Annotated in this window: 93 protein-coding genes, 2 tRNA genes and 1 riboswitch (2 of these 96 cut by a window edge); of the genes, 61 read left to right on the forward strand and 34 right to left on the reverse strand. The window is 41.2% G+C overall.

The annotated features are described in order from the left end of the window. Positions 1-429: the 3' portion of a GTP cyclohydrolase I FolE gene (gene folE / locus C7Y70_RS08850; protein ID WP_099295229.1), read on the forward strand. Its footprint begins 126 nt before the window's first position; 429 of the gene's 555 nt are visible here — the last part of the coding sequence; the start codon falls outside the window, past its left edge; it ends in the stop codon at positions 427-429. Between the two features lie 3 nt (positions 430-432). After that, positions 433-792 (forward strand): dihydroneopterin triphosphate 2'-epimerase, encoded by a 360-nt coding sequence (folX, locus tag C7Y70_RS08855; RefSeq protein WP_099295228.1) that lies wholly within the window; start codon positions 433-435, stop codon positions 790-792. Here folX and C7Y70_RS08860 read toward each other — a convergent pair. Together C7Y70_RS08860 and C7Y70_RS08865 are read right to left on the reverse strand one after the other, a co-directional pair. Next, positions 789-1,223 carry a YqaA family protein gene (locus C7Y70_RS08860; RefSeq protein ID WP_135474475.1) on the reverse strand — a complete coding sequence of 145 codons (435 nt, stop codon included), beginning with the start codon at positions 1,221-1,223 and terminating at the stop codon, positions 789-791. The two genes, folX and C7Y70_RS08860, sit on opposite strands and share 4 nt — an antisense overlap. Before the next feature lie 68 nt (positions 1,224-1,291). After that, on the reverse strand, positions 1,292-1,663 hold the full coding sequence (locus C7Y70_RS08865; protein ID WP_099295226.1) for a DUF4870 domain-containing protein: 372 nt from the start codon (positions 1,661-1,663) through the stop codon (positions 1,292-1,294). 80 nt (positions 1,664-1,743) lie between these two features. Between C7Y70_RS08865 and C7Y70_RS08870 the strand changes: the two genes are divergently transcribed. From C7Y70_RS08870 to C7Y70_RS08890, 5 genes are all read left to right on the forward strand, one after another. After that, the gene (locus C7Y70_RS08870) at positions 1,744-2,265 is read left to right on the forward strand and encodes a TlpA disulfide reductase family protein (RefSeq protein WP_135474477.1); all 522 of its coding nucleotides are present in this window, start codon (positions 1,744-1,746) and stop codon (positions 2,263-2,265) included. An 88-nt stretch (positions 2,266-2,353) separates the two neighbouring features. Then, on the forward strand, positions 2,354-3,055 hold the full coding sequence (locus tag C7Y70_RS08875; protein ID WP_135474479.1) for a spondin domain-containing protein: 702 nt from the start codon (positions 2,354-2,356) through the stop codon (positions 3,053-3,055). Between the two features lie 10 nt (positions 3,056-3,065). Next, entirely contained in the window at positions 3,066-3,770 is a 705-nt protein-coding gene (locus C7Y70_RS08880; RefSeq protein WP_135474481.1) for a spondin domain-containing protein, read from the forward strand. A 45-nt stretch (positions 3,771-3,815) separates the two neighbouring features. Further along, positions 3,816-4,550, forward strand: coding sequence for a response regulator transcription factor (locus C7Y70_RS08885; protein WP_135474483.1), 735 nt, complete (start codon positions 3,816-3,818; stop codon positions 4,548-4,550). Beyond that, a complete protein-coding gene (locus tag C7Y70_RS08890) occupies positions 4,547-6,040 on the forward strand; it encodes a HAMP domain-containing sensor histidine kinase (RefSeq protein WP_135474485.1) in 1,494 nt (497 codons plus the stop codon). Before C7Y70_RS08885 ends, C7Y70_RS08890 begins: the two co-directional genes overlap by 4 nt. 33 nt (positions 6,041-6,073) lie before the next feature. Here the strand turns inward: C7Y70_RS08890 and C7Y70_RS08895 are convergent, their stop codons facing one another. Both C7Y70_RS08895 and C7Y70_RS08900 read right to left on the reverse strand, forming a co-directional pair. Then, positions 6,074-8,257 carry a S9 family peptidase gene (locus tag C7Y70_RS08895; protein ID WP_135474487.1) on the reverse strand — a complete coding sequence of 728 codons (2,184 nt, stop codon included), beginning with the start codon at positions 8,255-8,257 and terminating at the stop codon, positions 6,074-6,076. A gap of 140 nt (positions 8,258-8,397) precedes the next feature. Then, the gene (locus C7Y70_RS08900) at positions 8,398-12,453 is read right to left on the reverse strand and encodes a S8 family serine peptidase (protein ID WP_135474489.1); all 4,056 of its coding nucleotides are present in this window, start codon (positions 12,451-12,453) and stop codon (positions 8,398-8,400) included. 250 nt (positions 12,454-12,703) lie between these two features. On the opposite strand from C7Y70_RS08900, the gene C7Y70_RS08905 reads away from it, so the two are divergent. Both C7Y70_RS08905 and C7Y70_RS08910 read left to right on the forward strand, forming a co-directional pair. Further along, entirely contained in the window at positions 12,704-13,174 is a 471-nt protein-coding gene (locus tag C7Y70_RS08905) for a DUF2721 domain-containing protein (RefSeq protein WP_135474490.1), read from the forward strand. 157 nt (positions 13,175-13,331) lie between these two features. After that, a complete protein-coding gene (locus C7Y70_RS08910; RefSeq protein ID WP_135474492.1) occupies positions 13,332-13,784 on the forward strand; it encodes a cytochrome c in 453 nt (150 codons plus the stop codon). A 60-nt stretch (positions 13,785-13,844) separates the two neighbouring features. Here the strand turns inward: C7Y70_RS08910 and C7Y70_RS08915 are convergent, their stop codons facing one another. After that, positions 13,845-14,501, reverse strand: coding sequence for a cytochrome b/b6 domain-containing protein (locus tag C7Y70_RS08915; RefSeq protein ID WP_135474494.1), 657 nt, complete (start codon positions 14,499-14,501; stop codon positions 13,845-13,847). 98 nt (positions 14,502-14,599) lie between these two features. Here C7Y70_RS08915 and C7Y70_RS08920 point away from each other — a divergent pair, with 98 nt between their 5' ends. After that, positions 14,600-15,325, forward strand: a complete 726-nt coding sequence (locus C7Y70_RS08920) for an AzlC family ABC transporter permease (protein ID WP_245321451.1) — start codon at positions 14,600-14,602, stop codon at positions 15,323-15,325. Next, positions 15,322-15,621 (forward strand): AzlD domain-containing protein, encoded by a 300-nt coding sequence (locus C7Y70_RS08925; RefSeq protein WP_099295214.1) that lies wholly within the window; start codon positions 15,322-15,324, stop codon positions 15,619-15,621. The genes C7Y70_RS08920 and C7Y70_RS08925 overlap by 4 nt, the downstream gene beginning before the upstream one ends. Positions 15,622-15,628: 7 nt before the next feature. Here C7Y70_RS08925 and C7Y70_RS08930 read toward each other — a convergent pair whose 3' ends face one another. Next, positions 15,629-16,783 carry an iron-containing alcohol dehydrogenase gene (locus C7Y70_RS08930; RefSeq protein WP_135474496.1) on the reverse strand — a complete coding sequence of 385 codons (1,155 nt, stop codon included), beginning with the start codon at positions 16,781-16,783 and terminating at the stop codon, positions 15,629-15,631. A 169-nt stretch (positions 16,784-16,952) separates the two neighbouring features. Between C7Y70_RS08930 and C7Y70_RS08935 the strand changes: the two genes are divergently transcribed. After that, on the forward strand, positions 16,953-17,822 hold the full coding sequence (locus tag C7Y70_RS08935; protein WP_099295212.1) for a LysR family transcriptional regulator: 870 nt from the start codon (positions 16,953-16,955) through the stop codon (positions 17,820-17,822). 67 nt (positions 17,823-17,889) lie between these two features. After that, the gene (locus C7Y70_RS08940) at positions 17,890-18,372 is read left to right on the forward strand and encodes a glutathione peroxidase (protein ID WP_099295211.1); all 483 of its coding nucleotides are present in this window, start codon (positions 17,890-17,892) and stop codon (positions 18,370-18,372) included. A 36-nt stretch (positions 18,373-18,408) separates the two neighbouring features. On the opposite strand, the gene C7Y70_RS08945 is transcribed toward C7Y70_RS08940, so the two are convergent. Continuing rightward, on the reverse strand, positions 18,409-18,597 hold the full coding sequence (locus tag C7Y70_RS08945) for a hypothetical protein (protein ID WP_099295210.1): 189 nt from the start codon (positions 18,595-18,597) through the stop codon (positions 18,409-18,411). A gap of 394 nt (positions 18,598-18,991) precedes the next feature. Between C7Y70_RS08945 and C7Y70_RS08950 the strand changes: the two genes are divergently transcribed. Beyond that, positions 18,992-19,789 (forward strand): YggN family protein, encoded by a 798-nt coding sequence (locus C7Y70_RS08950; RefSeq protein WP_135474498.1) that lies wholly within the window; start codon positions 18,992-18,994, stop codon positions 19,787-19,789. Positions 19,790-19,851: 62 nt separating this feature from the next. Here the strand turns inward: C7Y70_RS08950 and C7Y70_RS08955 are convergent, their stop codons facing one another. Then, on the reverse strand, positions 19,852-21,294 hold the full coding sequence (locus tag C7Y70_RS08955; protein ID WP_099295208.1) for a PLP-dependent aminotransferase family protein: 1,443 nt from the start codon (positions 21,292-21,294) through the stop codon (positions 19,852-19,854). A gap of 138 nt (positions 21,295-21,432) precedes the next feature. Here C7Y70_RS08955 and C7Y70_RS08960 point away from each other — a divergent pair, with 138 nt between their 5' ends. Further along, positions 21,433-22,362 (forward strand): DMT family transporter, encoded by a 930-nt coding sequence (locus C7Y70_RS08960; protein ID WP_099295207.1) that lies wholly within the window; start codon positions 21,433-21,435, stop codon positions 22,360-22,362. A gap of 39 nt (positions 22,363-22,401) precedes the next feature. Here the strand turns inward: C7Y70_RS08960 and C7Y70_RS08965 are convergent, their stop codons facing one another. Then, complete coding sequence (locus C7Y70_RS08965; protein ID WP_135474500.1) at positions 22,402-23,271, reverse strand: YegS/Rv2252/BmrU family lipid kinase; 870 nt, start codon at positions 23,269-23,271, stop codon at positions 22,402-22,404. Between the two features lie 324 nt (positions 23,272-23,595). Here C7Y70_RS08965 and C7Y70_RS20505 point away from each other — a divergent pair, with 324 nt between their 5' ends. The 3 genes from C7Y70_RS20505 (at position 23,596) to C7Y70_RS08975 (ending at position 24,181) form a co-directional block, all read left to right on the forward strand. Further along, positions 23,596-23,736, forward strand: a complete 141-nt coding sequence (locus C7Y70_RS20505) for a hypothetical protein (protein WP_167850806.1) — start codon at positions 23,596-23,598, stop codon at positions 23,734-23,736. 210 nt (positions 23,737-23,946) lie between these two features. Next, positions 23,947-24,037: transfer RNA gene (locus tag C7Y70_RS08970), tRNA-Ser, on the forward strand. Between the two features lie 51 nt (positions 24,038-24,088). Next, positions 24,089-24,181: transfer RNA gene (locus tag C7Y70_RS08975), tRNA-Ser, on the forward strand. Positions 24,182-24,531: 350 nt separating this feature from the next. On the opposite strand, the gene C7Y70_RS08980 is transcribed toward C7Y70_RS08975, so the two are convergent. Next, on the reverse strand, positions 24,532-25,308 hold the full coding sequence (locus C7Y70_RS08980; RefSeq protein WP_135474502.1) for an amidohydrolase: 777 nt from the start codon (positions 25,306-25,308) through the stop codon (positions 24,532-24,534). After that, complete coding sequence (locus C7Y70_RS08985) at positions 25,296-26,438, reverse strand: methionine aminotransferase (protein WP_135474504.1); 1,143 nt, start codon at positions 26,436-26,438, stop codon at positions 25,296-25,298. The genes C7Y70_RS08980 and C7Y70_RS08985 overlap by 13 nt, the downstream gene beginning before the upstream one ends. Before the next feature lie 98 nt (positions 26,439-26,536). On the opposite strand from C7Y70_RS08985, the gene C7Y70_RS08990 reads away from it, so the two are divergent. The 5 genes from C7Y70_RS08990 (at position 26,537) to C7Y70_RS09010 (ending at position 29,897) form a co-directional block, all read left to right on the forward strand. Further along, the gene (locus C7Y70_RS08990) at positions 26,537-27,166 is read left to right on the forward strand and encodes a methylthioribulose 1-phosphate dehydratase (RefSeq protein WP_135474506.1); all 630 of its coding nucleotides are present in this window, start codon (positions 26,537-26,539) and stop codon (positions 27,164-27,166) included. Continuing rightward, entirely contained in the window at positions 27,163-27,849 is a 687-nt protein-coding gene (mtnC, locus tag C7Y70_RS08995) for an acireductone synthase (RefSeq protein ID WP_135474508.1), read from the forward strand. Before C7Y70_RS08990 ends, mtnC begins: the two co-directional genes overlap by 4 nt. Further along, entirely contained in the window at positions 27,846-28,388 is a 543-nt protein-coding gene (locus C7Y70_RS09000; protein WP_135474510.1) for an acireductone dioxygenase, read from the forward strand. The genes mtnC and C7Y70_RS09000 overlap by 4 nt, the downstream gene beginning before the upstream one ends. Before the next feature lie 25 nt (positions 28,389-28,413). Then, complete coding sequence (locus C7Y70_RS09005; RefSeq protein WP_135474512.1) at positions 28,414-28,749, forward strand: gamma-glutamylcyclotransferase family protein; 336 nt, start codon at positions 28,414-28,416, stop codon at positions 28,747-28,749. A gap of 83 nt (positions 28,750-28,832) precedes the next feature. Next, positions 28,833-29,897 carry a RelA/SpoT domain-containing protein gene (locus C7Y70_RS09010; RefSeq protein WP_135474514.1) on the forward strand — a complete coding sequence of 355 codons (1,065 nt, stop codon included), beginning with the start codon at positions 28,833-28,835 and terminating at the stop codon, positions 29,895-29,897. Here the strand turns inward: C7Y70_RS09010 and mtnA are convergent. After that, entirely contained in the window at positions 29,889-30,914 is a 1,026-nt protein-coding gene (gene mtnA / locus C7Y70_RS09015; RefSeq protein ID WP_135474516.1) for an S-methyl-5-thioribose-1-phosphate isomerase, read from the reverse strand. The two genes, C7Y70_RS09010 and mtnA, sit on opposite strands and share 9 nt — an antisense overlap. 132 nt (positions 30,915-31,046) lie before the next feature. Between mtnA and mtnK the strand changes: the two genes are divergently transcribed. Further along, positions 31,047-32,264: an S-methyl-5-thioribose kinase gene (mtnK, locus tag C7Y70_RS09020; RefSeq protein ID WP_135474518.1), complete on the forward strand. Its 1,218-nt coding sequence runs from the start codon at positions 31,047-31,049 to the stop codon at positions 32,262-32,264. 45 nt (positions 32,265-32,309) lie between these two features. Here mtnK and C7Y70_RS09025 read toward each other — a convergent pair whose 3' ends face one another. Beyond that, positions 32,310-34,100: a DUF885 domain-containing protein gene (locus C7Y70_RS09025; RefSeq protein WP_135474520.1), complete on the reverse strand. Its 1,791-nt coding sequence runs from the start codon at positions 34,098-34,100 to the stop codon at positions 32,310-32,312. A gap of 335 nt (positions 34,101-34,435) precedes the next feature. On the opposite strand from C7Y70_RS09025, the gene C7Y70_RS09030 reads away from it, so the two are divergent. The 12 genes from C7Y70_RS09030 (at position 34,436) to C7Y70_RS09085 (ending at position 47,022) form a co-directional block, all read left to right on the forward strand. Next, positions 34,436-35,422: a GGDEF domain-containing protein gene (locus C7Y70_RS09030; RefSeq protein ID WP_135474694.1), complete on the forward strand. Its 987-nt coding sequence runs from the start codon at positions 34,436-34,438 to the stop codon at positions 35,420-35,422. Between the two features lie 98 nt (positions 35,423-35,520). After that, on the forward strand, positions 35,521-36,276 hold the full coding sequence (ubiE, locus tag C7Y70_RS09035; protein WP_099295194.1) for a bifunctional demethylmenaquinone methyltransferase/2-methoxy-6-polyprenyl-1,4-benzoquinol methylase UbiE: 756 nt from the start codon (positions 35,521-35,523) through the stop codon (positions 36,274-36,276). 36 nt (positions 36,277-36,312) lie between these two features. Beyond that, positions 36,313-36,927 (forward strand): SCP2 sterol-binding domain-containing protein, encoded by a 615-nt coding sequence (locus C7Y70_RS09040; RefSeq protein WP_135474522.1) that lies wholly within the window; start codon positions 36,313-36,315, stop codon positions 36,925-36,927. 9 nt (positions 36,928-36,936) lie between these two features. Beyond that, entirely contained in the window at positions 36,937-38,541 is a 1,605-nt protein-coding gene (ubiB, locus tag C7Y70_RS09045) for a ubiquinone biosynthesis regulatory protein kinase UbiB (RefSeq protein WP_135474524.1), read from the forward strand. Positions 38,542-38,609: 68 nt separating this feature from the next. Next, positions 38,610-38,849 carry a Sec-independent protein translocase subunit TatA gene (gene tatA / locus C7Y70_RS09050; protein WP_099295191.1) on the forward strand — a complete coding sequence of 80 codons (240 nt, stop codon included), beginning with the start codon at positions 38,610-38,612 and terminating at the stop codon, positions 38,847-38,849. 5 nt (positions 38,850-38,854) lie between these two features. Continuing rightward, positions 38,855-39,187, forward strand: coding sequence for a Sec-independent protein translocase protein TatB (tatB, locus tag C7Y70_RS09055; RefSeq protein WP_099295190.1), 333 nt, complete (start codon positions 38,855-38,857; stop codon positions 39,185-39,187). A 45-nt stretch (positions 39,188-39,232) separates the two neighbouring features. After that, a complete protein-coding gene (tatC, locus tag C7Y70_RS09060; RefSeq protein WP_099295189.1) occupies positions 39,233-39,976 on the forward strand; it encodes a twin-arginine translocase subunit TatC in 744 nt (247 codons plus the stop codon). After that, positions 39,977-40,495: a hypothetical protein gene (locus tag C7Y70_RS09065; protein ID WP_135474526.1), complete on the forward strand. Its 519-nt coding sequence runs from the start codon at positions 39,977-39,979 to the stop codon at positions 40,493-40,495. Continuing rightward, positions 40,495-41,277 (forward strand): TatD family hydrolase, encoded by a 783-nt coding sequence (locus tag C7Y70_RS09070; RefSeq protein ID WP_135474528.1) that lies wholly within the window; start codon positions 40,495-40,497, stop codon positions 41,275-41,277. Before C7Y70_RS09065 ends, C7Y70_RS09070 begins: the two co-directional genes overlap by 1 nt. Before the next feature lie 2 nt (positions 41,278-41,279). Next, positions 41,280-43,127 (forward strand): diguanylate cyclase, encoded by a 1,848-nt coding sequence (locus tag C7Y70_RS09075; protein WP_099295186.1) that lies wholly within the window; start codon positions 41,280-41,282, stop codon positions 43,125-43,127. A 9-nt stretch (positions 43,128-43,136) separates the two neighbouring features. After that, complete coding sequence (gene hemB / locus C7Y70_RS09080; protein WP_135474530.1) at positions 43,137-44,144, forward strand: porphobilinogen synthase; 1,008 nt, start codon at positions 43,137-43,139, stop codon at positions 44,142-44,144. Positions 44,145-44,286: 142 nt separating this feature from the next. After that, complete coding sequence (locus C7Y70_RS09085) at positions 44,287-47,022, forward strand: ExeM/NucH family extracellular endonuclease (protein ID WP_135474532.1); 2,736 nt, start codon at positions 44,287-44,289, stop codon at positions 47,020-47,022. Positions 47,023-47,137: 115 nt separating this feature from the next. On the opposite strand, the gene C7Y70_RS09090 is transcribed toward C7Y70_RS09085, so the two are convergent. The 7 genes from C7Y70_RS09090 to agaR all read right to left on the reverse strand — a co-directional run bounded on the left by C7Y70_RS09090 (position 47,138) and on the right by agaR (position 55,528). Next, positions 47,138-47,551 carry a hypothetical protein gene (locus C7Y70_RS09090; RefSeq protein WP_135474534.1) on the reverse strand — a complete coding sequence of 138 codons (414 nt, stop codon included), beginning with the start codon at positions 47,549-47,551 and terminating at the stop codon, positions 47,138-47,140. A 388-nt stretch (positions 47,552-47,939) separates the two neighbouring features. Continuing rightward, the gene (gene fusA / locus C7Y70_RS09095; RefSeq protein WP_135474536.1) at positions 47,940-50,024 is read right to left on the reverse strand and encodes an elongation factor G; all 2,085 of its coding nucleotides are present in this window, start codon (positions 50,022-50,024) and stop codon (positions 47,940-47,942) included. Positions 50,025-50,165: 141 nt separating this feature from the next. Continuing rightward, positions 50,166-51,353, reverse strand: coding sequence for an N-acetylglucosamine-6-phosphate deacetylase (gene nagA, locus C7Y70_RS09100; RefSeq protein WP_135474538.1), 1,188 nt, complete (start codon positions 51,351-51,353; stop codon positions 50,166-50,168). Further along, positions 51,350-52,279, reverse strand: coding sequence for an ROK family protein (locus tag C7Y70_RS09105; protein WP_135474540.1), 930 nt, complete (start codon positions 52,277-52,279; stop codon positions 51,350-51,352). Before C7Y70_RS09105 ends, nagA begins: the two co-directional genes overlap by 4 nt. Next, on the reverse strand, positions 52,272-53,408 hold the full coding sequence (locus C7Y70_RS09110) for an SIS domain-containing protein (RefSeq protein WP_135474542.1): 1,137 nt from the start codon (positions 53,406-53,408) through the stop codon (positions 52,272-52,274). Before C7Y70_RS09110 ends, C7Y70_RS09105 begins: the two co-directional genes overlap by 8 nt. A 20-nt stretch (positions 53,409-53,428) precedes the next feature. Then, positions 53,429-54,709: a D-tagatose-bisphosphate aldolase, class II, non-catalytic subunit gene (locus C7Y70_RS09115; RefSeq protein ID WP_135474544.1), complete on the reverse strand. Its 1,281-nt coding sequence runs from the start codon at positions 54,707-54,709 to the stop codon at positions 53,429-53,431. A 48-nt stretch (positions 54,710-54,757) separates the two neighbouring features. Then, complete coding sequence (agaR, locus tag C7Y70_RS09120) at positions 54,758-55,528, reverse strand: transcriptional repressor AgaR (RefSeq protein ID WP_099295177.1); 771 nt, start codon at positions 55,526-55,528, stop codon at positions 54,758-54,760. A gap of 264 nt (positions 55,529-55,792) precedes the next feature. Between agaR and C7Y70_RS09125 the strand changes: the two genes are divergently transcribed. The 3 genes from C7Y70_RS09125 to C7Y70_RS09135 all read left to right on the forward strand — a co-directional run bounded on the left by C7Y70_RS09125 (position 55,793) and on the right by C7Y70_RS09135 (position 61,441). Beyond that, a complete protein-coding gene (locus tag C7Y70_RS09125; protein ID WP_135474546.1) occupies positions 55,793-57,166 on the forward strand; it encodes a Gfo/Idh/MocA family oxidoreductase in 1,374 nt (457 codons plus the stop codon). Between the two features lie 100 nt (positions 57,167-57,266). Then, a complete protein-coding gene (locus C7Y70_RS09130; RefSeq protein ID WP_099295175.1) occupies positions 57,267-60,104 on the forward strand; it encodes a TonB-dependent receptor in 2,838 nt (945 codons plus the stop codon). A 44-nt stretch (positions 60,105-60,148) separates the two neighbouring features. Next, complete coding sequence (locus tag C7Y70_RS09135) at positions 60,149-61,441, forward strand: DUF3472 domain-containing protein (RefSeq protein WP_135474548.1); 1,293 nt, start codon at positions 60,149-60,151, stop codon at positions 61,439-61,441. 97 nt (positions 61,442-61,538) lie between these two features. On the opposite strand, the gene C7Y70_RS09140 is transcribed toward C7Y70_RS09135, so the two are convergent. The 5 genes from C7Y70_RS09140 to C7Y70_RS09160 are packed head-to-tail and all read right to left on the reverse strand — an operon-like array spanning position 61,539 to position 66,183. After that, entirely contained in the window at positions 61,539-62,195 is a 657-nt protein-coding gene (locus C7Y70_RS09140; RefSeq protein ID WP_135474550.1) for a CoA transferase subunit B, read from the reverse strand. A 10-nt stretch (positions 62,196-62,205) separates the two neighbouring features. Further along, positions 62,206-62,913, reverse strand: a complete 708-nt coding sequence (locus C7Y70_RS09145) for a CoA transferase subunit A (protein ID WP_135474552.1) — start codon at positions 62,911-62,913, stop codon at positions 62,206-62,208. Between the two features lie 8 nt (positions 62,914-62,921). Further along, the gene (locus C7Y70_RS09150; RefSeq protein ID WP_135474554.1) at positions 62,922-63,683 is read right to left on the reverse strand and encodes a 3-hydroxybutyrate dehydrogenase; all 762 of its coding nucleotides are present in this window, start codon (positions 63,681-63,683) and stop codon (positions 62,922-62,924) included. 4 nt (positions 63,684-63,687) lie between these two features. Next, positions 63,688-64,872: a homoserine O-acetyltransferase gene (locus C7Y70_RS09155; RefSeq protein ID WP_135474556.1), complete on the reverse strand. Its 1,185-nt coding sequence runs from the start codon at positions 64,870-64,872 to the stop codon at positions 63,688-63,690. 9 nt (positions 64,873-64,881) lie between these two features. After that, on the reverse strand, positions 64,882-66,183 hold the full coding sequence (locus C7Y70_RS09160; protein WP_099295163.1) for a GntP family permease: 1,302 nt from the start codon (positions 66,181-66,183) through the stop codon (positions 64,882-64,884). 261 nt (positions 66,184-66,444) lie between these two features. Here C7Y70_RS09160 and C7Y70_RS09165 point away from each other — a divergent pair, with 261 nt between their 5' ends. The 8 genes from C7Y70_RS09165 (at position 66,445) to C7Y70_RS09200 (ending at position 78,519) form a co-directional block, all read left to right on the forward strand. After that, complete coding sequence (locus tag C7Y70_RS09165; RefSeq protein WP_135474558.1) at positions 66,445-68,730, forward strand: TonB-dependent receptor; 2,286 nt, start codon at positions 66,445-66,447, stop codon at positions 68,728-68,730. Positions 68,731-68,827: 97 nt separating this feature from the next. Continuing rightward, positions 68,828-69,493 (forward strand): response regulator transcription factor, encoded by a 666-nt coding sequence (locus C7Y70_RS09170; protein ID WP_099295161.1) that lies wholly within the window; start codon positions 68,828-68,830, stop codon positions 69,491-69,493. A 185-nt stretch (positions 69,494-69,678) separates the two neighbouring features. Next, the gene (locus tag C7Y70_RS09175) at positions 69,679-71,163 is read left to right on the forward strand and encodes a beta-lactamase family protein (RefSeq protein ID WP_245321455.1); all 1,485 of its coding nucleotides are present in this window, start codon (positions 69,679-69,681) and stop codon (positions 71,161-71,163) included. A 158-nt stretch (positions 71,164-71,321) separates the two neighbouring features. After that, positions 71,322-72,599, forward strand: a complete 1,278-nt coding sequence (locus C7Y70_RS09180) for an HlyD family efflux transporter periplasmic adaptor subunit (RefSeq protein WP_135474563.1) — start codon at positions 71,322-71,324, stop codon at positions 72,597-72,599. Then, positions 72,596-73,348, forward strand: a complete 753-nt coding sequence (locus tag C7Y70_RS09185; RefSeq protein ID WP_135474565.1) for an ABC transporter ATP-binding protein — start codon at positions 72,596-72,598, stop codon at positions 73,346-73,348. Before C7Y70_RS09180 ends, C7Y70_RS09185 begins: the two co-directional genes overlap by 4 nt. A 1-nt stretch (position 73,349) precedes the next feature. Further along, positions 73,350-75,803, forward strand: coding sequence for an ABC transporter permease (locus tag C7Y70_RS09190; protein WP_135474567.1), 2,454 nt, complete (start codon positions 73,350-73,352; stop codon positions 75,801-75,803). Positions 75,804-75,856: 53 nt separating this feature from the next. After that, a complete protein-coding gene (locus C7Y70_RS09195) occupies positions 75,857-77,233 on the forward strand; it encodes a sigma-54 dependent transcriptional regulator (protein WP_135474568.1) in 1,377 nt (458 codons plus the stop codon). Next, positions 77,233-78,519, forward strand: coding sequence for a HAMP domain-containing sensor histidine kinase (locus tag C7Y70_RS09200; protein WP_245321457.1), 1,287 nt, complete (start codon positions 77,233-77,235; stop codon positions 78,517-78,519). The genes C7Y70_RS09195 and C7Y70_RS09200 overlap by 1 nt, the downstream gene beginning before the upstream one ends. Here C7Y70_RS09200 and C7Y70_RS09205 read toward each other — a convergent pair. Both C7Y70_RS09205 and ylqF read right to left on the reverse strand, forming a co-directional pair. Continuing rightward, positions 78,511-81,960 carry a PAS-domain containing protein gene (locus C7Y70_RS09205; protein WP_135474570.1) on the reverse strand — a complete coding sequence of 1,150 codons (3,450 nt, stop codon included), beginning with the start codon at positions 81,958-81,960 and terminating at the stop codon, positions 78,511-78,513. The genes C7Y70_RS09200 and C7Y70_RS09205 overlap by 9 nt on opposite strands. A gap of 739 nt (positions 81,961-82,699) precedes the next feature. Beyond that, positions 82,700-83,653 (reverse strand): ribosome biogenesis GTPase YlqF, encoded by a 954-nt coding sequence (gene ylqF / locus C7Y70_RS09210; protein WP_135474572.1) that lies wholly within the window; start codon positions 83,651-83,653, stop codon positions 82,700-82,702. Positions 83,654-83,961: 308 nt separating this feature from the next. On the opposite strand from ylqF, the gene C7Y70_RS09215 reads away from it, so the two are divergent. The 6 genes from C7Y70_RS09215 (at position 83,962) to C7Y70_RS09245 (ending at position 92,830) form a co-directional block, all read left to right on the forward strand. Beyond that, positions 83,962-87,048, forward strand: coding sequence for a type I restriction endonuclease subunit R (locus C7Y70_RS09215; RefSeq protein ID WP_135474574.1), 3,087 nt, complete (start codon positions 83,962-83,964; stop codon positions 87,046-87,048). Then, positions 87,041-88,288, forward strand: a complete 1,248-nt coding sequence (locus tag C7Y70_RS09220; RefSeq protein ID WP_135474576.1) for a restriction endonuclease subunit S — start codon at positions 87,041-87,043, stop codon at positions 88,286-88,288. The genes C7Y70_RS09215 and C7Y70_RS09220 overlap by 8 nt, the downstream gene beginning before the upstream one ends. Continuing rightward, positions 88,285-89,469 (forward strand): AAA family ATPase, encoded by a 1,185-nt coding sequence (locus tag C7Y70_RS09225; RefSeq protein WP_135474578.1) that lies wholly within the window; start codon positions 88,285-88,287, stop codon positions 89,467-89,469. The genes C7Y70_RS09220 and C7Y70_RS09225 overlap by 4 nt, the downstream gene beginning before the upstream one ends. Before the next feature lie 16 nt (positions 89,470-89,485). Next, on the forward strand, positions 89,486-91,153 hold the full coding sequence (locus C7Y70_RS09230; protein ID WP_135474580.1) for a type I restriction-modification system subunit M: 1,668 nt from the start codon (positions 89,486-89,488) through the stop codon (positions 91,151-91,153). Positions 91,154-91,668: 515 nt separating this feature from the next. Then, on the forward strand, positions 91,669-92,205 hold the full coding sequence (locus C7Y70_RS09240; RefSeq protein ID WP_135474584.1) for a YaeQ family protein: 537 nt from the start codon (positions 91,669-91,671) through the stop codon (positions 92,203-92,205). Positions 92,206-92,233: 28 nt separating this feature from the next. After that, on the forward strand, positions 92,234-92,830 hold the full coding sequence (locus C7Y70_RS09245) for an alpha/beta hydrolase (protein WP_135474586.1): 597 nt from the start codon (positions 92,234-92,236) through the stop codon (positions 92,828-92,830). Here the strand turns inward: C7Y70_RS09245 and C7Y70_RS09250 are convergent. Continuing rightward, complete coding sequence (locus C7Y70_RS09250; protein ID WP_058561053.1) at positions 92,827-93,036, reverse strand: hypothetical protein; 210 nt, start codon at positions 93,034-93,036, stop codon at positions 92,827-92,829. The two genes, C7Y70_RS09245 and C7Y70_RS09250, sit on opposite strands and share 4 nt — an antisense overlap. A gap of 330 nt (positions 93,037-93,366) precedes the next feature. Here C7Y70_RS09250 and C7Y70_RS09255 point away from each other — a divergent pair, with 330 nt between their 5' ends. Further along, entirely contained in the window at positions 93,367-93,840 is a 474-nt protein-coding gene (locus C7Y70_RS09255) for a Dps family protein (RefSeq protein ID WP_099295137.1), read from the forward strand. A gap of 259 nt (positions 93,841-94,099) precedes the next feature. On the opposite strand, the gene C7Y70_RS09260 is transcribed toward C7Y70_RS09255, so the two are convergent. Beyond that, the gene (locus C7Y70_RS09260; RefSeq protein ID WP_135474588.1) at positions 94,100-96,964 is read right to left on the reverse strand and encodes a TonB-dependent receptor; all 2,865 of its coding nucleotides are present in this window, start codon (positions 96,962-96,964) and stop codon (positions 94,100-94,102) included. Positions 96,965-97,199: 235 nt separating this feature from the next. Here C7Y70_RS09260 and C7Y70_RS09265 point away from each other — a divergent pair, with 235 nt between their 5' ends. Then, complete coding sequence (locus C7Y70_RS09265; protein WP_135474590.1) at positions 97,200-97,937, forward strand: LytTR family DNA-binding domain-containing protein; 738 nt, start codon at positions 97,200-97,202, stop codon at positions 97,935-97,937. A 9-nt stretch (positions 97,938-97,946) separates the two neighbouring features. Here C7Y70_RS09265 and C7Y70_RS09270 read toward each other — a convergent pair whose 3' ends face one another. From C7Y70_RS09270 to C7Y70_RS09290, 5 genes are all read right to left on the reverse strand, one after another. Beyond that, on the reverse strand, positions 97,947-98,345 hold the full coding sequence (locus C7Y70_RS09270; protein WP_135474592.1) for a hypothetical protein: 399 nt from the start codon (positions 98,343-98,345) through the stop codon (positions 97,947-97,949). A gap of 28 nt (positions 98,346-98,373) precedes the next feature. Further along, the gene (locus C7Y70_RS09275; protein ID WP_135474594.1) at positions 98,374-100,452 is read right to left on the reverse strand and encodes a S9 family peptidase; all 2,079 of its coding nucleotides are present in this window, start codon (positions 100,450-100,452) and stop codon (positions 98,374-98,376) included. Positions 100,453-100,570: 118 nt separating this feature from the next. After that, positions 100,571-101,140, reverse strand: coding sequence for a chitin-binding protein (locus tag C7Y70_RS09280; protein ID WP_099295133.1), 570 nt, complete (start codon positions 101,138-101,140; stop codon positions 100,571-100,573). 105 nt (positions 101,141-101,245) lie between these two features. Continuing rightward, positions 101,246-101,330, reverse strand: a riboswitch (cyclic di-GMP riboswitch). A 310-nt stretch (positions 101,331-101,640) separates the two neighbouring features. Continuing rightward, positions 101,641-104,811, reverse strand: a complete 3,171-nt coding sequence (locus C7Y70_RS09285) for an efflux RND transporter permease subunit (protein WP_135474596.1) — start codon at positions 104,809-104,811, stop codon at positions 101,641-101,643. Between the two features lie 15 nt (positions 104,812-104,826). Then, positions 104,827-106,005 carry an efflux RND transporter periplasmic adaptor subunit gene (locus tag C7Y70_RS09290; protein ID WP_099295131.1) on the reverse strand — a complete coding sequence of 393 codons (1,179 nt, stop codon included), beginning with the start codon at positions 106,003-106,005 and terminating at the stop codon, positions 104,827-104,829. Between the two features lie 252 nt (positions 106,006-106,257). On the opposite strand from C7Y70_RS09290, the gene C7Y70_RS09295 reads away from it, so the two are divergent. The 6 genes from C7Y70_RS09295 to C7Y70_RS09320 all read left to right on the forward strand — a co-directional run. Then, positions 106,258-108,774 (forward strand): zinc-dependent metalloprotease, encoded by a 2,517-nt coding sequence (locus tag C7Y70_RS09295; protein ID WP_135474598.1) that lies wholly within the window; start codon positions 106,258-106,260, stop codon positions 108,772-108,774. 198 nt (positions 108,775-108,972) lie between these two features. After that, positions 108,973-110,229, forward strand: coding sequence for an HlyD family efflux transporter periplasmic adaptor subunit (locus tag C7Y70_RS09300; RefSeq protein WP_135474600.1), 1,257 nt, complete (start codon positions 108,973-108,975; stop codon positions 110,227-110,229). 10 nt (positions 110,230-110,239) lie between these two features. Further along, entirely contained in the window at positions 110,240-110,932 is a 693-nt protein-coding gene (locus C7Y70_RS09305; RefSeq protein ID WP_135474602.1) for an ABC transporter ATP-binding protein, read from the forward strand. Next, positions 110,929-113,424 (forward strand): ABC transporter permease, encoded by a 2,496-nt coding sequence (locus tag C7Y70_RS09310; RefSeq protein ID WP_135474604.1) that lies wholly within the window; start codon positions 110,929-110,931, stop codon positions 113,422-113,424. Before C7Y70_RS09305 ends, C7Y70_RS09310 begins: the two co-directional genes overlap by 4 nt. 12 nt (positions 113,425-113,436) lie before the next feature. Further along, positions 113,437-114,786 carry a sigma-54 dependent transcriptional regulator gene (locus C7Y70_RS09315; RefSeq protein WP_245321458.1) on the forward strand — a complete coding sequence of 450 codons (1,350 nt, stop codon included), beginning with the start codon at positions 113,437-113,439 and terminating at the stop codon, positions 114,784-114,786. Next, positions 114,779-115,343: the 5' portion of a HAMP domain-containing sensor histidine kinase gene (locus tag C7Y70_RS09320; protein ID WP_135474606.1), read on the forward strand. Its footprint extends 689 nt past the window's final position; 565 of the gene's 1,254 nt are visible here — the first part of the coding sequence; its start codon is at positions 114,779-114,781; its stop codon lies beyond the right edge, outside the window. The genes C7Y70_RS09315 and C7Y70_RS09320 overlap by 8 nt, the downstream gene beginning before the upstream one ends.

A 115,343-nucleotide genomic window follows, 5' to 3' on the forward strand; every position in this document is an offset into this window, starting at 1 on the left:
TATCGTGAGACGCTCGAAGAGATAACAAACAATGCGGTATTCTCCTCAGACGCTGACGATATGGTGTTAATTCAAGATATTGAGCTTTACTCAATGTGTGAGCACCACCTATTACCTTTCGTTGGCCGCTGTCATATCGCATACATACCAAATGGTAAAGTGCTTGGTTTGTCTAAGTTTGCACGCATCGTGGATATGTTTTCTCGCCGCTTTCAAATACAAGAGCAGTTGACTCATCAAATTGCAAAAGCAGTGGAAGAAGTAACAGGTGCTAAAGGAGTCGGCGTTATTGTTGAAGCTAAACACATGTGTATGATGATGCGCGGCGTAGAAAAGCAAAACTCAAGCATGCGTACTTCAGTAATGTTGGGCAACTTTAGAGCAGACCCTAAAACCCGTAACGAGTTTCTACAATTGATTAAAGGCTAACGAATGGCTAATGCAATTATCAATGTCACCAACCTAAGGTTGCGTACTTTTATTGGCTTTAACCCTGAAGAACGCGAAAAAAAGCAGGATGTAGTGATCAACTTAGAGATCCACTATCCTGCTGATCAAGCCTGCGAAACCGATGAAGTAGAACAAGCATTAAACTACAAAACAATTACTAAACAAGTAATAAGCATTGTTGAAAATGGGCATTTTTTGTTACTGGAAAAGCTAGTCGCAGAGATACTCGCTGTATGTCACAGTCATAGTAGTGTTAACTATGCAAAAGCACGTGTGGATAAACCACATGCGTTACGCTTTGCCGATTCGGTATCTCTCACTCTTGATTGGAAAAAATCTTAGAGCAGGTTATCTAACCCTACGGCAAAGGCCAGCACCACTAAATAGCGTGCTCCTTTGCCCAAAGTAACTAACCATAAAAAAGTCCACCAGCGCACCTTGAAAATTCCCCCAACCACAGTCAGAGGGTCACCAATGATTGGCAACCATGCAAGTAACAAGCTATAGACGCCATATTTTTGAAAGCGAATTTGTGCCTTCTCAATCCCTTGTTGAGAAACAGGGAACCATCTGCGATCTTTAAAGCGCATCACATGTGTCCCTAGCCAATAATTAACACAACTACCCAATACATTGCCTATCGTTGCACTTACCCATAATAGCCAGAGTACATAGTCGCCTTTGGTGATCATAGCAGTGAGTACGATTTCAGATGAACTAGGTAATAAGGTAGCCGATATAAATGCAGTAAAAAATAATGTTAAATACGCCATTAAAGCCTTAAATGATACATATAAAAAAACCCAGCTTACCGCTGGGTTTTAAGTAAAAATTGCGTTACTTATTTTATCAAATTTATACTAAATGGATAGTTAAATGGCTTCCCATCATTGGTTTTTATCGCGCCAATAACCACCATAATAAATGAGAAAATGGCCACTATCGGTAATAAAATAGCGCCAATTGCGACGATCATTAATATAAAACATACAATGTAGGCAATTAACATCGTGATTTGAAAATTAAGTGACTTACGACCATGCTCTGCGACAAGTGGCATATCTTCTTTTTTAATTAACCATACAACAAGCGGCCCAATAACACTGCCCATTGGTATAATAAAGCCTGCCAGTGCGCTTAGGTGACAAAGCATTGCCCATGTACGCTGTTCTTTATCAACTAGTACAGGTTCAACCTTTTGATTCTCTTCCATTATCATCTCCTTTTTTTGTTTATAGTGACTGTTTTAAGGCATAATGTCTATAAATCACCCACCTTAAAAGGAATTTAATAATGACACCTTCCCTTACGCGTATCACAATCCTGTGCATTTCACTGACTGGGTTATCGGCCTGCTCACAAACTGCCAACACATCCCCTACGCAACCAACCCTTGCCACACCAAAAGGTTATGAGACCTACGTAAACATAGGCGAGAATTTCTCACAAACTCATTTTATTGATATTTATAACAACGACGTTCGTCTCGGTGAAAAGAAGAAGCTAGTGATACTTTTTGCCACTTGGTGCTCAGACTCACAACGCCTTATTAAACAGCTTCAACAATCCTCATTGAGTAAAGATCCACAAGTGCAGATCATTGCTATTGGCCGAGAGGAAAGTGCGGCAACACTTATGCAGTTTAAACAAGAGTATAATATTGCTTACTCACTTATTGCTGACCCGCAGCGAGCAATCTACAACCAATATGCTAACAAAGGAGTCCCCCGTCTAATCCTGCTGGATGAGAATAACCACGTCGTAAAAACACTCATTGGGGAAGATCCTAATTCGCTGCAAAAAGTCAGTTGGTAGCCTGTGATAAAAAAGTGATAACTTTGTGAGGCTTTCATGATGTTGCTATTTGATACTAAAACTGACTCATCAAAAACAGGAACTAACAATGAAAGCCTCAACATTTACTGTTGCAGTAATAACTGCACTTGCTAGCCAATCTTTATCGGCTGCAGAACTTGATTTAAAACTTACAAATCTTACTCAAGGGTTGCACTTTACACCCATTTTAATCACCGCGCATGCTAGCGACGATACCTTATTTGAAGTTGCAATGCCGGCTACAACAGCATTACAAACCATGGCCGAAGGCGGCAACTTGGCACCGCTTATAGATCAAGCAAATGCTGCAGGCAGTGATGTTATAGCCAACCCAGCTGAGGGGCTTCTAGCACCAAGCACATCTACAATGACCACACTAACGACGGCTGAAGCGAATGAATACCTGTCAATCACAGCAATGCTGTTGCCCACTAATGATGGTTTTGTTGGCCTGAATAGTTGGAAAATACCCAAAGAAGCTGGCACCTACTCAGTCTATTTAAATGCTTATGATGCGGGTACAGAAGGTAACAACGAGCTTGTTGTTGAAGGTTCTGGAGCCCCAGGTACACCGGGGATTCCCGCAGCACCTGGAGGTAATGCAGGCAGTGGCGGCACTGGCTTATCAAGCTCAGATAGCAATACCATGATTCATATTCACCCAGGAAACCTTGGTGATGACGATTTAGCGGCAGGAGCAAGTGATTTAAGTAATACCGTACACAGATGGTTAAATCCTGTAGCCAAACTAACCGTTACAGTTAAGTAGGAGCAATGCTATGTTAGCCTTTAATCGACCTTTAATGATTATTGCTCTTGCGGGTGCTTTAGCAGCCTGTAGCGATTCAAATGATAACGATGATGACGTTACCCCAACACCAGAGCCTGTCAGCTATTCGTTTACACTACAGGTGAGTAACCTAACTGCTGGGCAACCGTTCTCTCCCATTGCAGTCATAGCTCACACCGAAGGAACACTTTGGAAAGTTGGCGACCCCGCTACAACAGCCTTGGAAAGAATGGCTGAAGGAGGTGACAATAGTGTGCTATTACAATTTGGTTCAGCTATTGCCAATGTATCAAGCGAAGCTCCTGTTGCACCAGGCGCAGAAACAACATTAATCATAACCACAGATAGCATTGAAGAATTAAAATTATCACTAAGCACTATGATGGTGAATACAAATGATGGTTTTACCGGTCTTAATGCTATGGATGTGTCTTCGTTAGCAGTTGATCAAACATTAACACACTTCACATTCGCTTATGATGCTGGTACCGAGAGTAACTCAGAGGCTTCAGGCACAATTCCCGGCCCAGCGGATAGCGGAGAAGGCTTTAATGAAATTAGAGATGATGTAAACGTTATTGCTATGCACCCAGGTGTGGTGGGTCAGCAAGACGGACTAACAAGCTCAGTATTAAGCAGTGAGCATAAGTTTGATAACCCGTTAGCAAAAGTTGTCATTACGCGGACACAGTAATTTATTTCAGGGCGAATGGATGCGCCCTCTCATAGAGATAACTGTATGCAACACGAAAAAATATTAATAATCGAAGATGACCGAGCTATTAGACAACTAATCGTCACACAGCTTGAGCCGCTAAACCTTCATATCGATCAGGCTGACAGTGGTGAAGTCGCTTTAAAAAAAATAACGAAACAATCCTATGGCTTATTATTGCTCGATATTAATTTACCACAAATGGACGGCCTGAGTTTATGTCGAAAAGTTAAAGAACATTATCCAACAATCGCTGTGATTTTACTGACCGCCCTAAGCTCAGATATGGATCGGGTTATCGGCCTTGAAATGGGCGCAGATGACTATATTTGTAAACCCTTCTTTGCCCGTGAATTACAAGCCAGAATAAAAACTCAATTGCGTCATCGCGCGCAATTACTGACAGCCAATATAGCCGATGAGCGAGCAGACACTCGCGAAAAAAGCATACAGCTTGGTTCATTGCATATTGAATTTGCCAGTCACCAAGCTTTTTTAGCTAAGCGCGCTATCAATCTTACCGCTACTGAATTTGATTTACTTGCTTACTTTGCCCGTCACCCAAACCATGTTTTTAGTCGCCAACAGTTACTTGATCACGTATGGGGTTATCAACACAGTGGTTATGAACACACCGTAAATTCTCACATAAATCGCCTACGTGCAAAATTAGAGCAACACCATCAAGCCCCTTTTATCGAAACCGTGTGGGGTGTCGGTTATAAGCTAAACCCCAGCCAATTGAGTAATAATACATGAATACCGCTTTTAACTTATCTTTATATCAGAAATTAGCATGGTCGCTAGTGATAATTTTTTGCTTGATTGGCGCACTTGTTTATAGCTGGAGCAAGCAGCTTGAGTACAGCTCACAGCACCATGCGGAACAAAACTTACACATCAATTTAGCTGAACACTTAGTACAAGATAACCCACTCATTAAGCAGGGTATTTATGACTATAAAGCACTTGAAAACCTGTTTCATACTTTGATGTTGCTAGGCCCTGCATTTGAGTTTTACTTTGTTGACCCACAAGGAAAAATACTGACCTATTCAGCACAGGCAGGTAAAGTTAAACGAACTCATATAAATCTGTCACCATTAAAGCGCTTGATTAATGACGCCTCATTAACCCCACTCTATGGTGATGATCCTCGCGACCCTAATAAACAGAAAATATTTTCAGCCGCCGCGGTGTATAACCAAGCTCAACTACAAGGCTATATGTATGTCATTATTGGTGGTGAAGCTTACGATACAACGTTAAATAAAATAAAAGCCAATGACAGCCTTTACGTTAAAGGAATTTGGCTTATAGCAGCACTGTTATTTTTGTTTATTGCCATGTTGTTACTGTTTAAGTTTTTTACTTCTCCCATTAAGCGCTTAGCCAATGATATAAGTCGCATTGAAGCGGCAAACTATCAGCTAACTGATTTTAAATTACCAGTCTATGGCAATAAAAATAATGAAATTGGCCATTTGAGCAAAGGCATACAAGCGATGTTAAGCCGTATCGACGAACAGTTTAAAGCCTTGCAACAAAGTGACTTACGCCGAAGAGAGTTACTTACACATTTGTCACATGACTTACGTACACCACTGGCCTCTTTGCAAGGTTTTTTAGAGGTACTTATCAGCCCATCAAGGCACTTATCCACTCAAGAACGGCAGCATTACTTAGCTGTTTCAAATAATAATTGTCATCAGCTTAAACTGTTAATTGAGCAAATTTTTGAGTTAGCGAACCTTGAAAATGGCCAAGTAAAAATTAAAACCGAAACATTTAATTTAGGTGAACTGATTTATGACTGTATCGCAAAGTTTAGCCTATCGGCTCAAAGTAAAGGGATCAGTTTAGGAGTCGAACCTGCCATTTGTGATTTTACTGTGGTTGCAGATATTGCCAAGCTTGAGCGAGTACTCAGCAACTTAATCGATAATGCTATACACCATACTAATCAAGGCGATAGCATTAATATACGTGTTACTCAAAAACACACAACGCAGTTATATGTCGATGTGAGTGACACAGGGATTGGGATTAATAACGATGAACTGACTGCTATTTTCGAACCTCATTACCAAGGTCGAAATTCTAATAATGCAGGACGCCAGCAAGGGGGGTTGGGGTTGGCTATTTGCAAAGGGTTACTCAAACTTATGGACAGCGACATTAATGTACACAGTGAACTAGGAAAGGGCACACAATTTAGGTTTAACTTAACGCAAAAAATAAAGGCGTGACTTACACCACGCCTTTATTGTGAACCCCTTGGGTTATTCTTTAATACCCGCTAAATCGAGTATGAATGCATAGTTGAACGCGGTGTCTTGCAGGCTTTTAAAGCGCCCCGATGCCCCGCCATGCCCTGCTTCCATATCAATTTTAAATAGCAGCTTATTATTGTCTGTTTTATATTCACGTAGTTTAGCAACCCACTTTGCAGGTTCGAAGTATTGTACTTGCGAGTCATGCAAACCCGTGGTTACAAGCATATTTGGATAGGCTTGTTTACTTACCTGATCATACGGAGAGTAAGACAACATATAGTCATAATACACTTTCTCGTTTGGGTTACCCCATTCGCCGTATTCATTCGTTGTCAGTGGAAGGCTTGCATCAAGCATAGTTGTCACTACATCAACAAACGGCACTGCTGCTACCATACCTTGATACAGTTCAGGTGCTTGATTTGCAACAGCCCCCATCAATAAACCACCCGCACTGCCACCCATGGCAAATATTTTACTTTCGTCACCATATTGCTGAGTTACTAACCCTTTAGTGACATCAACAAAGTCATTAAATGTGTTCTTTTTATTCAGTAACTTTCCGTCTTCATACCAAGGGCGACCCAACATTTGTGAACCACGAATATGCGCAATGGCAAATACAAAACCACGATCAAGTAAACTTAAACGCGAACTTGAGAAGCGCGGATCCATCGTTGCACCGTATGAACCATACGCATATTGCAATAACGGATTAGTGCCATCTTTTTTGAATTTATCTTTACGGTAAACTAAGCTAACGGGTACTTCGACACCATCGCGTGCCTTAATAAATAAACGCTCTGAGGCATAGTTATCAGCATTAAAGTCACCCACTACGGCTTGTTGCTTCAGTAAGGTTTTTTCTGTGCTATTCAAGTCAATATCATAAGAGGTGCCAGGCGTAGTCATGCTTGCATAGTAGACACGTAAATGAGGATTATCTAGTTCATTATTGCCGTAAGCATGAATCATGTAACTGCTATCATTAAAGCTTAGAGTCTGCTCATCACCTGATTTTAGATTACGTATAGTTAAGCGAGATTGCCCCATTTCACGCTCTTTATACACAAGGTGGTTTGCGAATAAACCTATCCCTTCCAACTTCACATCATCGCGCGCTGCAATCACCGTTTGCCAATTAGCTTTGTCATGGGCCTTGTCTTTGTGCACTTTCATTAACTGAAAGTTCACCGCATTTAGGTTAGTTACGATGTAATACCAATCACCGTGTTTAGCAATATCGTATTCTAGGTTTTCTTCACGTTCAATCAAACGTTTGGGCTGTGCTTTAACGTTATTGGCATCAATCACTGAGACACCTGATGCACTAGTACTTCCATGCCAAATATAGATTTCTTGTTTATCTTTACTCTTGCCAAGGCCAGTGTAATAACTGGTATTAGTTTCTTCGTATACCAGCTCATCTTGCGATTGTGGAGTGCCAAGCGTATGGCGGTAAACTTGATAGCCTAATAATGTCTGTAAGTCTTTTTTAATGTAATAAAACGTTTTATTGTCGTTTGCCCACACCACATCACCGTCAGTCCCTTCGAGTTTATCTTCAAGTAGCTCGCCGGTGGTTAAATCTTTGACTAAAATAGTGTATATACGGCGACTTACTGTGTCTTCACCATATGCAAGTAAATTCCCATTAGGGCTAACTGTTAGCCCTGTAGCGGCATAGTAATCGTGGCCTTTGGCTAATTCATTAACGTCTAAAATAACCTCTTGCTCAGTACCTTTGCCATCTTTAGCGCGCACGTAAGTCGGGTATTCGTTGTCGCCACGCGTTTGCGATGAATAATAGTAGCTTCCATTCTTTGTTGGTACTGAATCATCATCTTTTTGAATACGCCCTTTTAACTCATCGAATAGGGTTGCTTGAAGTTGCGTCGTATGGGCAAGCTGCTGCTCCGTATAAGCATTTTCAGCGTTTAGGTGCGCTATTACAGCTGGATCTTTTCGCTCATCATCACGCATCCAATAATAATTATCGATGCGTGTATCACCATGAATCGTCATTTCATGAGGTACTTTTTTTGCAACAGGCGCTTTTACTGCTGCTTGAGTAGCAACACTGGTGGTTGTTATCGAAGTTGATTGTGAGCTCTGCTCTGGTGCTTTATTACAACCAGAAAGCACGGCAATGGATAATGCAGCCAGTGCAAAAGAATGTATTGGTTTCATAAATTTCCCTAAGTATTGTTATTTTTCCACCATGGCTAATATATATAAATCTTGCTTACTTACCTATATATGTTTGTAAAGCAATGTAAAAAGGGAGCCGAAGCTCCCTTTTAAAACATAACTAATTTACTAGTCTGCAATTATTTTTGTTTACGACGACGCATAAACGCAAATGGTGCAGCAAGTAGCGTTAACCAAGCTAATGAACCTGAATCATCATTGTCATCGTCATCATTTGCACGTAAGTTATTTACGCCAATTTCAACACTAACAGCTTTAGATACATAACCCTTGCTATCTACAGCTTGAACGCTGAAGATAATTTCGCGGTCAAATTCATAATCAATTTCACCAGCAGTTACGATTGTACCGTCTGGATTAACTGACACTAGGTAGCTACCAGAAACAATGAAGCTTTCAACTGGAGAAACATCAGCATCTGGGTCAGAGAAATCAAGCATGCCAATCGTTGTACCAAGTGCAACGTTTTCGTCGATTCTGAAACGTTGGTTCATCTCAATCATTGGTGCGTGAGACATTGGGTCAATTTCAACGTTAACCATAACTGTCACAGCTTCAGACTCTAAACCAGAATCATCTGTAATTGTAACTTCAAGCGCTTGTGTAGGTGTTTCATAGTGATTCAAGCTACCAGTAACTACTAGCTCACCCATTTCATTCACTTCAATAGAATCTGAACCTTTCACGCTTGCAGAGCTCATCATCGTAGCTGCACTTTCAAACAGTTCAAAGTCAAGTTGACCAATCACGGTGCCTTCTTCAGCTGACTCGATTACGTTGAAACTTTGACCTGATGCAATAACAGGTGCTTCATCTGCAACATTGTTAATTGTAACAGTGAATGTTGCTGGCGCTGACTCAGTACCAATTACATCTACCGCTTTAACTGTGATCATGATTTCAGTTAAGCCTGCTTCTGAGTCAATTAAGTCTGTATTCTCAACTATAATATCACCTGTTTCAGCATCAACCATTAAGCCAGGAGCTGACATGCTCAGCGTTTCGAAGTAAGCAATATCTAAACCTGTCTCATCTTCAAACTCAATTGAACCAACTGTTAAACCATTAAATAATGACTCGTCAATTGCAAAGTCAGCGATGACTAAAGCAGGAACCTTCGGAGCATCTGCGATATCACGCGGCGCTGTTAGATAAACTTGCGTTCCAGCAGGTGAAGTTAGTGCAAATGCACCCATTGATTCTACAACTGCTTTTTGACCTGGAGCTAGAGAATCTAACTTGTCGCCACTGGCATCAGTTGCAAGCATTGAAACGCGAGGGTTACCAGTGAAGGTTGTTGAACCTACTGCCGAGTCTGTTTCAAAGTAAACACCTGCTTGGTAGCTAGGGTAACCAACAGAAGCTTGGATGTTAATTTGGCCGCCAAGCATATCTGCATTTAAGCCCATTAACTCACTACAACCAGAGAATGTTACTGTACTTTCACCAGCTTCATGGAACATAGGTGTGCCCCACATCCATCCGTCATTACCATCAGCATCTATTGTACCTATCAATGTACGGCTACGACCTGGAATTGCAGCTGAACGACCTACATCGTTTAAGTTCATCATGAAGTGATCATAAACACCATCGTTATCAGTGTCTAAGTTCATGCGAACACCAACTTGACGCATATGAGTGATTTCGTCACGTAGTTGGATTGAAGAGGTGATAAATACACCTGAATCACAATTTTCAGAAGCATAAGCAGCAAATGTTGTGCTTAATATATCAAAGTCAGCTTCATCGTTTTGAGGGCTGCTAGCAACTACTTGCTCAGCGATTGGTGATACATCAACTGAACCTACGTTTTCAACAACTAGCTCAGTGACACCATCAACTTCTTCGAAAGCAAACTCAAGCTCTGCACCTGCTTTAGGCAGTGCGTGATAAACAACGTGTAAATCATGATCCGTATCAGTCGTTGATGTATCATCAAATACTAATGCACCGTCAAATTCAGCCATTGTTAATGAAGGGCTGCGTGCAGCTAAATCGTCTGCATCAAACGGGTTTTCCAACGTCCAGTCATGTAACATGGTTGGATCAACTGTCATAGTTACATCAAATGTGACTTCTTCATTTGCAGCAACCGTAACACTACGTGGGATATCAAAGCTAACTGCACCTGTGTCAGCATCATTCATGAAGCGCTCTTCAATACGAAGGTCGTAAGTTTTATCTTCGTCAGAGAAGTTTTTCAATGTAACAGTTTTAGTGAAACTGCTCATTTCAGTCATACGCTCAAGACCAAATGACAATGCAGCTTGTGCAGTTTGGTACTCGTCATCTACAACCCATGCTGCAACCGGTAGGTTAACCGCTTTTTCTACATCAACTAAACCTGCACCAATTAAGCTGATAGGCGCAAGTGGTGAATCAGGGTTGATTGTAAGTGGGTCAACAGTAACGTTAAGGTCTGCAGCATTCATTATTGTTGCTTTGATTTCAAGCGCGTTACGGTCAGGGTGAGCTTCACGAACAAGTGCTACTGCACCTGCAGTGATTGGACCTGAGAACGAAGTACCTGTTGCTGGTGCAAGACCATCTTGCGTGCCAGTTGCAGCAACCATAATATCGGTACCTGGCGCTGTAATTTCAGGCTTTAATAAGCCATCCATTGATGGACCACGTGATGAGAATGACGCAACTGCACCGGCTGTTACTTTACGCTCAACCATGATGCTGTAAGTCGCTGCATTACCAGCATCTAACTGCGCTTTCATCGCGGCACCTGCGGCAAAGTTAATACCTACGTTACGAATAGTAACATCAGCGTCAAAACCACCCATTGGTGCAGGTGTACCGTCATCGGTGTTGTTCGCGATGAATACAAATGCAGCACCACGCGCTTGCGCGTTAAGTACTTTTTGAGTAAACGCACATGCGCCACGGTCGATTAGCACAGCTTTACCTGTGAAATCAATTTCATCAGCGAATGCTTCACAACCATTTTGGTTCGCTTCTGGGTAAATAACTTCAGCGTCAACTTCTGTCATTTCAAATGCTGTTTGCGGACCAAAACTTGAAGGTTGGATTATAGTTTCTTCACCAGCGATTGTACCAGATGCAACACCAATATCATTCGCAGGGTGAGTCATTGCACCTACAGAAAGTGCATTAGGCGTTGTAGACGGGCCACCAATACGGAACGGGTTATCACCATCATTACCCGCTGAGATAACAACGTTTACGCCAGCTTCAACAGCTTGCTGAATTAAAAATTGAGTACCGCCACCGATGTAAGTATCACCGAATTCGCCACCTAGAGACATATTAATTACGTCTACATGGTCAGATGTGTCGCCATCACCATTTGGATCCATTGCCGCTTCAAGTGCAGCAGATTGTGCAGCACCTGGACAACCGCCACCACATACTGAGTAAACATATAGCTCTACGTCAGGGGCAATACCCGTTACAGAGTGAGAAACCGATGTACCATGGCTTGTAGGCGCGTCTTCTTCAGTAGGGTTTTCTGGATCATTTTCAATCGGATCAGCGTCGTCACGCATAAAGTCGTAACCGCCCATTACCTGACCTTGTGGCCATGTTACCATAGTAGGATCAGACTGCGCTTCATCATATGCTTCAACAGTACCTGCACCACCAAAGATTGCGTGAGTGTAATCAATACCAGTATCTAGCACAGCTACTTTTTGAGTTGAACCTGTATACATACCGCCAGTAACTACTGGAGTCGCTTTAATGTAATCTGCTGAAGCAGCAACATGTAGGTCATAGTCAAACATTGGTAGAACACGGTCTACGCGCGGATCGTTTTTAATTTTTTCAAGTGCACCTGGGCTTGCTTGAATAATAAGGGTCGGTGCTAGTATTTTAGTTTCACCTAGAATTTTCACATTTGAGTCAAGGGTGAATAACTCATCTTTAACTTGGCTTTGTAAAGTTTGAACGTTGTCGTAGCTTGTGCGAGCACTCGATACACTATACGTCCCTTGCTCCATCATATCCGCAGCTGTAGTTGCTTTTAATACCACTAGGAAAGACGTTGGCTCTTTTTTATCAGCAACGTCTGCTTGAGAAATTGGCGTATAGCCTTGGTGCTTTAGTGCTGATTGGTTAATTGAATTTGCGTTTGCAGCACCTGCAATAAGTACGCTGGTAACAGCTGTTGCAACTGCGGTTCTTTTTATTAAATTCTTAGACATGATTTCCCCTGGGATGTGTTATGTTTTATGTTGTCTAACGTGAGTATAAACATATACTGATGCCTAATATAAAACTACCACACTGAAAATGGCAACAACACAGTTACAATCCAATTACAAACAGAATGAAATACACTCATTTAAACATGCTAAAGTCATGTTATAAAAAGAGTTAAAACAAAAAAGCCATTTGTGAAAGTTTGTAAATAAAAATAAAAAAACACACAAAGTTGCGAGGAAAAGTGAATAAATGAACTCAGAAGTTATTAACATATTAACAATGGCCAAAGTAATACAAACCGCGGTAGCGCCCGTTTTTTTAATTACGGGTATTGCAGCCACGTTAGGTGTACTTTCTAACCGTTTGGCTCGCATAACAGACCGTGCTAGGCAACTTGAACGAAAATTGAAAGTGAGTATCGACGAAGAGTTAAATATATCTCTTACTACTGAGCTTAGAGCCCTACTCAAACGCTCTCGCTGTATACATGTGGCATTTAGTTTGAGCGTATTAAGTGCAGTGCTCGTATGCGCGGTGGTTATGTTATTGTTTTTATCTCATATCCAAGCAGTTAATCTCGGTGTTACTATTGGTAGCTGTTTTGTCGGTGCTATGGCGCTGTTGATTTGCGCATTTATGTCGTTACTAGGTGAAGTATTCTTAGCCACACGCAGCATGCGCAGAGGAATGATATTTGCAGACATTGATATCAATGATTAAAAGTTGATATCAATGATTAAAAGCTGATACCAACAATTAATAAAAATACAGCGGTTAAAGCGCGATTAAGTTTAACCGCAATACACTTGTATTATCATCACAGCTAAGATAAAACTACGTCGATACAGCTTATATTATCTCTGAAGGGGCAAAAGGAATGAAATTAAAACATATTTTTTTAGGGGCGGTACTATCAACCCTAACACTGGGTGCATCAGCTAACGCAACATTTGAAGATCCAAACGACGCCATTGAGTACCGCCAAGCAGCATTCTCAATGATTCGCGTGCAAATCGGTGACATGGGTGACATGCTCAAAGGCAAAGTAGAGTTTGACGCTGAGCGCTTTAAACACCGCGCAAATAACGCCGCTGCATTATCAAAAATGCCCTGGGAAGCATTTGGTGCAGGTACAGATAAGGGCGATACGTCTGCTTTACCTGCAATTTGGAGCGATAACGAAACGTTCATGAAAAAAGCAGCTTCATTTCAACAATACGCTGATAAATTAGCTGTTGCTGCACAAACTGGTGACAAAAAACTTATTGCTAAAGCGTTTGGTCCTTGGGCTAAAGGCTGTAAAGATTGCCATAAATCTTTTAAAGACTAAGATATACGGACTCTACAAAAACGGGGCCAATAAGGCCCCATTTTTTTCTCGATTTTTTGCTCAACTAAACAAATAGCTTAATGGTTCAGCGCCCCACGTTGCCATTAACACAATGAGTAAAGTTACAAAAATAATAAATGCGAACCAAGGCGCTTTAACAACTTCAGCATCATCACTTGATTGTGTCTGTTCAGCTCGACCTGTGATCATTGCTTTAACCAGCTTCTTGCCTTTTATACGATAAATAATAATGGCCACAATGTGTAAAATAATCGCGAAAAACAGCAGATCAAAGTTATTATGATGAATCCAACCAGCCCACTCAACCACATTACTAGAGGCATATTGCACCAAAGGCCCATCAGTTAGAATGTCGTCCGTGGTCATCAAACCGCTAATTAGTTGTGTCAAAATTAAAATAAAAAATGCGATAACCATATAGCTACCGGCTGCTCCATGACCTGGCTTAGTATCACCGATCTTGAATGACTTTATCGCAGCAATGGGTGAATGCAATAGAGCGCTCAACTTTGCAGTTTGGCTACCAACTACTCCCCAGACCAACCGAGTTAACAGCAAGGCTAATGTGAAGTACCCCGCGATAAAGTGCAATTCCATCATGCCCTCTTCAGCACTAAAATACAGCGTCGCAATCGCTACAACGAGCAACCAATGAAAACTGCGGATGAAGCCATCCCACACCTTAAGCTTCTCCATACTTACCTCTTTAAACATCAATTACTAAACTTTCGCTAAGTTACCATCTTTACTGTTCAGAGTTAATTGATCTATGGCAGACTACAAGTATTAATTGAATGACAAATATAATAACAATGAAACTAAACACAAAGCGCGCCTTACTAAAAGGTTTTTTAGACATGCTCCCACTATGTCTAGCGGTAATACCTTGGGGAATATTATGTGGGTCACTGGCAGTCCAAAATGGCTTTAGCGCGTTTGAAACTCAAGCTATGTCGCTGTTAGTCTTTGCCGGATCGGCACAGCTTGTTGCTATTGAACTGATGGCAGGTAATACACCCTTACTGACGATTCTATTTACCACGTTTATCATTAGCTCTCGTCATTTTTTATATGGCTTGGCTGTACGCCACAAAGTGATTGATCAACCGCTACGGTGGCGACTACCAGTGAGTTTTGTACTTACAGACGAATTGTTTGCTTTTTCTCACCACCGCAAGGCATATCGAACTCAAACACGTTTAATTTATGCCCTAAGCGCAGGGTTTAGTTTTTATATAGCATGGAACTTATGGACGCTTATTGGCATTGTGGCAGGCAGTTTATTACCAGATTTAACAAACTTAGGATTAGACTTTGCAATCGCGGCAACCTTTATTGCTTTAGTGATACCTGGCATTAAAAATCTTGCCACCTTATTTACAGTAATTACTGCAGGTATTATTGCAACCATTTTAAAAAGCTTACATTTTGAGTTATGGCTTGTGGCAGCGGCCTTAACGGCAATGTCCGTAGGTTACATTGTGAGTCGTTTACAGACAAAAAAGGAGCATCACCAATGATGACCACTATATTACTTATGGCCTGCATTACATTTTTTACTCGCTATCTATTTTTACACAGCGCTTTACCATTTAAGGTAGGCCCTAAAATGCAGCAGTTTCTCAGTTTTAGCGCTCCCGCTGTACTAACAGCGATTTGGGTGCCAATTGTGTTTGTGAATGATGAAGGGATTAATTTAGATTGGCAAAACCCATACCTCAGTGCAGCAATTGCAGCGATTATAGTGGCGTATAAAACACACAATATTTATTACACCACGGTGGTTGGTATGGGTTTATTTTTAATATTAAGCTAAGCGCGTGTTACACACTGGCTAATAAAATAGCACGGCTCTTATCTAATGTGACTTGCTCTCGTTCACCCAAAGCAGTCATACCATGGCGTTCAAGCTGAGTTACAATTTTATCTGCTACCTCTGCACCTAAGCCATAATCACTTAAGCGTGTTGGCATATTAACACTATGGAAAAACGCTTCGGTTTTAGCAATTGCTTGATCTATTGCCTGCTCTTCATCACTAATATCTAGGCCTAAAACACGATCCGCATACTGTAAAATTTTACCGCGTTTCGTTTCTTTTTGTTCAGCCATCATTCGTGGTAAAACAATCGCAAGTGTTTGCGCATGGTCTAAGCCATATACTGCGGTCATTTCATGGCCCAGCATATGCGTTGCCCAATCTTGTGGTACGCCAGCACCAATTAAACCATTAAGCGCCATCGTAGCTGACCACATAACATTTGCACGTACTTGGTAATTATCAGGATCACTAAATGCTTTAGGGCCTTCTTCAATCAGCGTCATTAAAATACCTTCAGCAAAACGGTCTTGTAACTTAGCACCCACATCATAGGTTAAGTATTGCTCCATAGTGTGCACAAATGCATCAACGATACCGTTAGCAACTTGGCGCTCTGGTAGTGAGTAAGTAACTGCGGGATCAAGTACTGCGAATTTTGGCAACACTAATGGACTAGCAAATGGTAGCTTATCGTGACTTTCAAGATTCGAAACAACACTATTGCCATTTGATTCTGAACCGGTTGCCGGTAACGTTAACACTGCACCCAGAGCAATGGCTGATTTAATTATCCCCCCTTTAGCAAGAATATCCCACGGCTCACCATCATAATTTGCTGCTGCGGCTATAAATTTACTGCCATCAATGACTGAACCACCACCCACAGCGAGGATGAAGTCAATGTGTTTTTCCTTTACTACACTAACGGCTTTCATACATGTTTGATAACTTGGATTTGGCTCTATGCCTGCAAATTCAAACCAAGTATGTTCATTCAGTGCTTCAACAACCTGATCGTATACACCATTACTTTTAATACTCCCGCCACCATACGTCACTAAAACGTTAGCATCTGCTGGGATTTCATTTTTAATTTTCGCGATTTGTTGTTCACCAAAATGAATTTTGGTCGGGTTAGCAAAACTAAAATTTAACATGCTTGCTCCATTGCTTTGAAGAGGCTCAATTTAGATGAGCGAAATTATTTGACTCATTCATTGTAGGCATCTGAGTCTTAAATTAAAGACGGCAATCTGGCAATCACTTTTGCACAGCTGCAATAATTCATGCAATATACGTATATTACTTACCTTTTGAGATAAAATAATGTGGCAAGGTTTAGATGAGTTTTTACATGTAGTTGAGCATGGCAGCTTTACTAACGCAGCAAAGGCGATGGACGTTTCAACCTCACATATAAGTCGACAGGTTCAGCAATTAGAAAACCGCTTAGGCTCAGTATTATTTCAACGCACCACCCGCAAAATCAGCCTCACTGATGCAGGGAGAGAGTATGCAATAAAGCTCAAAGCAATCAAACAAGAGTTACTCGATGCCAACACCCAACTGCAAGGGGAACAAAGGCAGCCTAAAGGCTTAATTCGTATTACTGGTGCCGGTGAGTTTGTTGCAAACAAAGTGGCACCCAAAATAGTTGAATTTGTAAAACGATACCCTGAGGTGGAAGTCGAAATGGACTTTAACAATCGCAATGTCGATTTAGTGGAAGAAGGGTTTGATTTAGCCATTCGCTTTGGCCGTATGCAAGATTCTAATTTAATTGCTCGCCCTCTGTGCCCACGAATAATGACCTTAGTAGCTAGCCCTGAATATCTAGCCGCCAATACATCACCACAGACCCCCTTACAACTGATTGATCACAATTGCCTGATTGCTATGAACAAACGTTGGCGATTTAGTTTTGACGGTGATATCAAAGAAGTAAAAGTCAATGGAAACTGGCGTAGCAATCACCCTCAAGCACTGCTCAATGCAACATTAGCTGGCTTGGGGATTGCACATTTAGCGAGCGATATTGTGCAGCCTTATGTGGCATCGGGTAAATTAGTTACATTGCTCAATGAGTTTCAAGTCACTGATAATGCCTCATGGTTAGTGTACCCCCGCAAAGATTTAATGCCTTACCGAGTCAGGCTTTTGATAGAACATTTACTACAGAGCTTTAACAATGCTTAAATTTTATTCTTTAAGTCTTCAGCTACTCAGGATAGAATTTAGTCAACAATAATAATAAGCGTTCATTATGAAAGACTTTTACCAACTCAGCGCGACTAGCCTACAAGGGCAGCAAATTGAATTTAATGACTTCAAAGATAAAGTTGTACTTATCGTTAATACCGCAAGCCAATGTGGTTTTACCCCTCAATACGAAGGACTGCAAACCCTTCATGAAAAGTATCATTCAAAAGGTTTGGTTATTATAGGTTTCCCTTGCAATCAATTCGGTAAACAAGAACCCGGAGATGCAACACAAATAAAGCAAGGTTGCCTACTAAATTACGGTGTTGAGTTTCAAATCATGAGCAAAGTGGATGTAAATGGCGAGCATGCTCATCCTGTTTTTAGGCATTTAAAATCTGAATTGCCTGGATTTATAACGCGAAAAATAAAGTGGAACTTCACTAAGTTTTTAATCGGTAAAGATGGCGAGGCGATAAAGCGGTTTTCCCCCTTAACTAAGCCACAGTCAATTGAAAACAGCATAATTAAAGCGCTAGGTTTATAAAAAGCAATAAAGAGGCACAAGCCTCTTTATTTTAATTTAATCGCTTAGGTACTCATCAAAGTCTTCGTCACCTAAATTTTTACGTAAGCGTTTTTGCTCAAGGTAATCTTCCAACTTTTTCTTTACCTTTTGCTTTTTCTTGTCGTGTTGATTACGCCCAACCATTTCGTACTCATCTTCAACAAAATCGTCATCTAGCGCATCGTAACTAAATGTCTTACCCACAACCCACTCCATAAAGTGTTTTAGACCAACACAGCGTGATTACTGTCATTGGCAGAATTAAAAATGTTCGATGTTATTTAGCTGTATAAAAAAACATCAAAGTAAAGCCATAGCCTCATCTTACAAAGGTGATATGTCAGTAATGTGAATAAATAGCGCTAAATTTGAATTCTGGAAAGTGAGAGTTTTTTATCGATACGATAAGTATTTTTTATACTTTTATAAATATTGGTCAAAATAACCAAAATGTAGCTATTTATTTAAGGTTAGTATTATCAACCACCTGCTATAAAAAACATAAACCCATGTTTAATAAAGAATAAAAAGTTGGCACCAAACTTGATAACTACTAATTACACAATCGTTAAAAACAACAGTTAACAGGATTACAAAAATGAAAAAGTTACTTTTAGTCGGTTCTTTATTTATTGCTACAGGCGCAATGGCACATGATGATCACGATACCAACATCTCATTTAGTGGTGATTCGTGTGAAGTCGAGTTTCAAAACGATGTAAGAATTTTACCAAGCGAACTTGAGATTTTTACCGCTGATAATCAAAAGATGGTCTTTACCAGAAATGCTGATTTAGTGATTAACGGCCAAACAATGCAATTGAACAACCAACAGCGTCAAGCTATTACTAATTACTCAGATAGCTTACGCAGCCAGCTACCAGAAGTCGCTAACATTGCGCTTGATGGTGTAAAAATCGCGGGGGTAGCTATTGAAGAAGTAGCCAATGCTTTTAACATCCAAGGTTTTGATAGCATTGATGATCTTATGGCTGACATTGAAGTTGAAGTTGAAGACACATTTTACCAGCAAGGCGCATTTGTAATGGGCCAACAAAGCTTTAACGAGTTTGGTGAAAACTTTGAACACCACTTTGATGAACAAATTGAAAGCGCTGTTGAATCAGCCATGATGCAATCAATGGGCAGTATTTTAATGGCTCTTGGTTCAGAACTAATGGGTTCTGGCGGCGATATGCAAGCATTTGAAGCACGTATGGAAAATATGGGCGCACAAATTGAAGAGCGCGTTCAGGCACAAGCTGATCAACTAGAAAAGCGTGCCGATGCATTGTGCGGAAATTTTTCAACTATTGCAGAGCAAGAGCAACAACTTGTAAAACTAGTCCCTGAGCTTAAAGACTACCAATTATTCACTTATAAACAAAATAACTAACTGTTATTTAAACATTTGATATCCCTTTAGCAGCAATGTGGCTTCACCCCATTGCTGCTTTTTTATTTCTTCGCTAAATGTAACAACTCACCGAGTTTCGCAATCGCGTTTTCAAAGCGCTCACTCCAAGGTAAACCATAGCTTAGTCGTATGCAGCTCCGATACTTGTTTGTCGCTGAGAATATGTAACCAGGAGTAATACTGATCCCTTCATCTAATGCTAAATGAAACAATTTAACACTGTCGTAGTCTTTACCTAAATCAATCCAGATCACACACCCTCCTTGCGGATCACTAATTCTCACCGTGGTTGGTAACGACTGCTGCAAACACCAGATCATACGCTCTTTATTACTACGCAGCTTTTGCCTGAGCAACTTTAAATTGCGCTCATACTCGCCACTGGCAACAAACTCATACAGCGTCCACTGATTGATCAATGAGGTGGAGCAACTAAATGCTCGCTTAAAACGGCGGGCTTTTGGCGCAAACTGGCCTGCAATGAGCCAACCAACTCGATAACTGGGTGCCGCGGTCTTCGAAAATGAAGCACACGTGATAACCAATCCTTTTTTGGAATATGCTTGCGCAGGTGTACCACGCTCAGCCCCAAAGTATAAGTCGCCATATACATCGTCTTCAATCAACACAACATTATTAGACTCTAATAGCTCTACCAATTGCTTACGCTTATGGTTGGGCATAAAACTGCCGACAGGGTTATTAATCGAAGTTGAAAAAACACATGCTTTAATATCATGATCACTCAGCGCCTGAGTGAGATCATCAAGCCAGATCCCGTCATCTGGACACAAAGGGATCTCCAAGGCTTTTAAGCCCAAACTTTCGATCAACTCGATGATACCAAAATAACAAGGAGATTCGATCGCAATCACGTCTCCTGCTTTAGCAACACATTTAAGCGCGATCGTTAAGGCTTCTTGTGCACCATTGGTGATCACTAATTCTTGGTTATCTATGCCAATACCAAAATCTAAATAACGATGAATGAGTTGTTTTTTTAGCGGTGCGTAACCATCGATTGCGCCATAGTTAATTGCTCTACTGCCTGCCATAGACATAACTCGGCGCATTGTGCGTGATAGCATTTTATCTGTTGGTGCTGCTGCTACAGGGTTCGCAATACCAAAAGGCACCACATCCGCTTTGTGAATAGCATCATAGACTTGCTCAATCAATACCTGCATGTTTACCGACACCGGCTCTCGGCTTAATTTTATCCGCTTTGGTCTTGCCAGTTGCACAGCAGCTGCTTTTAAGAAATAACCCGACTTTTCACGTGCCTCAACTAAGCCTTGCGCTTCAAGCGTTTGATAAGCGAGCTTAACTGTTGGAATGCTTACAGTGAGTTTATCTGCCATTTTCCTCAACGAAGGTAACTTCTCACCAGGCAACAACGTACCTTGCTCACTTAGCTCGCGTACTAACTGCATTACTTGTTGATATAAAAAGTCCTGATTACCTTTACTCACCACGAGTGACATAGCATTGATCCTGTTTAACCATGGTAGACATAAAATCTGTATAGGTTACATTTATAGTTTTCTGTATATGTTAAGTATACACAACCACTCTAAAATACACACTTAATCTACACCCTCCATTAACCTTGGAACAATGCCATGAAAAGTATTGCGCTTTATCTTATTACTGTACTCATTTGGGGCTCAACATGGCTCGCTATTGAATTTCAATTAGGTGATGTCGCCGTTGAAGCATCGCTGTTTTATCGGTTTTCACTTGCCGCTATTATAATGTGGTGTTGGGTAAGCGTTAAAAAGTTACCCATGCAATACACCAAAAAGGATCATGTGTTCTTTGCCTTATTAGCCTTGTGTAACTTTGGTTTAAATTACCTAATGTTGTATTGGGCGCAAAATCACTTAACTTCAGCCATGGCTTCAATCGCCTTTTCATTACTGCTATTAATGAACATTATCAATACACGCTTATTTTTTGGCAAACCGATCGCTAAACGTATTTATTTCGGTGCCCTTTTAGGTGTAATAGGTATTGCTTGTTTATTCTGGCCACAGCTGCAGCAGTTCGACCTGAATAATGAGGTGTTGGTCGGTTTACTACTTGCCCTCACAGGTACCTTTGTGGCTTCATTGGGTAATATGGTGAGCGTGAGAAACTCCAAACAACACATTGGTGTAATGCAGGGCAATGCTTGGGGCATGTTGTACAGCGCAGTTGGCTTATTCGTTTACTTGCTCGTAAGTGATGCAAGTATGAGCTTTTCAGCACCAGCGAGTTACTGGTATTCATTAATCTATTTAGCCGTATTTGGCACTGTTATCGCATTTGCTTGCTACTTCGCACTACTTAAAAATATCGGTCCAGAGCGAGCAAGCTACGTTATTGTTTTGTTTCCATTGGTAGCAGTAACCTTGAGCACATTATTTGAAGGCTTTATGTGGCAGGCCAATACCTTTTTAGGGTTTAGTTTAGTATTGCTTGGCAACGCTATTGTACTGACGCCGACTAAAAAAATTAACGCTTTTTTTGCAGCAAGAGCTATGCAGCAAAAAAGCTCCATCCCCAGTTAGAATGCACAATAGTGCAACTAACGCCAAAGCGCCTACTTGTTAGGCGCTTTTTTTATTTTCTGAAGGCACACAAAACCGTAATGCCTGCAGGTGTACCGTAATCGTTGCAGGTGTTTCGCCTATTAGCTCTCCATCAGCTTCTATAGGTAACCCCTCACTTGTTATACACGCTTTATCTAAGCGCTGATAACTCAACCCTCGCATTGTATGATGACAGCCTAACAACAAGCGGATAAAACTATACAAGTTTGAAAACAATCCATGTGCAGGCATGGCATAGCATTCTAATTTTCCATCCGATAATTGAGCTTTTGGGGCGATGGCTAATCCACCACCAAAATAACGGTGATTCGCAAACACTGTAATCAAATTTTTGTGATCAATAATTTCATTAGCAAAGCGTCCGTTCAATCTAGCAGGTTTATATTTTAATAAATGTTGAAAGCCTGCGAGACTATAACCCAAAGACGATAAATTAGACTTATCTTGTAACGCTTTAACAACATGCGCATCAAACCCAACACCGGCCACGTTAATAAAATAGCGGTTATTAATTTGCCCAATATCAATTGCCTGCTCTTGTTCAGCAAACACAGCTTGCTGCCACGCTTCTTTTGAACATGCAAAACCTCTTGCGAAATCATTTCCCGTACCTAAAGGTAATAACGCCAAAGAGCAACCCGTTTTAAGTAATGCATTTACAGCAAGGTTAAGCGTACCATCTCCCCCTAATACAACAGCACGCACATGCGACTTAGCTAATTGCGCTATTTTTGTACAATCAACGTTAAAATCCCCAGTAGTTGCAAATGTATCAACATAAATTTGTCGTTTTTCGCACTCTTCATACAACCAAGTAAACATTTTTTTGTGCTTTTTTTTCGTACTTGGCTTTATTATTATTAGCATTGATTAAACATCCATTAAGCTGCTAACAAAACAGCATCAAACAAAAAATAAATTAATCTGAATAATTAATCACTTTATTCAAAAGTAAATGCATATTAAAAACAAAAAATCCTTTAAACCATTGTAAAAAAGCAATTTACAGCATTACCAAAGTTCATAACCATGCAATGCACTACAAAATAAAAAACTTAACGCCAAATTAATAAACCTTAAATGCATTAGTTATTCTTATCCGGCCACCTTACTTTTTATCGTTTTATTTTTGTGCAATTAAACGTCAGAATAGCCACGTTTTCAAGACAGACATAACCCGGAGCAAAAGTAATGAACACAGTAAATACATTAAATCAAAATACAGCAGCCCATGTTGCCGTAAAACCAACCAATCGCAAAGCAAAAATACTTAAACGACTCAACCAGTACGGTAAAGCACTCGCGCTAGGCGGCGTAATACAATACAAATAATCACCCAACCATGATTATTTTAGCGGTGCAGCAAACACCCAACCACTAAACGAAGATACTTCTTTAGCTCCCTCGTTTGCTGCAACCACTTCTTGAAACAATTAAAAACCTCCTTTTTATAAAAAAACGCACCTTTTAGAACAAAAAACCAGCAAACGATCTTTTTCCTATTTACACACCCCAATCACCTGCGTATTATTCTTTCCCAACGGAGAGATGGCAGAGTGGTCGAATGCACCGGTCTTGAAAACCGGCAGGGGTTTATAGCCCCTCTAGGGTTCAAATCCCTATCTCTCCACCATTATTAGGTTTTGGTGGTTCACTCGATCATCAAAATGACAGTTTATGCGCCGGAGAGGTGGCCGAGTGGCCGAAGGCGCTCCCCTGCTAAGGGAGTATAGGGTTTGTAGCTCTATCGAGGGTTCGAATCCCTCCTTCTCCGCCATTTATTAAATTAAACCGCTTAATTGCGGTTTTTTTATGTCCGTAACCTTTACACCGATGAAGGAGGGTGAAAACCCTCGACTAGGGTTCGATAAAATGTCAGGAACATTTTAGGCCGCTGCAAGCGTCGCGAAGCGATTGATTACATGGACGTAAGCAAGCCCATCCCTCCACCTCCGCCATTTAATAACGAAGAAAGCCCCGCAATTTATTGTGGGGCTTTTTTTGTTGTTAAAAATGGCTGAAGGAGGGTAAGAATCTACGCAAAAATCGTGCTATTCGCGGTGTTCTTTTTTCTTCGGGTTTCGTAATACTCAACCCAAGCTACGGAGTGTATCGCAACATTTTATTTCAGCAGTCCAAACTAAATCCGTCCGCATCCAAATGCGCAGGAAAGCTTTGTTTAAATTGCTTAAGTGGCTCTTTATCTAGTGTCGTAATCAAAACAGAACTTTCATTATCCTTCACTTGAGCCAATGCATCCCCTTTAAAGTCATACACTGCGGTGCCGCCATTATGTGCCACACCATTACCATCATCACCGATACGATTAACACCAATTACATAGCATTGATTTTCCATCGCTCGCGCCATTAATAAGGTATCCCACACTTTGCGTCTTGCTGCTGGCCAGTTGGCCACATTGATCATCATGTCATAATCATTACGGCTACGCTGGAATACCGGAAAACGTAGGTCGTAACACACTTGCGGTAAAATTCTGAAGCCATTGAGCGTAAACACTTCGCGCCGCGCACCTGCTTTAACAAACTCACCTTCTTTACCTAAACAAAATAAGTGGCGCTTGTCGTAATATTTCACCTCTCCATTAGGCCAAGCCCAATAAAATCGATTAGCTTTTTTATCGCCTTGTTGCACGAGCACTGAGCCTGCTATCACGGCATTGGTTGATTTGGCCGTCGCAACCATCCAATCAAGTACTTTACCATTGCCTGACTCCGCACAATCTAAATTAATTGCAAAGCCAGTAGCAAAGGTTTCAGGTAATAAAATTAGATCGACAGCATTATCAATATCAGCAATCTTCTCATCAAATGCTGCCAAATTAGCTGCTTTATCCAGCCAGATTAATGATGTTTGAATAGAAGCGATGGTTAGAGTTGACATAAAATCTCCGCTGCTTGGATCAGTGTGGCTTCATTTTTAGCAAAGCATAAACGTATGACCTTATCATTGCTGTGCTTTTCATAAAATACACTAAGCGGGATGGCGGCAACCCCCGCCTGCTCTGCCAACCACTGACAAAACTCGACATCATTGAGCTCTGATACATCACTGTAATCGAGTAATAAAAAGTAGGTACCTTCACTAGGTAACACAGTAAAGCGGCTTTCTTTTAGTGCGTTGCTAAGCACATCGCGCTTTTGTTGGTAAAACTCACTGAGCTCATCAACATGCTCACCTTGCTGCTCTAACATATCAGCCAACGCATGTTGCGCTGGAGTAAAACTTGAAAAAGTAACGTATTGATGAATTTTTCGAAACTCCACCGCAAGCTCAGCTGGGGCTATGCAATACCCCATTTTCCACCCTGTACTATGAAAGGTCTTGCCAAAGCTTGAAATCACAAAGCTTTTGGCAAATAACGCATCATCACGCAGCACACTTAAATGTGGTTGTTGATCAAATGTAATGTGTTCGTACACTTCATCACTTATTACGTACAAATCATGTTGCGCGACTAAACTTCTTAGTTTATCTATATCAGTTTGCTTAAGCGTTTTACCACTTGGGTTATGGGGTGTATTTATAATAATTGCGCGGGTGTTAGCTGTTATTGCATTTGTTACCACTGACCAGTCAATTGCGTAATCAGGCGCATGCAATGCAACATGCACAGAGCGCCCTCCAGCCAGCTCTATAGCTGGTTGATACGAATCATAAGCAGGGTCAAATACAATTACTTCATCGCCTTTACGCACAATTGCTTGAATTGCCACAAACAGCGCTTCGGTAGCACCAGACGTCACAGTAACTTGCTCGTTGGCATTAATATTAGCGTTGTATTTGCGCTTTATTAATTTAGCAATTTGCTGCTGAAGACGTGGTACTCCGCTTGATGGCGAGTATTGATTAACTCCTTCAAGTACATAATGATTAAGCTGTTTTTTTAGGAGCTCTGGCGCATCAAACTCAGGGAACCCTTGAGATAAATTTATCGCCGAAAACTGATTTGCAAGCGCGCTCATTTGACTAAAAATACTGGTGCCTAAATTTGGCAATTTACTTTCAAACACTGGTTACCCTTAATGATGGTTTTGCACCCAAAGCGATGCTATCATTGCAAATGACAGAAGTATAGCCGTCTAAACAACTTTGGTAGCTCGAGGAATATATGCATAACAATACCGCTATTTCAGAACTTATAGAAGCAGGAAAGTGGATTAGCCAGCAAGGCTGGGTACCCGCAACCGGAGGGAACTTTTCAGCGCGTACCAGTACAGGTTTTGTTGTCACTGCCAGCGGCTTCGATAAAGGTAAGCTAGGGACTCACACCTTTATTGAGCTTGATCATCAAGGTAATAGGCAAGCAGGAGGCTCTAAACCTTCAGCTGAAACCGAGTTACATTTAAGCATGTATAAGTTAATTCCTAGCGCGAATTTTGTATTGCATACTCACTCTGTCGCGGCGACGGTTTTATCTCGTATTATTAAAGGTCACAGCTTAAATTTACAAGGTTACGAGATGCAAAAATCGCTAAGTGGAGTTAGCTCACATTTAGAGGTTTTGAGTATTCCTATTTTTGATAACGATCAAAATATTGACCGTTTAAGTATATTAGTCAGTGATCATAATCTGCATACCCCTATTGAGCACGGTGTACTTATTCGAGGCCACGGCCTGTATGTAGTTGGCCGTGATATTCGCGAGGCACGCCGCCAATTAGAAGGCTTAGAGTTCTTATTTAGCTGCGAATTAGAACGCTTAAAACTAGAAGGTCTTCACACAGAGGTCGTATTATGATTAAAGCAATATTAACTGATATTGAAGGCACCATCACCCGTATTTCATTTGTCAAAGAGGTGCTGTTCCCTTATGCCGCAGCGCAATTGCCAACATTTGTAACAGCCAACCAGCAACATGCAATAGTCGCTGAACAAATTGATGCAGTTAAAGTACTGATTGAAAAACCTAATGCTGATATAGACACCGTAGTTAATACATTGCTCGAATGGATAGCCGCCGATAAAAAAATTACCCCACTTAAACAACTACAAGGCCTCATTTGGCAAACTGGCTACGAAAATGGCGATTTTACTGGCCATTTATACCCTGATGCCTACCAGTTTTTACAAAAACAACACCAAGCTGGATTACAACTATACGTCTACTCGTCGGGTTCGGTAAAAGCTCAGCAGTTAATTTTTCAATACTCCGATTTTGGTGATATTCGCCCACTGTTTACCGATTATTTTGATACTAACGTAGGCGCTAAACAAGAAGCCGTCGCTTATGAAAATATCATTTCGCAGCTACCGTTTTCCGCCAGTGAAGTGCTGTTCTTAAGTGATGTAATTGCGGAGCTGGATGCCGCCAAAAGTGCAGGTTTAAAAACTTTACATTTAATCCGTGATAATCAAAAGAGTTCTGCTGAGCATCACTACATAAACGACTTTAGCCAATTTACCTCGGAGCATTTATCATGAGCCAACTAACTATACTTGCCGATTGTGATGGTTCCAATGCATTACTAACTACTGATAAAGCTTCTGAAATGGCAACAGAGCTTGCAAAAGTGAATGTGCGGTTTGAACAGTGGCAGGCAAACGCAACCATTACCGAGACAACCAGTCACGATGAGATTATTAACGCCTACAACAGCGATATAGAGCGCTTAAAACAACAAGGCGGTTATCAAACGGTTGATGTAATTTCGTTAGCAAAAGGTAATCCAGCAGCTGAAGAGCTGCGTGCTAAGTTTTTATTCGAACACACTCACAGTGAAGATGAAGTGCGTTTTTTTGTTAAGGGCCAAGGCCTGTTTTGCCTACATATTAACGATAAAGTGTATCAAGTACTTTGCCAGCAAGGTGACTTAATCTCTGTTCCAGAGCTTACTCCACATTGGTTTGATATGGGTAGCAACCCAGAGTTTACCGCAATTCGTTTATTCAATAATACTGACGGTTGGGTCGCGCAAAGTACTGAGTCTGAGATTGCTAAGCAATTCCCACTTTTAGATTAATGCACCGCTTAATAAAGGAATTTAAATGGAAAAGCTATTTTCATACGGCACACTGCAATTAGATCAGGTACAGCTTGATACCTTTGGCCGCTTACTTAAGGGCGAACCGGCAACGCTTACTGGGTATATTGTCGGTGAAGTGGAAATTACTGATGCAGCCGTGCTAAAAAGCAGTGGCCAACGGTATCACCCGGCATTAATAAAAACAAGGCAAACAACCGACAGCGTCACGGGCACCATTTTTAGCATTAGCGAGCAAGAACTCGCGAATGCCGATAGCTACGAAGTAGACGACTACGCTCGTGTAGAGGAGCGATTTAGTAACAGCAACAATGCTTGGGTATATGTGGCGAAAAGTTAAGATTTTTTAAAGTAAGGTGACTTGGGGAACTTATCTCTGTACTATATTTTTAGAATATCTTTTGTTGCTCTTGGGTTCTTATAATGGTTAACGAACAATATCAAAAGTCTAAACAGCAACTAGCTTTTTCACGTAAGCAAGTTGAAAAGGCTGGGCGTATTTTTCGAAAAAAAGAAGGCGATTTTGAGTTTGCTACAGAGGTAATTCAAAACTACCGCGCGGCTCACTTGTACCCACTCACTATCATCAAAAATCTTGTATGGAAGCATGTTAAAAAGTTAAACCTACTTGAATCTGCTACGATAGTAAGGCGACTAAAACGTCTACCTACCATTATTGACAAGTTACAACGTGATACATTGGATGGTAACAGTAATAATGCCATCAACCTCAAACGTATGCATGATATAGGAGGTTGTAGAGTCATTTTAGATAATTTAGATGACCTGAATGAACTCAATAATAGCTTAGATTCAAGCAGAACTGTCCACAGTGTAAAATCGTATAACTATATAGAACACCCTAAAACAACTGGCTATAGAGGTATTCATAGGGTTTATAAAAGTTACAACAATTTAGAATCACACGATTACAAAGGCTTTCAAATTGAAGTTCAGCTACGTACCCGACTACAGCATTTATGGGCAACTACCGTTGAAATAGTCGATATTATTGAAAAAGAAACGTTAAAGACAAACCCAAAGATGGCTGATACAGATTGGAAGCGCCTCTTTTTTATTATGGGTGAGTTTCTAGCTTTAAAAGATGGAGCTCTTCAGTTAACTCCACAGCAAACTCAAGCATATACAGATGAACTTGCCGCATTAAACAAAAAGCTTACTGCTTTTCATAAGCTGGATGCATTTAATCGTGCTTTTCAACTAGACGAAATTAAAAACAAATCCAAAAATACCGGATTTGCCTTGCTAGTACATAATACAGAAACCCAAGAAGGTCGAGTATTTCTTTACGCCCCAAATAAAAAGCAAAAAGCACTCTCTCATTATGCAGAACAAGAAAAGCAAACTCAAAATAACGTACTCTTAGTTGCTGGTAGTGACTTAAAATCGATTGAAAAGGCATATCCCAATTACCTAAATGACACCTCGGAGTTTCTTTCTGAGTTTAGCCGTATTTTATTAGCTTAACTCTTTTAGCTTTTCTGCTTCTATTTCCCGTTGGCTATACACACCAGTATCTAACACCCAGCCAGTTATCAGCTTAGCGGGGGTTACATCAAACGCTGGGTTATACACCTGGGCATTACTCGGCGCCCAAAGCGCTTCACCAAAACTACCACTGACACCTCGCACCTCTGCACTACTGCGTTGCTCTATTTCGATATCTGCGCCGCAAGCTGTACTTACATCGAGCGTAGTGAGCGGCGCTACGACATAAAATTCAATATTATGAAAGTGTGCTAAAACCGCTAAATTATACGTGCCTACTTTATTGGCAAAATCACCATTGGCAGCAATGCGGTCAGCACCAACAAATATTTTATCAACCTTGCCTGCAGCCATTAAACTTGCAGCCATATTGTCACAAATAAGCGTATACGGTACCTGCCAACGCTCTAGTTCAAAAGCGGTTAGTCGCCCGCCTTGTAGTAATGGCCGTGTTTCATCAACCCAAACATGAATATTGCCATGTTGCTGCTGCGCTTTATAAATAACACCTAGAGCGGTGCCAATTCCTGCGGTAGCAAGTGCGCCGGTATTACAATGAGTAAGAATATTATCACCACGCCTCACCAGCGCAGCGCCATGATTAGCCATGCTTTCGCATAAAGCGATATCTTCATTAAATAAATTGACCGCGCTGCTTACAATCGCTGTAACAAAGTCACTTTGCTGTAAAGCGATACGTAACTTTGCCATGCAATGCATAAGGTTAACCGCTGTTGGCCGGGTAGCTTCTAGCTCATCAATCGAAGCTGCCAATGTGTCTTTTGTAGCACCCTGCTCAGCTAAATGCGCAATCAGTAAGCTTGCACCTATACCAATCAGCGGCGCCCCACGTATTTTTAAGCTTAAGATTAAATCTCGCATAGTCGCTACATCACTGCACACATGCCACGTTTGCTGATGCGGCAATAGGTACTGATCTAATACGCTTAATGTATTATTTTGATATTTTAAGCTACTCGCTATGAGGTCTTGCATCATTAATCCTAATAAGATTTTCGCTGTTATTTATTCTACAGCAGTTTTTAAATCGCACAACCAAGAAGTATAGACATCTAAACGGTTGAGAGTATAGAATGCTGAAACTGCTTAGTTTATGAGATTCTTTTTATGGCCGACTATTTTGCTTTTAATGCACAACACGCTGTTGATTATATTAAACACCTTATTAAAAATGATGGTCTGAAATTTTTTCAAAAAGAGGCAGATCTCACAGCCTATGAGTTTGGTGATGGTAATTTAAATCTCGTATTTAGAGTGAGCGATGAAAACAATAACAGTATTATCTTAAAACAGGCGCTACCTTATGCTCGCTGTGTTGGAGAGTCATGGCCACTTACATTAGACCGCGCCCGTATTGAGGCTGAAGTACTCATAAACCACGGTGCTATTTGCTCAGAACATACTGCACAAGTAGTGCATTACAACCCTAAATTAGCCCTTACAGTGCTTGAAGATTTAGGTCACCTACAAATTTTGCGTGGCGCGCAAATTAACGCTGAGCAGTTTCCTTTACTTGCTGAGCATGTTGCACATTACCTAAGTCATACTAGTTTTTATAATTCAGATTTTTATCTGGCCGCACAAGATAAAAAAGCGAAAGTCAGTCAGTTTAGTAACCCAGAGTTGTGCCAAATCACCGAAGATTTATTTTTTAGTGACCCCTATGTTATGCATGAGCGTAATAATTTCCCTGCAGAACTTAGCGATCATGTTGCCAGCATTCGCAATAACTCAGCACTTAAATTAGCCGCTGCAAAGTTAAAAGCCAAGTTTTTAGCATGCCCACAGACACTGTTACATGGTGACATGCACAGCGGCAGCATTTTTGTTGATCAACAAACAACAAAGATAATCGACCCTGAGTTTGGTTTTTTTGGCCCCGTCGGCTTTGATATCGGCTCGTTTATGGGTAACATCTTATTAAATTATTGTGCGCAGAATGCGCGTATCGCTGAACTGGCTAAGCGCCGTCAATATCAAACTCACTTACTTACTTGCCTACAAGATTGTTACACTCTATTTGAGCAAAAATGGATTAATCTCATTGCTCAGTATAGTCATGATACAAGTTTGGCTAACCCTGAATTTGCACGCTATTACCTACAACAAGTACTACAAGATGCTGTCGGATACTGTGGCGCAGAGCTTATTCGCCGCACAATAGGCTTGGCCCATGTTGCAGACATTGATGGAATTAAAGACGAGAAAGCACGCTTAGCAGTGCAGCAGCAAACTCTCATTCTTGGTGAACAACTAATGGTAAATGCTCAAAGTTGTAACGATAAAGATGACTTCTTTGCTTTGTTAATCAGTTTATTAAATTAAAATTGTAGGGTCAGTAGCATTGCACTACTAACCCTGCAACATGCGTTATGCGTCAGATTTAGCCAGTTCAGATTGAATGTATAAGCGAACTTGCTCTTCTAATACAGAAAGTGGTACCGAACCATGGCGCAAAATTTGATTGTGAAACTCACGAATATCAAAGTTTTGACCTAACGCCTGCTCAGCTTCTTTACGCAAGCGTTTAATCGTCAGCTCACCAATTTTGTATGACAGTGCTTGGGCTGGCCATGAAATATAACGGTCAGTCTCTGTTTTAACATTGTGTAATGAGAGCGCGGTGTTTTCACTCATAAAGTTCATTGCACGCTCACGACTCCAGCCATACATGTGCATGCCCGTATCAACCACTAAACGTGCGGCACGCCACATTTCATAGGTTAGGCGACCAAAATTACTGTATGGGTCTTGATAAAAACCTGCTTCAAGGCCCAAGTATTCTGAATACAACCCCCAGCCTTCACCAAATGCTGATAAATATGCATCACGACGGTAACTTGGTAAATATTCTAACTCAGCGTTTAAAGCAATTTGTAAGTGATGACCTGGCACGGCTTCATGCAATGTTAGTGCTTCTAATACATACAAAGGACGCTTATCAAGTGCGTAAGTATTTACCCAATAGTAGCCAGCCTGATCATCTCGGCGTGACCCTGAATAGCGACCCGTTGTGTACTTAGGTGCAATACTCGCAGGCACCGGGGCAACGCCATATGGCAAACGTGGTAAGGTATGAAATAATTTTGGTAATTGCGCATCCATTTTTTTTGCAATGAAAGATGCTTCCTTCAACAGCTCTTCTGGCGTAGTTGCATAAAACTGAGGATCTGTACGTAAAAAGTGCACAAATTCAGCAAATGTACCTTCAAAACCCACTTGCTTAATAACTTCATCCATCTCAGCACGAATACGCGCAACTTCTTTTAAGCCCAGTTCATGAATTTCTTTTGGCGTCATATCAGTCGTGGTGTAGTACTTTGCACGGTTAGCATAAAACGCTTCGCCATTAGGTGTAGACGAAATACCAATGTCATTGCGTGCACCCGGTTGATACTCTTTATCAAAGAAAGCCAGGTAATCTTTATAGGCACCAATCACTTGCTCTTTGATTACTTTTTTAGCTTGCTGCTGCAGCGCGCTAAACTCATCATTAGGTAGCCCTGCGGTGTTAGTTAAAAATGGCTTATAAAACTCTGATTGCGTTACGTCATCCACAATATAGGCCATGATTGAGTCTTGATAACCCAGTAATACCGCTTTAGGCTGAGTTAGCCCAACCTCTAAGCCTTTACGCATCCAACCAATATTTTGCGCAAAAAAGCGAGGAACTTGCTGCAAACGTTCTAAATATAGTTCGAAGTCTGCCAGAGTCTTAAAATCAGATTGCGACACTATAAATGATAGGCTCGAATGAAAACCATATTCCGAGGTAAGCGGCATATAATGGCTATTAAATACGTATTCATCCACACTATTTTGTACTTGTGCACGTATGATAGTTAAGTTTATACGGTTTTCTTCACTTAGCTTGTTTACATCAATCGCATCTAACTGTGCCAAAAGTGCAGTATTTTTTTGATATTTAGCCTCTAAAAATTCAGCACTTAAATTATTTAGTAAGTAACCATCAACCCCCTCGGGACTACTAAATGGACTAATACTCTGGCGATAATCAACGATTGACTGCGCCACAGTAGTAAACTGCTGATCGCTATCTACCGTGGTAGTTTGGCAGGCGCTAAGCGAGCAGATAAATGCAATGCTCAATAATGAGTGGCGCAATACGCCGCTTGGTTTTTTATTAGTATTCATTTTCATATTAAAGTTCTGCAATCATTACGTGGTGTTTAAATTACCTTAAGCCAGGAGTTTTACCAAAATAAATGCGACCAAAGTCGACGCTCAAATATTAACCACGCTATGTCTAGTACTTAATCAGTAGTTAATTATTGATGATAAAACAGGCGATAGTGCAAAAAAAATCGATGTATCTGTGCCAAAAATCACATTTTTACTTTTAAAAAGGCGCGATACAGATTAATGTAGTGAGAATGTCGTATGCTAGGAAAGCACTGATGCCTTATGGAGCGAGGAAGTTAATTTAGCTATTTTGCGTATTTAGTTGGTATAAATAAATGATGTTCCATGACTCCATGGCTATTGCTCAAGAAAAAATGACAAAAGTATGTATCTTTTTAGAGCATCACGCATTACCACCGTCACCGCTAAATTATAACGTTGTCTATACCTACATCAGCCAAGCTAATACAGAATTAAATGCAACCATTGATCGTGCTTTAGCCCTTGGTCAAACAATTGATTGTGTTTACATTGAACAGTTGTACTTTGATTATATGGATAAAGCTCACCAAGCAGAGACATCCATGGTGCGAAATGTTGATGGAATAATAAGCTCGTTATCACGCAGCGCAAACTCAACAGAAAAAGATATTATGCGCTTTGCCAATCAGGTTAGTGATTGTGTTCACTCCTTAGATGAAAAAAACATTCAGCAAAGCCGCAGTGCATTAAATACACTAAGCAAACAGACAGCTCACTTACTTACTCAGCACCAACAGTTTAAACAAGAACTTATTAAAGCTAAAAGACTTCAAGAAAAGACTCAGCAGCAACTTGTGCAACTGCGTACAAAACATATTACCGACCAGCAAACTGGCTTATACAAGCGTCACTACCTTAATCAACAAACTCAATTATGGTTAGATCAGCAAAAATCGGTGTGTGCTATTGCAATTCAAATAGATAATTTAGACCACTTTATTGATAATTATGGTGACGTGATAGGCGAAGTCATTTTAAACAAAGTGGCCAAGCAAATTCAAAAGTATGTATTTGAAAGTGGCTTACCAGGACGTACAGGAAAAGCTGAATTTACCGTTTTGTTAGCTGACATAGACCCTGAAACTGCTAACGTCATCGCAGAAAAGGTCCGTAACGGCGTTGAAAAACTGCGATTTGTAAGCTCTAAAAGCGGAATTAAATTACCCACAATAGACCTTTCTTTAGGCATCGCAGAACACAGTGACGAAAAAGACTTTAATAAACTTGCCCGTAAAGCATCTAATGCAGCTCATAAGGCGCGTTCGTTGGGGCAAAGCAGCTTTATCGCAGGTCAATGATCTGCACCTTGATCCACAAGCATTTTTTCCATAATCAAATTGCACCTCAGGGTCACTATCAAGTACACTAGTCTCTATAATCAAGAAAGAGATTTATCATGAACGAGAATCAACAAAAGACGACGCATTTTGGCTATCAAACAGTAGCTGAAACCGACAAAGCCTCGATGGTTGCCGACGTATTTCACTCTGTTGCAGCTAAATACGATGTGATGAATGACTTAATGTCTTTTGGTATTCACCGTTTATGGAAGCGACAAACTATCGCTAGTTCAGGTGTTCGTAAAGGCCACCACGTGCTTGATTTAGCAGGTGGGACTGGCGACTTAACCGCTAAGTTTAGTCAACTAGTAGGTGAAACAGGCCAAGTAGTACTTGGTGACATAAACTCTTCTATGCTCAAAGTTGGCCGTGAAAAGCTGCATAACTTAGGCCTCGTAGGTAATATCGATTACGTGCAAATGAACGCTGAAGCATTACCGTTCCCAGATAACAGCTTCGATTTGATCACCATCGCATTTGGCCTTCGTAATGTTACCGATAAAGATAAAGCATTGCGCTCAATGTACCGCATTTTAAAACCAGGTGGCCGTTTACTGGTGTTAGAATTTTCAAAGCCAGAGCATGAAGCGCTCAGTAAAGCCTATGACTTTTATTCATTTAACCTACTGCCAACAATGGGCAAATTAGTCGCAAATGATAGTGAGTCATATAAATATTTGGCTGAGTCTATTCGTATGCATCCTGACCAAGACACGCTAAAAGCAATGATGAATGATGCCGGCTTTGAACAAACCACTTATCAGAATTTAACTGGCGGCATTGTTGCTCTACATCGTGGTTTTAAATATTAAAATATGAATCGGCCAAAACCGAATTAAGGTGTTGTTATGTTTACTAACTTTTTAGTTGCAATAGTAGAACGTATTTTAAATACCAGCTTAAAACTAGACAGCACCTTAATAGATAAGCTTGCGCCGATTGCGCATAAGCAGTTGCTAATTGAAATACGCGATTGGCAACAACGATTTTTATTGGTTTTTTCAGGCCAACAACTGCATCTATACAGCACCGTTGAAAACCAATATGACTGCATGATTAGTGGTGACATTGACACACTAATGACATTGCAAAACCCCGCAATGCTGACTCAACTCATTCGCCAAGATAAGTTGGATCTGCAAGGCGATTTAAATATTGCACAAGGCTTTAGTAATGCCTTTGCAGCGATGGACGTAGATTGGCCGGAGCATTTTTCACGCTATTTAGGCGACGCCCCTGCCCAGCAATTATGGCTATCATTAAAAAGCGCGCAGCAAAAAGGTCAAGCTGCTGATGAAAAGCTCGCCACAACACTCAGTCAGTTATGTCAAGACGAGCTAAAAGTAACCATTCATCCTATTGAGCTTGAACAGTTCAAACAGCATACGCGCCAGTTAAAAGGGAGTGTTGCTCAACTAGAACAACGCATTAACCGATTACTTCAAAACCACTCAATTCAGTAAGGATTCTTTGTGTCTGCAGCTCGGCTTTATTACATTACCAAAACCCTGCTTAATTATGGTTTAGATGAGTTAATCCCACCCCAAAAAATTCCTTGGTATGGCAAAATAGGACGCGCTTGTTTGTTTTGGCTAAAAAACAAACACAAAGAAAAACCTGCGGGATTGCGCCTGCGTTTAGCGTTACAGCAGCTCGGCCCTGTTTGGATTAAATTTGGCCAAATGCTCTCAACGCGACGTGATTTACTGCCGCATGATATCGCCTTAGAGCTAGCCTTGTTGCAAGATAAAGTGTTACCTTTTGAAGGCGAACTCGCACAACAACTTATCGAAAGTGCACTGGAAATAGACGATATCAGTGAGTGCTTTAGCGATTTTGAGCAAACCCCTCTTGCCTCCGCATCTATCGCACAAGTACATACTGCTACGCTAATTGATGAAAATAACCAACCACAAGACGTCGTTATAAAGGTTATTCGCCCAGATATCAAAGTACAAATTGATGCCGATCTAGCCTTAATGGAAAAGTTTGCTAAGGTGGTAGCAAAGCTGGTAAATGAAGCAAAGCGTCTACGCCCTGTAGAGGTGGTCAAAGAGTATAAAAAAACATTACTTGATGAACTCGATTTAATGCGTGAAGGCGCCAACGCAATTCAGCTTAGACGCAATTTTGAAGACTCTGAGTCACTTTATATCCCTTACGTTTATAGCGACTATAGCCGGGCAAATATTTTAGTTATGGAACGCATATACGGTATTGCAGTCTCCGACACTGAATCGTTATTAGCTCAAAACACTAACATGAAGCTGCTTGCTGAACGCGGGGTTGAGGTGTTTTTCACACAAGTGTTCCGCGACAGCTTTTTTCACGCGGATATGCACCCAGGTAATATATTTGTCTCTTATGATACGCCTGAAAACCCTAAGTTTATTGGTATAGATTGCGGTATTGTTGGCACACTAAATAAAGAAGATAAACGTTATTTAGCAGAAAACTTTATTGCCTTTTTTAACCGTGACTACCGCCAAGTTGCACAACTACATGTTGATTCTGGTTGGGTACCTAAAGATACGAGTGTTGAAGAATTTGAGTTTGCTATTCGCACTGTCTGTGAGCCTATATTTAATAAACCCCTTGCTGAAATTTCATTTGGTCACGTTTTAGTCAATCTGTTTAACACCGCTCGTCGCTTTAATATGCAGGTTCAACCCCAATTAGTTCTACTACAAAAAACCTTACTGTATGTTGAAGGCTTGGGGCGCCAACTTTATCCACAATTAGATTTGTGGAAAACAGCGAAACCCTTTTTAGAAGATTGGGTTAAGCAGCAAGTGGGCCCGCTTTCAGTACTTAAGCAAATGTATGCAAATCTTCCCTTTTGGGCAGAAAAAATGCCTGAGCTGCCAGATTTGATTTATCACAATTTAAAGCAACAGCATAAAGCATCTTCTCCGCCAGCAGCACCAGTGTCACACAAGCCACTTATTATGAGTGTATTTGCAGGAGCTGTAATGGTGGTATCGGGTTTGTGTTATTTGCAAAACGATTTAATTGCGAGCAGTATTGCAGCAAGCTGCTCATTAATTGGTTTTGTTTTAGCGTGGCGAAGCGCATAAATTAAGTGCTATTTACATATTGCTGAGTATAATCAGCGTTAACACGACAATAAATTTTGGAGTAAGTCATGGGTTTTGGTGGTATCAGTATTTGGCAATTGTTAATTGTTTTAGCAATTATAGTATTACTTTTCGGCACTAAAAAGTTGCGTGGTATTGGTGGTGATTTAGGAAACGCTGTTAAAGGCTTCAAAAAAGCAGTCTCTGAAGAAGAACAAACAAAAACGACTGATAATATAGAGCAAGCTAATCATTCTGTGCAAAACAAAGACACGGCTGAAAAAAGCAAAGAAGACCATAAGGCTTAAACTAAATGGGCATGTGGGAACTTGTTATAGTTTTAATCGTTGGCCTTGTAGTTCTTGGGCCAGAGCGGCTTCCAGTCGCTATTAGAACGGTAAGTCGATGGATTAAAACTATAAAATCTTTGGCCAACTCGGTCAAAGCAGAAGTAAATGAAGAACTTCGTGTACATGAATTACACCAAAACTTAAAAAAAGCAGAGCAGCAAAGCATGCAAGACTTAAGTCCTGCGTTAAAAGATTCAGTTGATGAGTTACAAAAAGCTGCTGACTCTGTTACCCACAGTTATAAAAAAACATCTTCTGAGCAAACAGATAAAGTGAATATTGATGAACAAAAATGAAATCTTTTTTGCGATCTGTGGTCAATTAATAGGTAACAAGTAACAATGGCCGAACAAACTCAATCTGGCTTTGTGGGTCATTTAATAGAATTACGTAATAGATTAATGAAAGCTATGTTGGCTATCTTATTATTTTTTATTGCGTTTGTTTACTTTGCGAATGATATTTATAGCTTTGTTGCTGCTCCTTTGGTTGCGCACTTACCCAGTACCGCAACCATGATAGCAACCGATGTAACAGCACCGTTTTTTGCGCCATTTAAACTTACACTTTTTGTAGCTTTATTTGCCGCGATTCCGTTTATTTTACATCAAATTTGGGGATTTATAGCTCCAGGTTTGTACAAAAGTGAAAAACGTATGTTAATGCCGATTTTGGCATCGAGCATTATCTTGTTTTATAGCGGCATCGCTTTTTGTTACTTCGTAGTACTGCCTATTATACTTGGTTTTTTTACCAGTGTTGGGCCACAGATGATGACGCTTGCACCTGACATTAGTAGTTACTTAAGTTTTGCCTTAAAGCTATTTTTTGCCTTTGGAGTCGCGTTTGAAATACCTGTAGCAATTATGTTGTTATGTTGGAGTGGTGCAACAACGACGCAAAGCTTAAAAGAAAAACGACCTTATATTGTGGTGGGTGTATTTGTGGTGGCAATGTTTTTAACGCCACCTGATGTACTATCGCAAACATTATTAGCATTTCCTATGCTACTGTTATTTGAATTGGGGTTAATTTTAGCCGCTTTTTATAGCGCTAAACCTCAGCAAGATGAGTCAGAGGAATAAATGAAAAAACAACTCGTACCACTAATTGCATTATTAAGCATATCAACTGCATACGCGAATGAAGTGAATGTTCAAGCACTGCAAGCATGTACATTTGTTGAAAATGATTTTAACCGCCTATTGTGTTACGACAACACGATGGCCGGTAAATCATTAAGCAGACCCAATAACGAAAAAAAACAAGTATCTGCAACCAAGCCTGCGGCCACAGCAGCAAGCGCAGTGGCTGCGAACAATCAAATTGCCAAAACAAAAAATGACGACTTTGGCCTAGAGCACAAAGAAGCCGTAAAGGTTAATGATGATGAAATTACAGCAAGCGTAACAAGTGTTAAAGAAGCCCCTTATGGTGAGCTAATCATAACATTAGATAACGCCCAGCAATGGCGTCAAATTGGTTCTGATCGTTTACGTATTGATGCTGGCGACACAGTTGTTATTGTTCGCGGTATGTTCAATTCATTCTTACTGAAAAAAGAAGGGCAAAATCGCTCAATTCGCGTGAAGCGAACAAATTAATGAGTGAGCGGTTGATAGATGCGGGTGTAAACCTTACGAACCATCAATTTGATAGTCACCATGAGGCCATCATTGCCCGCGCAACCGCACAAAACATTTCGCAAATGCTATTGATTGGGTGTGATATAGATAGCAGCCAGCAAGGTTTACGCTTAGCAAAAAAATATAGTTTACTTGCCACCGCAGGTGTCCACCCTCATGATGCTAAAGCCGCCGATACTCAGCTTGAACAGCAGATTAGCTTGTTAGCTGATCACCCTGAAGTTGTAGCCATTGGCGAATGTGGCTTAGATTATAACCGTGACTTTTCACCCAGAGACATCCAGCGTAGTGTTTTTTCTCGTCAGTTAAAGCTTGCCGAGCAGCTCGACATGCCCGTTTACTTACATGAGCGAGACGCCAGCGAGGACATGCTATCGATTCTTAAAGAGCACAAAGTACGCGGCGTATTGCACTGTTTTACGGGTAATGGGCATGCGTTAGAGCAGTATTTATCACTGGGCTTGTATATTGGTATAACAGGCTGGGTATGCGATGAGCGCCGTGGTGAAGCATTGCAGCAGCTTATCCCCAGTATCCCATTAGAACGGCTACTAATTGAAACAGATGCGCCATTTTTAATTCCGCGCACAATAACACCAAAACCTAAATCACGTAGAAATGAACCCAGCTACCTCCCGTATGTATGTCAAACGATTGCAAACCTAAAGGGGTTAGAATTTGCAACCGTCGCAAAGCAAACTACACTTAATTTTCAACAGTTATTCAGCCATAAGGCCTAATAATGACGTTTGCTTGGAGGGTGCTTTATTGTTTACTTTTGTTTAGTTCGCTCTACTCGTTTGCATCTAACATCACTCTTGATAAAGATATTAAAAAGCTACAAGACATCCCATTTGAATACATTGGCGAACCACTTACGCTAAAACAAGCTCAGATCGCCACGCGGTGGCAGCCAATAAATAATAAAATTTTAAACCTAGGTATGTCTGAAAAAGTCGCTTGGCTGCGCGTTAATTTAACAAATCAAGAGCCCCTTGAGTTGCCAATTATATTGTCTATCGATAACCCATTGTTAGATAAAGTATCTGTTTACCAATACCATAATAATGACATTGTATTGTTTAAAGAAATTGGTGATGCATTGCCCCTGCAAAACAGACAAATAAAAAATGAGTCTTTGCTGGTAAAGCTTATTTTGCCTGCAAAAAGTACTTCAGCATTACTGTTGCGAATTGAAAATGAAGCGGGTTTACGAGCACCTTTGAGCCTATGGCAAAGTGATGAATATTTAAAATACAAAAGTAAGTTCAACCTTTTATATGGTTTGCTTGCGGGTTTTATTTTATCGCTAGCGCTAACTTGTTTTGTATTATTTGCCTTTTCAAGAAAGCATTATTTTGCGTTAAGCGGTGCTATATTACTTACGCTATGGTTCTTACTTATTTATCTATATGGTTTTGGTTACCGTTACTTTCACCCTTCACTACCGAGCCTTCAGCAAGTTGCTATACCTAGCTTACTTCTGCTTGCTTGCTATTTATTTAAACCGCTGCTTGAAAAGCTTAAAAGCGAGTTAAAAACGCCAATAGACATACCCTATACTTGGTGCAACAACCTGTTATTTATAAGTATTTTTGTTATGTGGCTGCTCCCTACAAGCATTATCATCATTTATAGCTTAGTAGCGAGTATGCTAATAATGCTGATGAATATCGCCGTAATCATTATGAACATTAGGTACACACGCAGCCAACCATTGAGTGGCCTGTTAGTCGGTGCCATAATATATTGCGCATTTTTGGTGTACATAAACATTGTTGTATTTAGCGTTTTCGATTTTGACTCTCGCAATCTCCCCTTTATGTTTGGTAGTTTTTTAATATGCGCATTAAGCTTAAGCTTTGCCACAATAAAACATTTTTTAATTGAGCGAGATGCGCAAGTAGCCGCACAGCACGCCAAAATTGCACAAAGCGAAGCACAAGATCAGCTGCTACAAGAGCGCCTCGATTTACAAGAGCAAGCTCGCCTCGACCTAGAAGCAAATATAGAAGAACGTACGTTTGAGCTACAAGTGACGTTACGCGAGCTCGAAGAAAAGAACCGCGCGCTAGAACAGCTCAATATGGAAGACCCTCTCACACAAATTAAAAACCGCCGTTACTTTAACAAAAAATTAGTCATGGACCTGCGTCGCTCACGCCGAGAACAAACACCTTTAAGCATCATTATGTTGGATATTGACCATTTTAAGTCGATCAACGATAACTATGGCCACTTAATAGGTGATCAAACTATTCGCGCTGTTGCTGATTTAATAAAAAGCCAATTAAAACGCCCGCTTGACGAAGTAGCTCGTTATGGCGGTGAAGAGTTCGTTGTACTTTTACCAAATACACCTCTGCCTGGTGCGCTTGAAATAGCTAATAATATACGCACAGCCATTATGGACTCAACGATCACCGTGGCTAATAGTCAAATTACATTTACAATAAGCGCCGGTGTTTATAGCGCAATTGCCGAAGATATTAACAACCCAGCATTTTTTACTGACTGCGCTGATAAGGCACTTTATCATGCTAAACAATCCGGCAGAAACCGTGTAGTTAGTTTTCCAATAGTAGACTAGGAGCAAATAATGGCCCAATCAGGTCTTGATCTTTTCCCTTACACGCGGATGCGCAGAATGCGCCGCAATGATTTTTCTCGTCGTTTGATGGCTGAAAACCAACTCAGCGTGAATGATCTCATTTTCCCAGTATTTGTACTTGAAGGCAAAAATCGCCGCGAAGCAATTGAGTCAATGCCCGGTATTGAACGCTTATCAATCGATCTATTACTAGAAGAAGCGAAAGAGCTTGTTGAGCTTGGTGTGCCTGCAATCGCTATTTTCCCTGTGACTCCTGCTGATAAAAAGTCTCTTTTAGCGGAAGAGGCCTACAGTGATGATGGTCTAGCCCAACGGACTGTTCGTGCTTTGAAGGAATCATTTCCAGAGCTGGGTGTAATTACCGACGTTGCACTTGACCCTTTTACCGTTCATGGCCAAGACGGGATCATTGATGATGAAGGCTACGTGATTAATGATGTCACCACCGAAATATTAGTTAAACAAGCGTTATCCCATGCAGAAGCTGGCGCAGACATTGTTGCACCATCAGATATGATGGATGGCCGCATAGGCGCTATTCGTGAAGCTCTCGAAGCAGATGGTTTTATTCACACTCGAATTATGGCCTATTCAGCTAAATACGCATCTAGCTACTATGGTCCATTTAGAGATGCAGTTGGCTCTGCAGGCAACTTAAAAGGGGCTGATAAAAAAACTTATCAAATGGATCCTGCAAATTCCGATGAAGCAATTCGTGAAGTTGCGCTGGACTTACAAGAGGGTGCAGACATGGTTATGGTTAAACCTGGAATGCCTTACCTCGATATCGTTCGCCGAGTCAAAGATGAGTTTGGCGTTCCTACATTTGCTTACCAGGTTAGTGGTGAATATGCGATGCATAAAGCCGCAATTAATAATGGCTGGCTAAATGAGGAAGCCACGATAATGGAATCGCTATTGGCGTTTAAACGTGCTGGTGCCGACGGTATTCTCACTTACTTTGCTAAACAAGCAGCACAGCTTCTCAAGAAATAAATGCATGCCTACTGATGTTTGATAAAAAGGGCTAGATCGCCCTTTTTATTTCCATTTTGTTAACAATTATTATTTTATTTGTCATAAATTTTCCTTACACTGTTTGTCCCATTTGGGACACAATACACGGGAAAAAATAATAATGTTAAAAACAACTCTTACGCCACTGGCGCTTGTCGTTGCAAGCCTTAGTGCGCCAGCCTCAGCTAATCTAATTATCTCTGAATATGTTGAAGGTGGTTCCAACAATAAAGCCGTTGAACTTTATAATAACTCAGGCGCGGAGTTATCGTTGGATGGGTACAATATTAGCCTTTACTCAAACGGTAACGGTGACTTAACAAGCCCAAATAACACCCTTGACCTATCAGGAACCTTACCTGCCAATGGTACTTATGTCATTGTAAATGCAGGATCTGTCGACGAATTGAAAGCAAAAGCAGACACTGAAGCGACTGTTACTTACTTTAACGGCGACGATGCACTCGTGCTAACTAAAGACGGTGTTATTGTAGACAGCTTTGGTCAACTAGGCGTAGACCCAGGTAAAGAATGGTCAGCTGGAGGCGTAACCACGAAAGACAAGTCATTACGTCGTAAACTCGATATCACAGCGGGTCGCGTTGATGCGACATCTGCTTTTGACCCAAGTGAACAATGGGATCAGTTTGATAAAGATGACTTTTCGGGCATTGGTTTTCATGGTGAAAGCACAGAGCCTACACCTGATCCTGATCCAGTTACTCCACTAGAGTGCGGCGCAGCTAAAACACTCATTAATGAAATACAAGGTGAAGGGGGTGACAGCCCACTTTTAAACCAAGAAGTAGAATTCGAAGGTGTTGTTACTGCTGATTTGCAGGGTGAGCAGCAATTAAATGGCTTCTTTGTTTCATCTCTTGAAGCTGATGTTGATACTAACGCACTCACATCTGAAGGTGTATTTGTGTACTTCTCAGATAGTGATGTGGCTGTGGGTGACCATGTTCGCGTTAAAGGCAGTGTTGCTGAGTATTATAATGCAACTCAAATTGGCGATGTAAGCCAAGTAGAGATCTGTGCTTCTGGGTTGACTACAGGGGCTACAAAAATATCTTTACCAGTGGCAAATATTGCCGACTTAGAAGCCTTTGAGGGTATGCTGGTGACTTTAGAGCAAACTTTAGTTGTCACTAATAACTATGGTTTAGGTCGCTATGGTGAAGTAGATTTAGCTACTGAGCGCTTATACCAAGGTACACAAATCGCTCTTCCTGGTGAAGCTGCTAACGCTGTTGAAGCTGAAAACCAGAAAAAGCAAATCCTACTCGATGATGGATCAACTAAACAAAACCTTGATCCTATTTCTTACCCTGGTGTTGGCTTAGACGCATACAATACCTTACGTTTAGGTGATTCAGTAAACACAATCACAGGTGTGTTAGGCTATAGCTTCAACCGCTACCGTATTCACCCAACTGTTCAACCTGAATTTACTGCTACAAACCCACGTACAGAGGCTCCAGCACTTCACAGTGATGCTAACTTACGTATCGCAAGCTTCAACGTACTTAACTACTTTAATGGTGATGGTCAAGGTGGTGGATTCCCAACTAGCCGTGGCGCGGACTCTGAGCAAGAACTAATTCGTCAAGAAGCTAAACTAGTCAGTGCAATCACAGCGCTCGACGCTGATGTGATTGGTTTAATGGAAATCGAAAATGATGGCTTCGGTGAGCTAAGCGCTGTAGCAAGTTTAGTGTCTGCACTAAATGACGCAGACAGCACTAATGAATACGCCTTTGTTGATTTCAATATGAATCAAATTGGTACTGATGCCATTACTACAGCACTCATTTATCGTTCAAATATGATCAAAGAAGTAGGTACTGCTGCAACAACTTCAGAGTACCCTTTTGATTACAGCAACCGTGCGCCTATCGCACAAAGCTTTGAAGCACTTAGTTCAGGTGAAGTATTTACTGTGGCTGTTGCACATTTAAAATCTAAAGGTGGCTGTGGAAGTGCCGAAGGTAACAATGAAGACCAAGGTGATGGCCAAGCATGTTGGAACGAAATTCGTGTTGCTGGTGCAAATTCATTTGCTGACTGGTTAGACAGTAAACCTACAGGTGTTGAAGATGAAGATATTATCCTAGTAGGTGATATGAATGCTTACGCGATGGAAGATCCTATCCGCGCGCTCGCCGATAAAGGTTATAAAAACGTTGTCGCTGAAATTGATGGCGATACTCTAGGTTATTCATACAGTTTTTCAGGCCGCCTAGGTAGCCTAGATCACGCTGTAGCAACGCAGAGCTTGCTTGATAAAGTAGTCGCTGCAACCGATTGGCACATTAATGCTGACGAGCCTATCAGCTTAGATTACAACGTTGAGTATAAGTCAGATACGCAAGTAGCGAGTCTTTATTCACAAAGTGCTTATCGCGCCTCTGACCATGATCCTGTCATCATTGATATCAAATCAATGGCAGAGCCTGAGCCAACACCAGAACCTCAAGCACCTGTATTAACGCCAGAACAAAGCTTTAATATTATCGAAAGTGCAACTATAGGTACCGTTATTGGGCAGCTTGAATTTACAGATGCAGATAGTGATTACACGCCTGTGGTTGAGTTTATTGTATCAGGACATTCAGCCATCACTGTTAATGAACAAGGCCAATTAATTGTTGCTGCTGGGCTTGATTACGAATTTGAGCGTAAGATCACTTTAATGGTTCAAGCTAAAGATAGTGCTGGCAACCTCTCTGCTGCACAACTAGTTTTCATCAATATTAATAATGATGAAGCTGATGACGAGGATGAGTCAGGCTCATTAGGGTGGTTAAGCTTATTAGCATTGCCATTTTTAGCTCGCCGACGCGTTAAAAAGTAATTAGCTAATACTATAAATGCCACTTTATTTCTTAAAGTGGCATTTACTTAACCAGAACTCTGGTGAACAGTTTACTTAGTTCATCTATTATTTAAAGAACTTGCACAAATGGTAATTAGACATTACCCGTATTTCCTATGCATTTCCCTTCATACAAGTTACATATTGCTTGTTTTTGTTCTTCTGATACTTGCCAATTTATAAAACGATATGATTTGTTTGAATGTGTCATAACATTAAAAGCCGTTATAACCCCAAAACGTTTAAAGCTTAGGTTTTTAATTTCATCCGCATTGATGTACTGCTTTCCAGCTCCGCGAGAATAGTTGATTCCTGCCTTATAGCAATGTAAAAACCTTAATTGCATAATGTTGAAAAAGCTGATTATCAAAAATAGAGGTAAAATGATGATACTTAAAGACTTAAATTCCAGAGGTGTGGCCACACTAAAGAGATAGCCGATAAGCAAAGCCAAGCTAATTTTAATTAGTTGTAACGTCCAATTAGGTGAGATTTTTACTACGTTCATTGCGGTCCTTTTTCGCCACCCTTTTATTAAAAAGGTGTCCTTGCTTGTACTGATTTTAGAAAAACAAGGCGTAATTTTACCTACAACAAAAATCTAAACAAGAGTAATTACCCTACTTTTTAACTAGAACAAAAGCATTTAAAGTAACTATTTAATATACATAGAATTAATAATAAAAAAATATCCATATTATTTTTGTATGTGCAGTAATCGCTGACACTTAGGATTAAAGCAACAAACAATAGATAACAACAAAGTTTGTACCTTTTTTTAAACCAAACTACTTATGACTTAAACCGATGGTGACTAACGGCTTATTTAAATAGCCGTTTTATAAAAACAAAAAACCCGCAACAAGTGCGGGTTTTTTAAAGAGTGAAAGTGCTAATTACTTAGCAGCGTTTTTCTCTTTTTCTGCAGCGATTACTGTGTCAGCTACGTTTTGTGGACATGCAGCGTAGTGTGAGAACTCCATAGAGAACTGACCACGACCAGATGTCATTGTACGTAGTGAACCGATGTAACCGAACATTTCTGATAACGGTACGTCAGCTTTAATACGAACGCCAGTTAAACCAGCTTCTTGATTGCTTAACATACCACGACGACGGTTAAGGTCACCGATTACATCACCAACGTGATCTTCTGGTGTGAACACGTCAACTTTCATGATTGGCTCAAGAAGTTGTGCACCCGCTTTAGGGATAGACTGACGGAAAGCGCCTTTAGCAGCGATTTCGAAAGCAATTGCAGATGAATCCACGGCGTGGAAGCCACCGTCGAAAAGCTCAACTTCAACGTCAAGTACTGGGAAGCCAGCTAGAACACCTTCACCCATCATTGATTTGAAGCCTTTCTCAACTGCAGGCCAGAATTCTTTAGGTACGTTACCACCAACAACTGATGAAGTGAACGCGAAACCTGAACCCACTTCGCCAGGCTTGATACGGTAATCGATTTTACCGAATTGACCAGAACCACCAGATTGTTTCTTATGCGTGTAGCTATCTTCGATTTCACGAGTGATAGTTTCACGGTAAGCAACCTGTGGTTGACCAACGATAAGGTCTACACCGTAAGTACGCTTAAGGATATCTACTTTGATATCTAAGTGAAGCTCACCCATACCTTTAAGGATAGTTTCACCTGAATCTTCATCAGTTTCAACTTGGAAAGATGGATCTTCTGCAACCATTTTACCGATAGCAACACCCATTTTCTCATTACCGCCTTTATCTTTAGGCTGTACAGCAATCGAGATTACTGGAGTTGGGAATACCATTGGCTCAAGTGTTACTGGGTGCTTAGGATCACAAAGAGTGTGACCAGTTTGCACGTTCTTCATACCAACGATAGCGATGATATCGCCCGCTTGCGCTGAAGTAAGCTCTTTACGCTCATCTGCTTGCATCTCAACCATACGGCCAACACGCTCAGTTTTACCAGTAAATGCATTAAGGATAGTGTCACCCTTGTTAAGCACACCAGAGTAGATACGTACGAATGTTAATGCACCGAAACGGTCATCCATGATCTTAAATGCTAACGCTTTGAAAGGTTCGTCTGCAGATACAATTGCATGCTCGCCGTTTTCGTTACCTTCTTCATCCATAAGAGGTTGAGGATCAACTTCTGTAGGTGCAGGTAAGTAATCAACAACAGCATCAAGTACTAGTTGCATACCTTTGTTTTTGAATGCAGAACCACAGAACGTTGGGAAGAAAGCAAGGTCACGAGTACCTTTACGGATACAACGCTTGATATCTTCAACTGAAGGCATTTCACCTTCCATGTATGCTTCCATTAGATCATCGTCTTGCTCAACAGCAGTTTCGATAAGCATTTCATGGTATTCTTCAACTTTGTCTACCATGTCTGCAGGAACATCTTCGATTTTGTAGTTCTCTGGAAGACCAGTGTCATCCCATACGTATGCTTGTTTGTTTAAAACGTCAACAACACCAACGAAATCATCTTCAATACCGATTGGTAAAGTCATGATAAGTGGAGTAGCACCAAGTACTTTTTGTACTTGCGCTGTTACACGGTAAAAATCAGCACCCATACGGTCTAATTTGTTTACGAAAATAATACGTGCAACACCTGATTCGTTCGCGTAGCGCCAGTTAGTTTCTGATTGTGGCTCAACACCACCAGAACCACAGAATACACCAACACCGCCATCCAATACTTTAAGTGAACGGTAAACTTCAACTGTGAAGTCAACGTGTCCAGGAGTATCGATAACGTTAAAACGGTGATCTTTCCAGAAACAGCTTACTGCCGCAGACTGGATAGTAATACCGCGCTCAGCTTCTTGATCCATGAAATCTGTAGTAGATTCACCATCATGAACCTCACCTGTTTTATGGATAGTACCTGTAAGCTTCAGGATACGCTCAGTAGTCGTGGTTTTACCCGCATCAACGTGCGCGAAAATACCAATGTTTCTGTACTTCGATAAATCTGCCATTATTTTACTCTTAATAAAGTCGAAAAATTATTCGGCGGGAGTATAACATCACTTAAAGCGAACATCACCATAGAAGTCGCTTAAAATGCAATCAATTCTAGAAAATATTTCTTTCTTGTTAGTTTGAACAATATATCTTCGCTAAAGCCCTTGTTTTTCGCTCACTTCTATATCGTTTAAAAAACATTGCCGCCCTTTGATATAAGTTGCTTGAATTGTAAAATCTCTATCTAAAATGGCAAAGTTAGCTTGTTTACCGCTTTCAAGCGAACCTACTTTATCCGCCATACCTAGAAACCTAGCAGGTACAATACTGGCCATATTGAGTGCCTCTCGTAAGTCTATACAACCCAATTCATGCATATTCTTAACTGCATTTTCCAGAGTTAAAGTGCTTCCTGCCAGTGATCCTGATGCCGTTTTTGCTATTCCCTCACTAACAAAAACATCCATTTTCCCTAATTTATATTGCCCATCAATTAACCCGCCCGCATTAATGCAATCACTTATCAGCGCGATTTTTTGTGGGCCTTTTAGCTTATAAATTAACTTTAAAATAGTTGGATGAAGATGCACACCATCAGCAATAACCTCTACCATAGCCTTATTATTCATCAAGACCGCGCCAGCACAACCAGGGTCGCGATGATGAATGCCGCGCATGCCATTAAAAACATGCACTCCACCGCACGCACCATGCTCAAGAGCTTGCTGTGTTTGCTCAAAATTAGCATCACAATGACCAAGCATTACCCGAATGCCTTGCGCTGTCAGGTATTTAATTAATGTATTTGCTTTTGGCTTTTCTGGGGCTAATGCAACCACTTTTAAACTACCGTTGGCGGCACTAATCATTGCCTTTAAATGATCCTGCGATAACTCTAAAAAGTAGTCTTGGTTATGCGCCCCTTTATGCTTTTCACTAAAAAACAAACCTTCGCTATAGCCACCTAGCACCTGCGCACCGCTAGGTTGCTTTGTATATGCTTGGCCAATTACAGCCATCGCCTCAAGAGTTTGTTGCCAGTCAGTCGTCACAGTTGTTGCTAAAAAACCCGTAACTCCATGCTGTGCAAGTGAGCATGAGATAGTCTCGATACTACTCATTTTACAATCAATCACATCACAGCCTTCGCGACCATGAATGTGTAAATCTATTAAGCCAGGAATAATTGCAGCATCACCATAATCATGAATTGGCACACCCGCTTTAGGGTTTTCTGTAAAGCCACTAATACAGCCATCAACAACTAACATTAGATGATTTTTGAGTACCGTCTCTTGGCAATAAATAGCATGCGCCTTAACGTAAAATACCGACTCTGTCATGATAACGCTCCACCTTGCGCCTTCGCTAAAATAGCAGCACCGCGGGCACCACTGGCATCGCCAAACTCAGCCAACACAATCTTTGGTACACGGATATCAGCAAAAACATACGGTACTATTGCCGCTTCTAAATTACCCATAAGCTCGTCAACCAGTGACATACCACCACCAACAACGATGACCTCAGGATCATAAGCCATGACAATTGCCGCAAAGGTACTGCCTAATAGATCTAAGTAGCATGCAAAGCTCTGTTGACAAAGTACATCGCCTTTTCGCAACCCTTCCACAATTTCATAAGTGCTGAGCTTTTCACCTGAAAAGTGATGATAGATTCGTGCCAGCCCTGGGCCAGCAATATAACTTTCAATACACCCGGTCAAACCACAGCCACATTTTAGAATCGGTAATTGGTATTTTTGTTGTAACACGGCAGAAAGCGGATAATGCCCATATTCGCCTGCAATACCTTGCGCACTTTTGTACAGCTCACCATCGATGCATAACCCACCACCAGTACCAGTGCCAATGATCGCACCAAATACACGAGTGTTTTGCAAACCAACAGGACTTTGTGCTTCAGAAAGGGCGAAACAACGACAATCGTTTTCGATAGCAACGGGTCGATTTATCAACGTTGCTAAATCGCGTGCTGCATTTTTACCTGTTGCATGAGGCACGTTCGCGGATAAAACCTCCTGCTTCGCATTTATAATCCCTGGCATACCAATACCTACCGCGCCTTGGCATTGATATTTATTATCGGCACTTGAAATCATATCGACTAACGCGTTTAAAAAGTCTTGATAACTGCTTTGCGGTGTAGCAATGCGCCATGATTCAAGTTGATTTAAGGAAGCGTCAAACACGGCAAGTTCGATTTTACTACCGCCAATATCAATGCCATAAATATACTGCTTAGTCATTAGCATTACCTTGCGGGAATGGGTAAATATTTACCCCTTGAACCACCCTATTTACCTCACCGGTTGGGCATGGATTATCTACCGTAATACCTAATTGCCACGCTTTGTAAAAGGAAATTATTTGTGCACACACCATATAATACAGGCCATTAAATACATCATCTAATGGCTCATCAGAAGCCTCACTTGGCAAGGCTAACGCATGAACTGCAAGTGCTTGGTTATCGCCTTTCAATTCATTCAATAGGTCAATATCATATTGTTTTGTATAGTTATTGCTGGAACCAAATAATACAATTAACGTTTTGTCATCAACCAATGATTTTGGCCCATGGCGAAAACCAAGTGGAGATTCAAAATACCCCATCACCTGTCCTGCACTTAATTCCAGTAGTTTTAAAGCTGATTCTTGCGCATAGCCTTTTAACGACCCAGCTCCTAAATAAACTAAACGGTGCATAGGCAATTCAGCTAATGCTTTTAATTGAGTAAGTTGTTGTGGAATATTCTTTTCAACACAATCAGCCATCACCGACACAGCGTTATCCACATCGCTGAACACCGCGAGACTTGCAATCAACATTGAAGTAAAACTGCTGGTCATCGCAAAGCTTTGATCGAGCGTTTGCAATGGCATCAATAGCGAAAAACAGTTCCCATGCTCTTTTGCTTGCTGGTTCAGTGCGCCATCTGGATTACAGGTTATAAAGAGGTGGGCAGATTCCTGCACATAATTATTCACTACATCTACAGCAGCGACACTTTCCGGGCTATTACCCGAACGCGCAAAAGACACAAGTAAAGTCGGTGTACTTTTTTGTAAATACTGCTCCGGGCAAGCCACTAATTCCGTGCTACTAACACTTACACATGACGTTGATAACTTTTGGTTTAAATAACCAACAACCGCCTCTCCAACATAGGCAGATGTACCAGCACCGGTAAAAATGATTTGCGCATTAGGCTTATCCAGCACATGGTCAAGCCAACTATCAAGCTGCTTACGCGCAAGCTCAACAATAGTCAGTGTTTCTCGCCAACAACTGCTTTGCTGCATAATTTCTTTTGCTGTCCATGCACTATTTCTAGATTCTAGAAGGGTTTTATCAATTGCTAAATAACTCGACATTGCTACCTCACTTACGTCTATTATTGTTTAAAGCACGCGTCTGCGTAGCGACTGGTTACTTGCATTATGTGATGAATAACCAAGGCTTTAGGGTTGTTTTCAAGTGTTTTATTTCGCACAGCAAGATACTGTAATGGCATGTATTGGCTTAGTAATGGCAATGGGATTGGCTGATTTTGTAAATTGCAAAGCAGCTTTTCAACCGCATTTTGATTGCCTTGTTTACCCCAGTAATAACGAATGCGATCACTAAAGCTAAAGCGACGGTATAGCTGCTGCAATGATTGTTCAACTTGATAAAAGCGCTGCCAGTTTTTTGGATGCTGCTGCATATCAGCATCAACTACGGTACGCAAATGCGAACACTGTTCGGTATCTATTAGTGCATCTTCAATATGGCTTAATGCGAATAATGCTTCACGTAACGCAAATGTAAGCTCAGGCCCTACTTTTAAAATCGCAAAATGGTCATTCACTAACTGCTGATATGCGATCGGTGTTTGGTAATCAGTTGAATGTGCTTCAAAAGCAATACCATCTACAGATTTTATGTAATGTTTAAGTTGTTGAGCTGCACTGCTGACATAATCAAATACTTGCGTATTATCAAATTCAACGCCCGGTTGCACAACTAGACCAACAACACGTTGCCATGCCGACGATAAATTAAGTTGTAAAAAAGCTTCATGATGTAATGCTAAAGTGCTTGCAACGTGCTTTGTATCTGTAACGGCTAGCGTATCTATATGTTCATCAGCCCCACCAGGTGGTGGCACCTCAGTACCTATAACATACACCAAGTCACTATGACCAAATACTTTCAGTTCTGTTTTCTCAGCTACTTCACATAACTGCGCCGCTCGTATTGCCACGGTTTCATCCGCTAAAATCTCGTCATCATCAGCACAGCGCATACTGGTATCTAAGTGAATTTTCTTAAACCCTGCCGCTACATAACTAGCAATTAATTGCTCCGCCTTGTGCATTGCTGCTTCAGCACTCTCATCGCACCAACACACCGGACCTAGATGGTCACCACCGAGGATCAGTTTATCAACCGCAAAGCCCTGCTCTTCTGCAAGCCTTTCAACAAACGTCATAAAATCAGCAGGTAACATGCCAGTATAACCGCCAAATTGATTAACCTGATTAGCCGTCGCTTCTATTAATAAGTAACTATTGTCTTGCTTGGCTTGCAATATGGCGGCTTCAAGCACCAATGGATGCGCCGAACATACGGCATAAATGCCTTGCCTTTCACCCCGTTTATTCGCTGCGATTAATTGCTGTAATATCGTCATTGCAAGCCTCTGTATTGGTTATTTTAATTGATATTCGTACTATGGAAATTAAAGGTCGATTATGTGTAACTGAACACCTGCACTTTCAAGAGCGGTTTTAATATCGGCAGGGATCCCACTGTCTGTCACGACTGTATTTACTTCACTGGCAGAAATTATTTTATGTACCCCTTTACGATTAAATTTACTCGAATCGGTAACAACTATTATTTCTCTCGATACCTCACACATCACCCGGTTTAATAAGGCTTCAAGCTCAAAATGCGTAGTAATACCGATGTCTTTCTCAAAACCATCGACACCTAAAATTAATTTATCAAAGTGGTATTGCTGCAAATGCTGCTCTGCTTGGCGACCATAAAATGACAATGATTTTTTTCGCAATGTTCCACCGGTCATCAATACTTCAACCGATGGTGCATTTAACAGCGAGTGCGCGACATTTAACCCATTAGTCATCACTACTACACTGTGATGGTTGGTTAAGTTTTTAGCGACCTCTTCCGTTGTAGTCCCTGAGTCTAAAATGATCGATTCACCGTCTTTAATTAAGCTGGCAGCAAATTTACCTAAACGCTCTTTAATACTGCGGTTCGCATCGTGCTTCTCTTTTAATGACAACTCTTGCGTAAGACGGTTACTCATCACAGCACCACCTCGAGAACGCACTAACAAACCCTTTTCATTCAGTTCATTTAAATCGTTTCTAATAGTAACTGTCGATACACCGAACAACTGAGCAAGCTCAGGAACCTGTACGCGCTCTTGTTTACAAACTAATTGCACAATTTCATGACGTCTTTCGATAGTGTTAAGCATGCCCGCTCTCTTTCATTATTTACTTTCATTCATTGTACGCAGCTTTCACTTACTTTCAATTCAATTTTTTTACATTTTTTATTTATTAGCAACAATTAAACATAAGAAACTGATTTTAAATAATAAAGATAAAAATAAAAATAAAACCACAAGACAAATGAAAGCAAACGAAAGATTTTTATCTTGCTTTGACATTCTATTGGGTGTACAAATAAAAGCCTGTGAAAACAAATTTACAAATAATAAACACATAAGGGCACTATTATGGGCGATCTCAACCGCAGACGATTCCTTCAATCAATGGCCGCAATTGCAGCAACAAGCGCCGCGTTAGGTTGCACTTCCACAACCAATGCCAACTCAATGCTAAAAACCGCAACACAAGGACGCTCAACGCTAGGCTTAACCGTACCTAAAATGGATGTGGTAAGAGTCGGCTTTATAGGTGTAGGTGAGCGAGGTGTTGGTGCCGTTAAACATTTTTGTCATTTAGACGGTGTTGAAATCAAAGCAATTTGCGATACCCATCAGGCTGTTGTAGATAGAGCAGTAAAAATAGTGGTCGATAAAGGCTTTAAAAAGCCAGATACCTACGGCAAAGACGATCATGATTACCTTCGCATGCTAGAGCGCCAAGATATTGATATCGTTATTATCTCAACGCCTTGGAAATGGCATACCCCCATGGCAGTAGCGACCATGGAAAGTGGTAAACATGCGTTTGTTGAAGTGCCCGCAGCCGTAACCGTTGAAGAAGCATGGCAATTAGTAAATACCTCTGAACGTACCCAAATGAACTGCATGATGTTGGAAAATGTCTGCTATGGACGTGATGAGCTCATGGTATTGAACATGGTTCGCCAAGGTATTTTTGGTGAGTTGCTCCATGGTGAAGCAGCGTATATCCATGAATTACGCTGGCAAATGAAAGAGATTGACCATAAAACAGGTTCTTGGCGCACGCCTTGGCACGCCGCGGTTGACGGTAACTTATACCCAACCCATGGTTTGGGACCCGTTTCACAGTATATGAATATTAATCGCGGTGATCGTTTTGACTACATAACATCAATGAGCTCACCGTCATTGGGCCGTGCAGCATACGCTAAAAAAGAATTTCCAGCAGATCATGGTCGCAACAAACTGAATTATGTCGCTGGCGATATGAATACCAGCATCATTAAAACGGTTAAAGGCCGCAGCATCATGGTGCAACACGATACAACCACACCGCGCCCTTACTCTCGTCATAACCTAATTCAAGGTACCAATGGCGTATTTGCTGGTTTCCCTAATCGTATTGCACTTGAGCAAGGTGGCAGCAAAAGCTACCACGAGTGGGATTACGATATGGCAGATTGGTATAACAAATATGATCACCCGCTTTGGCAAAAAATGGGCGCAGAAGCTGAGCGCAACGGCGGCCATGGTGGTATGGACTTCCTTATGTTTTGGCGCATTATTTTCTGCCTTCGCAATGGCGAGCCACTTGATCAGGATGTATATGACGCTGCGGCGTGGTCAGCAGTGTTTCCACTCTCTGTTGACTCGGTTGCCGATCGCAGTAACAGCAAAGACTTCCCGGATTTCACTCGTGGACTTTGGCAACAAGCCAAGCCACTTGGCATTATTTCGTAATTAAATAAAGCGTATTGGTAGGTAACGACTGCCAGTACGCCTAACCCTAAGTAAAGCAATAAAAAAACAACCATCAACAAGTAAAATACAGGTAACTATTATGAAAGCACAACTAAAACTGTCCACCCTGTTTTTGTCCATGAGTGCCATTTTCAGTGGCGCAACCTTGGCTGCTGAAGAAGATAAAAAAACGGAAAAAGAAGCCGAGGCTGAGCAAGTAGAAGTAATCGAAGTCAGAGGTGTTCGCTCGAGTATTAAGGAGTCCCTGTATTTAAAACAGCAAGCTGTTGGGGTTATGGATGCCATCGTTGCAGAAGATATCGGTAAGTTCCCAGACCAAAATATTGCAGAAGCACTACAACGAATGACAGGTATTGCAATTACCCGTAACGGTGGCGAGGGGCAAAACGTGACCGTGCGGGGTTTAGGTGGTGACTATAACGTGACCACCGTTAATGGTCGGCGCATGGCATCAGAGCATTCCAGCCGTAATTTTAATTTTGACTTAATCGCCCCAGAAATTGTCCAATCCCTCGAAGTATATAAATCTCCACAAAGTAAAACACAAGAAGGCGGCATAGGCTCTGTCATCAATATTAAAACCCGTAAACCGCTTGATTTAGATGGATTTACTTTATCAGGCAGTGCCAAAGGCATTTATGAAGAACGAACGGGCGATGTAAATCCGCAAGCATCTTTTTTAATTAGCGATACATTTTTTGATGACACCTTTGGCGCATTATTTACTGCTGTTTACTCTGAGCGTACACAACGTGCTGATTCATATGAAGGCCAAGGCTTCTATGATCCTGATGAAAACGTAGACGTTCGTATTCCAATCGATAGTAATGGCAATGGTGAGCTTGAGGACAATGAGAAATCATATCCGTCTATAATTCCAGGCTACGTGCGCTACTCAAACTGGCAAGATACACGCGAACGTCTTGGCGCAAGTCTAGCGTTGCAATGGCGCCCATCAGATAAGTTTGATGTGAACTTTGATAGTATGTATTCACAGTATGAAACTAATGGTGAGCAATACCAAATCTCCTTTGTGACCTACGATGAGTCTTGGACTCCCGGCATTCCTGCAATCGGTGAGGTAAAGTTTAATGAAGATGGCAATGCAAACTACGTAGAACTTGTTGATGGCGCTATGGCCGAGCTGCTGAATGTTTCCGTACCGCGCAATACCGATACATGGCAATGGGGCTTCAATACTGTTTGGTATGCCACTGATAACTTAACTGTTGATCTAGATATCTCACAATCACAAGCTAAAAATGTTAGCAATGGTAATAACCGCTTTATTGTAGCCCGTGGTTTTGTTGATGGCATCACCATCGACCAAACTGGCAGTAATATGCTACCAGATGTAACGATGACACCAGCGCTTAGCTCAGAGCAACCTTTTGGTGCGCATTACAGCTATAACTCTGGCACCGATGTGAAAGACAAAATCGAAGAAGTACGCCTCGCAGCAACTTATATTCCTTCTTTTGAGCTAGTAAAAGATGTGCAATTTGGCTTACATTACGGCAAACAAACGAAAGAGCGCAGCGTATTTAAATCTAAAAATGCCTCCATGTTTAGTAACGGTGGTGCTTACTTTAAAAACTCTGAATACGATAGCTTTGATGACTCTAGTGTTGAAGAGCTTGGCGGCTTAAGTTTATTCCGCTTACCTGCTGATGTGCTAGTCCCAGCTAATTTTGATAATTTCTTAGATGGCGAACCAGGCAAGCACCCAGATCCATGGGCCAGCTTTGATTACGATAAGCTTTATGCTTTTTATGAAACAATCAACCCACAAGCCGCTAAAGATAAAATTATTGCAAAAAACAGCCCGCAAGACTCCTTTGCATTAACAGAGCAAACCCTAGCGGCCTTTGTTGAAACAAACCTACAAGGCGATATCGGTCAATTCCCTTTTGCACTGAACATGGGTGTTCGCGTTATTAAAACCGATGTCACATCGGATGGCTATACCTTTGATGTTGAAAATGTTCGCTACAATGTAACCGAAAAAGACGGTGCGTTAAGCTATCGTGTTGATGGTGATATTGACGATTATTATGCACGCTCAACAACAGATGAAAGCTACACCGACGTACTACCTAGCTTAAACTTCAAGCTTAACTTACGCGACGATTTACTGTATCGCTTTAGTGCCGCAAAAGTGATCACACGGCCAAACCTTAGTTACTTATCACCGTATAGTTACTTAGACTTTAATAATGCTGAGTACCATGCCTCTAACCCTGGTATTGAGCCACTCAGAGCAAACCAGCTTGATAGCACAATTGAATGGTATTTTTCTGATTATGGCGCACTAACATTTGCAGCGTATTATAAAGATATAGAATCTGTCATAGCTCGTGGCCGTGTCGGCACAGCGCAAGTGGGTAATTACTTTAAAGATGACGTTGAAGTTGAAGGGCCTGTTTTTACTAAAATCTCACCAACGTCAGAAAAAGGCGCAACCATATTAGGCTTTGAAACAGCTTACCAGCAATCGTTTGATGAAGTACTTCCTGCCCCCTTTGATGGCTTAGGTGTACAAGTAAACTATACTTACACAGACAGCAGCTACGATGATGAAGAGCTAAACGATCTTCCTTTTGTTGGCATGTCTGAACACTCATATAATGCTGTGATTTATTATGAGAAAGGTGATTACCAAACGCGTATTGCTTATAACTGGCGTGATGATTACTTAGTATACCCAGATGCATGGGGCGGACCTGAGTGGGCGGCCGATTATGGTCAGTATGATTTTAGTGCAAGTTACAACATTACTAAAAAAATGCGCGTTGATTTAAGCGTCACTAATTTAACAAACGAGCGACAATGGTCGTATGTTAAAACTGAAGAACAAATTCGTCGCTTGGCGCGCTATGGTCGCTCGATTAGCTTAGGCTTTTCTGCGTCATTTTAAGCTGATTAGCGCCGTTTATCGGCGCTTTTTTTATGGAACATACTATGAGATTTTTACTACTTGTTAGCTTATTATTGGGCGCTTTACTTTCTCCCTTAGTCGCAGCAAATCAAACCACTGACTACTTTATTCCCAGCTATGGCAATAGTGCCACCAACCATAGCATTGTAGAAAATAAAAACCTGCTCAGTGACCAAGGAATTACTCACTGGCAAGACCCTGCAGTACCAATTAGCCACTACTTTTATTTGCCAGCAAACGCCCCTTTCAATTTAAAAATACGTGCAAAAGTTACTGGCGGAAACAGCCAATTAAAAGTCACTTTTAATCAGCAAAGCCAGATCATCAAGCTCACAAATCAACAATTCCAAGATATCGATCTAGGGCAATTTAACCCAACAGGTGCAGGCTATCAGCAGCTGATATTGAGTGGACTCACTCGAAGTGCAAGTACCTTTGCAGATATTGAAGGGGTCATTATCACGCTAGATGAAAACATCGCCGCACCTTTATATGTCAAAGACGATATTTACTGGGGCCGTCGTGGTCCGTCAGTACATTTAAATTACCCTATAGATGATACTTCAAAAGACTATCAATGGTTTTACTCTGAGCTCACAGTACCAAAAGGCTATGATCATCAGGGCTCATATTTTATGGCTAACGGCTTTGCTGAGGGTTACTTTGGTATACAGGTTAACTCTGAAACCGAACGCAGAGTTTTGTTTTCAGTGTGGAGCCCATTTCAAACGGATGATCCGACAGCTATCCCTGTTGAAATGAGAATTCAACTCTTAGCAAAAGGCAACAATGTATACACAGGTAAATTTGGTAACGAAGGCTCTGGCGGTCAAAGTTACCTCGTTTTCCCATGGCAGGCAGAGCAAACCTATCGTTTTTTATTGAAAGTAAACCCGACTGAAAACCTTAATAACAAAACCGATTACAGCGCATATTTTTATGATCCTAATACTGAAAAGTGGCTCTTCATCGCTTCTTTCAGGCGCCCCAATACCAATACATATGTAGCAAGGCCACACAGCTTCTTAGAGAATTTCATTCCAGATGCAGGACAATTCGAGCGCAAAGCGTTATACGGTAATCAGTGGCTCAGGGATACTGATGGCAAATGGCATGCACTGACTAAAGCACGTTTTACCTATGATGCAACTGCCGCCAAGCAATCTAGAATGGATTATCAAGGTGGCACTGAAAACGCAGGCTTTTACTTACGCAACACAGGCTTTTTTACAGGCCCAACTAAATTGCATAGTCAGTTTGAGCGCCCAGCAAGTAAAGCACCTAAGGTAAACTTAAACGCCTTACCTAATCGCTAAGGTTATTACAACGTCGTGTTAGTCCAATCCGTATATTTGTCGCACCTTCAAGCGACAAATATACGCAGGTTTAATTGATAACCTTTTTGGGGAGTTTTTAAAGTGTCATTTCAGGTGTGTTTTTAGCGATAATTAAATGCCCGTGTGTTTTAGCTTTAATTTCATCAACACTTACACCGGGTGCGCGCTCTAATAAGTGAAAAGCGCCGTCTTTAATTTCTAATAAGGCTAAATCGGTAATCACTTTATTAATACACCCCACACCAGTCAGCGGTAAGCTGCATTCTGAGAGTAGCTTTGATTCACCATGTTTATTCGCATGGGTCATGGTGCAAATAATGTTTTTTGCTCCTGCCACTAAGTCCATTGCTCCGCCCATGCCTTTAACTAACTTATTAGGGATCATCCAACTGGCGATATTGCCATTTTGATCAACTTCAAACGCACCTAGCACAGTTAAATCGACATGGCCGCCGCGGATCATTGCAAAGCTATCTGCGGAGTTAAAAATGGCAGCGCCTTTCGCCGCCGTGACGGTTTCTTTTCCTGCGTTGATCATATCTGCATCGACTTGCGATTCACTTGGATATGGCCCCATACCTAGCAATCCGTTTTCCGATTGCAACATTACCTCAATGCCCTCAGGCACATAGTTCGCCACTAACGTAGGTATTCCAATTCCTAAATTAACATAGTAGCCATCTTGTAATTCCATCGCTACGCGCTTTGCTATTTGCTCTCGTGTTAACGCCATTATTTACTCCTTAAAGCTTTGCCGCTTGCGTAGTGATTTTCTCGATGCGCTTTTCAAATTTGCCTTTTATTACTCTATCGATATAGATACCTGGAGTATGAATTTGGCTTGGTTCAAGCTCGCCAGGCTCTACAATTTCTTCAACTTCGAGTACGGTTATCTTCCCTGCTGTAGCGGCCATGGGGTTAAAGTTCATCGCCGTATGGCGGTAAATGCAGTTACCGTAGCGGTCCGCCTTCCATGCTTTAACAATGGCAAAATCTCCGGTAATACTCGGCTCTAGTAAATAATCACGGCCATTAATGTTTCGGGTTTCTTTGCCCTCAGCCACAGGGGTACCCACTCCAGTTGCGGTGTAAAAGGCTGGTATGCCCGCACCACCAGCACGCATTTTTTCAGCTAAGGTGCCTTGTGGAGTTAGCTGTACTTCAAGCTCGCCACTGAGTAACTGTTGCTCGAATAGTGCGTTTTCACCCACATAAGAAGCGACCATTTTGCTAATTTGTTTATCTTCAAGCAGCACCCCAAGGCCAAAGCCATCAACCCCGCAGTTATTTGATACGACGGTTAAATCTCGCGTGCCTTGGCGTTTAATTTGCGCAATAAGCCCTTCAGGAATCCCACATAAACCAAAACCACCAGCAATCACCGTCATGCCATCTTCAAGGCCTACCATGGCCTCATTGTAATTAGCTACTAATTTATCAAAACCTGCCATACGTCCTCCTATTGTGCTATCCAACCGCCATCAATAGCGATTGCTTGTGCGGTAATATTACGTGCCGCATCTGCCATTAAAAATGTCACTGTATGATGTATTTCATCCAAACCAATAAAGGATTTTTTAGGCATAGGCGCAAGCATAATAGTATCGATAACCTGCTGCTCTGATAGACCATGTTCTTTAGCTTGCGAGGCAATTTGCTGCTCGACTAACGGCGTTTTTACATATGCAGGGCATACCGTATTAATGGTGATGTTGGCATCCCCTGTTTCCAGCGCCATGGTTTTAGCAAAGCCTATTAAGCCATGCTTAGCAGCAATATAAGCTGACTTATATTTAGACGCGACCATCGCATGAATAGAGCCAATATTAATAATACGGCCAAACTCTTGCTTGCGCATACGCGGTAACACCGCTTTGGTCATCATCGCTGGCCCAACTAGCATCACTTGCTGTAAAAACTGCCATTTATCAGCAGGAAAATCCTCAAGTTTAGCTACATGCTGAATACCCGCATTATTGATCAATACATCAATCGGCTGTTTAAATTCATTAAAAAATATCTCTATTGCATCACTATCAGCTACATTGAGCGCAAAACCTTGTGCATTTCCGCCTTGATCAATAATGTTAGCAGCGGCTTGTTCAGCGCTGTGCTGATGTAAATCAGTGACGATAATATGGTGACCCGCTTTGGCGAGTTGCTCAGCAATATAAAAGCCGATACCACTTGCAGCCCCTGTAATTAATACCGTTTTACTCATGCGATTACTCCTTTAGAAAGTCACTGATAAGCTGAGCCTTTGGTGAGATAGAAAAAATGCCGTCTAAATGCCCCCAGCCGCCTTCAATCTCTGACATTTCAACGTCTTTACCTGCTGCTTTCATGGCTTTATAAACCGTTCGCATATTTTCAGGACGCAGTAATAAATCGTTTGTGGCAGGCAGCAATAAGGTTTTTGCTTTCACGTTTTTCAGTGCACTTGTTAAATCTCCTTGCATACCCGCAGTGAAAAGCTGTGATGCACGGACTAAATACAATACGTGATTAGCATCTTGGGTTTTCGCACGTGCCATAGCTCGTGTTGCTAATGTTTGGCTAAGCTGTGGCAAGGTACGAATATCATTCAACGCTCCTTGATCAAGTACGGTAAATTTAGGGAAACTGGCGTTATAAATAATCGGGTGCATGGCATCTTGAGTAATGTTCAACATGGTTGCAGCCAAACCATCTAGCGGGCGCTCTTTGTTGTAATAATTGCCTTGCTGCCAGTTCTTATCTATCCGAATTGGCAATGCCCACTTTTCAAGGGCCGCCACCGTCCACGCATCCATGGTGGCAGCACCAATCACATGAATAAGTCGCTCAACTTGATCTGGGTAACGCACCGCCCACTCAAGCGCCTGGAATGACCCCATTGATGCGCCCATCACGGCGTGTAGCTTTTTGATGCCTAAGCTATCGAGCAACCGCTTTTGCACATTTACAAAGTCAGTAATTGTCACCACAGGAAAGTCGAGCCCATAGGGTTTATTAGTAGCAGGATTGATTGATGCAGGGCCCGTTGTAATTACATTTGGATCATGCCAATTGGCATTTACTAAAGTGTCAGAACTGATCACAAAATACTTATTCGTATCAATGGCTTTGCCTGGGCCAATAATCGCATCCCAATACCCTGGTAAAGCGTCATCAGCGTTGTATTTACCCGCCGCATGAGAGGTGCCAGAAAAATAATGAGTAATTAAAATCACATTATCTTTGGCTTTATTCAACGTACCGTAGCTTTCCCAGCCAATATCGACTTTGGCAATTTTTTTACCTGATACAGTGGTAAAATCTTTGGTGGTAAAATGTTGTTTCTCCACCAGCATGGGTGCAGCTTTGCCTGCACTAAACGCGGCACTGGTATAAAATAAAAGCAATCCGATAATTATTAATGTTGTTTTCATTCCCCTTCCTTAAAAAGTTATAAATAGACCTAATGCCAACGCGACACCAATAAGCGGGATAACCACAGTTAATGCAGCCAGCGGCCAGTAAGCGCGTTGATGTGTTTCATTACAGATAGCGCGTATCGTTGTCACCACGTAGCCATTGTGCGGCAAGCTATCGAGTGCGCCGGAGCTAATAGCCACCACCCGGTGCAATTGTTCAGGATTAACGCCCATATCCAAATAACCTGGGGCAACAAGCGGTAGCGCAATCGCTTGGCCACCCGAGGCTGAACCAGTTAAGCCAGCAATAACGCTCACCGCCACCGCGGCACCAACCAGCTCATTGCCGGGCATCTGGGTCATTAAATCAACCGCGGCAATAAATGCCGGCGACACTTTAGCCACCGCACCAAAACCGACCACAGCGGCCGTATTACCAATGGCAACCAAGGCACCCGTGGTCCCCACATTGATGGCATTAGCCATGTTGTGAAAGTATTTAAAATTGATTGCCACAATACTTAACACGCCACCGAGTAACGCCACTATTAAGGCGGTTTGTTGTAAAATATCGTGCAACATAAATGATAAGAGCAACACCACTATGAGCGGAATAACCCCAGTGATTGGGTGCGGTCGTTCACGCTCTAAGATCACCGGATCGTCATCACGGGCAGCAAATCGCTCACCGTTTGAAACGGCCTTTTTAATCATTTTGTTAAGCCAAACGTAACCCACTATCGCCATAAAAATAGCCACTACAAGGCTCACTTCCCATGCGGCATAGGGTGATGTACCAAGGTGCTTAACCGGTATCCAGTTCTGAATTTCAGGTGAGCCTGCCGAGGTCATGGTGAATGTCACCGAGCCAAATGCTAACGTGGCAGGAATAAAGCGCCGGGGTAAATCAGCGTCTTTAAACAAACTCAGCGCCATCGGGTAGACCGAAAACGCCACAATAAACACGCTAACGCCGCCATAAGTCAGTACCGCACAGGCAATGACCACTGCGAGTACGGCATGTTTCATGCCTAACTTGCCAACTATGTAGCTTGCTACGCTATCTGCCGCGCCGGTGTCTTCCATAAACTTACCGAATAACGAGCCCAGTAAGAACATAAAAAACCATGCACTTAAAAAGCCAGCAAAACCATCCATATAGGCAGTAATAAAATTACTCTCTGCCGTTACTGGAAATATCGCCATCCCACTACTTAGCGCAACCAGCAGTGCACAGATTGGCGCGGCAATAAACAAGTTTACACCACGCAACGTTAATATAATCAGCAGTATTAAACCGCCTAACAGCCCTATCATGCTCAGCATAGACATTCCTATAATTATTGTTATTACACAGATGAGGTGACATCGCAGTAATTGAATTTAGTCTTACGTTAAAACAGTAAAAATGACATAACACTAAGGTACTACATCGTTTAAATTTGGCTTAAAAGCTAGATAAGTCAAGGTATTGAGAGCGTATAGCACTATGGTACTAATTCCTTTTTCGCAACTATCTTCTACATTAAATGCAGGTGACATGAGCAATTAAGCAATCAACAAAGACAACAAAAACAGGAACACACCATGATTAAGCTCAATCAAAAAATTACACCGGTTACTCTCGCCGTTTCACTGGCATTATTAAGTGCCAGCAGTATTGCCGCCGAGCAAACCACTCAAGCCAAAGGCGAGTTAGAACGTATTGAAGTAACTGCACGTAAAACCGTAGAGAACCTGCAAGAAGTCCCTGTGGCAGTGACCTCTATTGGCGCACAAGAACTGGCCGAAAACGGCATTAGCGTGATGACTGAAGTACAGCAGTTTTCCCCAAACACTACACTGCAAGCCAGCCGCGGTACCAATTCAACCATCACGGCATTTATTCGCGGTGTAGGCCAACAAGACCCACTGTGGGGTTATGAACCCGGCGTTGGTATTTATATTGATGACGTATATTTAGCGCGCCCACAAGGTGCGGTACTGGATTTACTTGATGTACAACAAATTGAAGTACTACGTGGCCCACAAGGCACGCTATATGGTAAAAATACCATTGGTGGCGCAATTAAATACGTGACTAAAGAAATGAGCGGCGATGCTACACTCAATGTGCAAGGCACCGTAGGTAGCTACAATCAAAAAGATTTAAAAATTACCGGGCAACTGCCACTGGTTGATGAGAAACTTTATGTTGGCTTTGGTTTTGCCACTTTAAACCGCGATGGCTTTGGCTCATTTTTAACCTCTGACCTTGATAATCAAGACCGTGAAAACTACAACAAAGACGTTACCGCCGCACGCGTAACGTTAGAATACACACCCACAGACGATTTGTTTTTTAGACTCGCTTGGGATAAAACCGAAGATAAATCTAACGCTAAAGGCGGCTATCGTTTACTGCCAAGCTTACTCACTAATGCACCTGTGCCAGATAGCGTATACGACTCTTACACCAGCATGCCAACATGGAACAAAGTCGAGCTTGAAGGCTATAGCCTAACAGCGCGCTGGGATATAAGTAACAACACTAGCTTAAAGTATGTTGGCGCTAGCCGTGAAAGTTACTCGCCAACGAATATTGATTTTGATAATACGTCAATCCGCATTTTTGATGTTCCCGCTATTTACGATGATGAACAAACTACCCATGAGTTACAACTCAATCATCAGGGCGATAACTACAAAATGGTATCTGGGTTGTACTACTATGATGGCCAGTCATGTGGTCAGTTTGAAGCCATTTTAGAAGAGCTCGGTAAAAGCCTTGGCGCACCGGGCCTTACTCGTGAAGTAAGCGGTTGCAGCAACTCCACCAGCAAAGCTGCCTACATTCAAGGTAGTTATGACTTTGACGATAAATGGTCTATGACACTCGGTGCGCGTTACACCCAAGACAGCAAAGAGGCAAAGGTGAATAACGGCCTGATCTTTGATACCGTTTATCCTGAATCTGGGTGGGTGCCAGGCTATGTTCGCCCAGAGGGTGACTTAGTCCCTACAGTACTCGATGACAGTGAAGATTGGTCTCGCTTTACGCCTAGAGCGGGTATCGAATACCAATACAGCTCAGACATTATGTTCTTTGCAAGTTATGCACAAGGTTTTAAATCAGGCACGTTTAACCCACGGGCAACCACGGCAGAACCTGCCGCGAGACCAGAAGTGGTTGATTCAATAGAATTTGGGATGAAAAGTGAGTGGAATAATAACCTTCGAGCTAATGTCACCGTGTTTACGCTTGATCACAAAGACCGCCAGTATATCTCAGTTCTACCAGGCGACAGCGCCGCTGATTTAAACCAGCGTTTAGGTAACATCGGTGAATCAACTTCAGACGGTGTTGAAGTCGAGCTCAGCTATGTAGCCACAGAATCACTCAGCCTTGATGCATCCATTGGTTACATAGATAGCAGCTTTGATAACGTAATTGATTATGACCCTACAACTGGCGAAGCATTTGATAAATCAGACCGTTTCAGTGTATCGAACACGCCGGACTTAACCTTTAACCTTGGCGCGACTTACCGTATGTATACCGACATGGGCGACTTTGTTATGAACGGTAATTACTACCACCGTGGTGACTATTCATTATTTGAAGAAGACAGCTTATTAACGCAAGACGCTTACGGCATATTAAATGTCGGGATCACTTGGTACAGCACCGATGGCCAGTGGAGTGCTGGTTTATACGGTAAAAACCTCACTGATGAGCAGTATATGATTGGCGGCTACCAATTTGTTACTCCTGATCCAACTGCCCCTGCTGATGTCAGTAAATACACACCAGGCCTTGGTGGAGACAATACCTTGATTGGCTACTACGGCGACCCTCGTACGGTATCACTTACTGTAGGCTATAGCTTTTAAGTGAGTGTTTTAAAGGTTTACCTGATATTTCCCTAGCAGGTAAACCTTGTTTCAACCCAAAAAATCACTTATAACTTATTGCCTTGGAGTATTAGGAATGTCTTTTGCTGTGAACACAATAATTGCCGATGATCACCCACTATTTAGAAGCGCATTGCGCCAAGCGGCTGCAACCTGTGTGCCTGAAGAACATATAAAAGAAACCAGTGATATCGACGGCTTATTCACTTTACTCGCGAATCATCCTGAAACAGAACTGATTTTTTTAGACTTAACCATTCCCGGTGCTAATGGCTTACAAGCACTGTCACAACTGCGAAACCGTTACCCTGACATTTTAGTTATTATGGTCTCAGCTAACGAAACACCCACTATAATCAAACAAGCAATGAGCTTAGGTGCTGCGGGGTATATTCCAAAGTCATCATCTTTGGATGTCATAAGCGAAGCCATTAGCCATGTTCTCAATGGCGATACTTGGCTGCCAGTCGACATTGATTTAACCGATGTAGTCGTCAATGACGAGCAAAGCAGTTTTGCCCGTAACCTAGAAAAGCTCACCCCGCAACAATACCGTGTTTTAGCCATGATTGCTGATGGGCTGCTGAATAAACAAATCGCGTTTGAAATGTCGATTCAAGAAACCACCATCAAACAACATGTATCCGCTATTTTGCGCAAACTCAACGTATATAACCGCACCCAAGCAGGCATTTTATTTAACCAGCTATCTCAGGTGGGTAAAACCGAAGGCAGCCAATAAACCAAAACGCTTCCCAGTTTTCAGCGTTTTTCCCATAAATGGGAAAGACACTCATATCCAAAAAAAATAAAAACACTATATTTCAGCACCTTATATTCTGGCATGTTCTTAGCTTTAGTGCTCGCAACGTGAGTTTAAAATTTTTTATCTCATGCACTAATCAAATAAACACTAAGGACAATCACGTGTATACAGCGAGCAAATCACTGGGTAAAAACCGAATACTACGCATTATTGCTTTTTTCACCGTTATTTTAAGTGCTTTTAGCGTCAATGCGGACGAGCTTGATCAGTGGATGCAAACACTTATGCATAAGCGCAATATTCCCGGCTTACAACTGGCCATTGTCAAAGATAATAAAATAATAAAAACAGCTCATTATGGGCACGCCAATGTTGAGGATAATGTTGCGGTTGACTCAGACACTTTATTTTCTATTAATTCAGTCACTAAGGCCTTTGTTGGCGTTGCCCTAATGCAATTAGTTGAGCAGAAAAAACTCACCCTTGATGCGCCTATTGCTACATATTTACCTGAGCTACCTAAGCAGTGGCATAGCGTAACGATTAAACAATTGATGAGCCACACTTCTGGTTTACCGGCTATTTTGAAAGACGATGTGGGTAACTTAATAGCTGATCTTGCGCCAAAAGATGCGTGGCAAAAAGTGCAATTATTACCTGTAGAGTTTGAAAAAGGCAGCCGTTTTAAATACAACCAAACTAATTATATTATCATTGGTCAGCTAATTAATAAGCTATCAGGCATGCCATTTCAGCAGTTTATCGTAAAAAATCAGTTGCAGCGGGTTCAAATGAATAGAACCATTGACGCCGGTTTTAACAATCTTAATCACGTCGTTAAGCATTCAGCAAGGCGCTATGAAAACCAAGGCACAACCCTTATAAACTTAAGAGCAGCTACTTTTTCTCCTATGCTACAAACAGCAGCAGGTATGGCATCAACGGCCACTGAAATAGCAAACTGGTTAATTGCATTGCAAACTAACAAATTGATCAATGATGATAGCGTACGTCAAATGTGGACTCCAGCTCGATTAAATAATGGTAATACGCAAGGGTTTAATAGACTCCTAAATGGTTATAGCTTAGGTTGGCCAGTCATGGGACGTGAAGAACATCCAGCAATCGCGGCCGTTGGAGGAAATAGAGCTGGTGTATTTGTTTACCCTGAAGATAATATGTCTATTGTTATTTTAACCAACCTTGCTGGCGCACTTCCTTCACAGTTTGCAGATGAAATTGCCGGGTTTTATATCCCGCAAATGAAACGCGAGAACGGCTTTGGTTTAACTAAAAACATAAAATTATTGTGGCAAACTCTTGAGGCCCAAGGCTATGAAAATGCCATTGAAGCTGCGCGCACCTTAAGCCAAAAGCAACATTTCCAGTTTGATGAAAACAATCTTAATCTGTGGGGCTACTCACTGATTAGCCAAGAAAAACTACATGAGGCCTTGGCTATTTTTAAACTTAATACGCATTTGTTCCCACAAAGTTATAATACCTTTGATAGCTTAGCTGAAGCCTATTGGCACCTTGGGGACTATCAACACGCCATTACAAACTATAAGCATGTGCTTAAACTCAAACCTGATAACGCACATGCGCAAAAGCAATTGATTAAATTAGCCAAGCTTAATCAATAAGCTTACCACTGCTCTCGTCCCACTTTTGATTTCTCTCTCCCAAAAGTGGGAAATACTTTATTTAAAATAAAATAAAAAGCAATATAATTCAACACCTTAATATTTGGCACGTTCCTCGCTACTGTGTTTATTAATTAGAATATAATGAAACACAAGCCATGGATTTAGATAGCACCTTAAAGCCGAGTAAAAAACCAAATCAGCGTAAAAAACTGATTATTGGCGCTTTACTCATTAGCATCACACTGGTTATTTGGCTTATTAAGTTGTGGCTTGCCCCAATATCATTGCCTGCCAAACAACTGCAAATAGCCAGCGTGACACAAGCTGATTTTGTTGTAAAAGTGAAAGGCTTTGGTCGATTAAAATCAAAATATCAGCGCTACTTAACCAATACCGATGTCGCAATGGTTGAAGCAATTCACGTTTACCCAGGTACCCAAGTCAAAAAAGACACCGTTATTTTAAGCCTTGTTAATCCACTGCAAGCGCAGCGTTTATCAGTCGCAAGACTGGAGCTTGCAAGGCAAAAGGCCAGCGCTAGTGAACAACAAATCAATCAAAAGAGTCAGCTACTAGAGCGCGAAGCTAACCTAACTATTTTGCAAAGTGAGCTTGAAAGCGCTCAGCTTAGAAGCGAAGCAGAGAGTCAATTAATCGAACAAGGTATCGTATCGAGTTTAGATTACAAACGCAGCTTACTCACCGTAAAACAACTTAAGCAGCGTGTAGAGATTGAGAAAAAGCGCCTCGCACAACTCGCGCAAATGCACCTACAACGCAGCAAAGTGCAACAAGAGTTATTGCGCCAATTTGAATTAAATTATCAAGTACAACAACAAGCTTTTGATGACCTTCAAGTGACAGCAGGCATTGACGGCATGCTGCAAGAGCTCAATGTAGAGCTGGGTCAAAACCTCACACCCGGAACCCGCTTAGCAGTGGTGGGCTCTGACAACGCACTCAAAGCAGAGCTCAGTATTAAACAAAGTGACGCTGAAAAGATCGCACTCAATATGGATGCCCGCGTTAATACCTTTAGCAATTCAAAGCAAGGTGAAGTGGCAGCTAAAGTGACCCGAATTGACCCTATTGTTAGTGATGGCCGTGTCATGATTGAGCTCGACCTTATTGGTGAATTACCTGCAAATGCACGCCCTGACTTAAGCATAGAAGGCCATGTTATAAGCAATGTAATAGCTAATGCACTGACCATTAAATTACCGCAAAAAGCAAAAGCTCATTCAAAAGCGATGCTTTTTAAACTTAACCCCAACACTCATTTAGCCGCCCCGATAGATATTGAATTTGGTACACTCAGTGATAATACAATTCAACTTTTAAATGGCGCTAAGGTGGGCGAACAGCTGATCATTTCAGACCTTTCTAAATGGCAGCATTTGGCAACTATAAAAATCGAACAGGAAAGTTTATGAACAACAATACGCTTATCTCATTAAAGAACATCGCCAAGGTTTATCGCAGCCAAAATGTTGAAACCTATGCCTTAAAAAATATCGACCTGACTATTCATGAAGGTGATTATATTTGTATTAGCGGCCCTTCAGGCTGCGGGAAATCAACCTTGCTATCGTTGTTAGGTTTGCTTGATAGCCCAACAGACGGCCAATATGCCATTAAAAACGTCGATACCAAAACCCTTGATATGGACCAACAAGCCGAGCTACGTAATTTACATATTGGTTTTATTTTTCAGTCATTTAATTTAATCGATGAGCTATCAGTTTTTGATAACGTCGCCCTGCCGCTGACTTATCGTGAGCCTGCGATGAGCCAAGCTGACATTCAAAGCGCAGTAAAACACGCCCTTGATGAAGTTGAAATGGGTCACCGCGCGCAACATAAGCCCAACCAGCTATCTGGTGGTCAACAACAGCGTATTGCTATTGCTCGCGCCCTTGCCGGAAAGCCCAGTATTTTATTGGTCGATGAGCCAACAGGTAACCTTGACTCCAAAAACGGCGATGCCGTGATGGACTTACTTGATGCACTTAATCAAAAAGGCACCACCATTTGTATGGTAACCCATGACTTGCGCTACGCAGGGCGAGCAAAAACTCAACTAAAACTCCTCGATGGCGAAATTGTCTCATACTCGCACGCGCGCGAAAACCAAGCGAGACCTACAGCAAACTTAGCAACAGACAGCGTCGAGGTCGTTTAATATGAGCCGTTTAACAAAAACGCGTAGCCAACTGCGCTTAGCATGGGCATCACTGATGAATGCACCGGGGTTTGTCACCGCCGTTGTAGCCACTTTGGCACTTACTCTCGCTACTCTTTTTGTGGTGCTGAGTTTAGTGAATAGCTACTTCTTAAAGCCTCTTGATATATTTGATGAGAGCCGCATGGTGGTGGTTGAGCAGCAAACTACATATCAAGAAAACACCTCTTCAGGTTTTCAAAGTTATCAATCAATTGTGCACTGGCTTAAAAACAATCAAAGTTTTGAGCAGACATTTATGATCAATGCCGCAGAGCAAGTATTTTCCAATTTAGATGGCCAACCAAAAGAAGACGTACTTTATGTTGGTGCTGAGTATTTTGAACTCCTAAACACACCATTTTTACTTGGCCAAGGCTTCAACAAAGGCGATACATTAGAAGAAGTTGATAATAGCGTTATTATTTCAGAAAACTTTTGGCAAGAGCACTTTGATAGTGATCCAAATGTAATCGGTAAAACCTTAAAAACAATTGGCGGCATCGGTAATTCAGGATATACCATAACAGGTGTTGTAGCAGGTCACTTTAGTCCGCCTTATATGATTAAAGCAGGCTCAGTTGAAGCATGGTTTCCTACCAGTTCAGACCGCCGTTTTTTTCATACCGATGACTGGCAAAGTCCATGGACCAATACCTTTGGTAACTTAAAGTTGATCGCCGTATTAAAACCAGGCATCACTAACGAGCAAGTAAAAACTGACTTAAAAGCCCAAATTGATAGCATAAAACCTGAGTGGCTTGATAATGGCGGTATTACTGATATAAACCCTGTTGTCACACCGTATCGCGAGGTTGAGCTGGGTAATAATGACCAATTAAGTTTAATGATGCTCGCTGGTGCGTTAGGGCTACTCGTTATTGCCGTACTAAATGTCAGTACCTTGTTCTTCTCTCGGGCTTTAGCGCAACATAAAACATTAGCATTACAAGCTGTACTGGGCGCAAAGCGTAAAACGTTATTTAACAGTATATTGCTGCAATCTCTTATTTTGATGAGTATTTCGGTCAGTATTGCGCTGTTTTTGTCAGTCTGGGGAATAAGACTATTTAAAGTGCTTGCTGAAGGCCGCTTACCATTAGTGAATAGCATCGCCGTCGATACCAACTTAGTACTTATCGCCATAGTGATGTGTATTGCTTTAGCTTACATTTTTTCAATCATCACAGCGTATTTAATTAATTATAAAACCCTCAACCAGCAAATGCAGAACAGCGGTAAAGGCGGTATTTCGCAGGTATCTGGGCGTACTGTTCGTCTATTAATTGGCGTGCAAATGTTTGTAGCCGCTTTACTGGTTAGCTTCTCGGTCATGGTGGTAAGTAAATCCTTAGAGACCATCAACCGCCCTTTAGGCAGCAATACTGAAAATCTATTTTTTGCGCAGTTGTTTCAACCAAACAATAATTCATCATTGGATGAGCGTTACGTTAACGCGAAGAAATACCAAAAAATATTACAAGATAATGAAGATATTAAAGGAGTTGCACTGGGTCACAGCCCTATCACTGCTCGTCAAACGGCTAACTCATTAACCGATGTTGAAGGTAACAGTACTATATTCTTCCCAAGCCAAGGGGTTGGCGTTGAATATTTTGATTTAGTCGGTACCAAAATACTCGCCGGAAGAACCTTTAGTGAACAAGCTGTTCGCGGAGAAACGAATGAAATGCTGGTATCTTTAAGTGTCGCAAAATGGTTGTTACCCAATCAGGATCACACAAATATCATTGGCCAAAATTACCGTGGTTTACAAGATAACATGTATGAAATCATTGGTATTACCGAGGACTTTAATCATCCTAAATACTATGATGAATCGTTTGGCCGGCATATATGGTGGCCAGCACAACCGTGGAGCTATATGTTTATTATAGAGGCAGAGCCAGGAGTCAAACTGACTGGCAAGCAAGTATTAAATATATTAAGTGACGCGAGTACTAACCTAACACTTTGGCAGTTTAAAGACTCGCAGCAGGAATACGATAACTTACTGTATATGAGCCGACTTACAGTCGTATTGTGTTGTACGCTGGCTCTCTTTACTCTATTACTCGCTGCAATAGGTATATTTGGGGTACTGAGTTACAACTTAGGTCTACGTCGTTATGAATTTGGTATTCGTATGGCGCTAGGGGCTAAAAAAGCACGCTTATTTAAACTTATGAGCAAAGAAGCCGTACTCCCTGTGCTAATCGGTTTTATTTTAGCGCTAAGTGTAATGATAGTTGGCTACCATAGCCTGCAAGAACAGCTTGTCTCATGGTTAATTTTAGACGTGCGTTTACAATTAATGGCGTGGTTTATCACGTTGATTATTGCAATGTTCGCCTGCTTTAGGCCACTATTACTCTTAATTAAAGCCAAACCCATGGCCGCACTTCGTAACGAATAATAATGATAAGGGTGGCCCAAACAGGGCCACCACGACAGGACTATACATATAAAATGGACCCAATTTTAGTAATTGATGACCAAGCCGATGTTCGCATGGCCGCCATCGTCGCTTTAAACCAACTTGGCTTGCAATGTATTGAAGCACAAGGCCCTGAGCAAGCTCTTGATATTATAAACAGCAATGCAATTAGCCTTATTTTGCTCGATATGAACTTTCGCCTCGATACCACTTCCGGTGAAGAAGGGTTGCGATTTTTAAAGCAACTGCAATCAATTGGCTCAACTATTCCTGTTATCGTAATGACGGCATGGGCGAGTGTAGATGTCGCGGTAAAAGCGATGCAATTAGGCGCTGCTGATTTTGTTGAGAAACCTTGGAATAACCTGCGCCTAACAAGCGTTGTACAACAGCAACTAACGCTGAAAAAAAGCAATCACGATAATGCTTGTTTAAAAGCACTGAACTTACCAAAAAATACTGATTACATCGCCAATTCAGCGGTGATGCAGCAATTACTAACACGTGCTAACCGCGCCGCAAAAACCGATGCCAGTATTTTAATCACCGGAGAAAATGGCACCGGCAAAAGCCTGCTTGCAAACTATATTCACCAACACTCTAACCGCTGCGAGCAACGCTATGTGAGCGTAAATATTGGCGCGATTGCGCCCTCTTTATTTGAAAGCGAATTATTTGGTCACAAAAAAGGCGCCTTTACCGACGCCAAAGAAGACCGTTTAGGTCGCTTTGAAATAGCCAATGGCGGCACCTTATTTTTAGATGAAATAGCCACACTCCCCCTTGAGCTACAAAGTAAAATGCTGCGCGTACTAGAAAGCCAAGAGTTTGAAGTATTAGGCTCAAGCCAAACCCAAACAGCAGACGTACGGATCATTGCAGCCACTAACGCAGAGCTTGCTAAAGCCATTGAGGCGGGTGAGTTTCGTCGCGATTTATTGTTCAGGCTCAACACCATTGAACTGCATATTCCGCCACTACGTGAGCGCCCTGAAGACATTATAGAATTAGCCCATCATTTACTTGCAACGCACAGTAAAAAATACCAACGTGAAGGCATGTCACTGTCAGCCTCTGCGACCAAAGCGCTCACAAACTACACGTGGCCGGGCAATGTGCGAGAACTTAGCCATTGTATTGAACGTGCCGTAATCATGAGCGATAACGACAATATTGACGCCAGTGATTTAATTCTTGAACAACCCAGTAGTGATGCAAGCAACACCGCAACGAGTGAATCATTACCCCTGCTGCCTCTGGAAGAACTTGAAAAACAGATGATTCAAAAAGCATTGGCGCAATTTAATGGTAATGTTGTGGTCGCAGGTGAGTTTTTAGGCTTGAGTAAATCAGCGATTTACAGACGAATCGATAAACACCAGCTTGATTTAAAAGAAGCAGACTTTTGATGGCCCGCACTCACTCGCTCGAACAACGCCTAATGCGTTATGCCGCCTTAGTGATGTTTATTGTATTAATGCTGTGTATTTTGCTTGTAATAACGTGGGGGCTCGATTGGTTTGCAAGCATTAGTATTATACTCCCCATTGTTGCAGTAAGCCTGTTTGCAGTTGTCAAAAGCTACAAGCTAACCCTTGATGTTATCGAACGCTTTGGAACACAGCTCGATGCACTGGCTAACAACGAGAGTAATAGTTGGCATTTAGCGCAGTACCAAATCGGGCGAGTCGCCAACCTTAAAAATGACTTTACCAAGCTCAGTGACAAAATAGCGCAAAGTAAACGCCATTATATGCAAACCGAAGAGTTCGTGTTTGAGTTTGCCAGCATGCTTGATTTACCCATTGTTATTTTAGACCCTCACGGGCAAGTTTACTTTACCAATAAAGCATTTTTAAACACTTTAACAACATCCAATGTTGAGGGGTTAAGTAGCGCCGATTTAGGATTAGTTTATAACGACGGCCGTTGGCAAATAGAGAAAGAGTCTCGTTTTAAACGCCGCTTTATCGTATCAGCACAAACATTTTGGCGCACAGGGCGAAACTACGAACTGCTTACCCTATTTTCAATCGAACAACAGCTGCGCGCAAATGAACAAGACATTTGGCAGCGCTTAATTCGCGTGCTCAACCATGAAGTACGTAACTCCTTAACGCCAATTTACTCCATGAGCCAATCATTACAAACCATGAAACAGCAAGGGCAAATAACCCCGAGCCCAGACCTTGCCCAAGATATGCTGCAAGTGATTGAAAAACGTGCGCAACACTTGCTTGATTTTGTAAGTAGCTACAGTGCATTTTCAAAACTCCCCACGCCAAATAAACAACAAATCAATAACGAGCAAGTGAACTTACGACTACAGGCAATATTCCCTGAGCTCGTAATTCTCTCATCTCAGCCAGTTAATTTTAAAGCCGATTTAGGCCAGCTTGAGCAAGCACTTATCAACCTGATAAAAAATGCCTTTGAAGCAGGCGGTAACACGCCTCCCACACTTAACTGGCAACAGCAAAACGATAACGTTGTGATCGAACTGACTGACAGCGGCACGGGCATTGCCAACCCTGACAACCTCTTTGTGCCATTTTACTCAACCAAAGCACAAGGCGCAGGAATCGGTTTGGTGATCAGTCGCGAATTGATACGCAACCAAGGGGGCGAGTTGAGTGTTAACGCCCGACAAAATAAACCGGGAACCCAAGTATTCGTGTCCTTGCAATTATGTTAGCCGTTTTATCATCCGTTTTAAGGCGGGTGCTTTAAGTGGTTTATAGAGCAGTGGGTAGCCTGCATCTAGCACCCGCTCTCGAATACCCTCATCATGATTCGCTGTGTTGACTATAGCCGGCAGTGTTTCAAGGCCTGCTTGCTCAATAACGTCAAGCCCAGTCACACCGTCATCTAGTTGATAATCAACTATTAGTAGTTGTGGTAAATCGTGAGCCACTTTCAATTGCTCAAGCTCGGTTAAGTTAGTGGCGGAGGCAATTGCACAGCCCCAGTTTTCAAGTAATTGTTTGAGCGCTTCAAGCACATTGCTATCGTTATCTATCAGCCAAATACGTAGACGGCCCAATTCTGTCTCTTGGTTATGCTCATGGGGTTGAGTAGTGCTTTTGTTATAGTTCTCTTTACAAGGCAGGGTTAATGTAAATTGCGTGCCTTTGCCAAGCTCAGATCCCATCACCAACGGAATAGTCAGCAAATCACAAATTCGCTTAGTAATTGCTAAGCCTAGCCCTAAACCTTCTGCATTGTGCTTGGCACCTAACTGTTTAAACTCTTGATAAATTTTTTGTTGGTCGGCTGTGGCAATGCCAATTCCGGTGTCTTCTACAATAAACGAAACATGTCCATCTTGCTGTTGCATCTTCAATCGCACTTCACCTTGCTCTGTATAGCGAATTGCATTACTTAGTAAGTTACGTAACACGCGCCTTAATAATGCTTTGTCTGTTATCAAACGCACATCGCAGGTTTCAATAACAAAGCCGAGCCCTTTCTCTTTGGCAAGAGCTGCATAATCATTACGCAGCGGCTCAATTAGGCTACTTGCCAAAAACTCACTGACTTGCACTTTAAATGCACCAGAATCAAGCTTGGTGAGCTCTAAAATACTCGATAGCAGCTCTTCTGCACTGGATAATGAATTTTTGATATTTAAGGCAAGATCTTTAAGTTCTGTATCTTGCGCTTTTTCATTCATCAATGAGCAAAATAAGCTGGCTGCATTAAAAGGTTGCAGTAAATCGTGACTAGCAGCAGCAAAAAAACGCGTTTTGCTCACCGTGGCTTGCTCTGCAACTTGTTTGGCTTGTGATAGTTCATGATTTGCTTGCGTTAACGCAGTCGTGCGCGCCGCTACTTTTTCCTCTAGGCTCACATTGGCTTGTGTTAGTGCTTTTTGCTGTTTAACAAATTCAGATATATCCGTGTAAGTGGTAACAAAACCACCGCCTGGTAAAGGGTTGCCTTGCATTTCAAATACCCGACCGTCACTGTGTGAACGCTGATATTTATACGCGCTGCCCTGTTTAATGTATGCCAAACGCTTATCAACTTCGGTATCTATATCGTCAGTGCTAAACAATCCTCGCTCTGCATTAAAACGAATCATATCAGCCACAGGACGACCTATAAAAAGCGCATCTTCTGGGTAGGCAAACATCTGCTTATAGCCCTGATTCCAGGCGACTAAACGTAGTTCACTGTCAACCACGCTAATACCTTGTTGAATATTTTCGATAGTGGATTGCAATAAGTCACGATTAAACTTTAGTACTTGTGTGGCTTCGTCAACGAACTCCGCCACTTGCTCTAGTGGTTGGCGTTGTTCGTTTTTCGCCACATCTAAAATAAGCCTTGCCGACGCCCCGCCAATCACCGCTGACATTTCACGTTCAATGAGTAGCTCTAATTCAACATTAGCTGGCTGTTTCCACTTACTTTTATCGATAGGAAAATAGTCATTGACCAATATTTGGCTGGCTTCTTTCTCTGCAAAACGTTGCAGCAGAGCGCTTAAATCATTGTAACTTAGCGGCTGAAGCGCTGCGTTGACACGAGAGTCCGCTGCTTGAGTAATAAATTTATTGCTCTGTAAACGCTCAGCTAATGTGGCTTGGCTAAATAGCGGCACCAGAAAATAGACGAGACAATTAGCGCCTAATGAAAGTAATAATGCCTGGCTTATACTCTCAAGCCCAAGGGAAAATAGATCAGTCGGTGCGAGCCATGCAATCTGCCATGGACCATTAATTAACCAGCCATTATCACTCCCTAAACCACCTGCTAGGCTTGGTAATAGCAGGGTATAACCCCAAATAATAAAACCACTTAAAATTCCTAATTGCGCCCCTTTGCAAGAGGCTTGTCGCCACCATAGACCAATCACCATTGCAGGGGCAAACTGCGCAACAAGGGTAAACGACATCAAACCAACATTCGCAAGCGTATTTGTTTCACCCAGTATTCGATGCGTAAAGTAACTAAGCAGTAATATCAGCACAATAACAATTTTTCGTGCATGCAATAAGTTGTTCTTATTTAAGCCTCTGCTACCTGAATTCAATTGGGATCGGCGCAAAATAAACTGGTTTATAAAGTCATTGGTGATCATCACCGACAACACAATAGCCGACACAATTACCATACTGGTTGCCGCGGAGAAGCCTCCCAAAAATGCTAATAGTGCGATAAACGGGTTGTCTGCCGACATGGGTAATGCCAGAACAAATGTATCGTAACCGACATCACTGCCTTGAAAATAAATAAGCCCCGCATAAGCAATAGGCAGTATAAACAGGTTGATCAAAAGTAAATAAATGGGGAACAACCAACGGGCGGTGGCAAGCTCCTTATTGTTATTATTTTCAATAAAACTCATATGAAATTGCCGTGGTAAACACAGCGTCGCCAATACCCCTAATACGGTATGTGCAACGTAGACATAAGTTGGGCTTTGAGTGGCAGCCACTTGTTTATCTATATTCAGTTCGGTGGCTTTATTAAATAAGTCCATAGGGCTTTCAAATAGTGCAAAACACACATACAAACCCACCACAATAAATGCCAACAACTTAACCACAGATTCAAATGCAATACTGGCAATTAACCCGGGGTTATGTTCACTGGGCTTTAAGCGCCGGGCACCAAATAAAATAGCAAATAGCGCTAATAGTAACGTAATATAAAACGTGCTGTCCGCCCACACTTGAGGATTTTGTGAGGCAGTCTGTGCTGTTAACAGGTTAATACTTTGCGCCGTAGCGCTTAATTGTAAAGAGATATACGGTACAATCGCAATCACTGAAATAAGTGAAATCAAACCCGATAAACTAGAAGATTGGCCATAACGCGTGGCAATAAAATCAGCCATTGATGTTAGCTTTTGCTGACGACAAATGTGGGCAATGCGGCAGTAAATTTGCCAACCAAATATAAATAACAAAATGGTTCCCGCATAAGTAGGCGCCAACCACCAGCCATTATTTGCAGCTTGTGCTGTCGTACCAAAAAATGCCCAAGACGTGCAGTAAACACCTAGCGAAAGCCCGTATGTTAAACCTTTAAACGGTAAAACTTTACGCTTATCAGCCCACCCAGCAACCGCAAATAAAATGGCTAAATACACCACGGCAAGCAAACTTATCGACCAAATAGTAAACATAAAACCGACTATTCTAATTATTATTTAACCAGCATAGGTGTTTTAGACAAAAAAATCAGCACTAACTTTAGTGCTAAACAACTGTTTTATATGTACCTTTAAACAACACCAAAACTAAATGAGAATTATTTTCAAATGGGTGTTGACAGCTGGTTAAATCTAACTGATAATCAATATCAACAAGGCGATAAAGCACGACGACTTGTACTGAATAAACTGACTTTTGTTTCTCGACCCTGAAACAACGTGTAGCCCACGTTAAAGCGATGGTTACCTGTTAATAATGCAACGCCCCTTGATATTAATATCGGGTAACCGCCCTACTATTTTACTTGCTACATTGCTCATATCGGTGACGGTAGATATGATACTAAAAAAGCCCTAACGGGCTTTTTTTATGCCTGAAATCCAGACAAAGTAAATGAGAATTATTTTCAATAAACTGTTGACACACGAATTAATCTAATTGATAATCAATATCAACAAGACGGTAAAGCACGACGGCTTGTAAGGAATAAACTGAATTTGTTTCTCGACCCTGAAACAACGTGTAGCCCACGCTAAAGTGATGATTACCTGTTATTAATAGCAACGCCCCTTGATGTTAATAACAGATAATCGCCCTACTATATTTACTTGCTACATTGCTCATATCGGTGACGGTTGATATGACACTAAAAAAGCCCTTTCGGGCTTTTTTTATGGCTGTTATTTAGTGAGCTAACTTCTGTAAAAACAACTAGCGACGATTTTTACGCGCTCGTGCACGACGTTGCTTTTTCTCTTCTTCTTTTGCTGCTTTTTTTGCTTCAGCGGCAGCGCGTAGCTCTGCAACCATTTTTTCTTCTTCTTCACGCATGGCAGGCGTTTCCATGGTAATACGGCCAATGATACCGTCTCGTAATTCATTAATTAGAATTTCTGACATTTTATACGTATCGATTTGGTTTCCACCGCGAATACAGCCGCGCTTTTTGCCCGCCATTTCAACAAATTCCCAATCACTTTGTGGTAATTCATCAATTTTATAACGCGCTTTTAAAAGCTCAGGGTAGGCATGCAATAAATATTCAGCGGTGTAGCTGGCCACTTCTTCGTAGTCAATTGCGGTATCACGAATAGCGCCTGTTGCACCCAATCGGTAACCTGAGTTTTCATTTTCAACTTTTGGCCATAACATACCCGGTGTGTCATAAAGCATAATGCCATCTTCAAGCTTAATACGTTGCTGCGCTTTAGTGACTGCAGGCTCATTACCTGTTTTTGCAACTATACGACCTGCTAAGGTATTAATAAGTGTAGACTTGCCTACATTGGGAATACCCATGATCATGGCTTTAATCTGCTTATCAGCGCCCACTTTATGCGGCACGAGCTTTTTACATAGCTCATTAATCGTATGCACTTGCCCCGCTTTATCATTACCAAATGCAATGGCTTTTACACCACTTTCTTGCTCAAAGTAATCTTTCCACGCTTGCGTCATTTTAGGGTCGGCTAAATCCGCTTTATTTAAAATTTTAATGACCGGCTTGCCTTCACGCAGGCTCGTCACCATCGGGTTTTCACTACTGTAAGGAATGCGCGCATCAAGCACTTCAATGATCACATCCATCTGTGGCATGATTTCTTTAATTTCATTACGGGCTTTATTCATATGCCCAGGGAACCACTGTATTCCTGCTCTACTCATTTGATTTGTATGACCTTTAATTTCAGGCTCTAGGCCATGGGTACTAATGTGGGTACTAAAAGTAAAACTATGCTTTTGTACTTTTCATAATTAGAGTTAGTTTACTATAAAATGAAGTTAATTGTGAAAGTACTACTTACATACTGTTAATCTAATAACAAATCTCTGACTTTAGAGTATTTTAATTCATAGAAGACACTGCTTGAGTTAGACTATATATAATTTATATAAAATGATTTCTATATCTTATATATCATTTTATTACTGGAACAATATGCTTAACTCTTTAACGAATTTGGTAGCTCAAAATGATAACGAAAGAAGCACAAATTGAACAAGCACTTATCAATAGGCTCGGTGACTTAAAGTACTCCTATCGAAAGGATATTCGAACAGATAAGGCATTAAAGCAAAACTTTCGAGAAAAGTTTGAATCACTGAATTACGTGAATTTGACAGATAACGAGTTTGAGCGCTTATATCAAGACATCGTTACTGCGGATGTATTCGAAGCAGCTAAAACCTTACGTGAGCGAGGATACTTTCAGCGTGAGGATGGTACGCCTCTGCATTATACTTTGGTGAACATCAAAGATTGGTGCAAGAACGAATTCGAAGTCATTAATCAGCTCAAAATGGATACGGCAGAAAGTAATCATCGCTACGATGTTATTTTGTTGATTAATGGCGTACCAACCGTTCAAATTGAATTGAAAACCTACGATATCGTTACACGTCGAGCGATGGAGCAGATCGTTAATTATAAAAACGATCCGGGTAATGGTTACACCAATACACTCATGTGTTTTATTCAGCTTTTTATTGTGAGTAACGAAAACAATACTTATTACTTTGCTAACAATAAAAATGAACACTTTAGCTTTAATGCTGATGAGCGCTTCTTACCTATTTATCAGTTAGCGAATGAAAACAACCGTAAGATCGTACACCTACACGATTTTGCCGATGCGTTCTTGGCTAAATGTACGTTAGGCCAAATGATCAGCCGTTACATGGTACTAGTCCAATCGGAACAAAAGTTATTGGTGATGCGTCCATATCAAATTTATGCGGTGGAAGCGATTGTTGATTGTATTCATGAGGGACGTGGAAATGGTTATATCTGGCACACCACAGGCTCAGGAAAAACTCTGACGTCCTTTAAAGCGTCGACACTACTGAAAGATAACCCTGATGTTGAAAAGTGCTTGTTTGTGGTGGATCGAAAAGATCTAGACCGTCAGACTCGGGAAGAATTTAACAAGTTTCAAGATGGTTGTGTTGAAGAGAACACGAATACAGAAACCCTTGTACGTCGTATGCTATCTGAAGATTATGCCGATAAAGTCATTGTGACGACGATACAAAAATTAGGCTTAGCTTTAGATGAAAACAGCACACGTAATCAAAGTAAGCTAAAAGAAGGTAAGCAAACCTTTAAAGAGCGACTAGAGCCACTACGTGATAAGCGAATCGTTTTTATTTTTGATGAATGTCACCGCTCTCAGTTTGGTGAAAACCATAACGCAATTAAAAGCTTCTTCCCAAAAGCTCAGTTGTTTGGCTTTACAGGAACCCCGATTTTTCCAGATAACTCCACTTATACTCAAATTGATGGCAATGTTGGTTCGTTTAAAACAACAGAAAGTATCTTTGAAAAAGAGCTGCATAAATACACGATCACTCATGCTATTGAAGATAAGAACGTTCTCAGCTTCCATATTGACTTTTTTGGTAAACACTCAGCAAATAAAAAACTGGCTGATGATGTGAGTGAAGACGCTGTACAAGACTCAACAGTACAAAAAGTGACCCCACCACCTAAGGCTGTGGTAAATGAGATCTTAGATAAACATGATTCAGTCACTAACCACCGACGCTTTAATGCTGTTCTTGCAACCTCTTCTATCAATCATGCGATTGAATACGTAGAAGAGTTTAAGCATCAACAGACGGCTAAATTATCTGAAAATGAAGAATATATTCCTTTAAATATTGCTTGTGTCTTTTCCCCACCGGCTCAGTTGAGTGCTAAGGATAAAGACTGTGCGGATTCAAACACGCTTGCACGTAATGTAAAAGATATCCAGCAATTACAAGAGGACTTACCTCAAGAAAAGGCAGATAACAGTGAAGAGCCTGAGCGTAAGAAACAAGCATTAATCGATATTATTGATAACTATAACCGCCAGTACTCAACCAACTACACCGTGAATGAGTTCGATCTTTACTATCAAGATGTGCAGCAGCGTATTAAAGATCATCAGTACGATAATGCGGATTATCCGCATAAAAACAAAATCGATATCGTTATCGTCGTTGATATGCTGTTAACGGGCTTTGATTCAAAGTATCTCAATACTTTATACGTGGATAAAAACTTAAAATATCATGGTTTGATCCAAGCATTTTCACGTACCAATCGTGTGTTAAATGACAGTAAACCTTGGGGGAATATTTTAGATTTCCGAGGCCAGGAAAAAGAAGTCAATGATGCGATTAAGCTTTTCTCTGGTAACAAAGAGGAAGGCTCTGAAGAGGTGTGGCTAGTCGATCCTGCCCCTGTCGTGGTTGAGAAATATAAAGAAGCCGTCGATAACCTTGAAGCATTCATGCAAAAGCAAGGGCTAGAGTGTCACCCTTCAGAAGTTGCCAACCTTCAAGGGGATGCGCAGCGAGCTTCTTTTATTAACCATTTTAAAGAAGTTCAAAAGCTTAAGAATCAATTAGAGCAATATACTGAACTTGATGAAGAGCAAAAAACGCAAGTGGCTCAAACATTACCCATTGATGTGTTACGTGGCTTTAAAGGGGCTTACCTAGAAACCGCTAAAGAGCTGAAGCGTAAGCTAGATACCAATAAAGGTGAACTACCTGAAGAGGTTGAGCAGCTAGAGTTTGAGCTTGTTTTGTTTGCCTCTGCTTTGGTGGATTACGATTACATCATGGGGCTTATCGCTAAGTCGACACAAAGCTCAAGTAAACAAACAATGACGCGACAAGAGCTCATTGATTTTATTTGTGCGCAAGCTAATTTAATGGCAGAACGTGATGAACTGATTGCTTATATACAAAGCTTACCTGCTGGTGAAGCACTAGACGTGTCGCAGATCCATGCGGGCTACCAAGCATTTAAAGCGAAGAAAGCGACCAATGAGCTTAATGATATGGCATTAAAACATGGCTTAACAAGTGAGCGCTTACAAGCTTTTGTTGATGGGATTATGGAACGAATGATTTTTGATGGTGAGTTACTTGGGGATTTATTAGCGCCATTAGATTTAGGCTGGAAAGAACGAACAAAGAAAGAGTTAGCATTAATGGAAGACTTGATCCCCCATTTACACAAATTGGCCCAAGGGCGTGAGATATCGGGATTAGCTGCATATGAGTAAGTTAGAAGATAAAGAGTTAGTGCCTGAGTTGAGGTTTAGTGGGTTTAATGGGGATTGGTTCTCAATACCAATATCAAAAATGGGTAAGGTAGTAACTGGAAATACGCCTAGTACATCAAATAGGGAATATTACGATGGAAAATACTTGTTTGTTACTCCGGCCGATATATCTGACAGTAGGTTTGTTGAAAGAACCAAATCAACACTTACAACTGAAGGTTTTAATAAATCGAGAGTAATAAAAAGTGGCAGTATTCTTTTTGTCTGTATTGGTTCAACAATAGGAAAGGTAGCCCAAGTAAAATGCGATTGTGCAACAAATCAACAAATCAATGCAATTACGGCTTTTAAAGGTTGTAGTAATGATTTTCTGTATTATTTATTAAGCTTTCATGCATTAGATATCGCAGAGTTAGCAGGTAAACAAGCTGTACCTATTATTAATAAAACAGCTTTCTCTGAAATTGTTTTATTGCTTCCACAAGAGCAAGAACAACAAAAAATCGCAGATTGCCTTGCTTCGATAGATGACTTAATCACTGCGAATACCAAAAAATTAGAATCACTAAAATCTCACAAAAAAGGCTTGATGCAAAAGCTATTTCCAGCGGAAGGGAAAAGTGTACCAGAGCTAAGGTTTAGTGGGTTTGATGGGGATTGGAAAGAAAATAAACTTAATCAAATAACTACGTCAATATTTGATGGAACACATCAAACACCTAAATATACAGAAGAAGGAATTCCATTTTTTAGTGTTGAAAATATAGTAAGTGGAAAAGAAAATAAGTTTATTTCAGTTGAAGATTATAAAATAGCCACATCTAGAAACAAACCAATGCTAGATGATGTTTTGATTACACGAATAGGTAAAATTGGTTTTTCCAAAGTAGTTGATTGGGGTTATGATTTTAGTATTTATGTCACATTAGCTGTTATAAAAAAAGACATAAGATTTAACTCGCAGTTTTTACATGGGTATATGCAAGCAGAAAGATATCAAAAGGAGCTACAAAGAAAGTCTCTATTAAATGCTGTTCCTTGTAAAATAAATATGGATGAACTTCGTAAAACGGAAGTGATGCTGCCATCATCAATGAATGAACAACAAAAAATCGCTGATTGTCTTTCCTCTATGGATGATTTGATTAAGGCTCAGTCTGAAAAAATAGAAACACTTAAATCTCACAAAAAAGGTTTAATGCAACGACTGTTTCCTGTTTTAGAGGGGGTTGCATCATGAGCGAATTGATATACGACAATCTAAGCCAAGTTGCCGAACAGTTTTGTGAAGTATTAAAAAATGGTGTTAGGCGTAAGGTAAAGAATCAAATTCTTGTTTTTGCCTATAATGGCACGGGCAAGACGCGCTTATCTATGGAGTTCAAAGAGTTAGGTAAAGTAAGCACAATACGTCCAGCAAATGTTATGGATGGTGTAACCACACCGTTAGAAGTTGAAGATACAACGAGAGATACTCTTTATTTTAATGCTTTCACTGAAGATTTGTTTTCTTGGGATAATGACCAACAACGAGTATTAAAGATCAATCCAGATTCTCACTTCTTTGATGGTTTACAAGAGTTAGAAATGGAAAATCGCATTCGTCCATTACTGCAACGATATGCTGATTTTGACTTTCAAATTGATTATTCAAATTGGACGGTTAATTTCAAACGAGAAATACAAAATGAAAGTGGATCACATGAGACTATTGATCATATCAAAGTCTCTCGTGGTGAAGAAAATATTTTTGTGTGGTGTTTCTTTTTAGCGATAGCGCAGTTAGCGATAGATGGGCAAGAAGCCTATAGTTGGGTCAAATATTTGTATATCGATGATCCTATATCATCACTTGATGACCATAATGCCATTGCTGTTGCGAGTCACTTAGCTCAGCTATTAAAAGATAATACGACAATAAAAACCGTCATTTCATCTCACCATGCTTTATTTTTTAATGTAATGTGGAATGAGCTCAATGAAAATAATAAGTTACAACCATACTTTTTAAAGCATGATAAAGAAAATCAACAGTATAAATTACGCTATACAAATAGTACGCCATTTTTTCACCATGTAGCTCTATTAGAGCAACTACATGATGCGGCGATAAACGACAATTTATATACTTATCATTTCACTATACTGCGTAGTATTCTAGAGAAAACCGCGACTTTTCATGGATTTAAAAACTTTTCAGCTTGTATAAAACAAGGTGATGACGATCCAGATGGTATTTTGCATGCTCGTCTTATCAATATTTTAAGTCATGGTAATTACTCTTTATTTGAGCCTATGGAAATGACTGAAGAGAACAAAGGGCATTTCCGCCGTATATTGAATGAATTTATGGACAACTACCGATTTAACCCTGAGCTGTTTCCTGAGCCAGTAATTCAAGCATTAGCAACCGAACAATAAATAGAGATGACCTAAAATGACACAAGAACAGTTAAACCAATTAGGCAAAACCCTCTGGGATATCGCTGACAGCCTGCGTGGTGCAATGAATGCTGATGATTTCCGTGATTACATGCTTTCTTTTCTATTTTTACGCTACTTATCAGATAATTTTGAAGAAGCGGCCAAGAAAGAGTTAGGTCGTGACTATCCTGAAGCAAAAGAAATCAAAGTGACAGAAACGCTATCGGATGGAAAGGAAGTTGAACGAAAAGTAAAACTCGCGCCTCTGGCGATTTGGTATCAAGATAATGCTGACGATGTTGCTTTCTTTGAAAAACAAATGCGTCGTAAATTGCATTACATCATTAAGCCTGAACACCTTTGGTCAAGTATCGCTGAAATGGCCAGGGTTCAAAATGGTGAGTTGCTTCAAACCTTAGAGGACGGGTTTAAGTATATTGAAAATGAAAGTTTTAACAGCAGCTTTCAAGGCTTATTCTCTGAAATTAATTTAAACTCTGAAAAACTCGGTAAAAAGCCATCAGATCGTAATGCTAAGTTGTGTACGATCATTCAAAAAGTATCAGAAGGTATTGCTGGCTTTTCAACTGACACCGATACTTTAGGTAATGCTTACGAGTATCTTATTGGTGAATTTGCGGCTAATGGTGGTAAAAAAGCTGGGGAGTTTTACACACCTCAACTAGTTTCAACCATTCTGTCTGAGATTGTCACCTTGGATAGTCAAGAGCCTAAAATGGGTAAAAAGAAAAAGCTTAATAAAGTTTTGGATTTTGCATGCGGTTCGGGTTCTTTACTTTTGAATGTGCGTAAACACATTGTTGAGGCTGGTGGCAGCGTTGGTAAAATTTACGGGCAAGAAAAAAACATCACCACCTATAACCTTGCACGAATGAACATGTTATTGCACGGGGTAAAGGATACAGAATTTGACATTTTCCATGGTGATACACTCGTTAATGATTGGGATTTACTCAATGAGAAAAACCCTGCGAAGAAACTGAAATGTGACGCTATCGTTGCCAACCCTCCATTTAGTTATCGTTGGGAGCCGACGGATGCGCTTAAAGAAGACTTTCGCTTTAAGAATCACGGTATCGCCCCAAAATCTGCGGCTGATTTTGCCTTTCTCTTACATGGCTTTCATTATCTAAGTGATGAAGGCACCATGGCAATTATTTTACCGCATGGTGTTTTGTTTAGAGGTAGCGCTGAGCAACGCATACGCAGTAAGTTATTAAAAGATGGACACATTGATACTGTCATTGGCTTGCCTGCAAATCTATTTTTCTCTACAGGCATAACAGTTTGTATTCTTATACTGAAGAAATGTAAGAAGTACGATGACGTATTATTTATCAATGCAAGTGATGAAGAAAACTTCAAAAAAGGAAAGCGCCAAAACGAACTACGTCCTAAAGATATTCAAAAGATTGTTGACACCTATAAGTTTAGAGATGAAGAAGAACGCTATTCTCGTAGAGTATCAATGGATGAAATTGAGAAAAATGATTTTAACTTAAATATTTCTCGATATGTCAGTACTGCAAAAGCCGAGGCTAAAGTTGATCTGGCTGTTGAGCATCAAAATTTATTTGATATTGAAAAAGATATAAAAGAAGCTTTAGATAAGCACAATAGTTTCCTTGAAGAGCTTGGGCTACCACCATTACCTAAATAAAGATTAATATAGGTTGATATTGCCGACCTATATTTCTACTAAATTAGTTAAAGATAATTAAATTTATTTGTATTGGGCGAAAGCATTAATGTTCGTCCAATATTTACTCTCACTAGAATTGTTGTTCATCACGAGCAAGCACAAAAACCATTGAGGTTAATAATTACCATTTGATGTTAAACGCTATCACAGAGTTTTAACTGGCTCAGAATATACCCAAACCACCTTAAGATCTGAGTCTCAGTTGGAATTAAAAGTGATTCAGGCAAGGCATTGATTGCAAGAAATAGTGGTTCTATTGTTAAAATCAATAACGCAGTATCAAACGCTTTTAAACCAATCCTTGGAACGTGTAACACGCACTTACCCCCAGCAGTATGGCTTAAAGACAGCAACTACCTCTTTTGCGAAGTTATGCTTTGATATTAAACCCTGTGAAACGCTGGGCTCTGTATCTTGAGGTGGTTTGGGTATTAATGCGCTATACTGGCGAAAATTTTTTCAAATAAACTGTTATGGCTCTTAAATCTACCATTATTAAGGCGCAATTATCGCTAAGCGATATGGATCGCCACCTTTACCAAGATTTCAACTTAACTCTGGCGCAGCACCCATCTGAAAATGACCAACGCTTGATGGTTCGTTTACTTGCTTACGCCCTTAATGCATGTGATGGCCTTGAGTTTACCAAGGGGTTGTCGGCTGACGATGAGCCAGAAGTGTGGCACAAAAACTACAGCGATGAGATTGAGCTGTGGATTGAGCTTGGCCTTCCAGATGACAAACGCCTGAAAAAAGCCTGTAATAAAGCGAAAAAGGTTGTGCTGTATACTTACGGTGAAAATAACCAAGCTATTTGGTGGCAAAAGCATCAACCTAAGTTGTATGATTTTAAAAACTTGAGCATTTATAGTTTAGACTTTGAAGCAACACAAGCTCTTGCAGCATTAGTGGATCGCAATATATCGCTAACAATCACGATTCAAGATGGTGATGTGTGGGTGAGCTCTGATTCAGTTAACATTGAAGTAAAACCAGTACAATTAATGTAGTGATAGATTACATAAATTAAGAGGGCGTATGGCAATTCAACAAGTAGTAGTGTTACATGGCTTATATATGTCTGGCTTTGTTATGCGCCCACTGTGTTCTCGCCTTGAGAAAGAAGGGTTGAGTATACTGAACTTATCCTATAATACGCTTACTCCAGATCGTGAAACTATTTTTAATCAAATAGATGCTTTTATTAGTGATAAAGAAACTGCACTGGTGTGCCACTCTATGGGGGGGTTAGTCGCAAGGGCTTACCTTGAAGCGCACTCTTCACAAAGTGAAAATGTTACGAAAGTGATTACATTAGGCACGCCACATAAAGGCAGCCATATTGCGCATCAAATGCAGCAAAAGGGATTTGAAGTATTTTTGAAAAACAGCGTAGAGTTTCTGCTGTCTAAAAACGGGGATTGGCCTTTTAAAGCTAAACTTTACAGTATAGCGGGTGATTTACCCTTGGGCTTAATGCCATTAATAGCAAAAGGCAGTCAGTCTGATGGTACCGTCTTGTTAGATGAAACCAAATTAAATGGCATGGCAGAGCATAAAGTGTTTCACTTAAGTCATACCGCTATGATCTACTCACGCCAGGTAATGAACTACATTGTTGGGTTGCTTGTTTAATCTTCTGCACTAGCAGCCACTTTGTAAGCAATAAATGCAATGATTGCCAAAATTAAGGGCGTCGGTGCTGCAATGTAACCAAAAGTATCAAAGTTTGCGAAGCTTGCACCCGCTAAGTGCCCTACCAACCCTACAACAAATGCAATCAACGCAATACCTATCACCACTAATTCCATTTTGCTTTCTTTTTGTGTTTTAGCCTGCATGAGTCATCTCCTAATTGTTTAACTAGGTTGATTATGCGCCCACTAAAAACTCAGTTTTTGACCTAAATCAAATTCAGGTTCCACATGCTCATTGGCCCTTAGTAAGTTTGTTTTAGATCATATTATTTTAATCTAATTTTATGTTTTAGCTATTTTGGGGTCGTTTTTATCTAAATCGCTACCATGTCTAGTTAGAACGCTTAAAGTTTTCTTATGATAGGTTTAAACTATCAACATGATTGGTTTTAGCCATTTTACAGATTGCTAAAAATGACTAATACTCTGTCTTAACAACAGCGAATACGTTAATTATCCATTTAAGGAGAGATCATGTCACAGGTAAATGCAATTGGTCTTAACAGTGCAGAAAGTGAAGATATCGTAAAATCACTCAACGTACTGCTGAGCAGCTACCAAATTCAATATATGAACGCTCGTGGGTTTCACTGGAACATTAAAGGCCGTAACTTCTTTGAGTTACACCTTAAATTTGAAGAGATCTACAACTTACTACTTTTAAAAGTGGATGAAATTGCAGAGCGTATTTTAACGCTTGACGGTGCACCACTGCATGCGTTCTCTGATTATTTAAAGATCAGCGAGATTAAGGAAGCTAAAGGTATCAGTGACGGTGTAACAGCAGTAGAGAATTTGCTGGGCGGTTACAGCACCCTGATAAAAATGCAACGCGATATTTTAGCGAAAGCAGGTGATGCACAAGATGAAGGTACGGCCTCATTGATGGGCGACTATATCACTGAACAAGAAAAGCTTGTTTGGATGTTAAAAGCGTATTTAGATTAGGATAGTTAGGCTTAAGAAAGCCCTCCTTAGAGGGCTTTAGTAGGGATAAATCGTTAAATAATCGATTCGTTTTACATACTACCGCTTGCCTAACAAACAACAACGCCACTGTTACCAGCGGCGTTGTTTTAGGTTTAAGCGGCTCATCTAGATTTACGGTTACTTATTTGCCACTTTATTTACTATCCAAATAAAAATGCCAGCAAACTGATTAACTGGCATTTTTTATACGCTATTAACGCTCTTTTGATTTTTTCAATTAAAAGTCTTGCTTGTAATTAAGGAACCATGTTCCACCAGGAATATCATGCACAGAGTAAAATGAGTTCGCAAATGGATTTAATGCAATAGGCGGCTCTTTTTGAAATACATTGCGCATTCCTAAACGAACACTGGCTTGCCAAGGTAACGTATAACTTGCAGATAAATCATGATAGATCACACTCCCTATGCGATTTAAGCCATTTGGGTTGTCTTCACTGGTGTGATCTCGTTGATTACACAGCTCTCGTGTTGCTAAGCCATCGTCAACAAAGCTATCTGGAATAGAGCAAGACTCTGTAATATCACTCGTATAACGCATACCCCAGGTTACCGATAGATCATCGTAAGTCCATGTTGTATTGAACGTGCCACGCCAGCGTAAAATATCACTGTCAATTGCCGCGACCTGGTTGTCGGCATCATTAATACTTTCCTCACTACCTGCTGAGCGATATTTGTCGGTGTATGAGCCATTCAAACGAAATGCAAAACTACCCATTTCATGCGTATCGAAACGGTAGTTTGCGTTAAAATCATACCCTTCAACTTGTAGTTGCGCTAAGTTAAATTGCGAGGTTCTAACTGTGGCGATGCGACCGTCTTCACGGCGCTCAATAAATCCACAAAACTCATCTTCACCTTGAACGTAACAACGATTAAGCATGCCCGCAGCAGAGATCGAAGACAGCGCTTCTTGTAGCTCAATTCTGTAGTAATCAACCGTCATATCAAACCCGTCTAACCAACTTGGGTTATACACAAAACCAAATGTTTTAGTGTTGCCTTCTTCTGGCTCAAGAGTTGGGTTACCGCCATTTAACGAGCGTAATTGCCCTGTCGGTTGTATCGACCCACCATTGGGTACGTTATCAGCTAAACAACGTGACTGTGTATCTGCTGACTGTAAACTAAATTGTGTTGTATTACATGGATCTTGAGTCGATGGAAATCCTTCACCGCCGCCGGCAAATAAATTATTAACTGAAGGCGCTCTGAAGGTATCTGAATAATTACCGCGAAGCATTAAATCGTCATAGATTCGCCATGTAAAGCCGAGTTTAAAGCTTTCGTTATCAAATTTTGAAGTAACAGGATCAACCCCGACAAAACCACTGTTTTCAAAATCAGAAACACGCCCAGCTAAACTAATATCGAGCTGTTGAATACCTGGTAAGTCAGAAAGTACTGGCACTGCAAATTCAAAATAAGCTTCTTCCGCTGTTTGTTTTCCGTTAGTAGGCTCTCTAAAGTTACTTGAGCTTAAACCTGCCGCGATTAAGGCGTCAGGGCTGTCAGAAAAGGTGTTGGTGCGTTTTTCAATACCGGCCGCAAACCCGACCCACCCTGCGGGTAATTCAAATATTTCACCACTGATATTAGCGGCAAAGTTAGTTGCGCCCGTGTTCACTTGATCATTTAATTCATAGCCAATGTAGTTCGCCATTTCATCAGTAAAACCCGTTTCGCCATTAAACAAGTTAAGTGGTACACAGCCAGCAATGGTATTTTCAGCGGTGCCACACTGCGCCACGCCGTCAGCCATAAACGAGGGACCCACTGCATTTCTTAAGTTTTGAAGATTGACATAGTTTTCACCTTTAACGCTGCGGCTAGAGTCACCTCTCGACATGGAGATATCCCACAACAATATTCTATCTACAATTTCAAAATCGCCTTCTAATCCACCTGTTATGAAGTATGTATCATAATCTTGAATGCTGGTGCGAGGACCTATGGGCAATGTTCTAAAGCCAAATGAAGTAAGGTCTTCACCAAATGGGTTATAAATATTGTCTTTGCTGTAAGGGATTTCCCACTGTGGACCAGAAAAACCAGCGGTTAATGGTACTGCTGCAATTTGTGTGACTGATTTTCGTTGATTATAAGTGAAGTCAATAAAGGCACTGAGTGAATCATCGAATTCATGATTTACTTTTGCAAAAACATTAAACCTATCCGAAGGCGTTTTTAAGTAATTAGTTGGAGCAAAGTTATAGCGATGTTTTGTACCAAAGGGTTCAAAGTCATCGGCTGTGCGATCACCGCTGCCTTCTTTCGTAGGCTCCAATGAAACAAGCCCATCTGATGTGCCAAAAATGCCGTAAAGACCAAATGCACTACCAAACCGTTGCGGAACATAAGCAACCGGGTATTTTGATATTTCCCTGTCTCCGGCGCCGATTTCTTTTTCTTCGGATTTAGAAATATTTAAAAAAAGTGAGGTATCCCCTTTAATTGTGCCAATAGAAAGCCCTGCTTGTTTATATTCACCGTCACCTTCAAAGTTAGCACCAATACTTGCGTCTAAGCTTACCCCTTCAAAGCCATCTTTAGTAATAATATTTACCACCCCGGCAATCGCATCGGTACCGTAAACGGCAGACGCGCCATCCGCTAAAATATCAACGCGTTCAACAATAGCGATTGGGATTTGAGAAATATCAACCTGACCACCTCCTAATGCTAAAAACCGGCGACCATCAACCAAAACTAGCGTTCGGTTATCGCCTAAGTTTCGCAGTGATATTGTTTGCGATCCATCGTTACCGTTGGTGTTATTTGTCAATTGCGTTAACCCGGACAAATCAGCCTGAGCAACAGTTTGTAATAATTCACCAATGTTTTGCACACCTGACGACTCAATCGCTAAACGTCCAATTGAGGTTACTGGTGATGCTCCTTCTATATCAGCCCGTTTAATACGCGAGCCAGTGACTTCAATTCGCTCTACTTTTTCAGCGTTTGTGGCATCAGCTGCGCTCGCTTGCAATGAAAAACCACTCAATAATGCTCCCCCCATGGCTAATGCTATTGAGGATCGTTTAAACCTTACCACTTGATTGCCTGTTGTTATTTTCATATGTATTCCCCTGAAGAATGACTGTAAGTAACGAAAATGTTACTAAGTGGCCACGTTAGGGAAATATATTCGCAGACTCTATCGCTGTTCTTTTACTTGCATTCATGGCGGTATAACAGGCGGGTTCTGTGTGACTAGATAAATATACGAGTGAAAAATTAACAATTTAAACTCATTGTGAAATAAATTGGGACAGACAGGGTCTTCTAATATATACACATGATGAGGTTTCCAAATGTTTACTGCTTTTTTTAATGCCTTAACACTCGTTAACGATGAACAATTCAATACATTGCTCAGTATACAGCTTGCTAGTAATCGACACTTTGATTCCCATACGTCTGCAACCTTAGATCAATTAACCAAGCTTGATACAAGCCAATTTAATGTCATATTGTTGCAACTGAGCGAAGCTCCACAACCAAATCTACTGTTCCAACTTATTGATCTGAGTAAAAATGCTAAACTGGTAATTATTGCTGACGATCCAAACCTTGCGACGTTAGCTTTTGAAGTGGGGGCTATTGATTTTATAACAACACGAAGCCCAATTTCACGGTTGAATAAGTGCTTCGATAAGCTTATCCATTTATGCCCTTTAGCCAGTGCAATGGAGCAAGCGCACCCAATGACAAAATCATTAACTCACTCACATCTAATTGTGAAAGATATTGGTAAAGTAAGGCTAATAGAAATAGATGATATTATTTGGATTAATGGCGCAGGCAATTATGTCGAGCTGCATTTTTGGCAACAAGGAGCAAGCGTATTACACCGTGTAACAATGAAAAACATTGAACAGCAGCTTGCACCCGCGGGGTTCATCAGAGTTCACCGCTCAACACTGGTAAAACAAACGGTTATATCAGAGCTGGCTGTGACAGACAGTGGTGACTATAAACTAAAACTAAAAAATGGCGTGCAATTAAACTTATCTAGGCGCTACAAAAACAGTTTATCGGCTATATTGTAATCGGTTTAATCACAGCCAGTTTTTTACATATACCCTATCTGGATAGTCTGCCAGGTAGTTATGCGCAGTAGAATAAAAATTAATATTCATTCCACTACCACTCCACACGCTTTCTAAAATACTTCTAGCAATCGCACTGGTGCTAATATAATCCACCTGCTTATAACCGCGCTCTTTAACACCACGGAAGTACTCTCTGGCTATTGTTAAACTATCTGCTGTTGCCAGCTCAAATTCAGCTAAATGAATAACGGCTTGTTCAATTGTACCGACTGGCAATGCAGAAATCGCAGTCTGCACGTCTTTAACAAACCCTAAAACACCTTCGCGATTAAAGCACCCTGAAATCTTAATGTAGATAACAGGGGCCTCAATAGCGTACTGCCAACTGCCATGTGGTTTAAACATGTGAGAACCTCAGTAAACTGCTTTATGTTTACAAATTAGCAAGGCTTATGAAAAAGGCCATCTCCAATGCTTTTTCTTCTAAGCTTTTAAATCGTCCCGATGCACCACCATGGCCTGCATCCATATCTGTTTTAAAAATTAACACGTTTTTGTTAGTTTTATATTCACGCATTTTTGCCACCCACTTCATTGGCTCCCAGTATTGTACCTGAGAGTCGTGTAAGCCAGTTGTGACTAGTATATGTGGGTAAGCTTGCGCTTTAATATTATCATACGGTGAATAGTCAGCAATTAGATCGTAATACGCTGGATCATTCGGATTCCCCCACTCATCGTATTCATTTGTGGTAAGTGGGATTGACTCATCAAGCATGGTCGTTAGCACATCTAAAAATGGTACATGACAACCAATACCTAAATATAACTCTGGTGCTTGATTAATAACTGCTCCCATCAATAAGCCACCAGCACTACCACCCGAGGCAAATACTTTATCTTTTGCGCCATAGCCTTGTTCAACTAACGCTTTTGTTACATCAATAAAATCACTAAAACTATTTTGTTTATCCTGCTTTTTGCCTTGTTCGTACCAATGACGGCCCAACATTTCACTGCCGCGGACATGTGCTATTGCGTATACAAACCCACGATCTAATAAGCTTAAAGAGGCACTCGAAAAACTAGGATCAATTGTTATACCGTAGGCGCCATAGCCATATTGAAATATTGGGTTCGTTCCGTCTTTCTCAAAGGTGTCTTTACGGTAAACTAACGAAACAGGCACACTTTTACCGTCTCTTGCTGCTACCATTATGCGCTCTGAGCCATAATGTGAAGAGTTAAAGTCACCCAAAACTTGCTGTTGTTTTAAAAGTGTTTTTTCACCACTGCTTAAGTCAACTTCATACAGTGAACCCGGTGTCGTTAAGCTTGAGTAATAAATACGCGCTGTTTTAGCGCTACTCTCTGGATTAGTCGCTATAGCGGCATAGTAACACGGGTCATCAAACGCTAACGCCATTCGTTGTTGTAAGTTATCTACAACAATAAAGCGTGTTTGCCCCAGTTCTCTTTCAGTGAGAACTAAAAACTCATCAAAGATTTCAACGCCTTCTAACAATACATTGTCACGATGAGCCGTGTGCTCTTGCCATAATGCTTTATCCGATATTGTAGCGATAGTGGCGGTCATCAAGCGAAAGTTCTTAGCCTGCCAATTACTCACGATATAAAAGGTGTCGCCGAGTTTATCAATATCGAATTCATGGCCCTCTTCGCGCGGCATTAACTGCTTAAACTCACCTAGAGGTTGGTCTGCATCAAGCACCCAAGTGTCGTTGGTTTCTGTGGATGCTAAATCAATAATAATTAAACTTTCATCGCGACTTTTACCCAGCCCCATAAAAAAGCTACTGTCGTGTTCTTCGTATACTAATACATCGTCTGCTTGTGGTGTACCTAGCACATGGCGAAACACCTGAAAGCCGAGCAGCGTTTTGAGATCTTTTTTTACGTAAAAAACTGTCTTGTTATCATTTGCCCATACAACTTGGCCTTCTGTGTTTTCCAACACATCATCCAATAACGCGTCTTCATCAATAGATTTAAATTTAATCGCATAAATACGGCGCCCTTCAGTATCTTCTGAATAAGCAAGCAACTGCTCATTAGGACTTACAGCCACTTCTCCAAGTTCATAAAATTCAATCCCTTGTGCAAGGCTATTTACATCAAGTAAGAGTTGCTTATCTTGCATGGTAATATCGCGGCTGCGATAGTGGCGGGCATACTCATCATCACCACGCACTTCTGCGTGATACCAAAATTGGCCATCTTTAACCGGAAAACTGTTATCGTCTTTTACTATTCGCCCTTTTAATTCTTCAAATAACTGTGTTTGAAGCGGTTTCATTGGCGCAAGCTGCTTGTCACAATAATCATTCTCTGCTTTTAAATGCGCCAATATTTCACTGTTTTCTCTATTATCGTCACGCATCCAATAATAATCATCAATACGTGTTTTATTATGTGTTGTTAAAGCGTGTGGTTGCTTGCGCGCACGTGGCGCGTTAGAAAGGGCAGATAATGATAAATTTTGTTGAGACACAGCTGAGCCAGTAAAAGTTTTTGTTGAGCCCAGTTTACCATATTTTTTAAATACGCATAAAAAAGCCCACTCAAAATGAGTGGGCATAAAAATGCTAAATAGCATCAGAGGGAACTGTTTAATTGCACGACACTTGCTGCCATGCTAAACCCCAACTTTGACCTACGCCGGGTTCATAAAGCGGGTTACTTTCTTCTTTTACTTTACAAAACTGGTCAAATGGCCAAGGTTTGCATCTGTAGATCAACCCTGTTTTGGGCTGTAAAACTTTAACACCTGCATTATAATCGCAACTTTTGTTTGGGTAAACATAGTCATACGCAGGTTCATCTTTTTTTTCGTTGTCGCATTGAGCTATACAGTGAAAGGTCAGCTCTGCATTTATAATACCCGATCCTTTAAGGGCATAAATCTGATTAGAGCGATAAGCAACAACCAAACCATGCTCTGTCATTTTGCCCGCTTCCACGAGCGGAATATACATGTTGATATGTTCCGCTATATATCGCGGCCAGCTCTGCGGCTCACCTTGCTCACTGCTGGTAATCTTATAATCAAATGATAAATCGACTAGCTCTCCTTGCGCGTCATAAAAAGTTACCGTCACCATATCACCCACAAATAATCGGGTATGATGATTTAAGCAACCTATTGTCGACCACTCTCCGCAGGTCAATGACGAATGCATAAACAAAGCGACACCTTAATAACACTTAATAGGTACTATCTAACATTTAAAGGGCAAAAGAAATACTTTTTAATTACGCAGGTACACAATAAGACAATAACTATGTGTAGCAGCCCCGCTATCTTAGTTTTAAAACCTTAGATCGGAAACTTTGCGTCCTAATCTTTCGACTAGTTTGCCAAAACAATTGGATTATAGTGCCCCACTATACAAATATCAAACAAAAGAATGTAATCAACTATATACAAGTCATCTCAAGGTACGAGTTAAAGTTAAAATTAAACCAAGCCTTTGGGCGCTTAATAGGCACTTACTCTTATCGTTGTTCCTTTTTAAACGGGACTGTCATTTTTACAAAGTAACGCCTTGATATTAAGCCATGTGAAGCGCTTTACTCTGCATTTTGAGGTGGTTTGGATATATAAAAACTAGCACTTAAAACCGACTAAAAAAAAGCCAGTACAAAATGCACTGGCTATTTATTTGCTGTTCAAGAATACTTAAGCGAGTTGTTTTTTACGCTGAAATAAACCTTTAATTTTATTAAATATACCGCGAAAGAACCCGCGAATATCACTTAATATAATGTACAAGCACGGTACTAATAATAAAGTGATCAGCGTTGCGAACATTACGGCAAAACCAAGTGCAACAGCCATTGGAATAACAAACTTCGCTTGTAAGCTGGTTTCAAACATTATAGGTAAAACACCGGCAAATGTCGTAATTGAAGTTAGCAGTATTGGCCTAAAGCGGGCACAGCCTGCTTCAATAACCGCTTCTTTCACGCTTATTCCACCACGGCGTGCTTGGTTAACAAAGTCAGTCATTACCAGCGAGTCATTGATCACAACCCCAGCTGCCGCGATTAAACCAAAGCCTGACATTAAACTGATATCCAAACCAAACCAATAATGGCCCCAAATAGCACCCGTTAAACTAAACGGAATAACCGACATAACAATTAATGGCTGCGAATAACTCTTTAACGGTACAGCGAGTAAAATATACACCAAGAACATGCCGCCAATAAAAAACATGATTTGTTCGTTGGCTTGCGCTTGCTGCTCCTCGATAGCACCACCTAGCTCAGATTTTACGCTTGGAAACTCTTCCTTAAGTTGTGGTAGCAAGTTGTCTTTTACTTGTTTAACTACTTCACCTGGCTCAATGACTTCTTCATCGATACTGCCATAGACATAAACCGTACGATAGCCACCTTCACGACGAATATAACTAATCCCCGGTTTTTCAGTTAACTCAACCACATCACCGAGTAATACTTCTTTACCCTGAGGGGTCGTTACAACAGCATGCTTAAGTGATGAAAATGCTTCACGTGTTAATTTAGGGTAACGCACCATTACACGTACTTCTTCGCCACCACGAATAACACGTTGCGCTTCACCACCGTAGAAGCTAGCGCCAACTTGGTTGGCAATGGAAGCTAAGTCTAACCCTAAGTCATATGCAACAGGTTTTAAGCTCATTTGTACTTCTTTGCTTGCAGGATCGATCGTTGAACTAATATCAAACAACCCTTCTTGCTGTTGCAATAGCTGAATAAAACGACGACCTGCGTCATTTAAAGTATCAATATCGGAGCCGAAGAGTAAGTAACCAAACTCACCATTGCCGCCCCCGCCATTCACATCATCTTGGATCGTCAACGACTTAACACCTGCGATATTAGGCATTGCCTCGCGCCAACGACGTGATAGCTCAAATGCATTGTATGGGCGTAAGTCTTCTTCAACGAGCGGAGCTAATAATTGTGCCTCAGTACGACCTTGGTTAAAGACCAGTAAGTCACGCACTATTTTTTGACCAAATTCACGCTCTGTTTGCTTATCCACATCAAGCACCATGGCTTCAATTTCACGGATCGCGGTGATGGTTTGAATATCAGATGCGTTATCATTCATCTCCAAATTAATTTGCGGGAAATCATGTGGTACTTTTGGTGTTGGCACCGTACGAACTTGGTTTGATGAAATTAGTCCAAAGGTCAAAATAAGCAACGCAATGAACGAAAACAATACTGCCCAACGCCATTCCACACAGCGTTTTACAAAACGCTTATAGGGTCCATTAACAAAGCCAAAAAAGCGATTGTTAAAACGGGCACGCCATCCATTTGGATTAATAGGCGAGAAGTGGGTATGCGCAATATGTGCAGGTAGTATAAGTTTTGATTCAATCAAACTAAAAATTAAACACAGAATGACGATAACAGCAATTCCATAAAAGAACGCACTTTCAGGGCCGCTTGATAGTGTGAAGGGAGCGAATACTGCAATGGTTGTTAATACGCCAAATGTCGCAGGCGTTGCAACGCGTTTAGCACCATTGACGACGTTGACTACACCACCGCCTTTTTTCTCTATTTCGGTATAGGCACTTTCACCGATGACAATGGCGTCGTCCACCACAATCCCTAGCACCATAATAAACGCAAACAATGAAATAATATTAATGGTGACACCAAACAACGGCATCATCATCATCGCACCTAAAAAGCACACTGGAAGGCCAATCATTACCCATAACGCCAATTTAAAGCGTAAGAAGATGGATAACATAATTGCCACTAATACCGCACCTTGTAAAAGGTTCGACAACATCATATCTAAACGGGCATTGAGGTAGTAAGTCATGTCCATTAGTGGTACTAAACGCACGCCTAATGGCAGGTCTTTATTCTTTTGCTCAATAAAAGCTTTCACTGATTCTGCAACAGGAATCATGTTTTGATCTTCTGTTGCTTTTACCGACAAATAAACCGCATTCTCACCGTTAAACTTAAAGTAACGCTCACCTTCCGTAAACTGGTCCTTAATTACCGCAATATCTTGCAGCAGCACCTTCGCTCCATTATTGCCTATTTTTACAGGGATTTGACGAAACTCTTCGCCAGAGTAAAACTGGTTCTCAACGCGAACAGAAATAACACCGGCATCGGTTTTTAACTGGCCCGCTGAAAAGTTTGCAGAGTAACGACGAATTGCAGCAGAAACATCATTGAGCGTGAGGTTGTATTGGCGCAAAGTGTCAGGTTCGATTTCGATTGCAATTTCATCCAGTGGCACATCATTCACCACCAGCGATACGTTTGAAAGCTGCAAGAGTTCATCTTCAATGCGATTAGCAATCGGTTTAAGCTCGCTTAGCGGCAGATCAGCAACCAGTGTCATACCGATAACATCTTGGCGAAACTCAATTTGACTTATGGTGACCGGTTCCATACCGGCTGGAAAAGTCGCAATACCGTCAACGCGTAGCTTCACTTTATCAAGCACTTCACTTAATTCAGCGTCGGTATTAATTTCTAACTGGGCACTCCCGCCGTTACGAAATGAGCGATACACCCCTTTCTTTATTTCTGTAATGTCTTTTAGGGACTCTTCAATCTTAATTAAAATGCTTTCTTCCATCTCCTGAGGCGATGCCCCTGGGTAGTTCGCATTAATAGAAATGTAGTTAATTTCAACGTTAGGAAACATCTGACGTTGCATAGTGAAGAAGCTAATAACACCCATGATGATAATAAAAAACATCATCAGGTTAGCTGCAACTGAGTTATTGGCAAAGTAGGCTATGATACCTGTTTGCTTTTCGTGTTTTGGAGCAGCTTGTGGTTGCTCAGAGCTGGGTAATTCAGTGTTATTCATAACGCAGTCACCCTATTAAAGCTTTTCTGTGTCAGCACTTTGAAGTGCCTCATTTTGTTTAACGTCAGGCATACCTGCAATTTTTACCGCCATCCCTTTTTGAGGGTACTCTGGTAACGTTACAACTAGCCTATCGTCAGCTTCTAAGCCATCACTAATGTAAAAATACTCACCTTCTTCACGCACAACGTTTACTTTACGCGCCTCAAGCTGCTGCTCAGCGTTCACAATCCACACTGTTTGGTTGTTAACCAACTCTTGCGGCAAACGATAAATATTTTCAAGCATGGCGCCTGCAAAGTTAACTTGCACATACGTGCCAAATTTAATCGCTGGGTGTTTGTTAGCTAATCCATATGGATCATTAATGCGAACAACCAAGCTGCTCATACGTGTTGCAGTATCCACAATTCCTAAATCACGGTCGATTTGCGCTTCGCGACTAAAGCCATGTAAACCAGATTTAATCACTGTTGCTTTAACGCCTTTTACACGCTCTGGTAAAAATACGCTGTCAAAGCCTGCAATTGGAATAATAACTTCTGCTGATTCAATGTTATTTAGCTCAGCGACTTGAGAGCCCATATTGATATACTGACCAACACCAATTTCTCGGCTAACTACTAATGCATCGTAAGGTGCAGTTACTTCACAGTTATCTAAATCTCGTTGCGCGCGCTTTAAACGTGCTTGAGCTGACTTCACAGATGCTTGTGCACTAAGTACTTGCGGTTCACGTAAAAAAAGCGCTGTCCGCTCTTTATTTGGAAAACGCTTCGCTTCATCTTCTGCTACTTTAGCCTGTGCTTGCTCTTCAATTAATTGTGCTTGCGCTTGCGCCAGTTCAGCCTCAGCTTGTAGTAATGCAGCTTCATAATTGTCTTTTTCAATGGTAAACAAGGTTTCACCGCGTGCCACAATACCACCGGCAACAAAATTAGGGTGCCAACTTACCACTTCACCAGACACTTGCGCAGATAAACGTGTACTTTCCAGCGGCTTAACCTCACCATAACTATTAATAACCACTTGGTGGTTATTAGCAGATACAGGCTCAACTTCTACCGTAGGGCGTGTGTCTACTATCTCTTTGCTCTCTGTCTCTTGTGCAATGGCATTAATTGCCATGAATCCAGCGACACCAAAGCCCAGAATCACAAAAGGAAGGATCCCTTTAAGTAACGTTGTTCGCATAATTAATCTCCTTAATTTTTTACTGAGACCATAATAACAGAGCTAGATGAAACATTAACGTGACATTTGTAAGTAACTGTTACAAAAACTCATCTAATTATATTAGCCGCTTGTTATATTTTGATACAAAAAAACAATTTATAAAATTCAAGAAGATAACTCTAAAAACTTTCCTTTCATCTTAGATGTGTTTTTTATATGACTAAGTTCGGTACAATCCAGATGATTTTAACAAGCCAAAAAGAGCAGAAAATGAAATTAACCACCCTTACGCTAGCATTAAGTTTAGCTTTAGCGACCAGCGGCCACGCATTAGCTGCAGACAAAAAAGATGACAAAAAAGACAAAACAATTGCCGAATTAATTAAAGACAAAACTGAATTTGCGGGTATCTTTAGCTTATATCAGGACGAAAAAACCGGTGACCACTTAATGGTTATCAATGAGTCTCAACTTGATACACCTTTTGTATATTTTGCACATACTGTTGATGGTGTAACCGATGCAGGGCATTTTCGTGGTGCGTACCGTGAAACGAAGCTAATTGAGTTTAGAAAGTACTTTGACCGTATTGATATTATCAGCAAAACTCCACGCTACCAGTTTGATGAAAACAGCGCCATTGCTAAAGCAGCCGATGCCAATATCAGCGAAGCCGTACTTGCCAGTATCAAAATTGAAAAACACGAAGCAGAAAAAATTGCCTTTAAGGTAGATAAACTATTTTTAAGTGAAGCACTGCACAAAGTATCGCCATGGCCAAACCCGAACGATAAAAATGCTAAAAAGCGTTTTAAAGTCGGTAAATTAAGCGCTAAAAAGTCACGTATTATTAAACAGCGCCCATACGCAAATAACCTAGATGTTGTTGTTGATTATGTATTTGAAAATGCTAACCCAAGCGTTCGCGGCTCAAGCGCAGTTAGTGACCCGCGTAATATCTCAGTAAAAGTACAGCATTCATTTGTAGCCTTACCAGAGAACGACTACCAACCTCGTATTGACGATGCACGTATTGGTTATTTCACTAATCAGTTTGACCAAATGACCTCGCCAGATTGGGCCCCTTATCAAGATGTAATTAAACGTTGGGACTTGCAAAAGAAAGACCCAAGCGCAGCACTATCAGAGCCAGTTAAACCAATTATTTGGTGGATTGAGAACACTACGCCAATTGAATGGCGCGACACTATTAAAGAAGCCACATTGGCTTGGAACAGCTCATTTGAAAAAGCGGGCTTTAAAAATGCCATCGAAGTGAAAATTCAGCCTGATGATGCAGACTGGGATGCTGGCGATATTAACTACAACGTACTACGTTGGACATCTTCGCCTAAACCTCCATTTGGCGGCTACGGCCCAGCACTTGCCAACCCATTAACCGGTGAAATACTGGGCTCAGATATCATGCTTGAGTTTGTATTCATGAAGAACCGCTGGATCTATGACACGCTGTTTACTCAAGGTACTATGAGCCACAGCAACAACCCTGTAAGTACTGGCGAATTAAACTGTTCTTTAGGACACGAAATTCAACAAAATATGATGTTGGCCAATAGTCTTTCAACAGGCGCAAGTATTGAAGACAAAGAAATCTTACGTCAAGGTTTAACACAGTTAGTACTGCACGAAGTTGGTCATACTCTAGGCCTAAACCACAATATGAAATCATCTATCTTGTGGGATGAAAAAGAAGTCCACGATAAAGCTAAAACACAAGGTATTGTCACAGGTTCAGTAATGGATTATGCCCCAGCTAATATTGCCCCTATTGGCATGCAACAAGGTGATATTTTCCAAACTAAACCGGGTCCATATGATGATTGGGCTATTGAATTTGGTTACAGCCAAGCACTTGCAGATAATGCTGCCGAGCAACAACGCCTAGAGCAGATTCTTGCCCGCTCAACAGAGCATGAGCTTGCCTTTGGTAACGATGCCGATGATATGCGTGCACCAGGTCGTCATATTGACCCACGCGTAATGATTGGTGATATGTCATCAAACCCAGCGGCTTACGGCGCAGACAGAATGGCGCTGATCAACAAGCTGTTCTCTGAGTTAAAAGACACAGCGCGCGTTGAAGGTGAATCTCACCAACAGCTACTTATTTCTGCAAACAGCCTATTTGGCCAATACCGAGCGCAAGCTAACGTCATTTCTCGCCAAATCGGTGGTGTGTATGTCGAACGTGCAGTCGTTGGTGGTAATGACGATGTAAAACCATTTACTCCTGTGCCACTTGAGCGCCAGCAGCAAGCGATGCAAATTTTAGCTAAGAACGTATTTGCACCAGATGTACTAAGCAGCATGAAGCCACTGTATAACTATATGCAGCAGCAGCGTCGTGGTTTTAATCATTACGGTAAAAACGAAGATCCAAAACCACATAAAATGATTTTAGGAATGCAAAAGTCTGTGCTTGCACAACTATTACATCCAGCTGTAATGCAGCGTATTTCAGACACCGCGCTGTACGGCAATGAATACAGCTTAAATCAGTTTATGGGCGATTTAACAGCAAGTATTTTTGTTGATACTAAAGAAGCAAACTCAATTAGCCATAACTTACAAATTCAATATGTAAATCAGCTAATTGCAATTGCGGGCCTGGGTAAAGCGAGTAAGCACGATAACTTAGCAAGAACAGCTGCGCTTTATCAGCTAACACAAATTGCAGATAGCAGTACACCATGGGGTGCTGATACGGCAACTAAAGCGCATAAGCAATATATCGACCGCTTAATCAGCAAAGCACTCGAAGCATAAAACACTATGCAGTAATATTAAGCCGCACTTCAAGTGCGGCTTTTTTGTTTTCAAAACCGAACAGTCCCGTGTTCGATATCGAACATCCTTTCTTTTAAAAAAGCGAAACAAAAGCTTAAGGCACTGAAATTAAAGCGTATTTAATTTTGGCATCAAATTTTCATTATCGACTGTATCAACCAAAATGATGAGTAGATAATGAACATCAATATTGACCAAAAAACAAAACCAAACAGATTTAAACGCACGCTGATTATGGCAGCGCTTGTGGTTGTCACATTTGTAGGCTATTTCACAATTAAACCTACCACACCACAACTTAACGCAGACATGCTTAATGTCGTTACTGTTAAGCAAGGTGATATCGATATTATGACACCCGTATATGGTCAATACGCTTCACGCTATGAGCGCCTGATCAGTGCTCCCGCGACAGGCCAAGTCAGTGAAATTTACCTGCGCGCTGGCGCTGATGTTGAAGCCGACACAATTATTGCTAAGCTCACAAACCCAGATCTAGAACAGCAACAATTTGAAGCACAAGCAAAGCTTGAACGCATGAACTCTGAATTTGCGGCCTTTAAATTTCAAAAACAAAACGAGCAACTCACCTTCCAAGCCGAACTCGCTGATATAGATAGCCAGATACAAGGCGCTAAATTAGATGTTGATGTAAACCAGCGCCTATCAGATCAAGGCATTGCGGCCAAAATTGATTTAGAACGCGCTATTCTTAAACATAACCAGCTAAGGAAGCGTTTAGAGTTTGCAAATTACCGCTTTGAAAAACAAAAAGAAATGCACAAGTTAGAGCTTGAGCAACAAAAAATTTTATTAAAGCAGCAACAAAAACAAGTCGACTTAGTCAGCAGTAAAGTAGCGGCATTGACCATCACCACAGGAATGGCTGGCACCCTGCAACGTTTAGATATTGAACTTGGGGAGCGGGTAAATCAAGGGCAAGCAATGGCGCGCGTTGGTTCAAAAACGCAATTAATGGCAACGCTGAATATCCCACAACGCATTGCTGAGCGTATCCAACTTGGCGCGGCTGTTGAGTTAAAACACCCCACAGGCAAGCTAAAAGGGACCGTTGAACAACTTGCCTCTGTGGTTGAAAACGGCTTTATTGTTGCAGAAGTCCACCTAAGCGGTCCCTTACCAAGCAGCTTACGCCCAGCACAACCAGTTAATGCACTCGTATTTGTTGAGCGTAAAGAAAACGCCTTGTATGTAAGCCAACAACCCGGTCTAAAACCACTTGGCGCACAACAACTCTATAAACACATTCCTAACCAACCACAACTACACCAGCAGCAAATTACCTTTGGCGAGCTAACGGGTACTGACCTGATCATTACCCTGGGGGCCACTGCTGGCGAAAAAATTATCACAAATGATTTAAGCCAATGGCATAATTACAGCCACTTGGCTTTAGATACTTCAAAACTTTAAGGAAAATATCATGACTGCACTCGTAACAATTAATAATATCAATAAAGTGTATAGCAAAGGCCAAGTTAAAACGCATGCCTTGCAAGATGTATCTTTAACGATAAATAAAGGTGAATTCATCGCTATTTCTGGCGCATCAGGTTGCGGTAAATCTACCTTACTCAGTATTTTAGGCCTACTAGACACCCCAACGGATGGTCATTACCAATTAGCTAATATTGATACACAGAGCCTTAAAATCGATCAACGATCTAGCGTACGTAACAAGCATATTGGCTATGTATTTCAGTCATTCAATTTAATTGATAGCTTAACTGTATTTGAAAATGTAGCACTGCCACTTGAGCACCGCGGAGCATTGAGCAGTACTATAAAGGCAGCAGTCGAGAAGCAACTGGCTGCGGTAAACATGAGTGCACGCTTAGACCATAAACCAAATCAGTTATCTGGTGGGCAACAGCAACGTGTTGCCATTGCCCGCGCTTTAGTAGGCAACCCTGATTTACTGCTAGTCGATGAACCAACCGGTAACTTAGATAGCCAAAACGGCGATGCTGTCATGCAACTGTTGCTTGATTTAAACAAACAAGGCGCCACCGTTGTAATGGTGACGCATGACGAACGTTATAGCCAAATGGCGCAGCGTCAAATTCGTTTATTCGATGGTAAAGTATTGGTTGAGCATCAGGAGGCTGTCGCATGAGTTTTTATCTTCGCGCACTGCGCCACGGTGTTTTACGGTTATTTACATTGCCACGCTTGTCACTGCCCATCTTGCTTACACTAAGCTTAACATTGGCTGCGGTACTTGCCGTTGTCGCTATGAGCAGCCACCTTATATTTAAGCCTTTACCTGATATAAAAGACGAAAAAAACCTGTATGTTATTAACCGCACCATGGCGGTTTCAGAAGATATGCGTGTTTCTATGTTTACTGCTAAACGCTTGGCATTATTAGCTGAGCAATACAAAGGATATGGCCAGTTTGCTGCATACCAAGCTGACGAAAGTGCGGTAACTGTAAACGAAACGAATTACCCCGTCTCACGCTTCGATGCCAGTCATAACTTTATGCCAGTAGTTGGAGGTACGTTACTACTAGGTGAGCAGCCAAACAACGTCAATACACAAAACTCGGTATGGATCTCACAAAGCTTATGGCAAAGCGCATTTCAAAAAAGCGTAAACGCCATAGGTCAAACATTACAAATAGAGGGTACATCACTGCAAATTCGCGGAGTGGTCAGTGACTTTTCATCATTTAATTCCGATAACGATGAAAAGTATGCTCAGCAAGTATGGCGTTATTATGATTTAGCCGAAAAAGCAGCAATGCCGACACAAATGTCTATCAACGGCAGCCTGCTGCCCCTATTTCGCCAAACCGAACGTGCATTTACGGCCGATGATATGGAGAGTTTTTGGCAGCAGTATTACCTTGACCAAGGTGATCAACTTGGCCCTATGAAACAAATGTTTGAGAGCATGGCCCCAGAAAGCACGGCAACCTTATATCGCGATAACCTGATGGAAGATCAGCAAACCATGCTGTTATTTTTATTAGCAACTGTGGTCATCTTACTTGTGATGGCAAGCCTCAACCTACTGAACCTATTTATTGCTCATTATCAACAACGCGAACAAGAATTTGCTACGCAACTGTGTATGGGCGCCTCACGCAACAAGTTATTAGTAATGAGTTTCTTAGAAAACTTAAGTACTTTTTTACTCGCCGCAGTATTAGGTTTGCTAGGTGCCGCTTGGCTGATCAGATTATTACCTATCATCAGTGGCGGTAATATCGCGATGCTTGAACTGGTGCAAATTGATGCAATAACTATTGCTGTTGCGGTTGCAATTGTGCTGATTATCAATTTATTTTTTGCATTTCTATCAACCCGTCAGTTCGATGAAGCACAACTAATTAGTAACCTCAATAACGGTAATAAGGGTGTCAACGCAGGCAAAGTGACCCGTCTTAGCCAAGTGTTATTTATTGCCCAGTTGAGTTCTGCTGCGGTTATTTTAACGGGCACCGCAATGCTGGCAAATACCGCCTACGCTGAGCTAAATATCAACTTAGGTTTTGAGCCAGGCAATACGCTAATAGCCAATGTACGCCTACAAAATAACGATGACCCTGTGTTAAATACTGCTGAGATTGAGGAACAAGCAAAACAAGATCCCATCGCTACAGAACAAAAGACAAAACAACGCTATCAGGGTGCGCTTGAAATAAAAAACCAACTTGAACAGGCCGTTTTGCAAGTGCAGCCTAGTATCACCCCAGTACAAAGCCAAGGCGAACCTTTTAACTTTAACACTGTTATTAATATGACCGAGGATGAGCAAACCCGAGAACGCTTTACCTATATGACGATTAACATTGCTCCCGATTATTTACAGACCTATAAGCTCAACTTGCTGGCTGGGCAAAATATGAGTCAAACGCAATATCAAAATTTAGAGCCCGTGGCATTAATCAACGAAACCTTTGCTAAGCAATTGTCCACCGATGGCACCATTGAATCGGTAATAGGTAAAGAAGTTTCTCTTCGTCAAATTATCGGAGTGGTCGCTGACAATTACACCATCATGGCTAAAGATCAGGGTTATCCGACCATGCTTTACAGCTATTCGCACGATGCCCCGAATTTTGGGATCACGCTTGCTATGCAGCTACCACCAGGGCAACGCTTTGACAAACATGCCATTATGCAAGCGATTCAATATGCTCACCCACAAGTGATTGAAGTAGATGCACGCACACTTGATGAGCGCTGGGCAGAACAAACAATGCCGCAGCGCGTGCAATTTTATTTTATCAGTGCATTGTCTCTCTTAACTTTGCTACTTGCAGCCGTGGGCAGTAATGGTATGGCGATGAGCTTTACAGAATTAAAACGCTTTGAACTTGCAATACGCATGGCAACCGGCGCAAGCCGCTTAAACCTCATGAATCGAACTTTAAAAAGCTTTAATGGCTTACTGCTGAGTGCGCTAGCTATTGCTATCACCCTCGCCTGTGGTCTTTATTTAACACTGCAAAGCGTCATTCCTTTATTACCCGCATTTTCTTGGCAAGCACTCATAGTTTTTACTAGTTTATTGATTGTTATCGTCTTTTCTGCCATTGTTTTGGTAGTATGGCGTATTATTAATGCAGACCCTATGCGCGCGCTTAGAGAGCAATAAACTTTTAAGGTAATGGCAGCATACGCTGCCATTAAAACCACGATGATCCCACATACTATTTTAATCGTTGATGACGACGATGACATTCGCTTTGCACTCTCGATGCTACTCGAGCAAGCAGGCTATCGGGTGGTTGAAGCTGATGGACCAAGCCAATGCATGCAATTGCTTGGTCGGTTAACGCCTGCGCTGGTGTTACTGGACATGAACTTCACCCGTGATACCACCTCGGGTAAAGAAGGCCTTGCACTACTCGAACAAATCACCCCCTTGGGTATTCCCATTATGCTAATGACTGCTTGGGCCAATATTGAACTGGCAGTCACCGGGTTGCAAAAAGGCGCGAAAGACTTTATTGAAAAACCATGGCGAAAGGAAAAATTACTCAACCAGATAGCCAATCACATTAACCCCATTACGACAACGCCTACACAAGGTGATTGGATAGCTTGCTCACTTGCAATGCAGTCGCTCGATACACTGATTACACAGCTTGCGCCAACCGATGCTAACTTATTAATTTTAGGTGAAAATGGCACAGGGAAATCGCAACTAGCCAAGCGTATACACCAATTAAGCACACGCAACCAAGCCCCCTTTGTGAGCCTAAATATGGGTGCTATTGCAGAGTCTTTATTTGAAAGTGAATTATTCGGTCATCATAAAGGCGCATTCACCGACGCTAAACAAGACCGAATAGGGGCGTTTAGTCGCGCCAAAAGTGGCACGTTATTTATGGATGAAATAGGCACTTTACCTGTTCATTTACAGCCTAAATTATTGCAAGTGCTTGAGACGGGTGAATTTACGCCGCTTGGTGCAAACGCCAGTGAACAAGTTAACGTACGCTTGATCGCCGCAACCAATCAAGACCTCTCTAAAGCCATTACTGATGGGCAATTTCGCCAAGATTTATATTATCGCTTAAACACCTTTGTTATTCGCCTACCTGCGTTACGTGAACGAAAAGACGATATTTTGCCACTCGCCACACATTTTATTAATCATTTTGCTGCTAAATATAATAAGCCGCCCTGCACGTTATCCCAAAACGTTGAAGAGTTGTTATGCAGCCACGGTTGGCCGGGTAATATTCGTGAACTGAGCCATGTGATAGAACGCGCCATGTTGATGTGCACGGGAAGCATCATCGAGTTATCGCAAATAATGTTGGATAGCCAAACGAATCAAAACCAATCAATTCCCAAACTCACACTTGAAGAACTTGAAAAACAACGTATTACTGACGCACTAAAACAACATAACCACCAAATTACAGCCGCGGCAAAAAGCTTAGGTATCTCACGCAATGCGCTGTACCGACGGATGGAAAAGTATCAACTAGAGGGGCTTGATGAGTAACTTTAAAATAAGCCATAAAGCCAAGGTGATGAGTGTATTTGCAACTATTTTTTGCGCCATTATCGTGCCAAGTACTGGCTGGGTTTATCAATTAAGCCAAGACGTACTGCTGACTGCCACCTTGGCTATTTGCTTAAGTTACCTGCTTATTATGTGCATCTATCGGTTATTTAACGCTTACTTTTTACCTATCGCTCAACTGCAAGCCTATATTGATGCAAAACAGCAAGGGCAAAGTAATCTCAGCTTGGGCTTTAGCGGCTCGCGCTCCCCATGGGCCATGCTCGGCGAACAAATTGACACACTGTTTAACAAGCCAATCCCACACGCAACGCATTTGATCGATGGACTATTTCATCATTGGCCGCACCCAATCGCCGTATTCAATGAAAAAGAGCGGCTTATTTTCTTCAATCAACCTATGTATCAACAACTTAAAATGCCATTACTACGCGGTATGAGCATGGCTGAATGCGGTTTTACCGTTAAAAACGCACAATGCCGCCATGCCCAATTAAATCAAGATTGGCAAGTGCAACGCATTGCGCTCAGTGATG

The organism is Pseudoalteromonas sp. KS88 (assembly GCF_004766475.1).
GTDB lineage: Bacteria > Pseudomonadota > Gammaproteobacteria > Enterobacterales > Alteromonadaceae > Pseudoalteromonas.

What these genes read in the sequence shown, in the direction of transcription:
- folX (WP_099295228.1), top strand. Translation starts at nt 433, where the DNA reads ATGGCTAATGCAATTATCAATGTCACCAACCTAAGGTTGCGTACTTTT.
- C7Y70_RS08860 (WP_135474475.1), bottom strand. Translation starts at nt 1,223, where the DNA reads ATGGCGTATTTAACATTATTTTTTACTGCATTTATATCGGCTACCTTA.
- C7Y70_RS08865 (WP_099295226.1), bottom strand. Translation starts at nt 1,663, where the DNA reads ATGGAAGAGAATCAAAAGGTTGAACCTGTACTAGTTGATAAAGAACAG.
- C7Y70_RS08870 (WP_135474477.1), top strand. Translation starts at nt 1,744, where the DNA reads ATGACACCTTCCCTTACGCGTATCACAATCCTGTGCATTTCACTGACT.
- C7Y70_RS08875 (WP_135474479.1), top strand. Translation starts at nt 2,354, where the DNA reads ATGAAAGCCTCAACATTTACTGTTGCAGTAATAACTGCACTTGCTAGC.
- C7Y70_RS08880 (WP_135474481.1), top strand. Translation starts at nt 3,066, where the DNA reads ATGTTAGCCTTTAATCGACCTTTAATGATTATTGCTCTTGCGGGTGCT.
- C7Y70_RS08885 (WP_135474483.1), top strand. Translation starts at nt 3,816, where the DNA reads ATGCAACACGAAAAAATATTAATAATCGAAGATGACCGAGCTATTAGA.
- C7Y70_RS08890 (WP_135474485.1), top strand. Translation starts at nt 4,547, where the DNA reads ATGAATACCGCTTTTAACTTATCTTTATATCAGAAATTAGCATGGTCG.
- C7Y70_RS08895 (WP_135474487.1), bottom strand. Translation starts at nt 8,257, where the DNA reads ATGAAACCAATACATTCTTTTGCACTGGCTGCATTATCCATTGCCGTG.
- C7Y70_RS08900 (WP_135474489.1), bottom strand. Translation starts at nt 12,453, where the DNA reads ATGTCTAAGAATTTAATAAAAAGAACCGCAGTTGCAACAGCTGTTACC.
- C7Y70_RS08905 (WP_135474490.1), top strand. Translation starts at nt 12,704, where the DNA reads ATGAACTCAGAAGTTATTAACATATTAACAATGGCCAAAGTAATACAA.
- C7Y70_RS08910 (WP_135474492.1), top strand. Translation starts at nt 13,332, where the DNA reads ATGAAATTAAAACATATTTTTTTAGGGGCGGTACTATCAACCCTAACA.
- C7Y70_RS08915 (WP_135474494.1), bottom strand. Translation starts at nt 14,501, where the DNA reads ATGGAGAAGCTTAAGGTGTGGGATGGCTTCATCCGCAGTTTTCATTGG.
- C7Y70_RS08920 (WP_245321451.1), top strand. Translation starts at nt 14,600, where the DNA reads ATGACAAATATAATAACAATGAAACTAAACACAAAGCGCGCCTTACTA.
- C7Y70_RS08925 (WP_099295214.1), top strand. Translation starts at nt 15,322, where the DNA reads ATGATGACCACTATATTACTTATGGCCTGCATTACATTTTTTACTCGC.
- C7Y70_RS08930 (WP_135474496.1), bottom strand. Translation starts at nt 16,783, where the DNA reads ATGTTAAATTTTAGTTTTGCTAACCCGACCAAAATTCATTTTGGTGAA.
- C7Y70_RS08935 (WP_099295212.1), top strand. Translation starts at nt 16,953, where the DNA reads ATGTGGCAAGGTTTAGATGAGTTTTTACATGTAGTTGAGCATGGCAGC.
- C7Y70_RS08940 (WP_099295211.1), top strand. Translation starts at nt 17,890, where the DNA reads ATGAAAGACTTTTACCAACTCAGCGCGACTAGCCTACAAGGGCAGCAA.
- C7Y70_RS08950 (WP_135474498.1), top strand. Translation starts at nt 18,992, where the DNA reads ATGAAAAAGTTACTTTTAGTCGGTTCTTTATTTATTGCTACAGGCGCA.
- C7Y70_RS08955 (WP_099295208.1), bottom strand. Translation starts at nt 21,294, where the DNA reads ATGTCACTCGTGGTGAGTAAAGGTAATCAGGACTTTTTATATCAACAA.
- C7Y70_RS08960 (WP_099295207.1), top strand. Translation starts at nt 21,433, where the DNA reads ATGAAAAGTATTGCGCTTTATCTTATTACTGTACTCATTTGGGGCTCA.
- C7Y70_RS08965 (WP_135474500.1), bottom strand. Translation starts at nt 23,271, where the DNA reads ATGCTAATAATAATAAAGCCAAGTACGAAAAAAAAGCACAAAAAAATG.
- C7Y70_RS20505 (WP_167850806.1), top strand. Translation starts at nt 23,596, where the DNA reads ATGAACACAGTAAATACATTAAATCAAAATACAGCAGCCCATGTTGCC.
- C7Y70_RS08980 (WP_135474502.1), bottom strand. Translation starts at nt 25,308, where the DNA reads ATGTCAACTCTAACCATCGCTTCTATTCAAACATCATTAATCTGGCTG.
- C7Y70_RS08990 (WP_135474506.1), top strand. Translation starts at nt 26,537, where the DNA reads ATGCATAACAATACCGCTATTTCAGAACTTATAGAAGCAGGAAAGTGG.
- mtnC (WP_135474508.1), top strand. Translation starts at nt 27,163, where the DNA reads ATGATTAAAGCAATATTAACTGATATTGAAGGCACCATCACCCGTATT.
- C7Y70_RS09000 (WP_135474510.1), top strand. Translation starts at nt 27,846, where the DNA reads ATGAGCCAACTAACTATACTTGCCGATTGTGATGGTTCCAATGCATTA.
- C7Y70_RS09005 (WP_135474512.1), top strand. Translation starts at nt 28,414, where the DNA reads ATGGAAAAGCTATTTTCATACGGCACACTGCAATTAGATCAGGTACAG.
- C7Y70_RS09010 (WP_135474514.1), top strand. Translation starts at nt 28,833, where the DNA reads ATGGTTAACGAACAATATCAAAAGTCTAAACAGCAACTAGCTTTTTCA.
- mtnA (WP_135474516.1), bottom strand. Translation starts at nt 30,914, where the DNA reads ATGCAAGACCTCATAGCGAGTAGCTTAAAATATCAAAATAATACATTA.
- mtnK (WP_135474518.1), top strand. Translation starts at nt 31,047, where the DNA reads ATGGCCGACTATTTTGCTTTTAATGCACAACACGCTGTTGATTATATT.
- C7Y70_RS09025 (WP_135474520.1), bottom strand. Translation starts at nt 34,100, where the DNA reads ATGAAAATGAATACTAATAAAAAACCAAGCGGCGTATTGCGCCACTCA.
- C7Y70_RS09030 (WP_135474694.1), top strand. Translation starts at nt 34,436, where the DNA reads ATGGCTATTGCTCAAGAAAAAATGACAAAAGTATGTATCTTTTTAGAG.
- ubiE (WP_099295194.1), top strand. Translation starts at nt 35,521, where the DNA reads ATGAACGAGAATCAACAAAAGACGACGCATTTTGGCTATCAAACAGTA.
- C7Y70_RS09040 (WP_135474522.1), top strand. Translation starts at nt 36,313, where the DNA reads ATGTTTACTAACTTTTTAGTTGCAATAGTAGAACGTATTTTAAATACC.
- tatA (WP_099295191.1), top strand. Translation starts at nt 38,610, where the DNA reads ATGGGTTTTGGTGGTATCAGTATTTGGCAATTGTTAATTGTTTTAGCA.
- tatB (WP_099295190.1), top strand. Translation starts at nt 38,855, where the DNA reads ATGGGCATGTGGGAACTTGTTATAGTTTTAATCGTTGGCCTTGTAGTT.
- tatC (WP_099295189.1), top strand. Translation starts at nt 39,233, where the DNA reads ATGGCCGAACAAACTCAATCTGGCTTTGTGGGTCATTTAATAGAATTA.
- C7Y70_RS09065 (WP_135474526.1), top strand. Translation starts at nt 39,977, where the DNA reads ATGAAAAAACAACTCGTACCACTAATTGCATTATTAAGCATATCAACT.
- C7Y70_RS09070 (WP_135474528.1), top strand. Translation starts at nt 40,495, where the DNA reads ATGAGTGAGCGGTTGATAGATGCGGGTGTAAACCTTACGAACCATCAA.
- C7Y70_RS09075 (WP_099295186.1), top strand. Translation starts at nt 41,280, where the DNA reads ATGACGTTTGCTTGGAGGGTGCTTTATTGTTTACTTTTGTTTAGTTCG.
- hemB (WP_135474530.1), top strand. Translation starts at nt 43,137, where the DNA reads ATGGCCCAATCAGGTCTTGATCTTTTCCCTTACACGCGGATGCGCAGA.
- C7Y70_RS09085 (WP_135474532.1), top strand. Translation starts at nt 44,287, where the DNA reads ATGTTAAAAACAACTCTTACGCCACTGGCGCTTGTCGTTGCAAGCCTT.
- C7Y70_RS09090 (WP_135474534.1), bottom strand. Translation starts at nt 47,551, where the DNA reads ATGAACGTAGTAAAAATCTCACCTAATTGGACGTTACAACTAATTAAA.
- fusA (WP_135474536.1), bottom strand. Translation starts at nt 50,024, where the DNA reads ATGGCAGATTTATCGAAGTACAGAAACATTGGTATTTTCGCGCACGTT.
- nagA (WP_135474538.1), bottom strand. Translation starts at nt 51,353, where the DNA reads ATGACAGAGTCGGTATTTTACGTTAAGGCGCATGCTATTTATTGCCAA.
- C7Y70_RS09105 (WP_135474540.1), bottom strand. Translation starts at nt 52,279, where the DNA reads ATGACTAAGCAGTATATTTATGGCATTGATATTGGCGGTAGTAAAATC.
- C7Y70_RS09110 (WP_135474542.1), bottom strand. Translation starts at nt 53,408, where the DNA reads ATGTCGAGTTATTTAGCAATTGATAAAACCCTTCTAGAATCTAGAAAT.
- C7Y70_RS09115 (WP_135474544.1), bottom strand. Translation starts at nt 54,709, where the DNA reads ATGACGATATTACAGCAATTAATCGCAGCGAATAAACGGGGTGAAAGG.
- agaR (WP_099295177.1), bottom strand. Translation starts at nt 55,528, where the DNA reads ATGCTTAACACTATCGAAAGACGTCATGAAATTGTGCAATTAGTTTGT.
- C7Y70_RS09125 (WP_135474546.1), top strand. Translation starts at nt 55,793, where the DNA reads ATGGGCGATCTCAACCGCAGACGATTCCTTCAATCAATGGCCGCAATT.
- C7Y70_RS09130 (WP_099295175.1), top strand. Translation starts at nt 57,267, where the DNA reads ATGAAAGCACAACTAAAACTGTCCACCCTGTTTTTGTCCATGAGTGCC.
- C7Y70_RS09135 (WP_135474548.1), top strand. Translation starts at nt 60,149, where the DNA reads ATGAGATTTTTACTACTTGTTAGCTTATTATTGGGCGCTTTACTTTCT.
- C7Y70_RS09140 (WP_135474550.1), bottom strand. Translation starts at nt 62,195, where the DNA reads ATGGCGTTAACACGAGAGCAAATAGCAAAGCGCGTAGCGATGGAATTA.
- C7Y70_RS09145 (WP_135474552.1), bottom strand. Translation starts at nt 62,913, where the DNA reads ATGGCAGGTTTTGATAAATTAGTAGCTAATTACAATGAGGCCATGGTA.
- C7Y70_RS09150 (WP_135474554.1), bottom strand. Translation starts at nt 63,683, where the DNA reads ATGAGTAAAACGGTATTAATTACAGGGGCTGCAAGTGGTATCGGCTTT.
- C7Y70_RS09155 (WP_135474556.1), bottom strand. Translation starts at nt 64,872, where the DNA reads ATGAAAACAACATTAATAATTATCGGATTGCTTTTATTTTATACCAGT.
- C7Y70_RS09160 (WP_099295163.1), bottom strand. Translation starts at nt 66,183, where the DNA reads ATGCTGAGCATGATAGGGCTGTTAGGCGGTTTAATACTGCTGATTATA.
- C7Y70_RS09165 (WP_135474558.1), top strand. Translation starts at nt 66,445, where the DNA reads ATGATTAAGCTCAATCAAAAAATTACACCGGTTACTCTCGCCGTTTCA.
- C7Y70_RS09170 (WP_099295161.1), top strand. Translation starts at nt 68,828, where the DNA reads ATGTCTTTTGCTGTGAACACAATAATTGCCGATGATCACCCACTATTT.
- C7Y70_RS09180 (WP_135474563.1), top strand. Translation starts at nt 71,322, where the DNA reads ATGGATTTAGATAGCACCTTAAAGCCGAGTAAAAAACCAAATCAGCGT.
- C7Y70_RS09185 (WP_135474565.1), top strand. Translation starts at nt 72,596, where the DNA reads ATGAACAACAATACGCTTATCTCATTAAAGAACATCGCCAAGGTTTAT.
- C7Y70_RS09190 (WP_135474567.1), top strand. Translation starts at nt 73,350, where the DNA reads ATGAGCCGTTTAACAAAAACGCGTAGCCAACTGCGCTTAGCATGGGCA.
- C7Y70_RS09195 (WP_135474568.1), top strand. Translation starts at nt 75,857, where the DNA reads ATGGACCCAATTTTAGTAATTGATGACCAAGCCGATGTTCGCATGGCC.
- C7Y70_RS09200 (WP_245321457.1), top strand. Translation starts at nt 77,233, where the DNA reads ATGGCCCGCACTCACTCGCTCGAACAACGCCTAATGCGTTATGCCGCC.
- C7Y70_RS09205 (WP_135474570.1), bottom strand. Translation starts at nt 81,960, where the DNA reads ATGTTTACTATTTGGTCGATAAGTTTGCTTGCCGTGGTGTATTTAGCC.
- ylqF (WP_135474572.1), bottom strand. Translation starts at nt 83,653, where the DNA reads ATGAGTAGAGCAGGAATACAGTGGTTCCCTGGGCATATGAATAAAGCC.
- C7Y70_RS09215 (WP_135474574.1), top strand. Translation starts at nt 83,962, where the DNA reads ATGATAACGAAAGAAGCACAAATTGAACAAGCACTTATCAATAGGCTC.
- C7Y70_RS09220 (WP_135474576.1), top strand. Translation starts at nt 87,041, where the DNA reads ATGAGTAAGTTAGAAGATAAAGAGTTAGTGCCTGAGTTGAGGTTTAGT.
- C7Y70_RS09225 (WP_135474578.1), top strand. Translation starts at nt 88,285, where the DNA reads ATGAGCGAATTGATATACGACAATCTAAGCCAAGTTGCCGAACAGTTT.
- C7Y70_RS09230 (WP_135474580.1), top strand. Translation starts at nt 89,486, where the DNA reads ATGACACAAGAACAGTTAAACCAATTAGGCAAAACCCTCTGGGATATC.
- C7Y70_RS09240 (WP_135474584.1), top strand. Translation starts at nt 91,669, where the DNA reads ATGGCTCTTAAATCTACCATTATTAAGGCGCAATTATCGCTAAGCGAT.
- C7Y70_RS09245 (WP_135474586.1), top strand. Translation starts at nt 92,234, where the DNA reads ATGGCAATTCAACAAGTAGTAGTGTTACATGGCTTATATATGTCTGGC.
- C7Y70_RS09250 (WP_058561053.1), bottom strand. Translation starts at nt 93,036, where the DNA reads ATGCAGGCTAAAACACAAAAAGAAAGCAAAATGGAATTAGTGGTGATA.
- C7Y70_RS09255 (WP_099295137.1), top strand. Translation starts at nt 93,367, where the DNA reads ATGTCACAGGTAAATGCAATTGGTCTTAACAGTGCAGAAAGTGAAGAT.
- C7Y70_RS09260 (WP_135474588.1), bottom strand. Translation starts at nt 96,964, where the DNA reads ATGAAAATAACAACAGGCAATCAAGTGGTAAGGTTTAAACGATCCTCA.
- C7Y70_RS09265 (WP_135474590.1), top strand. Translation starts at nt 97,200, where the DNA reads ATGTTTACTGCTTTTTTTAATGCCTTAACACTCGTTAACGATGAACAA.
- C7Y70_RS09270 (WP_135474592.1), bottom strand. Translation starts at nt 98,345, where the DNA reads ATGTTTAAACCACATGGCAGTTGGCAGTACGCTATTGAGGCCCCTGTT.
- C7Y70_RS09280 (WP_099295133.1), bottom strand. Translation starts at nt 101,140, where the DNA reads ATGCATTCGTCATTGACCTGCGGAGAGTGGTCGACAATAGGTTGCTTA.
- C7Y70_RS09285 (WP_135474596.1), bottom strand. Translation starts at nt 104,811, where the DNA reads ATGAATAACACTGAATTACCCAGCTCTGAGCAACCACAAGCTGCTCCA.
- C7Y70_RS09290 (WP_099295131.1), bottom strand. Translation starts at nt 106,005, where the DNA reads ATGCGAACAACGTTACTTAAAGGGATCCTTCCTTTTGTGATTCTGGGC.
- C7Y70_RS09295 (WP_135474598.1), top strand. Translation starts at nt 106,258, where the DNA reads ATGAAATTAACCACCCTTACGCTAGCATTAAGTTTAGCTTTAGCGACC.
- C7Y70_RS09300 (WP_135474600.1), top strand. Translation starts at nt 108,973, where the DNA reads ATGAACATCAATATTGACCAAAAAACAAAACCAAACAGATTTAAACGC.
- C7Y70_RS09305 (WP_135474602.1), top strand. Translation starts at nt 110,240, where the DNA reads ATGACTGCACTCGTAACAATTAATAATATCAATAAAGTGTATAGCAAA.
- C7Y70_RS09310 (WP_135474604.1), top strand. Translation starts at nt 110,929, where the DNA reads ATGAGTTTTTATCTTCGCGCACTGCGCCACGGTGTTTTACGGTTATTT.
- C7Y70_RS09315 (WP_245321458.1), top strand. Translation starts at nt 113,437, where the DNA reads ATGGCAGCATACGCTGCCATTAAAACCACGATGATCCCACATACTATT.